The following is an 82,776-nucleotide window of genomic DNA, read 5'->3' on the forward strand; positions in this document are numbered from 1 at the left end:
GCAGCGCCGTGCCAAGAGCTTCAGCGTGCCGACCCCGCCTCTGGAAACGCTGAAAGCGATCCTGGACGGCTCGGGCGACCGCGAAATCTCCACCACCATGGCCTTCGTGCGTATCCTCGCGCAGCTGGTCAAGGACAAGGACATCGGCCAGCGCATCGTGCCGATCATCCCGGACGAAGCCCGTACCTTCGGTATGGAAGGCATGTTCCGCCAGTTGGGCATCTACTCGTCGGTCGGCCAGCTCTACGAGCCAGTCGATAAAGACCAGGTGATGTTCTACCGCGAAGACAAGAAGGGCCAGATCCTCGAGGAAGGCATCAACGAAGCCGGCGCCATGTCGTCGTTCATCGCTGCCGGTACCTCGTACAGCTGCCACAACCAGCCGATGCTGCCGTTCTACATCTTCTACTCGATGTTCGGCTTCCAGCGTATCGGCGACCTGGCCTGGGCCGCTGGCGACAGCCGCACCCGTGGCTTCCTGATCGGCGGCACCGCCGGCCGTACCACCCTCAACGGTGAAGGCCTGCAGCACGAAGACGGTCACAGCCACATGATGGCGGGCACTATCCCGAACTGCCGCACCTATGATCCGACCTACGGCTACGAGCTGGCGGTGATCATCCAGGACGGCATGAAGAAGATGACCGAAGAGCAACAGGACATCTTCTACTACATCACCGTGATGAACGAATCCTACCAGCAGCCAGCCATGCCGGCCGGTGTCGAGGAAGGCATCATCAAGGGCATGTACCTGCTGGAAGAAGATACCCGCGAAGCCGCGCACCACGTTCAGCTGATGGGCTCCGGCACCATCCTGCGCGAAGTCCGCGAGGCGGCGAAGATCCTGCGTGAAGAGTTCAACGTCGGTGCCGACGTGTGGAGCGTCACCAGCTTCAACGAACTGCGTCGCGACGGCCTGGCCGTGGAACGCGCCAACCGCCTCAAGCCTGGCCAGAAGCCTCAGCAGACTTACGTCGAAGAGTGCCTGGCCGGTCGCAAAGGCCCGGTCATCGCGTCCACCGACTACATGAAGCTGTTCGCCGAACAGATTCGCCAGTGGGTACCGAGCAAAGAGTTCAAGGTCCTGGGTACCGATGGCTACGGTCGCAGCGACAGCCGCAAGAAGCTGCGTCACTTCTTCGAAGTCGACCGCCACTTCGTGGTGCTGGCTGCCCTGGAAGCCTTGGCTGACCGTGGCGAGATCGAACCGAAGGTGGTGGCCGACGCCATCGTCAAGTTCGGCATCGATCCGGACAAGCGCAACCCACTGGACTGCTGAGGAGTATTTTTAAGTGAGCGAACTCATTCGCGTACCTGACATCGGCAGCGGTGAAGGTGAAATCATCGAGCTGTTCGTCAAGGTCGGTGACCGTATCGAGGCTGACCAGAGCCTGCTGACCCTGGAGTCCGACAAGGCCTCCATGGAAATCCCGGCCCCCAAGGCCGGTGTCATCAAGGAACTGAAGGTCAAGCTGGGCGATCGCCTGAAAGAGGGCGACGAGCTGCTGGTTCTGGAAGCCGAGGGCGCCGCTGCGGCGGCCGAGGCTCCCGCTGCCGCACCTGCCCCTGCCGCCGCTCCGGCTGCTGCTGAAAAGCCAGCTGCCGAAGCCGCCCCTGCGCCGGCTGCAGCCCCTGCTGCCGCCAGCGTGCAGGATATCCACGTACCGGACATCGGTTCGTCGGGCAAGGCCAAGATCATCGAAGTACTGGTCAAGGTCGGCGACACCGTCGAAGCCGACCAGTCGCTGATTACCCTGGAGTCGGACAAGGCCTCCATGGAAATCCCTTCGCCCGCCGCAGGTGTGGTCAAGGAAGTGATCGCCAAGCTGGACGATGAAGTCGGCACCGGTGACCTGATCCTCAAGCTGGAAGTTGCAGGCGCCGCTCCGGCTGCTGCACCAGCGCCTGCCGCTGCTGAACCGGCCAAGGCTGAGGCTGCTCCGGCCGCCGCACCTGCTGCCGCTGCTCCAGCTGCTGCCCCTGCACCGGTCGCTACCGCGCCGGCTGCCGGCAGCAACGCCAAGGTTCACGCAGGCCCTGCTGTTCGCCAGCTGGCCCGCGAGTTCGGCGTAGACCTGGGCGCGGTCACCGCGACCGGTCCGCACGGCCGCATCCTGAAAGAAGACGTGCAGGTGTACGTCAAGTCGGTCATGCAGAAGGCCAAGGACGCACCGGCAGCTGCTGGCGCGACCGGCGGCGCCGGCATCCCGCCGATCCCGGTGGTGGACTTCAGCAAGTTCGGTGAAGTGGAAGAAGTGGCAATGACCCGCCTGATGCAGGTCGGTGCCGCCAACCTGCACCGCAGCTGGCTGAACGTGCCGCACGTAACGCAGTTCGACTCCGCCGACATCACCGAGCTGGAAGCCTTCCGCGTGGCGCAGAAGGCCGTGGCCGAGAAGGCTGGCGTCAAGCTGACCGTACTGCCACTGCTGCTCAAGGCCTGCGCCTTCCTGCTCAAGGAACTGCCGGACTTCAACAGCTCGCTGGCGCCAAGCGGCAAAGCCGTGATCCGCAAGAAGTACGTGCACATCGGCTTCGCCGTGGACACCCCGGACGGCCTGCTGGTCCCTGTGATCAAGAACGTCGACCAGAAGAGCCTGCTGCAACTGGCTGCCGAAGCCGCAGCGCTGGCCGAGAAGGCACGCACCAAGAAACTGTCGGCTGACGACATGCAAGGCGCCTGCTTCACCATCTCCAGCCTCGGCCACATTGGCGGCACCGGCTTCACGCCGATCGTCAACGCGCCTGAAGTGGCGATCCTCGGTGTGTCCAAGGCGACCATGCAGCCCGTCTGGGATGGCAAAGCCTTCCAGCCGAAGCTGATGTTGCCGCTGTCGCTGTCCTACGATCACCGTGTGATCAATGGCGCGGCCGCCGCGCGCTTCACCAAGCGCCTGGGCGACGTGCTGGCGGATATCCGCACCATGCTGCTGTAACACGCAGCCAGCCTGCCCTCCCTTGGGGGGCAGGTACCCTTTTCGAGCTGCCACGCTCGTACCTCAACCCCGCCACCTGGCGGGGCTTTTTTTGCCTGTAAGGGCGCGATGAAGCCCCTGCTTTTGCAGGATCGCTAAGGAATCGGCCACCACAGCCGAAAACATATACATGACACCCCTCATGGCCGCTTGCCAGCCTCCGGGACATGATGCAACCTTGCCAGATGCGCCGCCGTCCAGGCCGCGTCACCTCTTCAAGCGAGTCTTCGATGAAAAGCCAACCCGATGCCGCCAGCCGTGTGGCGGCCGAGGTCGTCACGCAGCTTCCCGTGCCTTCACGGCTCGGCATGCTGCGTTTCGAAAGGCTCAACGAAGCCACTTGGGCAATGCTTTACCTCGACCCGGCCTGCGAGCGCCAGTTCGGGCTAGCGGCTTCCCAGCTGTGCGCGCTGGTCGATTCACCGTATGCCAGCCTGATGGAGCCTGAGGCCCGCTACCGGCTGCATGACGAGATTCAGCGGCAACTGAGCACCCGTGGCTATTACCGTGTGCGCTACACCCTGCATGCCCAGCCGCGCTCGCTGCGCCTGCTCGAAGCGGGTGAAGCCTACAGACAGCACAACCGCCAACTGTTGCGCGGGTTTCTGACGGTACTCGACGACCTGCCCGAAGAGGCTGTCGAAGTGGATGCCGACGACCTCGAATCGCGTAACAGCCGCCTGCAACTTGCCCTGCAGCTGAACCAGCGCGCCCAGCAGGAACAGCTGGAACATCTCGAACGCGTGCGCAGCCAGCAGGACCTGATCCTGCGCCTCGCCCGCCAGCGCTACAGCGCGGAAAATTCGCTGCTCGAAGCCGCCCAACTGATAACCCGCAGCGCCTGCGAGATCTACAAGGTGGACTGCGCCAGCATCTGGCACCTGGAAGACCAGCGCCTGGAGCCGATCAGCGCCTGGTTGCGCAGCGAGCAAGTGCATCGCCTGCCCGAGCCCATCGATGCCAGCCGCTTCCCCGACTACCTCGATGCCCTGCACGCCAGCCGCGCCATCGATGCCCACAACGCCAACCACGACCCGCGCACCCGTGAACTGGCCGAGAGCCTCTACGCCGACAACAATGCCATGCTCGATGCCAGCATCCGCGTCGATGGCCAGGTGGTTGGCGTGCTGTGCCTGGAGCAGACCGGCCAGCCGCGGACCTGGCAGTCGGACGAAATCGCCTTTGCCGGTGAGTTGGCCGACCAGTTCGCCCAGGTCATCACCAACCATAACCGGCGCACCGCCGCCAGCGCCCTGCACTTGTTCCAGCGCGCGGTGGAGCAAAGCGCCAGCGCCTTCCTGCTGGTCAACCGCGACGGCGTGGTGGAGTACGTCAACCCAAGTTTCACCGCGATCACCCAATACAGCACCGATGAAGTACAAGGCCACCACCTGGCAGAGTTGCCGGCGCTGGAGAACCTCAGCGAACTGCTGTTCGACACCCCGTCGAGCCTGGCCATGGGCAACAGCTGGCAGGGCGAATTCAAAAGCCGGCGCAAGAACCTTGAGCCCTACTGGGGTCAGCTGTCGATTTCCAAGGTGTATGGCGACAACCGTGAGCTCACCCATTACATCGGCATCTACGAAGACGTCACCCAGACCAAGCTGGCCCAGCAGCGCATCGAGCGCCTGGCCTACACCGACAACCTGACCAACCTGGGCAACCGCCCGGCGTTCATCCGCAGTCTCGACGAGCGCTTCGCCCGGGATGAGCAGAGCCCGATCTGCCTGCTGCTGGTGGATATCGACAACTTCAAGCGGATCAACGACAGCCTTGGCCACCAGACCGGTGACAAGCTGCTGATCAGCCTGGCCCGGCGCCTGCGCAACAGCCTGAGCGTTGGCGGCGTGCTGGCCCGCTTTGCCAGTAACGAATTCGCCGTGCTGCTCGACGACACCAGCCTGGAAGACGGCCAGGGCGTCGCCCAGCAGCTGCTGCGCACCCTCGACAAGCCGATGTTCGTCGACAACCAGTTGATCAACGTGACCGCCTCGGTAGGCCTGGCCTGCGCGCCGCTGCACGGCAGTGACCCGACCACCCTCATGAAAAATGCCGGCCTTGCCCTGCACAAGGCCAAGGCCAACGGCAAGCACCAGGTGCAGGTATTCACCGAAGTGCTCAATGCCGAAGCCAGCTACAAGCTGTTCGTCGAGAACAACCTGCGCCGCGCCTTGACCCAGAACGAGCTGGAGGTGTTCTACCAGCCCAAGCTGTGCCTGCGCAGTGGCCGCCTGCTGGGGCTCGAGGCACTGCTGCGCTGGAACCACCCCGAGCGCGGCATGATCCGCCCGGACCAGTTCATCAGCGTGGCGGAAGAAACCGGCCTGATCATCCCCATCGGCAAGTGGGTGGTGCGCCAGTCGTGCCGTATGAGCCAGCAACTGCGCGAGGCCGGCATGGGCAACCTGCACGTGGCCATCAACCTGTCGCCCAAGCAGTTCTCCGACCCCGACCTGGTGGCTTCGATCGCCTCGATCCTCCATGAAGAAGCCCTGCCTGCGCACCTGCTGGAGCTGGAGCTGACCGAGGGCCTGCTGCTGGAAGCTACCGAGGATACCCACCGTCAGCTCGACGAGCTGAAGGCACTGGGCCTGACCCTGGCCATGGATGACTTCGGCACCGGTTATTCGTCGCTGAGCTACCTGAAGAAATTCCCGATCGACATCATCAAGATCGACCGCAGCTTCATCAACGAAATCCCCGACAACCAGGACGACATGGAGATCACCTCGGCGGTGGTGGCCATGGCCCACAACCTCAAGCTCAAGGTGGTGGCAGAAGGGATCGAGACGCCTGAGCAGCTGGCCTTCCTGCGCCGGCATCGTTGCGATGTGGGCCAAGGGTATCTGTTCGACCGGCCGATCCCGGGGCGGGAGCTGGCCGAACGACTCAAGCGCTATCCGCGCGGTCCAATGGCCTGACAGCTGCGTAATCCTCGGGCACTATAGAGCCCATTCGGGCCTCATCGCCGGCAAGCCGGCTCCCACAGGTAGGCACCGTTAGCAAAGCCTGTGGGGTTGCTGGTGTAGCTGGCGTGCCGGCGGTGAGGCCACATCCTGTCCAACTGAAAACACAGAGGAACGGCCATGGTCCTGCGTTCGGAAATCCTGGTGAACAAAAACGTCATGCCAACCGCGGAACAGGCCTTGCCTGGCCGCGAAACGCCAATGTCCCTGCCCGAGTTCCACTACGTCTTCAAAGACACCCCGCTGCTCGGCCCGTTCTTTGAAGGCAGCGTCGACTTCGCGATCTTCGGCCTGGGTTGCTTCTGGGGCGCCGAGCGCCGCTTCTGGCAGCGTGAAGGCGTGGTCAGCACCGTGGTCGGCTATGCGGGCGGCTTTACCCCCAACCCCACCTACGAAGAAGTCTGCTCGGGCCTGACTGGCCACACTGAAGTCGTCCTGGTGGTGTTCGACAAGGACAAGGTCAGTTACCGCGAGTTGCTGGCGATGTTCTGGGAACTGCACAACCCGACCCAGGGCATGCGCCAGGGCAACGACGTCGGCACCCAGTACCGCTCGGCCATCTACTGCACCTCGCCACAGCAGCTCGAAGAAGCCAAAGCCAGCCGCGACGCCTTCCAGGCCGAGCTGAACAAGGCCGGTTTCGGCGAGATCACCACCGAAATCGACCAGGCGCCGACCGTGTACTTCGCCGAGGCTTACCACCAGCAGTACCTGGCCAAGAACCCAGACGGCTACTGCGGTATCGGCGGCACCGGTGTGTGCCTGCCACCAAGCCTGCAGGGCAACTGAACCATGAGCACGATGACCCTGTTCCACTCACCGCTGTCGCCATTCGTGCGCAAGGTGATGGTCGTGCTGCACGAGACCGGGCAGCTTGAGCGCGTGGCGCTGCAGGGGGTGAACATCACCCCGGTCAGCGGCGATGACCAGCTCAACCACGGCAACCCGATCGGCAAGATCCCGGCCCTGCGCCTGGAAGATGGCACTGTGCTGCATGACAGCCGGGTCATCTGCGAATACCTCGACCTGCAGCATGTCGGCCTGCCGCTGCTGCCGCGTGAGGGCTCGGCGCGCTGGCGGCGCATGACGCTGGTGTCGCAGGCCGATGCGATCATGGATGCGGCGGTTTCCAGCCGTTATGAGAGCGTCCTGCGGCCTGAGGACAAGCGCTGGGACGGCTGGCTCGAAGCGCAGCGGGAGAAAATCCGCCGCAGCCTGGCCAACCTGGAGCAGGAGCACCTGGCTGAACTGATATCCGGCTTTGATCTGGCCGCGATTGGCGTGGCCTGTGCGCTGGGCTACCTGGACTTGCGCCAGCCTGATTTCGGCTGGCGGGAGCAGCAGCCAGGGTTGGCGGCGTGGTACGCCGAGGTGGCCAAGCGGCCGTCGATGGTCGCCACAGCACCGAACGCCTGATACACCGCAATCGCCGGCAAGCCGGCTCCCACCGGGATCGCGCCAGCTTTTGCACGTTGAGCAAGACAGTTGCCCCCACAGGGATGCAGCGAACCTGTGGGGCTTGCCGGCGATTGCTCTGCATGGCAACCATCGGCTTCAGCGGGGCATCACAGGAAACAGCTGCCCAATCCTGTGAGCCAGCCACCGCCCGATCTCTCTGTCCTCCCTCATGCCGCCCTCCCCACCCTGGCCCAGTCCAGGCGACGGGTCAGCACCATGAATACACCCAGCAAGCCAAAGCACAGCAGCGAGCCCATCAACAGCGCATAGTCCTCGGCACTGAGCAGCCCATAGAGCAGGGCGTACAACACCGCCAACCCCGCCGCAAAGCTCACGCCACGCATCAGGCTGCGCAATACGTGGCTCAGGTAGAAGCCGAGCAGCGACACGCAGGCCGAGGCTGACAGGCCATACGCCAAGCCGAAACCGATGTGCTCGGACAACGAAAGCAGCAGCAGGTAGAAGAACGCCAGAGCCACCCCCACCAGGGTGTACTGCACGGGGTGCACGCTGAGGTTCTTCAGCACCTCGAACAGGAAGAAACCGGCAAAGGTCAGGGCGATGAACAACAGCGCGTATTTGATGGCCCGCTCACTCTTGAGGTACTGGTCCACCGGGTCGATGAAACTTACCCCGAAGGTCCGCTCGCTGAACTCCGCACACTGCCCGCTGCCGGCACATTGGCGCAGGGCATCTTCAAGGTTGGTGGCGAAGAATGAGGTCTGCCAGTGCGCGCTGAAGCCTTTGTCGTCGATTTCGCGGCGGCTTGGCAGGTAACTGCCAACGAAGCTGGGGTGCGGCCAGTTGGCCCGCATGTCCACGCGGCTGGTGCGGCCCACTGGCAACAGGTGCAGTTGCCCGGTGCCTTGCAGTGCCAGATCGAAACCGTAAGTGAACGCACGGGCCTGTTGGCCATCCAGTTGCGGCAGCGCGACGTGCACGCCACTGCGCAGCCAGTCCAGCCTGGTCCCGGCTTCGAACGCCAGGCGCTGGCCATCGATGTCGAGTTCCAGGGCATTTTCAATGCCGCGGATGTCGCTTATGCCGACCACCAGAAACGGCTTGTCGAAGCGGTAGTCGTCGAAGTCCTTGTCGATGCCCCAGCGCTCCGGCAGCTGGAAACGGCCCGCAAGTCGCCCTTTGGCATGGAACAGCCGCGCCTGGTAGATACCCCGCGCCCGCAGTTCGGTGTCCACGCCGAGGTCGGCATCGAAGGTTTCCGGGAGGAAATACAGGTGGCCGGCGACAGTGCTGGTTTCCTGCACGCTCTGGCCGCCCTTGTCGATCCAGCGGCGCTGCACCTTGCGGTACGGCACCACCAGCAGCGGCCCGCTGATCTGCTGGTCGAAACTGGCGCTACGGGCGATGTCCTGCAGTACGTTGTCACGCAGGGCCTGGCGTTCATCGATCAGGCCGTTGATCAGCAGCAACGGGATGAGCAGCAGCATGATGAGCACGGCGATCATGCCGAGTTTGTAACCGAGGGTCTTGTTCATAGGGGCCTCCATTGGCAGTGGGCGCAGTGTCTGCGCCTTGCATGGAGGCATTGAGGAGCGTGTGTGGAGATCGTGTGTATTTTCAAGAACCAAATCGCTGGCAAGCCAGCGATGGGCTGCAAAGCAGCCCCAGCAATCTCAGCTGATGCGCCGCACCGGCAGCCATAACCGCACCCGGACCCCGCCATCGACGTTATCCACCGCCAGCGACCCACCATGCAGTTGCATCACCTCATCCACAAAGTTCAGCCCCAGCCCGGTGCTCTTGCGCCCACTCCCCGGCCGCGGCAGCGAATAGAAACGCTCGGCAACCCGGCCGATGGCATACGCGGGTATCGCCTCCCCCTGATTGAACAGGCTCAGCGCCACCCGCTCGCCATCGCGCTCCAGCTCGAACAGCAGCGCCCCGCCCGGCGGGGTGAAATCCAGCGCATTGTCGAGCAAGTTGGCCAGCGCCTGGCGCATGAGAAACGGATCGCACAGCAGCCACATCCCTGCCGGCACCCGCTGGCGCACCTGCAGGCCGTTTGCGTCGATGCGTGCGGCATGCGCCAGCAGCAGCTCATCGACCAGCGCCGCCAAGGCAACTTGCTGCTCCTCTTCCAGCGCCTGCATCTGCTCGACCCGCGCCAGGTTGAGCAAACGTTCGATCATCTGCTGCAGCCGCTCGCTTTCACGCTCGATGTTGCCGGCAAAGCGCGCCCGCTGTTCGGCAGGCATATCACCCTGGAGCAATTCAGACGCACCGCGTATAGCCGCCAGCGGGCTCTTCAACTCGTGTGTCAGGGTGTGAACGTAGCGTTCCACATACGCCTTGCCCTCAAGCTGTGTGCGCATGCGCTCCACCGCATTGGCCAGGTGCGCCAGCTCACCGCCCTTGTAGTAAGGCAGCGCGGCGCGCTGACCTTCGCTGACCGCCTGCGCATAACGGGCCAGCCGGCGCAGGGAGCGGGCCAGCCACCAAGACAGCGCAGCGCCGATCAACAGGCCCATGCCGATCAGCCCCACCCCCAGGCCAAGCAAGCGCTGCTCGGAGCGGTCGATGTACGGTTGCAGCGAGCTGTTGGGCTTGGCCACTGTGACCACGCCGATAACCTGCCCCTGGTCTACAATCGGCGCGGCCACGTGCATCACCGAGGTGCTTTCATCCTCTTCCACGCTGCGGGTGGAACGAGCACCGTACTGGCCGCGCAGCGTCAGGTACACGTCATTCCAGCGCGAATAGTCCTTGCCCAGGTCCTGGCCGCTGGAATCGAGCAGCACGATGCCTTTGGCATCGGTCACGTAGATGCGGTGGCTGACCTGGTTCTTGGCCAGGCCCCAGATCTGCGCGCCCGGGCTGCGCAGGCCGTACGCCTTGAGCACCTCAGGCAGGCGGCTCTGGGCCAGGGTACCGGCCTTGACGTCATCGTGGAGGATCTCGGCCAGAAGGTTGGCCGTGTCGACCAGGGTTTCCTCGGAAGACTGGCGTACCACAGGGCGGATCTGCTCGCGCACGGTGTTGAGTAGGAAGTAACCGGCCAAGCCGACGAACAGGAAGTACACCAGAAAGATCCGAATGCCCAGGCGCATCAGGCGTGTTCCGGGCTGTAGCTGTAACCCAGGCCGCGGTGGGTCTGGATCGGCTCGGCGTCGGCAGCTACCTGGCGCAGCTTGGCGCGCAGGCTCTTGATATGGCTGTCGATGGTGCGTTCATAACCGACGTCGGAGGCCACCCCCAGGGCATCGAGCAACTGTTCGCGGCTGAACACTCGTTGTGGCTGTTCGAGCAGGCACTGCAACAGGCGGAACTCATGGCGCGTCAGCACCAGTGGCTGAGCGCGATAGCTGATTTGCATGCGCAGGGTATCGAGCTGGAACAGCGGCGCCTCGGTGGTGGTTTCTTGCCGCGGCGCCATGCGCTTGAGGATCGCACGAACCCGCGCCGCCACTTCACGCGGGCTGAAGGGTTTGACCACGTAGTCGTCGGCACCGATCTCCAGGCCGACGACCCGGTCGATTTCAGCATCACGCGCACTGAGGAACATCACCGGCACCTCACTGAAGCGGCGCAGCTGGCGACAGGTTTCGAAACCACTGATATCGGGCAGACCGATGTCGAGGATGATCAGGTCGGCAGGGCGCAGCCGCTGTTGCTCCAAGGCTACACCACCGAGGGTCACCCATTCGGTGCTGTGGCCATCGGCCTGCAGGGCGTAGACCAAGGTATCGGCGATGGCGGCTTCGTCTTCGACGATGAGAATGTGGGGCATCTGAGCTGCAAGCCTCAAGCTTCAAGCTTCAAGTAAAAGCGGATCGCATGAACTTACACCGATCTGCTTTAACTTGCAGCTTGTAGCTTGTAGCTTGCAGCTTGCAACTTGTAGCTTGCGGCTCGCGACTGCTCAGCAGTCAGGCTTGCCCGCAGTGAACCGTTTTGCCGGATTTACCGCGGCCTTGAATTCGCGCAACGCCTTGGCACCCACCAGCAATGGGTAGTTGAAGCTGCTGCGGTCGACCAGGTTCACTTCCACGGTGCGCTTCTCATCACCCAAGCACAATTCAAGGTCGATTACCGGCCGGCGCGACAGCTCGGGCGCATCGCCTTCATCGTCTTCGTCAGCGCGGTTCTTGATCTTGCTGATCCGCGAAACCTTATGCTCGTAGACCTTGCCGTCGGACGCCTTGGTCGCCAAGCGGAAACGCACCCAGTCCTCGCCGTCGCGCGTGAAGCGCTCGATGTCCTTGGCCGACAACGAAGCGGTGTAAGCCCCGGTATCCATCTTGGCCTTCAGGGTTTCGCCCAGTTCAGGCAAAGAAATGTTCTCGTAACGGCCGTAAAGCGTAGGGTCCGCGGCCATTACCGGCAGCGCCAACAGCGACAACAGGGCTAGCATTGGTTTCACAGGCAGGCTTCCTTGAGAGGGTTGTGTGCTTAGACTGTGCAGGCAGGATAGGTTCGCTGTCACAAGGGTAAACAACATAATGTGAAACATTTGTCCTGGCCGCTGGGCATTGGACATTTGGCGTAGGCTGCGGCGCTGCTTATCATTGCCGCCCGTTCAAATCCACAACAAGAGTTTCCCTATGCGTCGCCTGCTGACCGGCATTCTTACGACCACCCTGCTGCTGCTCAACACCGTGGTGCTGATCTGCCCCCTGCTGGTCTTCGCTCTGCTCAAACTGGTGCTGCCGGGCCGTTGGCGTGACTATGCCTCCGCTGCCGTGATGTGGGTCGCTGAAGCCTGGTCGGAAATCGACAAGGCCATTTTCGCCTTGTGCATTCCTACCCAGTGGGATATCCGCGGCGTCGAAAACCTGCGTAAAGACACCTCCTACCTCGCCGTGAGCAACCACCAGAGCTGGGTAGACATTCCCGCACTGATCGAAAGCCTCAACCGCCGCACGCCGTTCTTCAAGTTTTTCCTCAAGAAGGAGCTGATCTGGGTACCCCTACTGGGCCTGGCCTGGTGGGGCCTGGATTACCCATTCATGAAGCGCTACAGCAAGGCGTTCCTGGAGAAACACCCCGAGCTCAAGGGCAAGGACCTGGAGATCACCAAAGCGGCCTGTGAGCTGTTCAAGCGTCAGCCGGTGACCGTGGTGAACTACCTGGAGGGCACCCGCTTTACCGAGGCCAAGCGCCAGGAACAGCAGTCGCCGTATCGCTACCTGCTCAAGCCGAAGGCAGGGGGCGTGGCGTTTGTACTGGCGGCGCTGGGCGAGCAGCTAGATGCGCTGCTGGACGTGACCATCGTGTACCCCGGCAACAAGGCACCGGGGTTCTGGGACCTGCTCAACGGCAGCATCAGCCGCGTGGTTATCGACATTCAGGTGCGTGAACTGGACCCGGCATTGTGGGCCGGGGATTACGAGAATGACCCGGCATTCCGCCAGACCGTGCAGGCCTGGGTGAATCAGCTGTGGATTGAGAAGGACCAGCGGATCGAGCGGTTGCGAAGCGAGATGGATTGAGCGTGGCGCACCTGTGAGGGCTATTGCGCGGGTCCCCCGCACCACCCAGATTGCGCAAGGCCTGTAGCAGCGTTAGCCGCGGTTGCTTTGGGCCTGACATTATCTGGCGCTTTGCGTCGGTCGTGCCGACCTCATCGCCGGCAAGCCGGCTTGTATGGTTAGACTTGAAGGGGTGGTGGGACTAAATGCCGGATTCTGACTGTTGACGCAGTACAGACTGTGGGAGACATCGCCCCACCCCTTCCACCAAAGCGCCGATAAAGAATGCATCGTTTGCAAACGACGATAGAAGCAAGCCAGCGCCTCTTGGTGAAAACCCTTCAAGCTCAAAAACCATAACGCGAGGAGCCGCCCATGGCAATGCAGGTAAACAAAATGATCGTGGGTGCGGATGTCGCAAAGATCGTGTCCCAGGAAGTGGTGTAACTCATCATGGCTCTTGCCATTGAGTTCGCCGTTTAGTTGATCACAGCTGACAGCTTGGCTTGTGGATTATCGCTGACCGCTTCGAAGGCCTCCAACTGCATGTAACGTCTTTGCAGGCACCACTCGTCGTTCTGCTCCAGCAGCATCGCGCCTACCAGCCGTGTGATGGCCGGATCGTTGGGGAAAATCCCCACGACATCGGTGCGGCGTTTGATTTCAGCGTTGAGCCGTTCAAGCGGGTTGGTGCTGTGTAACTGCTGCCGGTGTGCCTTGGGAAACGCCATGTGAGCCAGCACTTCATCCTCACAGCCGTCCATGAGCGTCGCGATCTTCGGGTACTTTTCGCGCAGTTGATCGGCGACCAACCGCCATTGCTGATGGCATTCGGCACGGCTGTCCTGGGCGAAGACCGTACGCAGCAGCGCCGCTACCATGGTGCGCTGACCTTTGCCGACGTGGGCCATGGCATTGCGCATGAAATGCACAAGGCAGCGCTGCCAGGTCGCGTTGAATACCTTGGAAACAGCCGCCTTGAGCCCTTCGTGGGCGTCGGAGATGACAAGCTTCACGCCCCGCAAGCCACGTCGCATGAGGCTGCGCAGGAAGTCTGTCCAGAACGGCTCAGCCTCTGACGGCCCAACCCGCATGCCCAGGACTTCGCGGCCACCGTCGGTGTTCACGGCCACGGCGATTATTACGGCGACCGAGACGATGCGCCCGGCCTCCCGCACCTTGACGTAGGTGGCATCGATCCAGAGATAGGGCCAGTCGCCTTCAAGCGGGCGATCAAGGAAAGCGTGAACGCGCTCATCGATCTCACCAGCTAGCCGTGAAACCTGGCTTTTGGAGATACCGGTCATGCCCATGGCCTTGACCAGCTCGTCCACCGAACGCGTTGAAACGCCTTGGATGTAGGCTTCCTGGATCACCGCCGCCATGGCCTTCTCGGCGGTACGTCGGGGTTCGAGGAAGCCAGGAAAGTAGCTGCCTTGGCGCAGCTTCGGGATCTTCAGGTCAACGTCGCCGGCGCGGGTTTGCCAAAGGCGATCACGGTAGCCATTACGGCTATTTGTCCGGTCTGGGCTTTTGACATCGAAGCCCGCGCCGCACAGGCCTTCGACATCGAACTCCATCATGCGCTGGGCAACGAACTGGATCATTTGCTTGAGCAGATCAGCGTCTGCCCCTTTCTCAACCAACTCGGTCAATGCGATAGTGGGCTTGGTCATCGTGGTTTCTCTGGTGAGTGTTTGGTCTTCGCAAACTCAACGTTAGCCAAGAACCACGATGACCATCCTCTTTCGCCCGCAGGGCGCCTTCGGCTGGTTCAGTTACACCACTTCCCGGGACACGATCTACGTCCAAGGACTCGACTCCGCGTGAAAGCCGATCATCCAGTCCTATGTCAAAGAGTACAAAGCCCTATTTCGTGGCGATTGTCGACGGCGTTCGTAGAAGTGCCTACTACAGCCCTAGGCATGATCCGGCACCAAAACCTAAAGCTTTACGGGGCGAAGATCCTTCGGATTTGAATGTCCTCCAACCCAGACCCTTTTAGAACTATAGGGAAATCATCTGATCACTGAAAAAAAGAGCGATCAGCATTGCACCATCTTCCGCACTGGGCACCAGCCGCTGGCAAAGCTCAGCAAGGACCAGGCACAAGATGGTGGCTTGCTGGCCACCGGTGACGAAGGCTTTATCTTCATCGTGGACGGCCCAGCCGAACAGCCACACAAGAGCCCTTCCCGCTGAGGGGCTCTTTGCAGCATCAAAACGTCAAGCGGCGCCCCGCAACTTGCGCGGGCCGATCAAGAGACTCTTCGGCACACATGCATCGACTGTGTAGCACTCTGTCGGCGCCGAAACTGGCAATCCCTGGTGCTGTTGCGCCCAAGCCCTAGCCTACTCTGCGAAGCGGCTCCTACCTTAGACAGACGGCTGTTGTACCAGCGGCGCCGGTGTAGCCCACAGGCTACCAAGGTTCTGTAGCAGCGATCCGGCAATGCCCTGCTGCCCCAGGTACTGGAGGATCAGCGGAGCGAACTGGCCGATCATGCCGGTATCCATCCCTAGCGCCTTGAACGCTGCATCCAGGTCCGTGCGATTTTCCACGTCGTTGCCCAGTGCCTGGCTCAGGGCCGACTGGTTTTCGCTGTTATTGCCCAGCAGTTCGCCCAGGCCACTGAGGCCACCCAGGGCATTGGCACCGGAAAGCAGGTCGAGCCCCGGCACGGCCTTGGTCAACTGGCCGTAGTCGTCGCTACTGAGGTTGTTGCGCGCCAGCCCCAGCATCGCCCCTGCGCCGCCCACAGCCTGTTCCGGGGTGATGTTCAGTTCGCTGCCCAGGGTATTGAGCAGGTTGGCCTGCGCCTCAGGCGCCTGCACCTGGGCTTGCTGATTCTGGTTTTGCATGGCCGAGACGGCATTGGCGGCATCACTGAGGTTGAAGGCGAACACCGGGCTTGCGGCCAGGGTCATCAGGGTTGCCAGGGTGAATGCTTTCATCGGGAGGGACCTCGTAGGCCGGGATGGCCTGGGAAACGAGGGGTTTGACTGGCGTTTCAAGCTATTGTTCCAAGCTGCTTGTCGGGACGCTCTGGCAGCCATGATCAGTAGCGAACACCTGTCATTTTTGCCAGTAGCTACATGCGATAGGCATCGAGATACTCAGGGAAGCCAGAATAATCGGAGCGACAAAGCGCTCCGCCTGATGGAGATACAATTGTATGAACAGAGGCGAAAAACATGTTTATACCGCCTACGGGTTTTCTGCCACGGCCCAGCGAGCACGAACTGCGCTTGGTTTCAATGGCGAGCACCTACTAGCGCATACGTCACTTTATATTCTGGGCTCTGGCTACAGAGCCTTCAACCCCAGCCTGCTTCGCTTTTACAGCGCTGACAGCTTGAGCCCGTTTGGCGATGGGGGAATAAACAGCTACGCCTATTGTTCAGGCGACCCCGTGAATCAAATCGATCCGACGGGGCACGCCTCCTTCCTGTACCCAGCAAAAGCTCCAAAAATCCAATTACCTAGGCGTGGTCCGGAACTCAAGTTGCCGACGCACCCCACAACGTTAGCGCCCAAGCACTTTAGTAAAGCAAGCCTACAGGAAATGAATTATTCCGCTAATCAATATGTGTTCAGAATATCAAAATCGGAATTAGACGGTGCCAAGCTTGCCATTATGAGTGCTTCCAGTGAGGCGACTGCAGCCACTGCTACCAAACGCTTTATTTCGCTGGAAAACCGCCACCATCAGATAGCTGAAGGACTCAACAGAAAGATCACCAGCCGCTATACAGACGTTATTCAGCGTATGACCGTGCAAAATCTGTACAGTCCGAAACTGAGGGTGAGGTTTACTTCAGAGTTGCTCCACTTGGTCCGCGACGGAATGGATCTGGAAATCCCTAACGCTTATGACATGAGAACCATTAGGCCTCCTTACTAGAAAAGCAAGCACATACATGCTCAGCAGATGGCCTGGACAGACTGCCTTCGTCAACCACATGGCTTTGCCTCCTGTACCCAGAGGGCAGCATGTTTGCTTGGCGAGATCCTACTATGCGTTAACTAGGCCGAGCATAAGAAACCCAGCCCGAGTTTCGACTGGGTTTCAGTTTTTTCCGCTTACGTGTAGGACGTTTCTGAATTACAGTCCCAAGCCGCTTGAGCCATTGCGATGATCTGGGCTCGGCACTAGTCTCGGGCGGTCGCTGCGAAATCAGCGACCGGCTTTGACAGGCCGCCTTGGTATGAATCACATGGCTCGCTCTTATGGCAGCTGTGCATGGGGCACTTCGTGTGCGCCGGGTTTTGGTTCACCTACCGGTCTGTCAACCCATGTACAGCTGCCACCAATTGTTTGACAGCAGATGGTGATGGCCCTCATTCAAGGTGTTCCATCATGCTTAAGATTGTCCCCGATCCACCCCACACCTCCCTTTCCCTCGAAGATACCCTCATCCAGGCCACGGACTACGCACTGTGCGCCCACACCGTCGCGCATCAGGCGCTTCTGCTGCAGCCCAAATCGCCGGTTTCGATATTGATGATGGCCACGATGCATGAACTCGAAACGCTGCGGGTGCTGCTTGAGACGGCGTTGGTCCAAGTGCAACTGCCGGCGGAGCCGCGAACGCTGCACTGAGGCGTGAGGCTTGTGTTGCCTGGGCTGGCCCATCGCGGAAATCCGCTCCTACAAGGATTGCGCACGGTCTGTAGAAGCGGCTTCAGCCGCGACAGCGCCGGGCCTGGCAGTCAAAAAACTTCAGGGAAATTGAAAAATGACCAGCGACGACACCAAGACCACCGTAGGCAAGACTTTTTCTACCAGGGCGAAGGCCAGACCCACCCGCCGTTCTGCATTGCCCCGAGCATTCCCTGCCACAATGCACGGGAACAAGCTTCGGAACTGATGGGCTATGTAAGAGATTTGACAATAGACGGCCTGATGGATAACAAGCCGCAATTGCTTTGGGCTTCACACTATCTGAGCGCGCTGGCCAAGGCGCTGATGGACGATGCCGAGCTGGGGATGATGCGCTGAGCTTTGCGTCGGCTGCCCACTCGTCGTCGGCAAGCCCGCTCCTGTAGATTTCGTGTGAGCTTTTGAACTGTTAGTTTTGCCAGTATCTAAATCCCTGCGGCGGTTTAGCATGGGCACAAAACAACCCGATTCAGCCAGCGCTGCAGGGATGCAATTCATGAGCAAAGCGCCGAATTTTCTACTTCTCTTCTACCGAGGCGGCAAGGTCATTACGGTGAAACAGCTCACCGAGTTTCGCGCAATCCTCCGCTGTTCGACAATGCCACTGGCCCAGATGGGCACAGAGCAACACCACAGCACCGGCCTGCTGGCCGTCGATGACAAGGGTACGGTACTGTCTGTACACCGCAAATATGGCCAACAGGCTTTCAGTTACACAGCTTACGGCCATGATCCTAAACTTTCACCGCGTCAATCATTGCTAGGATTTAATAGCGAACACTTTTCCTCAGTGAGCAGGCACTATCTACTCGGTGAAGGTCGTCGGAACTATGATCCCAGGCGCATGTGCTTCAATACGCCTGACGTATACAGTCCGTTCCACGAAGGCGGCCTCAATACTTATACTTATTGCCTAGGCGACCCTGTCAACCGACTCGACCCAAGCGGACACATCAGCTTCGCAGCCCTGGTCAGACGAGTTATTTTCCGCAACAACCTCAAGCTCATCCGAGGCAAGTTAACCGGGACAAATGGCAAGATAATCCTGACGCACTCGGGACAGATGACGCAACCATCACTTTCTACAAAACCTACAGCCCGTGTGACTGGGCAACCTATTAGCAGCAGCCAGCAAGCTCGGCCAACCTCACGCCCTACAACACCCACTCATCAAGACCTCTCAAATCCCGGCCTCGTTGCTGATGTGGCTAGATTTCTTCCAAATGAGCGCAGCACATCACCGAGTACTCCTTCTAGGAGGCCTATTTCAACATCATCGGCAGACTCGTGGGATGAGTGGCATCCCGATCCAGAGCGCGTTGAGCACGCGACAAACGAGGGCATCGCAAGAGCTATCAGACAGAACCGATTTTAAAGGTGATAGAAAAATGGGCTTGGAGCAGCCTCCATTCAGTCAGCACGGCAGGGATTTGAGCCATGAGCAAAAACGCTGCTCTTCTATCAGGGCGGCAAGCTTATTACTTTGAAAGAAGGCGATAAGCACCTCGCTATTTTCCGCAATGCGGAACTCCCGTTGACGGAACTGAGCACAGACGACGCGCAAGCCAACGGCCTGCTGGCCACGGAGCAGATGGGCTCGGTGCTTGTCGTCCAAGGCTCAGACAAGCAGCCATAAAAAAGCCCCTCCACGTTGAGGGGCTTTCGCTATATCACGGTGTCACGCCGCGCCCCACATCTTATGCGGGTCGATCACACACTTCTTCGGCACACCTGCGTCGAACTCGCCATACCCTTCCGACGCCTGATCAAGGTTGATCACCTGCACGCCTACAACCTCGGCGATATTGATGCGGTCCCACGATGATCGCCTGCATCAATTAGCGGTTGTACTTCATGGTTGGGGTCTGGCCAGTGTGGAAGCTGTGCGATTTTGCCCAGCCAAGGCCGAAGCGGATGCTCAGCGCACCGATCTTGGCGGCCGCATCGACCGCGCCCGGGTCTTCGGTCACATACAGGCCCGGAATACCGATGTTGCCGGCAACGCGGGTGACCTGCATCAGCGAGTTCAGCACCGTGGCTGGGGCTTCGTGCTTGGCACCTGCTTGACCTTAACCACGTGCCTGGAAGCCGGCAGCGTCCACGGCGCAATCCACTTCAGGCTCGCCGAGCATGTCAACGATCTGCTCATGCAGCGGGGTGTCCTTGGACAGGTCGACCCGTTGGAAGCCCTAGGACTTGGCGTGGGCCGCGCATCGGGCCGATCCGCGTAGCCCCATTGCCCCAATGCAGGCGCGACCTTGTGTCGCGATAGGGCCGCAAAGCGGCCCCAACACTGCCAACCTCAACGATCAACGTAGCCTGTTCCGGGCGATTTCGATGTCATCCATGATTGCCTTGGCGAACGCACTCAGGTAATCCGCCGCGCCCAGCAGTTTGTGGTCATCCTCCATATCACCCTCGCGCACCAGATGCTTGATGTACCCCAGCAGCACCGAGACCTGCTCATAGGCATGCTCGAATGGCACGCCTGGCATCACCCGGAAAATATGGCAGGGCTGTTCGCCGGCTTCACAGAACGTCTCGACGCCAACTGTCAGGTTTGCGTGCTTCTCTGCACTCATCGCATAGCTCCCCAAACCCTCACATGCGCTCGAGCGCATGCTCGATCAACGCATGTGCTGTATCGGCGCTATGCACAGCATTGGTGAGCATGTACACGCCCGCCTCGCCGGTATGCGCGTGGCAATACTCGCCGATGAGTTCCGAGATACCCAGCAGCATTTCGCTGGCGACCGCCAAGGCCTCGGGCGGGACAAGCTCGGGGTGGATGGAGGAGTAGAGGGTGTTGAACAGTTTGAGGCGGGGTGGATCGGGGACTATTTTTTTCATGACAGCTCCACATTTGTGAGCTGCCCCCTTCGTTTCCACACATTGGGCGGCAGCTGTACACGGGGTGGAAAACCAGGCATGTGGAAAACCCGGTAGGCCCGAAGACCTCCCGCGTACAGCTGCCATATCGACAGCTTCCACATTACTGCCGGGTTTCCACGCCCGGTCGCTGAACCATTCAGCGACCCGAGCAGCCTAGAGGGCGAGGATTCCAGGGGCAATCAGACGGCGGTCGACAGAATGCGTAGGGTATTTCCTACCACCTCCACAGAGTAAGCAGGAAATTACCCATCGATACGTAGGCAATTTCCGCATACCTGTCATTTTTGCCAGTAGCCGTCGAGCTCTCTACTGATCACTATCTTCCCAAAGCCGCCTGTTATTTTTGCCAGCAGCCGCATTAAGCAGTCTCTCTGATACTGCAATTAGTTACATCAAGACGCCCTTGGGCCTGCGTTTTCATCAACGCCGAAGAGAACCAATGCCATGAGCAAATCATTGAACAACACCCTGTTCTTCTACCAAAGCAATAAACTCATCACCGTCAAACAGGGCAACACACAATGCGCCATTTTCCGCAATGCGGATATGCCGCTTGCCGAGGTGCAGGCGGGTGACACGCCTGCCACCGGGCTGCTGGCTACCGATGACAAAGGCTCAGTACTGCAGGTAAATGGCGATGGAGAAGAGTAGTCCCACACCTATTCAAGTTGCAGACATGAACCCACCCTGACCTGACGGCTCTGTACGACAAGCCTAGATAGTTGGTCACGCTGCGTTAATAACAGCCTCGGAATACTCATGTATGCCACTACGCACCGCTTCCTCGGTTGCTTCGCCTTGCCAGACCTTCATCTCCGGACTGTTCGTGCAGAGCCCAGGAGAAAAAACCCTCTTTCGAGGGTTTTTTTTCACGCATTGATCACGCCGCGCCCCACATCTTGTGCGGGTCGATCACAAACTTCTTCGGCACACCTGCGTCGAACTCGCCATAGCCTTCCGGCGCCTGATCCAGGTTGATCACCTGCACGCCTACCACCTCGGCGATATTGATGCGGTCCCACATGATCGCCTGCATCAATTGGCGGTTGTACTTCATGGTTGGGGTCTGGCCGGTGTGGAAGCTGTGCGATTTTGCCCAGCCCAGGCCGAAGCGGATGCTCAGCGCGCCGATCTTGGCGGCGGCATCGACCGCGCCCGGGTCTTCGGTCACATACAGGCCCGGAATACCGATGTTGCCGGCAACGCGGGTGACCTGCATCAGCGAGTTCAGCACCGTGGCTGGGGCTTCGTGCTTGGCACCTTCGTGGCCATGGCCACGTGCCTCGAAGCCGACGGCGTCGACGGCGCAGTCCACTTCAGGCTCGCCGAGGATGTCGACGATCTGCTCGTGCAGCGGGGTGTCCTTGGACAGGTCGACCACTTCGAAGCCTTGCGCCTTGGCATGCGCCAGGCGGGCCGGGTTCAGGTCACCGACGATGACGCAGGCAGCGCCCAGCAGGCGCGCCGAGGCAGCAGCGGCCAGGCCGACCGGGCCGGCACCGGCCACGTAAACGGTGCTGCCTGGGCCTACGCCAGCCGTCACGGCACCGTGATAGCCGGTGGGCAGAATGTCGGACAGGCAGGTCAGGTCACGGATCTTCTCCATGGCCTTGTCGCGATCCGGCAGTTTCAGCAGGTTGAAGTCGGCGTACGGGACCAGCACGTATTCCGCCTGGCCGCCGGTCCAGTCGCCCATGTCGACATAGCCGTAGGCACCGCCGGCGCGGGCCGGGTTGACGGTGAGGCAGACACCGGTGTGCATCTCTTTGCACGAGCGGCAGCGGCCGCAGGCGACGTTGAACGGCACCGACACCAGGTCGCCGATTTTCAGGCGTTCAACATCACGGCCCATCTCAACGATTTCACCGGTGATTTCGTGGCCCAGGACCAGGCCGACCTGGGCAGTGGTGCGGCCGCGGACCATATGCTGGTCGGAGCCGCAGATGTTGGTGGAGACCACCTTGAGGATGACGCCGTGCTCGATCTTCTTGCCGCGCGGGTCCTGCATCTTTGGGTAGTCGATCTTCTGCACCTCGACCTTGCCAGCGCCCAGGTACACCACTCCACGATTGCCAGACATGCTCTTACCTCGCTTGATTTGTATTTATGCAGCGTTGGTTGAAGCGCCGCCGTCCATGGGCGACATGTGTTACTGGAATGCAGAGAATTGTGGGCTTGATGGGGCGCGAGACACTGACTGAAAGCGACAGGGGAATGCCTTTTTACGGCAGGCCGAACGGGGTGGGGCCCATCGCCGGCAAGCCGGCTCCCACCTCGACCGCGCAGTTCTTCAGGCCTGTGGTTTACCTGTGGTAGCAACCGTGTTGCCCAATTCCTTGAAGCCGGCGCAATCCAGGTGGGAGCCGGCTTGCCGGCGATGAGGCCCGAAAGGCCTCTACAAAACGACAGTCCGATTGGCGTTGAGGAATACCCGCCGCTCGATGTGATACCCGACCGCCCGCGCCAGCGTCAGGCATTCGATGTCACGCCCCTTGGCAATCAGGTCTTCGGGGTAGTGGCTATGGTCCACCACCTCGACCCCCTGGGCGATGATCGGCCCTTCATCCAGGTCGTTGTTGATGTAATGCGCCGTGGCACCCACCATCTTCACACCCTTGTTGTACGCCTGGTGATAAGGCTTGGCGCCCTTGAACCCCGGCAACAGCGAATGGTGGATATTGATCGCCCAACCATCCAGGCGCCGGCACAGTTCAGGCGACAGCACCTGCATGTAACGGGCAAGGATAACCAGCTCGGCCCCGTTCTCTTCGATCACCTGCAATACCTTGCGCTCTTGCCCGGCCTTGTCGCTGGGGTCCAGTGCGAAGTGGTAATAGGGAATCTTGTGCCAGTGTGCCAGTGGCTCGAGGTCGGGGTGGTTGGACACCACCGCGACCACGTCCATGCCCAGTTGGCCGATGCGCTGGCGGTAAAGCAGATCGTTCAGGCAATGGTCGGCCTTGGACACCATGATGACCACCTTGGGGCGGTGATTCGGTGCGGTCAGCTCAAACACCATGCCAAACGCATCACCGCGCTCGGCAAGGCCGGCACGGAAACCGACCTCGTCAAAACCGTCCGGCTGGCGGAACTCGACGCGAATGAAGAAGCGCCCCGACTGCCGGTCATCGAACGAATGGTGCTCCGTCACGTAGCAGCGCTGCTCGAAGAGGTAACGCGTCACCACGTCGACGGTGCCGAGCATGCTCGGGCAGTCGGCGGTGAGAATCCAGGTATCCGGTGCCCGACTCATGTTGCTCTCCTTAGGCTTCGATGCTCAGGCCGTACTCGGCAGAAGCGTCCTGCAGCCACAGCCACCAGTAATCGGCAAAGCTGCGGCGAATCACCAGTTCCCAGGTGTCCTCGGCCGTGCGGCGGATCACCAGTTGCGACTTGGCGAACACAGTACCCACCGCTTTGCCCACCGGGAAGTTGTTGGGGTGAACATCATAGCTGGTGGACTTCATCAGCACTTCGCGCACGTGCGGGCCGCGCAGCTCCAGCAGGCTTTGCCCGCCGCTGACGTTGACCACCTGGATGTGCTGGCCCTCGAGGGCTGCGCGCAGCTTTTGCTCGACGGCGAACTCCTGGCCACCGGGGACGATCAGCAGCCACTCATCGGGGCCGAGCCACTGCAGCGACATTTCACCGTTGGCGACTACGGTCAGGGCCACTGGCAGCTCCAGGCCCAGGGCCTTGTGCACGCCGGCGGCGAATTCCGGGTCGTGGCCGTTACCGCGCAGGGTCAGGTGGCCGAGGAATTTCTTTTCACGCAGGGTCACACCTGCGTTCTTGCGGCCTTTGCCAACCAGGCTGGCCAGGTCGGCGTGGTGCAGCGGCGACTGCGCCTTGGCGTCGGCGCCGGGGTTTTGCTGGAAGACGTTGATAGCGCTCATTTCTTACCTGCCTTGAATTCTTGGTCGTCGATACGAAGCAGCTTGCAGGGCGTATTTGCCGGCCTCATCGCCGGCAAGCCGGCTCCCACAGGGACCGCACCTACCTTCAGAACTGCATCGATCCTGTGAAAGACATCAGCTTGGCCTCATTGCTGGCAAGCCAGCGCTCACGGGTACAGCATCAGCCTTCAGAACTGCATCGCACCTGTGGGAGCCGGCTTGCCGGCGATTGGGCCAGCCGGCTCGACACAGGGCCTGGAGTCAAACGTTCTGCCGCTCACCCTTCGGATCGAAGAACACCGAAGACACGATTTCTGCCTCGATCACGCTGCCATCGGCTTGCGGCGAATAAACGCGCTCGCCCATGCGTTTCAAGCCGCCTTTGACCACACCCATGGCAAACGAATACCCCAGGGAGTTGGCCGCGTAGCTGGAGGTGACGTGGCCGACCATGTCCATCGGGATCGGCTGCTTCGGATCGAACACCAACTGGGCGCCTTCGGGCAGCCACTTGGTCGGGTCCACAGGCTTGAGGCCCACCAGCTGCTTGCGGTTTTCCCGCACGCAGTCCTCGCGGTTCATGCCACGCAGGCCGATCCACGAGAACGGCTTGTTACGGCCCACGCACCAGCTCATGTTGAGGTCGTCCGGGGTCATCGAACCATCGGTGTCCTGGCCAACGATGATGAAGCCCTTCTCGGCACGCAGTACGTGCATGGTTTCGGTGCCGTACGGGGTCAGGTTGTACTTCTTGCCGGCCTCGATGACTTTTTCCAGTACGCCCATGGCGTAGTTGGCCTGCACGTTGACTTCGTACGACAGCTCACCGGTGAACGAAATCCGGAACACACGGGCCGGCACGCCGCCGACAGTGCCTTCCTTCCAGGTCATGAACGGGAAGGCGTCCTTGTCCAGGTCGATGTCGTCGGTCAGCTCGCTGAGCAGCTTGCGGCTGTTGGGGCCAGACAGGGTCAGCGTGGCCCAGTGGTCGGTGACCGAGGTGAAGTACACCTTCATCTCTGGCCATTCGGTCTGGTGGTACAGCTCCAGCCACTGCAGCACGCGTGCGGCGCCGCCGGTCGTGGTGGTCATGTAGAAGTGGTTGTCGCCGACACAGGCGGTCACGCCGTCGTCGAAGACCATACCGTCTTCTTTGCACATCAGGCCATAACGGGCCTTGCCCACATCGAGCTTGGTCCAGGCGTTGCTGTAGATGCGGTTGAGGAACTCGCGGGCATCCGGGCCCTGGATATCGATCTTGCCCAGGGTCGAGGCGTCCAGCAGGCCCACGCTGTCGCGCACGGCCCTGCACTCACGGGCCACAGCGGTGTGGATGTCTTCACCCGCCTTGGGGAAGTACCAAGGGCGCTTCCATTGGCCGACATCTTCGAACTCGGCGCCGTTCTTCACGTGCCAGGCATGCAGGGCAGTGAAGCGCACAGGTTCGAACAAGTGGCCACAGTGACGGCCCGCTACCGCACCGAAAGTCACCGGTGTGTAGTTGGGGCGGAACATGGTGGTGCCCATTTCCGGAATGGTGATACCGATCGAACGGGCGGCGATGGCCAGGCCGTTGATGTTGCCCAGTTTGCCCTGGTCGGTACCGAAGCCCAGCGCGGTATAGCGCTTGACGTGCTCGACCGATTCGAAGCCTTCGCGGGTGGCCAGTTCGATACCGGCGGCGGTCACATCGTTCTGCTGGTCGACGAACTGCTTCGGCCCCTTGCTGCCTTTGTCGTGCGGCACCTGGAACAGCGCCACGGTGGCCTCTTCCTTGCGTGCAACGGTTTTTGGCAGCGTGCCGGTGGTTGCCTTGAAGCCGGCTTCAGTGGCTGCGCGCACGCCCCCTTCGAAACCATCGGCAATCACATCGCCCAGCGCATACACACCGTGGATGCCACCCACGCACACACGCTTCTGCGGTGCATCACCGGGCACGAAGCCAAGGATGTCGTCACGCCATACCGGGCGACCGCCCAGGTGCGAGGCCAGGTGGACGATAGGGCTGTAGCCGCCGGAGGTCGCGATCAGGTCGCAGTCGAGGGTTTCGCCTGGGCTGGTGACCTTGTGTGCCTGCACATCGATGGCCGCCACGCGGGCGCCAGTGACGTGCTTGCTGCCTTTGGCCTCGATCACAGCACTGGACGTGAGGATGCGGATGCCTTTGGCACGGGCTTCCTCGACCAGCGAACCACGTGGATTGTGGCGGGCGTCGGCGATGGCGACGACTTGCAGGCCGGCGTCATGCCAATCCAGCGCAGCGCGGTAGGCATGATCGTTGTTGGTCGACAGCACCAGCTTGCGGCCCGGTGCCACGCCATAACGGCGCACGTAGGTCGAGACAGCGCCTGCCAGCATGTTGCCCGGCACGTCGTTGTTGCCGTACACCAACGGGCGCTCGTGGGCGCCGGCAGCCAGTACGACGCGCTTGGCACGTACACGGTGCACGCGGTGGCGAACCTGGCCGATCGGGGCGCGGTCACCCAGGTGGTCGGTGAGGCGCTCGTGAATGGTCAGGAAGTTGTGGTCGTGGTAGCCGTTGACCGTGGCGCGTGGCAGCAGGGTCACGTCCGGCAGGCTTTGCAGCTCTTTGACCACGGCGTTTACCCAGTCAGCGGCCGGTTTGCCGTCAAGGGTCTCGCGGCTGTCGAGCAGGCTGCCGCCGAACTCTTCCTGTTCGTCTGCCAGGATCACCCGGGCACCGCTGCGCGCCGCCGCCAGGGCAGCGGCCAGGCCTGCAGGGCCGGCGCCGACGATCAGCACGTCGCAGTGCTGGTTCATGTAGTCGTAGCTGTCCGGGTCGTTCTGCAGCGGCGCACGGCCAAGGCCTGCTGCCTTACGGATGTACTTCTCGTACGTCATCCAGAACGATTTCGGGTACATGAAGGTTTTGTAGTAGAAGCCAGGCGGCATCATGCTGCCGCCCACCTTACCGAGGATGCCCATGACGTCGTTGTTGACGTTCGGCCAGCCGTTGGTGCTGGTGGCGACAAGGCCTGCGTACAGCGCCTGTTGGGTAGCGCGCACGTTGGGGATCTGGGTGGCTTCGCTGGAGCCGATCTGCAAGATGGCGTTCGGCTCTTCGGTACCGGCGGCGATGATGCCGCGTGGGCGCGAGTACTTGAAGCTGCGGCCAACGATGTCGACGCCATTGGCCAGCAGCGCGGCGGCCAGGCTGTCGCCGGCATAACCCTGGTAGGTCTTGCCGTTGAAGGTGAAGTTCAGGACCTTGCTGCGGTCGATACGGCCGCCGCTGGCGAGGCGATAGGTCTGGCTCATACTTTTTCCCCTTGGCCTTTGACGGTCGACGGTGCGTTGCTTTGCTTGCCGCCTGCGGTCACCTGTGGCTTCTCGCCGATCTTGTAGGTTTCCAGAATTTCGTAGGTCACGGTGTCGCGGGTGACGTTGAAGTACTGACGGCAGCCGGCAACGTGGTCCCACAGTTCATGGTGAATACCGCGCGGGTTGTCGCGGAAGAACATGTAGGTGCCCCACTCTTCGTCGGAGCAGGCGTTAGGGTCCAGCGGGCGGGCGATGTGCGCCTGGCCAGAGGCGTGGAACTCTTCTTCGGAGCGCAGCTCGCCGCAGTGGGGACAGAAAATATGCAACATGACGGTGTCTCCGGTTAGTGGGCGACGGCGGCGGCGCCGTGTTCGTCGATCAGTGCGCCGTTGTAGAAACGGTCCATGGAGAACGGCGCAGCCAGCGGGTGCATCTCGCCTTTGGCCAGGCTGGCGGCGAAGACGTTGCCCGAGCCCGGGGTCGCCTTGAAGCCGCCGGTGCCCCAGCCGCAGTTGAAGAACATGTTCTTGACCGGGGTCTTGGAGATGATCGGGCAGGCATCCGGCGAGGTGTCGACGATGCCGCCCCACTGGCGGTTCATGCGCACGCGCGAGAGGTTCGGGAACATCTCGACGATGGCCTGCAGGGTGTGCTCGATGACCGGGTACGAACCGCGCTGGCCGTAGCCGACCCAGCCGTCGATACCGGCGCCGATCACCAGGTCGCCCTTGTCGGACTGGCTGATGTAGCCGTGCACGGCGTTGGACATGATCACGCTGTCGATGATCGGCTTGATCGGCTCGGACACCAGTGCTTGCAGGGGGTGCGATTCCAGCGGCAGGCGGAAGCCGGCCAGCTTGGCCATGTGCCCGGAGTTACCGGCGGTGACCACGCCGACGCGCTTGGCGCCGATGAAACCTTTGTTGGTTTCCACACCGATCACTGCGCCGTTTTCCTTGCGGAAACCGATCACTTCGGTCTGCTGGATCAGGTCCACGCCCAGGGCGTCGGCGGCACGGGCATAGCCCCAGGCCACCGCGTCGTGACGGGCGACGCCGCCACGGCGCTGAACGGTAGCGCCGAGGATCGGGTAACGGGTGTTCTTCGAGCAGTCCAGGTACGGGATTTCGGCCGCGACCTGGGCGGTGTTCAGCAGTTCGCCATCGACGCCGTTGAGGCGGTTGGCGCTGACGCGGCGCTCGGAGTCACGAATGTCCTGCAGGGTATGGCACAGGTTGTAGACGCCGCGCTGGGAGAACATCACGTTGTAGTTGATGTCCTGGGACAGGCCCTCCCACAGCTTCATGGCGTGCTCGTACAGCTGCGCCGACTCGTCCCACAGGTAGTTGGAACGCACGATGGTGGTGTTACGGGCGGTGTTGCCGCCGCCCAGGTAACCTTTCTCAACCACCGCGACATTGGTGATGCCATGTTCCTTGGCCAGGTAGTAGGCCGTGGCCAGGCCATGGCCGCCACCGCCAACGATGACCACGTCGTAGACCTTTTTAGGGGTCGGCGTGCGCCACATGCGCTGCCAGTTCTCGTGGTGGCTGAGGGAGTGTTTGAAGAGGCCGAAGCCCGAGTAGCGTTGCATGGTCGTTTACTCCACTCAGCGGTAAACAGGGAAGTCTGCGCACAGGGCCGCGACGTTCTTCGCCACATCGGCTTCGACGTCAGCGTCACCGAGGTTGTCGAGGATGTCGCAGATCCAGCCGGCCAGGGCCACACACTGGGCGACCTTGAAGCCGCGGGTGGTGACAGCCGGGGTGCCGATGCGCAGGCCGGAAGTGACGAACGGCGATTGCGGGTCGTTCGGCACGGCGTTCTTGTTGACGGTGATGTGCGCGCGGCCCAGGGCAGCGTCGGCATCTTTGCCGGTCAGGCCCTGGCGGATGAGGCTGACCAGGAACAGGTGGTTGTCGGTACCGCCGGAGACCACGTCGTAGCCGCGGTCGATGAATACCTGGGCCATGGCCTGGGCGTTCTCGATGACCTGCTTCTGGTAGCTCTTGAACTCAGCCTCCTGAGCTTCCTTGAAGCACACAGCCTTGGCGGCGATGACGTGCATCAGCGGGCCGCCCTGGGCGCCAGGGAACACAGCGGCGTTGAGCTTTTTCTCGATCTCTTCGTTCGACTTGGCCAGGATCAGGCCGCCACGTGGGCCGCGCAGGGTCTTGTGGGTGGTGGTGGTCACCACGTCGGCGAACGGGATCGGGTTCGGGTACAGGCCAGCGGCAACCAGGCCGGCGACGTGGGCCATGTCGACGAACAGCAGTGCGCCGACCTTGTCGGCAATGGCGCGAAAGCGTGGGAAATCGAGGGTCTTGGAGTATGCCGAGAAGCCGGCAACGATCATCTTCGGCTTGTGCTCGACGGCCAGGCGCTCGACCTCGTCGTAATCGATCAGGCCGGTGTTGGTATCGATGCCGTACTGCACGGCGTTGTACAGCTTGCCCGAAGACGACACTTTGGCGCCGTGGGTCAGGTGGCCGCCGTGGGCCAGGCTCATGCCAAGGATGGTGTCACCGGCCTGCAGCAGGGCCAGGTAAACCGCGCTGTTGGCCGAAGAGCCGGAGTGCGGCTGAACGTTGGCGTAGTCGGCGCCGAACAGCTGCTTGGCGCGCTCGATGGCCAGCGCCTCGACCTTGTCGACGTGCTCGCAGCCACCGTAGTAGCGCTTGCCTGGGTAGCCTTCGGCGTACTTGTTGGTCAGGCCGCTGCCTTGGGCCTGCATGACGCGCTTGCTGGTGTAGTTCTCCGAGGCGATCAGTTCGATGTGATCTTCCTGGCGCTGTTCTTCGGCATTCATCGCCGCCAGCAGTGCGTCGTCGTAACCCTGGATCTGGTCTTGCTTGCTGAACATCGTGGTTCTCCCGGCAGCGATCGTTTCTTGTCTGTAAGGCACTGTGGCCCTTTGTGGCGATGGTATGACTGGCCGGGGAGGGTCAGATGCCTGCGCACGCCTTGCAATGGCGCGTTTACGACATTCGCTTTTTTGTTGCTCGCACCGGGCCTATCGCCGGCAAGCCGGCCCCCACCGGACTGCGGCAGTTTTCGAGGCCTGAGTCTTATCTGCGGGGGCTGGCCTGCGGCAGTGCTTGAGGCTGGCACCGTATTGGTGGGTGAACCGGCTTGCCGGCGATGGGCTGCGCAGCAGCCCTGATCAGACTGACTGCCCCACCGCTGCCAAGGCCACTGGAGCCCCGCCAGGCAGCGCTCACCGGCGATTCGACCGGCATGAGAACCCCACACCAGCAACCGTGCAGAGCTTGTATAGGCAACCGCTGAATCGATGGTTTAGAGTGCTGTTCTGCTTCGTTCACAGGACCGTGTCATGACAGACAAAAGCCAACAATTCGCCAGCGACAATTATTCCGGTATCTGCCCCGAAGCCTGGGCAGCGATGGAAAAGGCCAACATCGGCCACGACCGCGCCTACGGCGACGACCAGTGGACCGAGCGCGCCGCCCAGTACTTCCGCGAGCTGTTCGAAACCGACTGCGAAGTGTTTTTCGCCTTCAACGGCACCGCCGCCAATTCCCTGGCCCTGGCCTCTTTGTGCCAGAGCTACCACAGCGTGATCTGCTCCGAGACCGCCCACGTAGAAACCGATGAATGTGGCGCGCCGGAGTTTTTCTCCAACGGCTCCAAGCTGCTCACCGCGCCCAGCGTCAACGGCAAGCTGACGCCGCAATCGATCCGTGAAGTGGCGCTCAAGCGCCAAGACATCCACTACCCCAAGCCACGTGTGGTGACCCTGACCCAGGCTACCGAAGTCGGTACCGTGTACCGCCCCGATGAGCTCAAGGCGATCAGCGCCACCTGCAAAGAGCTGGGCCTGAACCTGCACATGGACGGCGCGCGGTTCACCAATGCCTGCGCATTTCTTGGCTGCAGCCCGGCCGAGCTGACCTGGAAGGCCGGCGTGGATGTGCTGTGCTTTGGCGGCACCAAGAACGGTATGGCGGTCGGTGAGGCGATCCTGTTCTTCAACCGCGACCTGGCCGAAGACTTCGACTACCGCTGCAAGCAGGCCGGGCAACTGGCCTCGAAAATGCGCTTTTTGTCGGCACCCTGGGTGGGGCTGCTGGAAAACGGCGCCTGGCTGCGCCATGGCAACCACGCCAACCATTGCGCACAGTTGCTGGCGTCGTTGGTGAGTGACCTGCCGGGGGTAGAGCTGATGTTCCCGGTAGAGGCCAACGGGGTGTTCCTGCAGATGCCGGAGCCCGGGCTGGAAGCGTTGCGCGCCAGAGGCTGGCGCTTCTACACCTTCATTGGTAGCGGCGGGGCGCGGTTCATGTGTTCATGGGATACCGAAGAGGAACGGGTGCGCTCACTGGCAGCGGATATCCGTAGCGTCATCGGCGCCTGACGTCATTGCTCGGCGGGCCTTACCGCCCGCCAAACCGCTTGTTCGACAACGCTTACAACAGCCTTGCACTGAATGTCACCTGACAGTTCTGCCAGTTTGCAGCCCGTCACAGAGGTTTTATGTTCTTCGGGGCCACAACCCTCAGTGGCTGAGTTTTCCGAGGACGCATCATGGCCACTAAAATATTGATCAACGATAACGAATTGCCAGGCATTGAAGCCGAGAACCTCAAGTACTTCCGCGCTCTCAAGCCTGGGCACTACTTTAGCCACCATGGAACCTCAGGCACCGTGGTCAAGATCTCGCAGGAACGGCTCAACGGCGATGAGAGCGTGGCAATCACGCTGGATAAATCCCAAAAGGCAAAAGTTTCAATCAGCGAAAGAACCAGAAATGCGCTCAAGGCAACCATTGAGCAACGCACTGCAAACAGCACTGAAACCATCGTGTATCTCATCACACCGCATGATGAAAGCTATGAAATTGAAGACATTTCCGATAAATACATGCTCGTCAATTTATTGCAGGACGATAAGTTAGAAATCATCAGCGACGGCGACGAACTCAAGTACTCAGTCAAAGAACAGCAGTTCGAGTATAAAGTGCTGGACAACATGTCTTGGTGGATCACTGAAACCAAAGACTCAGCATGAGCATCTTTTGGGTTAGCCGCCCACCGTACCAACGCCGCTTCCATTGGCGCCGGCACTCCGGGAGCGGCATTGGTCACGATGGACCGTAACCTGGCCTGCGTGTTTAAAGCTTGAACCCACCCATCTGCCGGGCCAGGTCATCGGCCAGCCCGCGCAACGCCTGGCACTCCTGCCGACACCCCTGCACTTCCGCCGCGGTCTGCCTGGCCAGGTCAGAAATCCCCTGCACCGTCCGGTTGATCTCCTCGGTCACCGCCGACTGCTCTTCCGTCGCCGTGGCCACCTGGTGGTTCATGTCGCTGATGTGCTCGACCTGGTCGGTAATCGCCCCCAACGAGGCCCCGGTTCGCTGGCTCGACGCCACGCCACTCCCCGTCGCCTGCTGCCCCGCCTGCATCGACGTCACCGCCGAACCTGCGCCGTGCTTGAGGCGCTGGATCATCTGCTGAACTTCATCGGTGGACACCTGGGTACGCCGCGCCAGCGTCCGCACCTCATCGGCCACCACGGCAAAGCCGCGCCCCATCTCCCCTGCCCGCGCCGCCTCGATGGCAGCATTGAGCGCCAGAAGGTTGGTCTGCTCGGAGATGCTGCGGATCACCGCCAATACTTCATCGATGGAGGCGACTTCGTCGGCCAGTTGCGCCACCGCATCCGCCGCCTTGCCGATATCACCCGACATGCCCTCGATACCCTGGATCGACCGGCGTACCACCTCACGCGCCTGCAAGGCTTCCTCACGCGCTGACTGCGAAGCTTGCGCAGCATCGCCGGCGTTGCGGGCAATGTCCTGCACGGTAAGCCCCATCTCGTGCACGGCGGTGGCGACCATTTCGGTCATTTCCTGCTGCCGCCCGGAACGTTCGGCCGTGTTGTCCACCACCTGCGTCACCTGCTCGACCGCACGATGCAAGCGCTCGGTGGTGCGCAGCACTTCACCGATCAGGCCGCGCTGGCTGTCGAGAAAACGGTTGAATCCGCGGGCCAGTTCGCCCAGTTCGTCCTGACGCGAATCGTCCAGACGATGGCTGAGGTCGCCGCCACCACTGCCAATCTGCACCAACGCGGCAGTCACTCGGCGCACAGGCTGTACCAAGCCACGCGCCAGCACCACCACCAGCAACAGCGAAAGCAGCGCCACACCACCGCCGATCAACGTGGTAAGCCAGAGGGCCTGACGCATCTGTGCATAGATCTCTGCCTCCGGCACCTCGGCAACCAAGGTCCAGTTCAGGTCGCGCAGGGGTAAGCCCAAGGCCAGAAAGTCTTCACCATCACGCTGGAATCGGCTGGTGCGCAAACCCGGCTCACCGCTGATCATCGCCTTGGCCGCCTGTTCATCGAGCTGTTGCGCAAGCTGTCGCTTGCCGCTGAGGGCAGCGTCCGGATGCACCTGGATCAAGCCATCGTTGCGTACCAGAAACACCTTGCCGTGCTCGCCAAAGCTGAAGTCGTGGATCAGTTGTGACAACTCGGTCATGCGCAGGCCCATGCCGGCCACACCGACCAACTTGCCGTCCTTTTCCACACGGTAATCGATGAACAGCGCCAGCTCGCCCGTGGAACCGTCGATATCGATATTGATCAGGCGCTCGGCGCCGCTGTCGATGTAGCCGTAAAACCACGTGTCTTTGGGGTTGTCGCGGCTGAGGGTGCGGTCCAAGCCATTTTCGTTGTAGTAGTGGCCGGTTTCGGTCGAGGCGAAAAGCGTGGTGAAGGCCTGGTTGCGCTGCTTGGCGGCCTGCAGGTACTCGATAAAGCGTGGCATTTCGCCGGCGTCTTCACCGGCGGCCAGCCAGTCACGCAGCAGCGTGTTGCCGGCGATGTCGGCTGCGGCGACCAGCGGCTTGCCGAGCATTCGCTCGATGTCGTTGCGGATGGCCTCGATGCTGGCCGGGAGGGCTGTGTCGACCAGATAGCGATCGGTGAGGCGGTTGAGCGCCACGGTGAAAATGATCACGACCACCAGGATGCTCGCCAGCAGTGCCGCGCCCATGCTCGCGATCAATTGCCACTGGATACTTCGACGCCAGATACCCATGCCCCTTCCTCCCCAGGAATAATTGTTTGGGGGAAAGTGTATACACTCAGGTATCCATTAATACCAGCGACCTGCGACAAGGTTGAAGATACTGCGGGGGCAGGCAAACCCGTCCCCGCAGTACAGACAGCGTGCTTTTTTACTGTTCGGCGATGGTCCGAACGATCGCGTCCACCGTGGCGTTGATCTGTGCCTGTGTACGCTCCAGTGTCTGCTGATGTTCCTTCTGCAGTTCAACCTGCTTGGAACACAGATTCAGGGCGGCCAGCACCAGCAGCTTGTCGCCGATCAGGGTCGGGTACGAACGTTTGGTTTCGGCAAGGGCGGTGTTGAGCATGCGTACCGCCTGCGCCAGGGTTTCTTCCTGGCCTTCGGGCGCCTTGATCGAATAGTCGTTGCCGAGGATCGACACGACATTGACCGGCTGCGCTTGCAGTCTCATGCGCCGACGACACCTGCGCTGGCGCGTTCAACCAGCGCCTGGATGCGCGCAGCGGTGGCACCGTGCTTCTCTTCCTGCTCCATCAACGACAGTTGCAGGGTTTCGTTCTCTTCCTTGGCTTGGGCCAGTTCCTGGCCAAGCGTGGTGTTCTGCTCGGTGAGTTGAGCGTTTTTCTGCATCAGGTCGCTGACCAGTTGCTCGAGTTGATTCAGGGAGGCTTCCAGCATGGGGTCTATCTCGGGTTGTTGCAAAGGGCGCACACGATAAAGAAAAGTGTGAGCACTCGCCATTAAATATCGGAATCTCAAGGTTTCTAACCCGCAGATTGACAGGGTATCGGGCGCCTTGTTCCGACCTGGGTCAACCGCCGGTCTGGTAAATGGATAGCAGGCTCACAATTTTTGCCGTTCACACTCAAGACTGGCCGGTCACGACCGATAGCCAGGCAAGTCATATTTCGTCGCAGGGAACGCGTCCACTCCTTTTGCCTGGATTCGTCCCGCCATGTCCCTACGCAACATGAATATCGCCCCCCGCGCCTTGCTCGGGTTCGCCTTGATCGGCTTGCTCATGCTCGGCCTTGGTGTCTTCTCGCTCATGCAGATGGGCAACATCCGCCAGGCGGGCCTTGCCATCGAAAACATCAGCGTGCCCAGTATCAAGACCCTGGACGAGCTGACCTCGCTCAACCTGCGCCTGCGCACCCTCGCCTACCGATTGCTGCTCAACCGCGAACCGGAAGTACAGCGCGACACCCTCAACCTGTTGGACCAGCGCAACGCCGAGATCGACCGCGCTCGCCAGGCCTACCTGCCACTGATCAGCGCGGCAGACGAACAAGCCGCCTTCGACCAGTACAGCGAACTGCTCAACCAGTACCGTCAGCTGGAGTCGCGTATGCGCAGCCTGAGCCAGGCCAACCGCACTGATGAACTGCGTGACCTGCTCAACCGCGACCTGCTGGCCAACTCCGAGCAAATCAACAAGGTCATGAACACCCTGGTGCGGATCAACACCGACCAGACCCGCGCGACCAACGAAACCGCCGCCAACCAGTACTCAGCGGCCTTCGTCCTGGTAGTCGGCCTGCTGGTTGCCGCAGCCGTGCTGACCTTCCTCTGCGCGTTACTGCTGACCCGCAGCATCGTCAAACCCATCGACGCAGCCCTCCAGGCCGCCGAGCAGATTGCCGACGGTGACCTGACCCATACCATCCGCGCCGAAGGCACCGATGAGGCCGCGCGCCTGCTGCGCGCGATGGGGCGCATGCAGGAAAAATTGCGCGACACCCTGCAGCTGATCGCGGGCTCCGCTACCCAGCTGGCGTCGGCCGCCGAAGAGCTGAACGCCGTTACCGACGAGAGCGCGCGTGGCCTGCAACAGCAGAACAATGAAATCGAGCAGGCCGCCACAGCGGTGACCGAAATGACCAGCGCCGTCGAGGAAGTGGCGCGTAACGCTGTGAGCACCTCAGAAGCCTCCAGCGAAGCCAGCCGCTCGACCGGAGACGGGCGTGACCTGGTGCTGGAAACCGTAGGCGCGATCGAGCGGATGAGCGGTGATGTACAGGCCACCGCCAAACTGATCACCCACTTGGCCGAACAATCGCGCGACATCGGCAAGGTACTGGATGTGATCCGCGGCCTGGCCGACCAGACCAACCTGCTGGCGCTCAATGCGGCCATCGAAGCGGCGCGTGCCGGCGAAGCGGGCCGTGGGTTTGCGGTGGTGGCGGATGAAGTGCGTGCGCTGGCACACCGTACCCAGCAGTCGACCAGCGAAATCGAACGGATGATCGGCAGCATCCAAGGCGGCACCGAACAGGCGGTCGAATCGATGCGCACCAGCACCGAACGCGCCGAGTCGACGCTGAACATCGCCAAGGGCGCCGGTATGGCGCTGGACACCATTGCCGGGGCCGTGGCGCAGATCAATGAACGCAACCTGGTAATCGCCAGCGCGGCGGAAGAACAAGCCCAGGTAGCACGTGAGGTTGACCGCAACCTGGTGAACATCAATGACTTGTCGGTGCAGAGCGCGACCGGCGCACATCAGACCAGCGCGGCGAGCGCAGAGCTGTCGCGCCTGGCTGTGGATTTGAATGGGCTGGTGGCACGCTTTCGCACCTGACAGCACCGGGGCCGCTTTGCGGCCCAATCGCCGGCTTGCCGGCGATTGGGCTGCAAGGCAGCCCCAGCCATTACCGGATCAGTAATCGATCCGCACGTCCCCTTTGGGTACGCTGCAGCACGACAAGATATAGCCCTCGGCTTCATCTTCCTCGGTAATCCCGCCGTTGTGCTCCATCTCCACCTCGCCACCCAGCTTGAGCACCTTGCAGGTCCCGCAAATGCCCATGCCGCAAGCTTTGGGGATCATCAGCCCGACCTTGGCCGCCGCCGCATGCACGGTCTCGCCAGGAACGACCCGGATGCTCTTCTCGCTGCCGATGAACTCCACCAGGTTCAGCTCGGACACGTCCACTTCCGGCGCATCGGCCGCCTGCTCGGCATGCTCCACGGCATCGGCCTTGGCCTCTGCCGGCGTCGCGCCGAACGACTCCTCGTGGTAGTTCTTCATGTCGAAGCCGACCGCCTCGAGCATGCGCTTGACCGCAGTCATGTAGGGCGTCGGGCCGCAGCAGAACACTTCGCGCTCCATGTAATCGGGCGCGATCAGTTCCATCAGCCGTTGGTTCAGATAGCCGCGATAACCCGCCCAAGGCTCACCCAGGCCGTGCTTCTCGCAAATGATGTGCAGGCTGAAGTTGGGGATGCGGGAAGCCATCTGCTCCAGTTCGCGGTGGTAGATGATGTCTTTGGGGGAGCGGGCGCTGTGCACGAATACCATGTCGACATTGGCATTGGTGTCGTAGAACCAGCGGGCCATGGACATCACCGGCGTGATACCGACACCGCCAGAGAGGTACAGCACCTTGGCAGCCGGGAAGTCGATGGCGTTGAACAGCCCCACCGGGCCGTGCACAGGCACTTCAAAGCCTTCGTGCATGGTGTCGTGCAGGTAGTTGGACACATGCCCGCCCGGCACCCGCTTGACGGTGATCGAAAAGCTGTAGGGCACCGACGGCGAACTGGAGATGGTGTAGGAGCGCATCACCGGCTTGCCTTCGATCTCCAGTTCCAGGGTGACGAACTGCCCAGGCTTGAAGAAGAACATGATCGGCTGGTCGGCCATGAAGCAGAAGGTGCGCACGTCCCAGGTCTCCTGGATGACCTTGACGCAACGCACGATGTGGCGGCCATTGGCCCAGGTCTGGGTGGTGACCGGATTGAGGAAAGTATCGGACATGTTCATCTCCAGCGGCCGACTAATGGCCCTTTTCATGGCTGCGATAATGCGCAAGCTGAAGGCGTCGCACATTCCTGCCTGCGACATCGGCGTGCTTATCGCGACCAGCCCCGTGCTACAAGGGCTGGCGCGTCGTAATTCAAATCGGCCATGTCGCCCATGGATACGGTTCGCGGCGTCTTCGGACGCACACTCCACGGCAAAAGAACCTGCTGTTTTTTCACAGATGCTCTTGCGGCACCACAACAACGATTAGCCACCTTTTGCCGGCCGCATACGGCCCCGAGGATTACACGATGGACGTCACCGCAACCCTGAGCCTGGGCGATCCACTGGAAGCTGCACGCAAGGCCACCGCCGAGATGCTGCAGACCCGCGAGCGCACCTACTCGCTGCCCCAGCCGTTCTACACCGACGAGCGTCTGTTCCAGATTGACATGCAGGAGATCTTCCACAAGGAATGGCTGATTGCCGGCATGACGTGCGAAATCCCGGCCAAGGGCAACTACATCACCCTGCAGATCGGCAAGAACCCGATCATCGTGGTGCGCGGAAGCGAAGGTAAGGTGCATGCCTTCCACAACGTCTGCCGCCATCGTGGCTCGCGCCTGTGCGTCAACGAGAAAGGCAAAGTGGCAAAGCTGGTCTGCCATTACCACCAGTGGACGTATGAACTGGACGGTCGCCTGCTGTTCGCAGGTACTGAAATGGGCGCCGACTTCGACATGAAAGAGTACGGCCTCAAGCCTGTGAACGTAAAAGTCGCCGGTGGCTACATCTTCATCAGCCTGGCGGAAAACCCACCTGCCATCGACGAGTTCCTGGCCACCCTGGACCACTACATGGAACCGTATGACATGGAGAACACCAAGGTGGCAGTGCAAACCACCTTGATGGAAAAGGCCAACTGGAAGCTGGTGCTGGAAAACAACCGCGAGTGCTACCACTGCTCCGGCTCGCACCCGGAGTTGCTGCAAACTCTGCTGGAGTGGGACGACACCAACGACCCGCGCGCCAGCCAGGAATTCAAGGACCACGTGGCGGCCTCCGCCGCCGCCTGGGAAGCCGAGAAGATCCCGTACCTGCACAAGAGCCATGGCCTGCGTAACCGCATCGTGCGCATGCCGCTGCTCAAGGGCACCGTGTCGATGACCATGGACGGTAAACAGGCGTGTCAGAAACTGATGGGCCGCATCAAGAACCCGGACCTGGGCTCGATGCGCATCCTGCACCTGCCGCACTCGTGGAACCACTGCATGGGCGACCACATGATCGTGTTCACCGTGTGGCCGATCAGCGCCCAGGAGACCATGGTCACCACCAAGTGGCTGGTGCACAAGGATGCCGTGGAAGGTGTGGACTACGACCCTGAGCGCATGCGCAAGGTGTGGGACGCCACCAACGACCAGGACCGCCGCCTGGCCGAAGAAAACCAGCGCGGTATCAACTCCACGGCGTATCAGCCGGGGCCCTACTCGAAGACTTACGAGTTTGGCGTGGTCAACTTCATTGACTGGTACAGCGACCGCGTGTTGGCCAATTTGGGCGCAGAGCCTGCTCCCTACCTGAAAGAGGTGAAGGCTCAGTAACCCGCCCCACCCCGCTGGCACGGCGCATCGCCGTGTCGGCCTCTGATGTCCTGCATAGGCATGTCAGGGGGTGCACTCGGAGTTTGACGGGGACCCCAGCTTCGCCAAGCCTCCGCAGCCGCTCTATAAGCCGAATGTATCCGCGCCCCCAATGCCCTTGCGCTTCCCCATACGTAGGAAGCCCCTTCAACCACCATCCTCGCGCCAGTGACTTCATAGACCGTTTCCCAAGCCACCCTGCCCGCCGACACACCAGGCTGCCCCACCCCCCGCCATACGGCCTGCGCCGCCTCGGCGTTGGAGAAACCACCACCTATTATGTTTCCTAGCGCGTTACCCAGCCCCAGCCGACGGCCAGGGCTGGTCAGCACATTACCTACCCACCCTTGCTCTACACTGTTGAACCCCGTCGCGAACATCCCCATACCTCCTGTGTATACGAAGGCAATGTTAGCTAGCCGGATTCTGTAGTCCGGCGCGTTATAAATGGATTGGGAATGTTGGGCGGCCAGGCGATTGACCACATTTCGGGCCGTCCGGGTAACAGCCCCGCTTAAAGTGACCGCGCTTGAAAATAGGCTGACGCCACTTATCACCGTGCTCAGCCAACTCGCTCCACTGGGGTCTGCCCGGTTGACAGGGTCGCCTCCACAATAGGCGTAGGGATTCAGCCCGCCGATTGAAAATGGGCTGTAAGGATCAGGGGATTGAAAGCGCATCAACACCGGGTTGTAGGCCCGCCGGCCATTACCCAAGTGGTAACAGCCCGTCAGAGGATCGACAGGCTGCCCGGTAAAGGCAAGGAACGCGCCATCGTCCAGTAGGCGGGCACCGTAGGGCAGATAGGGCCTTGAAAGCCCGTCTACACGGGTTCGCGTGGATGTTCGCGGCGCAGGGTGCATGTGAGAGCCCAACTGGTTGTGATACCTCACCTTAACAGCTGCAAGCAATGCTGCTAACTGACAAAAATGACGGGGCGGCAAGACTTACCCACAACATGTAAGTCACCCATTGCAGCGTGCACTTGCACTGCTGTAAGCAAGATTACGAAGCAATTGGTCAATATTTGATCAAAGCAATGAAGCCCTTGGATCTCGTGGGCTACAGGCTACTCCGTACACGTTGTCCACAGAGACACCAACAGAGATTGTGGGCAATCGAGCCAAACGCTGCAATCTGGTTGTGGATAAACGACTTGAAGCCCCGATAGTCCTGCAACTTATCTAATTTGATCGTTTTCTGACCAATTCTCCACACCCCTTGTGTTGCAAGGCTTACAGCTAGTGTCGAACAGATTATCCACAGACCCGCTAACAGCGATTGTGGGCAAATCCACTCGAAGATAGGGCTACCTGAATTTGATAAGCCGGCTCAGACCTGATCAGTTTATGATCAAAGCCCTGGAAGCCTCTATATATATGGCCTCCAGCCATGCACCAACACTTTATCCACACCTTGGCGAACAGATTCCGTGGGCAAAACAGAGTTGCACCTGACGGTTGAGCCAGTTTCGCCATAGCCAGCGGTGCGGTGGGGAACAAGATGGACTTATGCACAGGCAGAAGGTGCATGCAGCAGATCAGGAGTCGTTGTGGGAGCGGGGTTGCCCTGCGAAGCAGCCGCGGTGCATGGCACCGCATGCGCCTGTGTTCATGGGCCGCCCCCACAGCGTGAGGGCGGCCTTGGCGGCGAGCCTGTAGGGCTTCAGCGCAGCACGCCCTCTTCCACCAGCAGCTTGAGGATGGCCTCGGCGCCTTCCTGTGGCGAAACATCCTTCAGCACCTTGCCGCCACCGCCACTGGCCTTGGCGGTCGCCGCCTTCATCCGGTCGGCGCCGCTTTTGGCCTTGATCACCTTAAGCCGCTTGGGCCGTGGCCGTGCCGGCTGCAACTCGGCCTCGGCCAGCAGATCATCCTCGACGATCGCCACATTGCGCGCCGCCAGCACACCCCGGCGCGCCGGCCCGAATGCGCTCTGGCGCGGCTTGGGCGCGGCGTTATCCACAGTCGCCAGCAACGGCAGGCGCACTTTCAGCCGGCGCCGCTGACCACGCGGCAGCGCCTGCAATACCTGGGCGGTGCCGTTTTCAATCGACTCCACCTCGGCCAGCCCCACGATCAATGGCCAGCCAAGCTTTTCGGCCAACAGGAAGGGCAACATGCCCGAGCCCTCACCCGTCTCGGCCTGGCTGCCGGTCAGCACCAGCTGTGCCCCGGCGTCGCGCAGGTAATCGCCCAGCACGCCCAGCACATCGGCTCCGGCGGGCTGCTCCAGCACATCCAGGTGATCCAGGCCCATGCCCAGGTAGGCGCGCAATGCTTCCTCCTGTGGGTCGCCAGCATGCACCACCTGCAAGTTATCCCCAGCCAGCTGCAAACCCAGTTCCACCGCGCGCGCATCCTGCTCAGCGCGCCGGGCCCGGCCGGAGCTAGGGTGGGCCCCGATGGAAACCAGGCTGATCACTTTCGTACTCATGCTCGTGCCCTTATGCCGCGTCGCGCTGGCCGCCGCTGCGGTAGTTGTCCACAGCCTCGATCAGTGCCTTGAGAATCGCCGAGCTGTCGCCAATCACCGACAGGTCGGCCCGTTTGATCATGTCGCAGCCCGGGTCCATGTTGATCGCCACCACCTTGTCGCAAGCGCCGATACCCTGCAGGTGCTGGATCGCGCCCGAGATACCCACCGCCACGTAGACCCGTGCGGTGACCCAGGTACCGGTAGCACCCACCTGGCGGTTACGCGGCATGAAGCCGTCGTCCACTGCCACGCGCGAGGCGCCTTCGGTAGCGCCGAGGGCAGCGGTCGCCTTGTGGTACAGGTCCCAGTCTTTGACGCCATTACCGCCCGAAACGATGAACTCGGATTCGGCCATGGCAATGGTGGCCGGGTCCACGGCCACCGAGCCGAGGTCCTCGATACGCGACAGGCTGCGTGCAACGCTTGTGGACAACTCCACTGGCAGCGCTTCATGGCGGGTTTCGCTGACAGGTTCGGCACATTCCGCCGCAGCCAGGATCAACCGTGGCATGGCGCGTTGCAGGTCCTGCTGGCCCGCGCCGGCACGGCCGATGCACTGGCCGTCCTTGACCTGCCAAACCCGCGTCGCCGGGCGCTCGCCCAAGGCGGCAGCGAAGCGCCGGCCCAGTTCGCCACCACCGGTGCGGCTATCGGGCAACAGCCAGTGGCGTGGCGTGAACTGGTTATCCACAGCCCGCAGCCCTTGCACCAGTTGCTCAGGTGCATAGCCTTCGAACGCTTCACCTTCCATAATCAGCAGGCGATCGACACCGGCTGTGGAAAACGTGCTTTCCTTATGCTCGCCAAACACCACGGCCAACACCGCGCCATCGCTGCCCGCCAGGCTATGGGCAAGGCCGAGCAAGTCACGGTCGTGGCTGCTCAGGCGGCCACCGACCATGTCGGGCACCACGGCGATGTAGAACGCAGGCGCTGCAACCTGATGCAGCGGCAATTGCACTTCGGCCGGCGCGCTACGCCGCCCGCCGCCCCCGGTGCCCTGTTGGGCACCGCTGCGGTCGATACGCTTGAGGCCATTGGGGCCGATGAAACCGGCGGCGATGGCATGCGGATTTTTGCGCGTGAGGCCACTGGGCCCCATCCAGCGAGTCTGTTGCGTCTGTAGCGCCGCATGCAGCGGGTGCAGGCGGTTACGGGCGATCCACTCGGCGCGTGGGTCGCGGCGGATGATGTCGCTCATCAGTGCACCTCCGCAGGTTCACGTTCAACCGTTAGCGACTTTGGGGCCGCGGGCGTTTCCTCTTCGATCAGCACATCGGCTACCAACTCGGCGAGGTCCTTGATCTGTGGGCGCGGTTCGACCACCCCTTCGAGCATCGCAGTGCACTGTGGGCACCCGACCGCCACCAGTTCGGCCTGGGTCTCTCGGATGTCATCCATGCGCATGTCGGGGATACGCTGCTTACCCGGGATGTCGGTGATCGGCGCACCGCCACCACCGCCACAGCAGCGGGAACGGAACCCCGAGCGCTGCATTTCGCGCACTTCGATGCCCAGCGCCTGCAACACTTGGCGCGGGGCCTCATATTCGCCGTTGTAGCGGCCCAGGTAGCACGGGTCGTGATAGGTGACGCTGCCGCCCTTGTGCTGCCCGAGGTTGAGCTTCCCGGCTGCGATCAGCTCGGCGATGTAGGTGCTGTGGTGCTGCACCTGGTAGTCGCCGCCCAGTGCGCCGTACTCGTTCTTCAGCACATGGAAGCTGTGCGGATCGCAGGTGACGATGCGCTGGAACTTGTACTTGGCCAGGGTCTGGATATTGCGTTTGGCCAGTTGCTGGAAGGTCGCTTCGTCACCCAGGCGGCGCGCCACGTCGCCGCTGTCACGTTCTTCCAGGCCGAGCACGGCGAAGTCCACGCCCGAGGCCTTGAGTACTTTGACGAACGAGCGCAGGGTGCGCTGGTTGCGCATGTCGAACGCGCCGTCACCCACCCAGAACAGCACTTCGGTGGTTTTCACGTCAGACAGCAGGTTCAGGTTCAGGTCTGCCGCCCAGTTCATCCGGCCCCCAGGGGCAAAGCCGCCCGGGTTGTCGGTAGCGATCAGGTTATCCAGCACCTCGGCGCCCTTGTTCGGGGTCGCGCCCTTTTCCAGGGTGAGGTGGCGGCGCATGTCGACGATGGCATCGACGTGCTCGATCATCATCGGGCATTCCTCGACGCAGGCGCGGCAGGTGGTGCACGACCACAGGGTGTCGGCGTCGACCAGGCCATTGACGATCGGTTGGTGTGGATTACCGCCGTGTTCACCGATCGGCTTGCCAGGGTACGGGCTGCCGGCGAACGTGGCGTCGGTGCCACCGGCCAGGCCGATGACCATGTCCTGAATGAGTTTTTTCGGGTTCAGCGGCTGGCCGGCGGCGAACGCCGGGCACATCGCCTCACATTTGCCGCATTGCACGCAGGCGTCGAAACCCAGCAGCTGGTTCCAGGTGAAGTCCACCGGCTTTTCCACGCCGAGCGGGGCATTGCGGTCTTCCAGGTCCAGCGGTTTCAGGCCGGTCGAGCGGCCACCGCCAAAGCGTTCGGCGCGGCGGTGCCAAGCCAGGTGCAGGGCGCCGGCGAAGGCGTGTTTCATCGGGCCGCCCCAGGTCATGCCGAAGAACAGCTCCGACACGCCCCACAGCACGCCCAGGCCAAGTATCGCGACCATCACCCAGCCGCCCGTGTTGGCCGGCAGGATGCCGGCTACCGGCAAGGTAGCAATGAAGAAGCTTGCGGCGAACACCAGCAGGCTTTTCGGCAGGCGCATCCACGGGCCTTTGGACAGGCGCGATGGCGGGTTGAGCCGGCGTTTGAAGACGAAGATGGCACCGGTGAACATGATCACGGTGGCCACCAGCAAGGCGTAGCCAAGGATCTTGCTCTGCAGGCCAAAGCCGTGCACTAGGATTGCCAGCACCGCCGACAGCACAAAGCCGCCCGCAGTGGCCACGTGGGTCTTGGACATGTACTTGTCGCGCTCGACCACGTGGTGCAGGTCCACGAGGTAGCGGCGCGGCATGGCCAGCAGGCCGCCGAGAAGATCGACCTTGGAGGCTCGGCCACGCCGCCACATGCGCACCCGGCGCAGGGCGCCGAGCACCGCCAGGCCAAGGGCAGCGAACAGCAGGATGGGTAATAGGGTGTTCAACATGGCAGGCACCTTTTTCAGCTGCAAGCTGCAAGCCGCAAGCTGCAAGCAGAAGCCCGGGGAGCTTCTGCCTACCGCTTGTACCTTGCAGATCACCTCTGCGTTACAGAGTCATTCCCAAGCAACTCTCAAGACTTCAGTTGCAAGCGAAGGCGACAACGATGGCTTCTTCTTGCAGCTTGCCGCTTGAAGCTTGCCGCTGCTTCAGAAGTCCTTGCACAGCCGCAAGGCGTCGTAGATCGCCGCATGCACGTTGCGCTGGGCCACGCAGTCGCCGATGCGGTACAGCAGGTAACCTTCGCCCGGCTGGCTGAGGATCGGCTGTGGCTTGATGGCGAACAGCGCCTCCACATCGATCTGGCCCTTGTTGCGCGAGCCTTCCTTGAGCGCGTAGTACAGTGCTTCGTCAGGACGCACACCGTTCTCGACCACCACTTGGTCGACCACGCGTTCTTCCTTGGCGCCGGTGTATTCGTTCTCCAGCACCGCCACCAGCTTGTCGCCTTCGCGGTAGACCTTTTCCAGCATCATGTCGCCGGTCATGATCACTTCTTTGGGGTACATGCTGCGGTAGTAGGTCGGGAAGGTCGTGCCGCCCATGGCCACGCCCGGCTTGATGTCGTCGGTGACGATCTCGACCTGGCTGCCCTTGTCGGCGATGAAGTCGGCCACCGACATACCGGTGAATTCGCAGATGGTGTCGTACACCAGCACGTTCTTGCCCGGCGCGACCTTGCCGTCGAGCACGTCCCAGCTGCTGACCACCAAGCCTTCGGCAGCGCCCCAGTGCTCGTTCTGCTCCAGGAACGAGTGCCCGCCTACTGCCAGCACGATCACGTCCGGGCGCAGGTCCTCGATGGTGGCCACATCAGCGGCAGTGCCCAGCCGCAGGTCGACCTTCAGGCGCGCCAGCTCCAACTGGTACCAGCGGGTGATACCGGCAATCTGGTCACGCTGCGGCGCCTTGGCGGCGATGGTGATCTGCCCGCCGATCTGGTCCTTCTTCTCGAACAGGGTCACGTCGTGGCCGCGTTCGGCTGCCACGCGGGCTGCCTCCATACCGGCCGGGCCGGCACCGACTACCACCACCTTGCGCTTGACGCCGGTGGTCTTCTCGATGATGTGCGGCACGCCCATGTATTCACGGGAGGTCGCAGCGTTCTGGATGCACAGCACATCCAGGCCCTGGTACTGCCGGTCGATGCAATAGTTGGCACCGACGCACTGCTTGATCTGGTCGATCTGCCCCATCTTGATCTTGGCGATCAGGTGCGGGTCAGCGATGTGCGCACGGGTCATGCCGACCATGTCCACGTAGCCGCCTTCGAGGATGCGCGTGGCCTGGTTCGGGTCTTTGATGTTCTGCGCGTGCAGCACCGGGACCTTGACCACTTCCTTGATGCCGGCTGCCAGGTGCAGGAACGGCTCTGGCGGGTAGCTCATGTTGGGGATGACGTTGGCCAGGGTGTTGTGGGTGTCGCAACCCGAGCCGACCACGCCGATGAAGTCGATCATGCCGGTAGCGTCGTAGTAGGCGGCGATCTGCTTCATGTCCTCGTGGCTGAGGCCATCGGGGTGGAACTCGTCACCACAGATACGCATGCCCACGCAGAAGTCATCGCCGACTTCGGCACGCACCGCCTTGAGCACTTCCAGGCCGAACTTCATGCGGCCTTCGAAGGTGCCGCCCCACTCGTCAGTACGTTTGTTGACCCGCGGGCTCCAGAACTGGTCGATCATGTGCTGGTGCACAGCGGACAATTCGATACCGTCCAGGCCGCCCTCTTTTGCGCGCCGCGCAGCTTGCGCGTAGTTGCCGATCACCCGCCAGATCTCTTCCACCTCGATGGTCTTGCAGGTGGCGCGGTGCACGGGCTCACGGATGCCGGAAGGCGACATCAGGGTCGGCCAGTTGAAACCGTCCCAGCGCGAGCGGCGCCCCATGTGGGTAATCTGGATCATGATCTTGGCGCCATGCTTGTGCATGGCGTCGGCCAGGTTCTGGAAGTGCGGGATGATGCGGTCGGTCGACAGGTTGACCGATGACCACCATTCCTGCGGGCTGTCGATGGCCACCACCGACGAGCCGCCGCAGATCGCCAGGCCGATGCCGCCCTTGGCCTTTTCTTCGTAATACTTCACATAGCGGTCGGTCGTCATGCCGCCGTCAGTGGCGTAGACCTCGGCGTGCGCGGTGCTGAGCACGCGGTTGCGGATGGTCAGTTTGCCGATCTGGATCGGCTGGAACATTGCTTCGAATGCCATGACGCTATCTCCGGCTTACAACGGCTTTGTAACGAACAGGCCATCTTCGTGGCCTTCTTCCGACCCGCCGTAGACCTGCTCGGCCACGGTGCGGATCGAGCTGCCACGGGCAGCGAGAATCTGGTCCATTGCGCCGGCGAACCAGCCGGTGAACATGTAGTCGACCTTACGGCCGCACTTGCCATACACGTACACGAACGCCGAGTGCTTGAGCTTGACGCTGCAGGTGCCTTTGTCCAGGTCGATGTCCTGGATTTCGAACAGGCCCCAGCCACGCTGGGACAGGCGCTTCATGTAGTGCTCGAACACCGCCACGCCTTCCAGGCCATGGCACTCGGCTTCTTTTTCACACCAGTGCCAGGCCGACTTGTAGCCAGCCTTGTAGAGGATCTCGGCGTAGGCGTCGGCGCCCAGCACTTCCTCGATACCCATGTGGTTGTTGACGAAGAAATGGCGCGGCACATACAGCATCGGCAGGGCGTCGCTGGTCCAGACACCGGTTTCGCTGTCGACTTCGATTGGCAATTGCGGGGCGATCTTGGCCATGGAAACTCAACTCCATAAAAATTTTGTGTGATTGCCCCGACGTTGCTGGCCGGGGCCTTGAGGCTTGGAGAGCGGCTTACTCGCCCCAGACGTCCTTGAGGACATTTACCCAGTTCTCGCCCATGATCTTGCGCACCACACGCTCGGAGTGGCCGCGCTTGAGCAAGGTCTCGGTGAGGTTGGGGAACTCGCCGACGGTGCGGATGCCCAGCGGGTTGATGATCTTGCCGAAATTGGTCAGGCGGCGGGCGTAACCCTTGTCGTGGGTCAGGTACTCGAAGAAGTCCTGGCCGTGGCCCTGGGTGAAGTCGGTGCCGATACCGATGGCGTCTTCACCGACGATGTTCATGGTGTACTCGATGGCTTCGGCGTAGTCGTCGATGGTGGAGTCGATGCCCTTGGCCAGGAACGGTGCGAACATGGTCACGCCGACAAAACCGCCATGGTCGGCGATGAACTTGAGCTCCTCGTCCGACTTGTTGCGCGGGTGCTCCTTGAGGCCCGAGGGCAGGCAGTGGGAGTAGCAGACTGGCTTTTTCGACTCCAGGATGACCTCTTCGGAGGTCTTGGAGCCAACGTGGGACAGGTCGCACATGATGCCCACGCGATTCATCTCGGCGACGATTTCGCGACCGAAACCCGACAGCCCGCCATCACGCTCGTAGCAGCCTGTACCGACCAGGTTCTGGGTGTTGTAGCACATCTGCACGATGCCAACGCCCAGCTGCTTGAACACATCCACGTAGGCGATCTGGTCCTCGAAGGCGTGAGCATTCTGGAAGCCGAAGAGGATCCCGGTCTTGCCCAGTTCCTTGGCCTTGCGGATGTCGGCGGTGGTGCGCACCGGCATCACCAGGTCGCTGTTGTCGCGGATAAGCTTCTGGCTCGCAGCGATGTTGTCGACGGTGGCCTTGAAGCCTTCCCAGACCGACACCGTGCAGTTGGCTGCGGTCAGCCCGCCTTTGCGCATATCCTCGAACAGTTCGCGGTTCCACTTGGCGATGATCAAACCGTCGATGACGATGCTGTCGGCGTGAAGCTCGGCTGGGCTCATCAGGCTGTCCCCTTTTATTGAGTGGGTTCGCACCGAACGTTGTGCCGGCGCTTTGGGGCCAGCATATGCCTGTGTCCGCGGGCGCCCCGATGCAAAAACGACAGGGGGTTTGCCGAAAGCGTCAATGCGCGACATGGCGGGTCTGGGACGCCGTCAGGGGATGCGAGACAGTCTCGATAACGACCCTTTTCGGCCGTTGCATGAACATTTGCCCGGGGAGCTATCGCCGAGCCTGCGCCTGAGCGAGAATCTCGGCGATTCAACAGCCTGTTGAGGAGAAACGGATGAAATCAATGGCATGGCTGGTGCTGCTGGCCTTCATGAGCGGGGCCCAGGCCGGTGAGGAAGAAAGCACGCCTTGCGACAATGTCGACACCGACCAGCAGACGTTCGCCTGCGCAGAATTCAACAAGCAGACCGCCGAACGTGAACTGAACTCGGCCTATGACGACATGGTGCAGCGGATGCTCGATCAGTATGGTGATGACGCCGGCCTGCAGTCGCAGATTGAGTCTGCCAGAAAGGTCTGGGCTCAATTGCGCGATGCCGATTGCAAAATCGAAACCCACGGTGAGCGAGCGGGTAGCAAGGCGTTCCAGATAGCCTGGAATAGCTGTATTGCGCAGCGTAGCGATGAGCGATCGGAGTATTTGCGCAGCCTGGGCTCGCAAAACAGTGATGAACCAGCCCCTGAGGATTGACAAGGCACGCGTGCGTGAACGATCAACGCCATAGGAACCCTATGCTGCTGATCAGGCCCTGCTTTCTCGCTGGTGCGTCCAGAGGCCGCAAACGCCAAGCCTGGTTTTGCTCAACCCTGATGCTTGAGCGCTCCCGATCCGTCTCCACCCCCCTGGGCGGGAATTGATCGGGGCTCCTGTTTGCCCTGCTTAGCCCCCCATTCGTGCACCTCTCGAAGATAATCCTTCCACGGCATCAGGCAGGTGTAGTCAAACCGCCCTGATAAGCCGATCTTCCCTTGGGCAACGTTCGTACCGTGCCCGGTAGCAACGGGTGAAGTACGAAGCCGATTCAAACCCACACGCCACCGCCACCTCCAACACGCTCATGTCCGTCTGGCGCAACAACTGCCGCGCCTTGTCCAACCGCAAACGCAGATAAAACCCACTCGGCGTGTCATCCAGGTGCAAGCGGAACAACCGCTCCAGCTGCCGCCGCGTCACCTGCACCGCATCGGCCAGCACCTGGGTATTGAGTGGCTGCTCGGTGTTGCGCTCCATCTCCCCGATCACCTTCACCAGCTTCTTGTTGCTGATGCCATAGCGGCTGGCGATCTGCATGCGCTGGTGGTCCTGGCGCGGGCGGATTCGCCCGAGTACGAACTGCTCGGACACCTGCACCGCCAGCTCACTGCCATGCGCTTGGGCAATCAGGTCGAGCATCAGGTCGATGGAGGCGGTGCCGCCCGCACACGTGATGCGCCGACGGTCGATCTCGAACAGCTCCTGGGTCGCATGCAAGCGAGGGTAGCGCTCTTTGAAGGCGTCCAGCGCTTCCCAATGCAAAGTAGCGCGGTGGCCGTCGAGCAGGCCCGCTTCGGCGAGCACTACGGGGCCGGTATCGATGCCGCCGAGAATCACGCCTTCGTGATCGAGGCGGCGCAACGCCTGCTGCAGCGCCGGGCCATAACACCGCAACGGCTCGAAGCCGGCGACGATCAATAGTATTGCACCCGCCTCCCCTTCCCCCAGCGCACCATCGGCATTCACCGACATGCCGTTACTGGCCGCCACTGCGCCGCCATCCAGGCTCAACACACGCCAGCGGTACGAAGGCCCTTTGAACCGGTTGGCCACGCGCAGCGGCTCCAGGGCACTGATGAAGCCCATGGCCGAGAACCCCGGCAGCAGCAGGAAATGGATCAGTTGCGGCATTGCGTGCTCCACGTCGCAGGTGGTCGCTTCCGTGCAAATGTTGGTCGCCAGGGTGCGATTTTCCACCCTGCCGCCAGCGTAGCGTATTCACACGGTCCGCAGAGGCCGCCCTCAATAACAATATGCACTGCCGATGGAGAGCCACCATGCACAGCTTGATCCGCCGCAGCCTGTTGTCCCTTGCACTGAGCAGCATCGTTGTCACACCGCTTTTCGCCGCCGAACCTGCGGCCTGCAAGAACGTGCGCCTTGGCGTGGTCAACTGGACCGACGTCATCGCCACCAGCGCCATGGCGCAAGTGTTGCTCGACGGCCTGGGCTACCAGACCAAACAGACCAGCGCCTCGCAGCAGATCATCTTCGCCGGCATCCGCGACGAGCGCCTGGACATGTTCCTGGGTTACTGGAACCCGATCATGACCCAGACCATTACACCGTTCATCGATGCCGGGCAGGTCAAGGTGCTCGACCAACCGAGCCTGGAGGATGCCAGGGCCACCCTGGCCGTACCTAAGTACCTGGCCGACAAAGGCCTGAAAAGCTTCGCAGATATCCACAAGTTCGAGAAAGAGCTGGGCGGCAAGATCTACGGTATCGAACCCGGGTCCGGCGCCAACACCCAGATCAAGGCGATGATCGCCAAGAACCAGTTCGGCCTGGGCAAGTTCCAGCTGGTCGAGTCCAGCGAGGCCGGCATGCTCGCCGCAGTCGACCGCGCCGTGCGCCGCAAGCAGGCGGTGGTGTTCTTCGGCTGGGCGCCGCACCCGATGAACGTGAACATCGACATGGTCTACCTGGGCGACAGCCAGGATGCCCTGGGCCCTGACGAGGGCCGCGCCACGGTGTGGACCGTCACCGCGCCGGACTACGCCCAACGCTGCCCCAACGCCCATCGCCTGCTGGCCAACCTGAAATTCAGCGCCGAAGACGAGAGCCGCATGATGCAGCCGCTGCTCGACCACAAGGACGCCCTGGATTCAGCGCGCCAATGGCTCAAGGACCACCCCGAGGACAAGGCGCGCTGGCTTGAAGGGGTCACCACCTTCGATGGCAAGCCTGCGGCGGACAACCTCAAGCTTACCGCCAACTGACAGGGCCTGATCGCCCGCAAACCGGCTCCCCCAGCGTCATCTCCCACCAGGGTTCACCGCGAACCTTGTGGGAGCCGGCTTGCCGGCGATTGGGCCACCACAGACCAGAATAAGGAACCCAACCATGAACCACGACGTCATCATCACCTGCGCCCTCACCGGCGCCGGCGACACAGTCGCCAAGAGCCACCTGGTCCCGGTCACCCCAAAGCAGATCGCCGAGGCCGCCGTCGAGGCCGCCAAAGCCGGCGCCACCGTGGTCCACTGCCATGTCCGTGACCCGCAAACCGGCCGTTTCAGCCGCGACGTGAACCTGTACCGCGAGGTCATGGAGCGCATCCGCGAAGCCGACGTGGACATCATCGTCAACCTCACCGCCGGCATGGGTGGCGACCTGGAAATCGGCCCGGGCGAGTCGCCCATGGCGTTCGGCCCCGGCACCGACCTGATCGGCCCGCTGGAGCGCCTGGCCCACGTCGAAGCCCTGCTGCCGGAGATCTGCACGCTCGATTGCGGCACCCTCAACTTCGGCGACGGCAACGCCATCTATGTTTCCACGCCGGCGCAATTGCGCGCCGGCGCCAAACGCATCACCGAGCTTGGCGTGAAGGCCGAGCTGGAAATCTTCGACACCGGCCACCTGTGGTTCGCCAAACAGATGATCAAGGAAGGCCTGCTGGACGACCCGCTGTTCCAGCTGTGCCTGGGCATCCCATGGGGCGCGCCGGCCGATACCACCACCATGAAGGCGATGGTCGACAACCTGCCAGCCAATGTCACTTGGGCCGGCTTCGGCATCGGCCGCATGCAAATGCCGATGGCTGCGCAGGCCGTGCTGCTGGGCGGCAACGTGCGGGTCGGCCTGGAAGACAACCTGTACCTGGACCGCGGCGTGCTGGCCAGCAACGGCCAGCTGGTGGAACGCGCTGCCGAGATCATTACCCGCATGGGCGGCCGTGTACTCAGCCCGGCAGAAGGCCGGGAAAAAATGAACCTCAAGCGCCGCTGATTCCTTCAGGAGACCGATATGCCTTTCATCACCGAGATAAAGACCTTTGCCGCCCTGGGTAGCGGCGTGATCGGCAGCGGCTGGGTCGCCCGCGCCCTCGCCCACGGCCTGGACGTGGTGGCCTGGGACCCGGCTCCCGGCGCCGAACAGGCACTGCGCAAGCGTATCGCCAACGCCTGGCCAGCGCTCGAAAAGCAAGGCCTGGCCGAAGGTGCCTCCCAGAGCCGGCTGACGTTCGTCAGCACCATCGAAGCATGCGTGCGCAACGCCGACTTCATCCAGGAAAGCGCGCCAGAGCGGCTGGACCTCAAACTCGACCTACACGCCAGAATCAGCGCCGCAGCCAAGCCTGACGCGATCATCGGTTCAAGCACCTCGGGCCTGCTGCCCAGCGAGTTCTACGAGTCGTCCACCCACCCTGAACGCTGCGTCGTCGGCCACCCATTCAACCCGGTGTACCTGCTGCCGCTGGTCGAGATCGTCGGCGGTTCCCGCACTTCACCCGATGCCATTGAAGCCGCCAAAACCATCTACACCGCACTCGGCATGCGCCCACTGCACGTGCGCAAGGAAGTGCCAGGCTTCATCGCCGACCGCCTGCTCGAAGCGCTGTGGCGCGAGGCGCTGCACCTGGTCAACGACGGTGTGGCGACCACCGGTGAGATCGACGATGCCATCCGCTTCGGCGCCGGCCTGCGCTGGTCGTTCATGGGTACCTTCCTCACCTACACCCTGGCCGGTGGCGATGCCGGCATGCGCCACTTCATGTCGCAGTTCGGCCCTGCCCTGAAGCTGCCCTGGACCTACCTGCCAGCGCCGGAGCTGACCGACAGGCTGATCGACGATGTGGTGGACGGCACCTCCGAGCAACTGGGCGAGCGCAGCATCGCCGCGCTGGAGCGCTATCGTGATGACACCCTGCTGGCAGTGCTGGAGGCGGTGAAGACCAGCAAAGCCACACACGGCATGGCCTTTGGCGATTGAGGAGCAAGCGATGCCCGCACTGATCACCTACCGCACCCCAGTCCAGGAGGACTGGGTCGACTACAACGGGCATCTGCGCGATGCCTTCTACATGCTCATTTTCAGCTACGCCACCGATGCGCTGATGGAGCGCATTGGCCTGGATACCGATAGCCGTGGGCACAGCGGCAACTCGCTGTTCACCCTGGAAGCGCATATCAACTACCTGCACGAGGTGAAACTCGGTACCGAGGTGTGGGTACAGACGCACATCTTGGGCTTTGATCGTAAGCGTCTGCACGTTTATCACAGCCTGCACAGGGCGGGGTTCGAAGACGTGCTGGCGGCCAGTGAGCAGATGCTGCTGCACGTAGACTTGGCCGGGCCTAAATCTGCGCCATTTACCCAGAAGACCGAGGCGGCTCTGCAAAGCATCCTGGATTCACAGAAGGACTTGGCGTCACCCGAGCACGTTGCCAGAGTGATGCGTCTTGCCCGGTAGAGGCTTCGCCAGGTATTCAGCGGGTCGCATTAATACCGTTGACTCCCGTGGTTTGCCCGCAGGGGACCCAACCGCTGACGAGTAGACAACTGGCATGAGCCCAAAAAAATTGCCCCGGAAAGCCGTGAGCATCCGGGGCCAAGAGCGAGCAACATCCACTGTGCATGAAGAAGGTGACCAAACCCTCCGTTGCGGTAGATGGCGTGAGTGTGCGCAGTTGCGACCCGGCGAATTTAGCCGTAAACGACCTGTTGTTAGCCAAAGCAGCCATGCCGGTATTCTGTTGTTGCGGGTATGTCGCACTCGTCACAGAATCAGTCGTAAATCACAGCAGCACTCTCTTAGCGATAAAAGGGACAACAGCCATGATGCATGCGGATTTGATTGATCAGGACGACCTCGCCGGCCAGCTGCGCGCGCGCGGGTTCGATATCCCAGCCGGGGCCAGTGCCGAGCAGGCCTGCGAGGCGGTGGTGCGCGGGTTGACCGAGCCCAATGCGCGGGCACTCAAGGGCATGGTCGAGCAGATGTATACCGGCAGTGCGACGATTCTGCCGGCGGTGCGCCAGGCCATCGACAAGCAGTTGTTGCCGGCGCTTGCGAGTTTCAACAAGCGGGCCTGATTCATGTTTTCTGTACTGGCCCTATCGCCGGCAAACCAAGTCCCACAGTGATGACACGAAGCTCCAGGCCTGTGCAGCACCTGTGGGGGCTGGCTCGCCGGCAATAGGGGCAGGCCTGCTCTACACAGGCTCGGCCAGTTTCTCCAGCGCTGCAGTGCGGTCGAACAGCCGCGCCAGCCCTTCCTGGTGAGTCACACCCACCACCGTACACCCCGGCAACTCCCGCCTGAGCATTTCCAGCAAGCCCCGGGCACTGCCCAGATCCAGCTGGCTGGTCGCCTCATCCAGGTACAAGGTATCCGGCCGGTACAGTAACGCCCGCGCCAGGCTTAGCCGCTGCTGCTCCCCGCCGGAAAGCACGCGTGCCCACTCAGCCTGCTTGTCCAGTTGCCCCGCCAGAGCTCCCAGCCCCACCTTGCCCAGCACATCGATCAACTGAAGATCGTCTATCGACTGCACCTGTGGATAAGCCAGTAACGCGCGCAGGCTCATGTGCGGCAGGTAGGGCTTTTGCGGTAGCAGCAAGCTGCGCCCCGGCGGCAGCTGCCACTCGCCCAGGCAGTAGGGCCAAAGCCCCTGCAAGGTGCGCAGCAGGGTCGACTTGCCAACCCCGCTGCGCCCACCCAGCCGTAGCCACTGGCCCTGCCCTGCTTGCAGGTCCAGATCGCGCAGCATGGCACTGCCATCGGGCCGGCAGAGCGTCAGCCCCCGCGTACACAGGCAATCACCCTGCGTGGCAGTGACGGCCTGCCTACGGCTGGCAGTGATCGCCTGCTCGAACTGCTCCAGCCGCTGCAATGCAGCGCTCCAACGCACCAGCTTGTGATAAAGCTTGATGAACCAACTGAGCGAGCCGTGCACCGCGTTGAAGGCACTGCGGATCTGCATCAGCCCACCCAGGGTGATGGTCTTGGCCATAAAGGCTGGCAAGGCGGAAAACACCGGGATGATCAGGCTCAAGCGTTCATAAGAGACGGTAAACAGGCTGAGATTGCGTTCACGCCCCATCAGTTGGCGCCAGTTGCCGGCGATGGCGCGAAAACGCTCGGCCAGGTGCTCGCGTTCGACCGCCTCGCCCCGGTAAAGCGCAATCTGTTCGGCATGGTCGCGCTTGCGCAGCAGGCTGGCACGAAAGTCCGCTTCGCGGTGTTCACGCTCGTAATTCAACGCATGCAGCGGCTTGCCGATCAGGTGTGTCACCCAGCTGCCGGCCAAGGTGTAGCCCAGGACGATCCACACCAAGTAGCCATGAACCGTGAATGACTCGCCCAAGAGGCTGAAGGTCTGCACCCCCGACAGGTTCCACAGGATCACCATGAACGCGCCGACCTGCGCAAGGTTGATCACCAGCGAGGCCACCAGTTCGATGCTCAGCCCGACCATCAGGTCGATGTCCTGGGCAATGCGCTGGTCGGGGTTGTCCGGCTCGCCAGTCAACCCCAGCCGGTAGAAAGCCTGATCGGCAAGCCAGGCATCGGTCAGGCGCCCGGTCATCGCCTGGCGCCAGCGCAGCTCCAGCCCTTTGCGGATATAGTCCATGGCCACGACGATCAGCACATAACTACCCAGATACAGCGCGTACTCAGCCACTAGGCCATACAGCCCCGCAGTGTCAAACGCGGCCAGGGTGTCGTAGAAGACCTTGCTCCAGCTGTTGATCAGCACATTGATCTGCACCACCAGCAACCCCAGGCCGATCACCGCCGCCAACATGAGCCAGGCCAGCCATTGCCCACGGTCGTGCCAGAACGGGCGGCTGAGGCGGTAGAAGGTGCGCAGGGTGTTCACAGTGCCTGCTCCAGCGCCGCCTCAGAGGGCAGCAGGCGAAGTTGTACCTGGTTGCCCCGAGGGAACACCTGCCCTGCCTGTCGTTGCAGCGCTGGCAGGGTCAATGCCTCAGGCAATCGGACCTGGGTCTGCAGGTAGCGTGGGTCGTGCCAGCGGCGGTCGCTGAGGATCAGGCGCTTGAACTGGGTTTGCGGGTCTTCACGGCGCTTGCTCTCCTGACGCAGCAGCTGGCGCCGCTCGGCCAGCACCCACTCGGCATCTGGCTGCAGGCTGGCAAGCGTCTTCTGCGCCATGGCCCACAGCTCATCGGCTCGCGCCGGGTCGCAGGTGAAGCTGAGGCTGCTTTCGACGCGCTGCGTCTCGGCATTCAGCTCGCTGTCGAAACGCAGGCGGTATACGCCTGAGGCCTCGCCACGCAGCTGCGCCTTCAGCCGCTGGTTCGCCAGGTCGCGCAGCACCGATACCCGCACCGCCGCCTCGGGGCTCCAGGCTTGCGGGTGGAAGCTGCTGGCCCGCAATACCACACGCGGTTCCGGCGCGATGGCCAGGTCCTCACGGCGTTGACCGGGCTGCTGCAAGGCCTGCTGGCTGGCCAGCGAAACGCTGCGCGGGAGGGTCGCGAGCATTTCCCGGACCATTTTCTCCAGCGGTTCAGGCGCTGTATCCGCCATCAGGTAATAGGTCACTGGAGCACCGGCCAAAAGCTTCCAGTCGGCGCTCAGCTGTTCGGCGGTCAATTGGACGAGGGCCCGCGGATCCGGCGACTGCCAGTGATCCACACCGTACTTGAGCACGCGCTGGCGGCTTTCCTGCACCTCGCGAACGTCATCCGGTCGGCTGCGCAGACGTTGCAGCAACTCGTCACGGGACTGGGTGAACAGAGCCTGGTCTACGCTGGCCAACTGACTCGTGCGATAGCTTTGCATCAGCGCCAACAAGTACTCTGGTTCGGCGCCAAGGTTGAGCGTCAAACGGTGGGGCTGATGATCGAGGCTGAGCGTGGCGCGATGCGTCTGGCGCCATGTGGCCAGCGCCGCTGGGTCCATACCCGGCAGCCCGCTGCGCGCGCCAAGCTGCGCGGCCATCTGCAGTCGCCAGGCCGGTACCCCTTGCAGGGAGTAGCCGGCCGACGAGTCAACCTGCAACAGCCATTTGCCATCCGGGCCGTTGCGCTTGAGCCAGACCACGCGATCACCGTTGCTCAGCTGCCAGTGTTGCACATGCTGCTCAGGGAACATCTCGCGCTCGACAATATCAGCCGCCGGCACCGCAGCGGGCATTTCCAGGAGGGCTACCGACGCCTTTTCTGGCGCCGTCTGCACAGGGGCCGTAAGCGATCTGCCGGCCAGTTCGACTTGCCTCGCCTCAACCTGCGCGACGGTCGGCAAGGCGATTTCGGAGTTGCCCGCCGCACTCACCTGCAATACCCGGTCAGCGCTGGCCAGCCAGCGACGCAGGCGCTCGTTCAGGTCATCACGCGAGATGTTGCCCAACACTTCCAGATAGCGCGCAGCGGCGGCGTGCCGCTCGGTGACGGCATGACCCTGCACGGCAGCGTTGTTGAGTTGTTCCACCCACTGCTCGAAGGTGCGCGGGTCTTGCTTGGCCAGCGTCTTCTCGCCCAGCGCTTGGATATGCTCGCGCTCACGTTGCAGGTCCGTTTCGGTGAAGCCATGCTGGCGCAAGCGCTCGATCTCGGTCAGTAGTTGCTGCAGCGCCTGGTCGTGAGCCTGGCCTTCGACGCCGGCGGCGATACCGAGCACGGTAGAGTGTTCACCGATCAAGGTTTTCTGCGCGGTAAGGCTGCGCACCCCAGCGGCGTGCGGTTGGCGACGCAGGCTGTCGAGCATTGCAGCGAGGGTCATGCGGTCGATCAGCCGCTCGCGCAATGCGGCGCGTGTAGTGCCGCGGCTATCCGGCTCATGCAAGCGGAACAGCATCGCCACCTGGTTGCTGCCCGATTGCGGGTCCTGCAGACGGAACACTTTCAGCGTGTCGTCCAGCACCAGCTCCCGATGCTCGCGCCGCGGCACTTCGCCAGCCCTGGCCGCGCCGAAGGCCTGTTCGATCTGGGCGCGCATGGCCTGGGGGTCGAAATCGCCGACTGCCGACAGCACCATGTTGTTGGGCAGGTACCAGCGGTTCTGGAAGGCCTGCAGGTTCTGCAGGCTGGCCGCGCGGATCGCCGCCTCGTTGCCGATGGTCCGGTGCCCGGGGTAGCGCGAGCCCACCCGCTGCGAGGCAGTGCGCTGCTCGTTCATGCGCTGGGCCACACCCAGGCCGCCGCGCCATTCCTCGATCACGATGGGCCGCTCCCGCTCCAGGTCCTGGGCGTTGTAGTCACCGGCGAACGCCAGGTCGGCCAGGGCCTGCAATGCCTGGGGCGCCTGGCGCACGCCAGCGGGTGGGGCAATCAGGTACTGGGTGCGTTCGTAGTTGGTCATGGCATTGAAGTGCCGGCCCTGTACCCAGCCCAGGTCGGTCATGCGCTGGCGCACGTTCTGCTGGCGGCCGGCGCGGCTGTGAAAGGCCAGATGTTCGACCATGTGGGCAACGCCAACCTGGTCGTCTTCCTCGTCGACCGAACCGGCCTTGACGGTCAAACGCAGGTCCAGGCGGCCATGCTGAGCCGTTTCACGCACCATCCGGTAGGCAAGCCCGTTGGCCAGCTTGCCCTGGATGACCTGGCGGTCCCAGGGCAAAGGTGCATCGGGTTCAGGGATCGACGCGCAGGCGCCGAGCAACAGCGGGCCGAGCAGGCCCGCGATGAGCTTTTTCATCAGGGTATCCACGGTTTTTAGAGCGTCAGAATCGGTAGCCGACTTCCAGCCAGTACTGGCGGCCGACTTCGTAGCGGGTCACGGCCTGGCTGCCGGCGCTGACGGTCGGGTTGGTCTTGTCGGCGACATTGGTGATGTCGACCGAGGCGAACACGGCCTGGTCCTTGGCCGTTGGCAGCTCCCAGTAAACTTGCATGTCCCAGGTCATGGCGCTGCCGACCGCCGCCGCCTCGTACACGCTGAGGGTTTCGTTATCGAGGTCGACCGTGCGCCCGGTATCGATGATCTGCTTGTACTTGCTGCGAAAACGCAGGAAGTTGCTGATGCTCATGTGCCAGGCGGGGATCTCGGTAATGGTCGTCAGCCGTGCGGTCCATGGGCGGTTGAAGTTGTTCGGCGGCAGTTCGACGAAGTCCATTCGCTTGCCGTCGTAGAGCACGGCACTACCGTCATATTCTTCACTGTCGAGGATCGAGTCGTAGTCGGTGTACGAGTCTTCGCTGCGCTGCCAGCCCGCCGCGAACTGGGCGCTGGTGCTGGTGCCAAACAGCTTGAGTTCCTGCTGGGGGGTAACGGTCAGCGTCACCGTGTCGCTCTCGCTGCGACCTTGGTTGGTGTAGATGTAGTAGTTGCTGCGGTAACCGGGCAGTGCCGGCAGGTCTTCGACACTGGAGTAGGAACGCACGATCTTGTCGCGCCCCTTGCGGTTGACATACTTGAGGTCGAACAGAGTGTTCAGCCACAGCTGCTCAAGGCCGAGCGTAAGCTCATCGTCATATGGGATATTCAGGGTCGAGAAGCGCGTGTCATTGGCTACTCGGGTAGCCTCGATCCACGGCGAGTCCTGATCGGCGCGCAAGTAGCGCACATTCAGCTGGCCACGGCCGTCGTTGAGGCGGGTCTTGAACAGATTGCGCCCATAGTAGCGGTTGGCACCAAAGGTCAGCACCGTTGAGCGGTCACCGAAGAAGTCGTAATCGCCGGCAAAGCGCGGGGCAACGGTCTTTTTCTCCATGTAGTCGTCGCCTTCCACCCGAACACCCGGGCGCAGGCCCAAGTTGCCCAGCTGAATGCTGTCCTGGAGGTAGAACGCGTATTTCTTCTCGTCCTGGCTGATCTTGCCTGCTTCATACACCATGCGTGAGTTGGCCCATTGCCGGGTGTTGCCATTGAGCAGCTGGCCAACCGAGCAGTAAGGATCGTCACCGCAGCTGCTACCGTCGTCACGCTTGTTCATGGTGACACTGCTGGCTTGGGTGGACCGCTCCCAGGTAGCTCGCTTGTAAGAGAGGTCGATACCCGTGACCAATGAATGCGCCACACCACCGAACCACACCGGCAGCCACTGGGCCTTCACCGCGTAGTCCAGGCCGTCCTGGGTCTGGTCGAGGTCGCCATAGGCACCCTCGGCACTGCGTGATGTGTTGCTCAGCGACTTGCCCCAGTTCTTGACGTCGGAGTAGTACCAGTTGATGTAGTCGTCCTGCTCGGAATCGCGCGAGCTGGTCAGCCGCGTCACCGCCAGGGTGTGTGTCCACGTGGCGTTGTCAGCCAACCAGGTGGCCTTTACCGAGCCTTGATAGCCGCCCTCTTCGGTGATGAATTCGGAGTTGCGCTGGTTGGCGCGGAAGTAGGTGTTTTCGCCGGGGCCGTAGATGAACGAGCTATCCAGGGTGAGCTGGTCATTCATGTTCCAGTAAGTCTTGAGCATGTAATTGGTCAGCTCGCGGGTCTGGTCCTTGCGCGAAGGCCCGTTGCCACTTTCGTAGCCATCGCTGTAGGCGTTCAGTGGCAGCACCGAGCGTTTCTGCGAGAACGCCAGGATGGCGCCGAAGTCATCGGTCAGGTGGCCTTCGAGCATGCCGCGAACAGTGGTTTTCTCGAACTCTGGCTGGTACTGCTCGTCCGAGGCCTGATCGAAGCTTTCCTGATCGGCTTCGGTGATGTGGTAGCGGGTCCACGCCGAACGGCTGAGGGCATACGAGACCTTGCCGTGAAATGCCTTGCTCGGTCGGCGGGTGATCGCATCGACCACGCCGCCGTTGAAGCCGCCGTACTCCGCCGGTACGTTGCTGTCGTAGACCTTCACTTCCTGCAGCAAGTCCGCATCCAGCGCAATACCGTGGGAGCGGCTGGGGGTGGAATCGAACTGACGCACATCGTTGAAGTCATGGGCGCCAGGGTCGAGGTCGTTGTTGATCGAGATGCCGTCGATCATGAAATTGTTCTGGTAGTACTTGGCGCCGTTGATGCTGATATCCGCCGGGGCAATTTCGCCCGGCGTGTTGGAGTTTTGCTGGCGGGTGCTGAATTGCACGCTGGGGTGCATCTGCAGCAGTGTGGTGATGTCGCCATTGGCGCCCGGGAAGGCTTTGATCGCCTTGCTGCCGATGACCGTAGCGCCCATGTAGCTGTTCTCTTCGGTCTGCCCCAGCACCACGGTGTTGTGCAGCTCCAGCGGGCCTTGGCCGTCGCTGTGCAACAGGCGGAAGATGAACGTGCCCGCCTCGAACTCCCAGGTGATGCCACTGCTTTGCAGCAGTCGCGACAGCGCCGCCTCGCTGCTGAAGTTGCCACTGACCGCGGTGGACTCCAGGCCCTCCAGCAGGTCCGGGTCGACGCTGACCTGCAGCCCACTTTGCTGGCCGAAAGTGATCAGGGCGATGGCCAGATCCTGGCTGGGAATGGTGAACGGGTGTACCTGGGTGAGCTGGGCATGCTCAGCGTCTGTCTGTGCATGAGCTGGCGGCTGATCCAGCAAGGCACAGAGCCCCAACATGCCCGCGCCGCCAACATGTTTCAGGCGCAACGACCAATCCCACGCACTGCGCGGCTTCCGGCTTGATGTTTCAGTCATCCCACATCCCCACCCCCGGCAAGCGCCGGACTGCAAAATAGAATACGAATCGATATCAGTTGTTGCGCGCGGAGGAGAAGACGGGGCAGTGCGGGGGATTTTCAGAAAATTGTGAAATTAATTTTCGGCGGGGATTTTTGGGGCCGCTTTGCGGCCCCGGCAACGTCAAGGTTTGCTCAACACCAACAGCCAGGGCCCATAGCTGCGCACCTCGCCACCGTGCGGCTGGACCACTGCACGCAGCGCCGCCTCGGGCTTACGCAGGTCGTACACACCCGTCACCCGCTTGGCCCCCAGTGCATCGTCACGCAGCATCACCTTGCCTGGCATGTACGGCGCTAGCGCCTGCACCAGCTCGGCCACCGTCTGGTCGTCTGCAATCAGCTGCCCTTGGCGCCAGGCGGCGGCTTGCGTGGGCACGAAAGTACGTAACTGCACATGCCCATCCACATAACGCAGCCGCTGCCCCGCCGTCAGTGCAGCAGCCAGTACCTGTGCATCGGCAGTGTCCTCGACCCGTACCGAGCCGTGCTGCACATCCACCCCTACCCGCCCCGACCGCAGCTCGACATTGAACGCCGTGCCGGTGACCGTCACCTGCACATCGTTGGCACGCACATGGAACGGCTTGGCCGTGTCGGGCATGACCTCGAAGAACGCCTGGCCGGCGAGCAGCTTCACATCCCGGTGATCGCCGCTGTAGTCCACGGCAATGGCGGTGCCGCTGTCCATCTGCACCACACTGCCATCAGCCAGGGTGACGTCGCGGGTCTCGCCTTGTGCGGTGCGATAGTCAGCCTGCAAGCGCAGGCTCAGGGAAGGCGCGACAGCTCCCCATAAACAGGCTGCCACCGCCGCCCCCAGCCACCAGCGCCGCCGGGGCTTGCGCTTGACCGGTAGCGGCAGCACTTCGGCCTTGGGCCACAGTTCGCGGGTGGTCGGCGCCAGCTGGCCGGTGAGCTGCCACACCCGTTCGGCCTTGTGGAAGGCCTGGGCGTTGGCCGCGTCGCTGGCGCACCATTGCTCGAACTCATCCCTTAGCTGAGGGTCGTCAGGTGACTGCTGCAGGCGCAGGAGCCATTCCAGGGCCTGCTCGCGGCGGCTGGATAGCGGGGCTGCGGACGTCATGTCGGGCAAGTCTCCTGAGGGCTGAAGGGCGCGCAGGGTCGCACAGAGCTACCCTGCTCGGCAAAGGACGCACCAGCCTCGCGTTTTTTCACAGATCATCCTCCAGGCGCGCCATGCAGTGGCTCAGGGCATCGCGCACCAGTTGGTGCACCAGGCTGACCGATACATTCAGGTGGTTGGCCACTTCTTGCAGGGTATGGCCGCCCAGGCGGTGCATTTCGAACGCCAAGCGGGTGCGCTGGGGCAATTCCTCAAGGGCGCGGCTGATGGCGCTGAGTTCATTTTGCTGGGTGACCGCCTGCTCGGGCGACACACTGGTCGAGGGCAGCTCGGCGAGAATCTCATCACCGTTGGGTTGGGCTTTTTCGGTGGCGGTACGGCGGGTCTGGTCGAGGGCCAGGTTGCGCACGATGCGGTACAGGTAACTGGCCGGGTGGCGAATGTCGGCATCGTCCTGCTGGCGACTGAAGCGCAGCCACGCCTCCTGCACCACATCTTCGGCGCGGGCGCGGCAGCCGACGATTGGCGAGGCGTAGTCGACCAACGCTGCCCGGTGGGCCAGGTAGAGCTGCAGTTTGTCGTCCGCCACGGGGTGGTATGCCAAGCGATTTCGGGGCGGAAATGTTACCTGTAGTCGAGAATCATTATCAACCAATCATGTACTGTTGCCTTCCAGGCCTCATCGCCGGCGAGCCGTCTCCCACAGGTACCGCAGCGGTCTAAGGCCTGGCGGTGATCTGCGGGAGCAAGGTTGCCGGTGATAGGGCTGCAAAGCAGCCCCGATGCTTTAAAGCCTCACACTGGCAAAGGTCGACTCGTTGCGCGCCTGGCTCAATGCAGCCATCGGCCCGCTGTGCGGCGACAGGGTCATGGCTTGCGGAATCGGCATCATGGCCACTTGCTGTGCGGTGTTTGAACCTACTCGTTCATCACGCGGCGGAATGCCGAAGTACTCGCGGTAGCACTTGGAGAAGTGCGGCGTGGAGACGAACCCGCACACCGAGGCCACTTCGATGATCGACATCGGCGTCTGCTTGAGCAGCTGCCGCGCACGGATCAGGCGAAGCTTCAGGTAATAGCGCGACGGCGAGCAATGCAGGTACTTCTGGAACAGCCGCTCAAGCTGGCGACGCGACACGGCCACGTACACGGCCAGTTCGTCCAGGTCGATCGGCTCTTCGAGGTTGGCCTCCATCAGCGCGACGATTTCCTGCAGCTTCGGCTGGTTGGTTCCCAGCATGTGCTTGAGCGGCACGCGCTGGTGGTCCTGCTCGTTGCGAATGCGCTCGTAGACGAACATCTCAGAGATCGCCGCCGACAGTTCGCGGCCATGATCGCGGCTGATCAGGTGCAGCATCATGTCCAGCGGCGCAGTGCCGCCAGAGCTGGTGAAGCGGTTGCGGTCGAGGGTGAACAGGCGTGTGCTCATGTTGGCCCGCGGAAACGCCTCCTGCATCGCCGCCAGGCATTCCCAGTGCACGCTGCAGTCGAAACCATCGAGCAGGCCGGCACAGGCCAGCGCCCAGCTACCGGTGCACACAGCGCCCAAACGGCGCGACTGACGCGCCTGGGCCTGCAGCCAGGTGACATGCTCACGGGTAACCGAACGCTGGATCCCCACGCCACCGCAGACGATAACGGTGTCGATGGGAGGGGTGTTGGCGATGGAGGCGTCCGGCGTGATCTGCAAGCCATCGCTGGCCCAGACCTGGCCGCCATCGACGGTGAGCGTGTGCCAGCGATACAGCTCACGGCCGGAAAGCTGGTTGGCCATGCGCAGCGGTTCCACGGCCGAGGCCAAGGAAATCAGGGTGAAGTTGTCCAGAAGGAGAAACCCGATGGACTGGGGTGCTGTGCGGTTCTGGGTTGGATTCCCGGAGGTGTACGACGTCATCGCGATTTCTCCTCACACAAAAACAGGGTGTGCCTCAGGCGGGCACTGATTTTTTGTAATGGCCCCAATTCATTTGCAGGGGCTTTGCCAATCTCAACGCAAGGGCCGTGCCTGAAATTGAACGGCCATCCAAAAAAACCCAAAAACGACGCCTTTTTTCAGCAATTCCGGCTCGCCGATCGGGTTGTTGAAAAAACCCAAACCGGCGGGCCAGCGCCTTTGCGTGTCACTCATGAGCACTTTGGTGACACGCTCAAGGCAGGTTGCCCAGAAACGACACTGTTTAGTGTCACCGACAATGGCGACACTGATCGCGACACCCGACGATCGGCTGATACGAAGACGCCCCAAAACGGGGCGTCCTGACGAGAGTAGCTCACCGTCAGCGCATCAACATTCGATGGCGCTGACCGCCAAACCGCCGCGCGAGGTCTCTTTGTACTTGTCGTGCATGTCGGCGCCGGTGTCGCGCATGGTGCGGATCACCTGATCCAGAGAGATAAAGTGCTCGCCGTCACCGCGCAGGGCCATCTGTACGGCGTTGATGGCCTTGACTGCGGCAATGGCGTTGCGTTCGATGCACGGCACCTGCACCAGGCCACCGACCGGGTCGCAAGTCAGGCCAAGGTTGTGCTCCAGGGCGATCTCGGCGGCGTTCTCCACCTGCGCCGGGGTCGCCCCCAGCACTTCGGCAAGGCCAGCCGCCGCCATGGCGCACGCTGAACCGACTTCACCCTGGCAACCCACCTCGGCACCTGAAATCGATGCATTCTTTTTGCACAGGATGCCCACTGCGGCGGCGGCCAGGAAGAAGTCGACCACGTTGGACTCGTCGACCGCATCGCTGAAACGCATGTAGTAGTGCAGCACAGCCGGGATGATGCCGGCCGCGCCATTGGTGGGCGCAGTGACCATGCGCCCGCCAGCGGCGTTCTCTTCGTTGACCGCCAGGGCGAACAGGTTGACCCACTCCATGGCACTCATGGTCGAGCCGATCACATTGGGCTTGCCGATCTCCTGCAGGCTACGGTGCAGCCTGGCGGCCCGGCGGCGCACATTCAGCCCGCCGGGCAGTGTGCCCTCATGCTTGAGGCCGTTGTGCACGCATTCCTGCATGGCTTGCCAGAGCGTGTGCAGGCCGGCGCGGATCTCTTGCTCGCTGCGCCAGACCTTCTCGTTGGCCATCATCAATTGCGACACGCTAAGGTCGTTTTGCTTGCACAGGCGCAGCAGCTCTGCGGCACTGTTGAAATCGTACGGCAGCACCGTCTGGTCGGCATCCAGCACACCACTGGCGGCCTGGGCGGCATCAACCACGAAACCGCCCCCCACCGAGTAGTAGGTGTCACGGTGCAGCTCGCCCTGCTCGCCTTCGGCGATCAGGGTCATGGCATTGGGGTGGTACGGCAGGTTCTCGTCCAGCAGCAGCATGTCACGCGCCCAGACGAACTCGATGGGCAGGCGGTTATCCAGCTTCAGGGTATTGGTTTCGCGCAGGTCGGCGATGCGTGGGACGATCTGGGCCGGGTCGATGGCATCCGGCCATTCGCCCATCAGGCCCATGATGGTGGCGTGGTCGGAGCCGTGGCCAATACCGGTGGCCGACAGCGAGCCGTATAACCGCACCTGCACCCTTTTCACCTGCTCAAGCTCGCCGCGCTCACGCAGGCCCTGGACGAACAGGGCGCCCGCACGCATGGGGCCGACGGTATGGGAGCTGGAGGGCCCGACTCCGATCTTGAACAGGTCGAACACGCTGATGGCCATTGTCGCTACACCTCTTGCTGGGCTTGTCTCTGCGCGCCATGCGCAGGGCGGGGCAACTGCTAGGCTGAAGCTGCGAGCCGCCACGAATGCACGCATCATCAGGCTTTTGCGCCCCCCCTCGCCGTCTGCAACCGACGTACTTTTGTCCAGCAGCGCCGCGGCGTTTTACCTGTATGTGCGCCGCTTTCAGGCGCTCCGATGACGGAAAAATACGCAGCCAGGGGAGGAAAATGCCATATGCGACATCGCCAGTACTCAAAGCGACCCGTTCCGTACTGGTTACGACCCCACCTGTAGGCGATTGCCCGGCGCTGGTGGATTATCGAAAGCGACTCGTATTGCACGGCCTCGCATCCTGCCCTCTGCAGGCCTGGTTGACCGGACCCTGAGAAAGCCCGGCAGCCCTCGCGAACCCGAAGATAAAATCACAGGAGTCCATCCATGAAAGGTTCACCCTCGCTGTTGCTGGCCGCGTTGCTGTCCGCCCCCTTGCTGGCCCAGGCCGCAGAACCCGAGCAGTGTCAGACGGTACGTTTTTCCGATGTCGGCTGGACCGACATCACGGTAACCACCGCGACCACCAGCGTTGTGCTCGAAGCACTGGGTTACAAGACTCACACCACCATGATCTCGGTACCGGTGACCTACAAGTCGCTGGCCGCCGGCAAGGACCTGGACGTGTTTCTCGGCAACTGGATGCCGACCATGGAAAACGACATCAAGCAGTACCGCGACGCCGGCACTGTCGAAACCGTGCGCGCCAACCTGGAAAACGCCAAGTACACCTTGGCCGTACCCCAGTCGCTGTACGACAAGGGCCTCAAGGATTTTGCCGACATTCCCAAGTTCAAGAAGGAACTGGAAGGCAAGATCTACGGCATCGAGCCGGGTAACGACGGTAACCGCACCATCCAGAGCATGATCGACAAGAACGCCTTCGGCCTGAAGGACGCCGGTTTCAAGATCGTGCAGTCCAGTGAGGCCGGCATGCTGTCGCAGGTGGACCGGGCGCAGAAGCGCGGGGAGGCGATCGTATTCCTCGGTTGGGAACCTCACCCGATGAACACCCGCTTCAAGATGCAGTACCTGACCGGCGGGGACGACTTCTTCGGCCCGGAACTGGGCAAGGCAACCGTGCTGACCAATACCCGCAAGGGCTACGTGCAGGAGTGCAGCAACGTAGGCCAACTGCTCAAGAACCTGTCGTTCGAGCTCAAGGATGAAAGCACCATGATGGGCTATGTCCTGGACGACAAGATGAAACCCGAGGCAGCTGCCAAGAAGTGGCTCAAGGACAACCCAGGCAAGCTGGACGCCTGGCTCGCCGGGGTGACCACCGTGGACGGCAAACCGGGCCTTGAGGCGGCCAAAGCCAAACTGACGCAATAACGCAAGACGAAGGCAACACCGCGGGGCGGGACCGTGCTCGCCCCGGACTGATTTCAATCTTTGCAGGTGGAAGCTCGCTATCATGCTTATCGATCAGAAAATACCCCTGGGTGAGTACATCGCGTCATTCGTCGAATGGCTGACCCAGAATGGCGCCGATTACTTCGACGCCATCGCTCAAGGCCTGGAATTCATGATCCAGGGCGTCACCGGCACTCTGACCTGGTTCAACCCGTTCGTCCTCATCGCCCTGTTCGCCGCCCTCGCGCACCTGATTCAGCGCAAATGGGCACTGACTGTGTTCGTCGCCCTCTCCTTCCTGCTGATCCTCAACCTGGGCTATTGGCAGGAGACCATGGAAACCCTGGCGCAAGTCACCTTTGCCACCGTGGTCTGTGTGGCCATCGGTGTACCGCTGGGGATCGTTGCCGCGCACAAACCGATGTTCTATACCGCGATGCGCCCGGTGCTCGACTTGATGCAGACGGTGCCCACCTTCGTTTACCTGATCCCAACCCTGACACTGTTCGGCCTGGGTGTGGTACCTGGGCTGATCTCCACGGTGGTGTTCGCCATCGCCGCGCCGATTCGCCTGACCTACCTGGGCATCTGCGACGTCCCGCAGGAGCTGCTGGACGCCGGCAAGGCCTTCGGCTGCTCGCGGCGCCAGTTGCTGACCCGCATCGAACTGCCCCACGCGATGCCGAGCATCGCCGCCGGCGTTACCCAGTGCATCATGCTGTCGCTGTCGATGGTGGTGATCGCGGCCCTGGTGGGCGCCGATGGCCTGGGCAAACCCGTGGTCAACGCACTGAACACCGCCGACATTTCCCTGGGCTTCGAAGCAGGCCTGGCGATCGTACTGCTGGCCATCATGCTCGACCGTATCTGCAAGCAACCGGAAGTCACGGTAAGGGGTGAAGCATGAGCATCATTCGTTTCGAAGATGTCGACGTCATCTTCTCCAACAAGCCGCGTGAAGCGCTGGCACTGCTCGATCAGGGCAAGACCCGGGAGCAGATCCTCAAGCAGACCGGGCTGGTGGTGGGTGTCGAAAAGGCCAACCTGGATATCAACAAGGGCGAGATCTGCGTGCTGATGGGCCTGTCCGGTTCGGGCAAGTCGAGCCTGCTGCGCTGCATCAACGGCCTGAACACCGTCAGCCGCGGCAAGCTGTTCGTCGAGCACGAAGGCAAGCACATCGACATTGCCCACTGCACCCCGGCAGAGCTCAAGATGATGCGCACCAAGCGCATCGCCATGGTGTTCCAGAAGTTCGCCCTGATGCCCTGGCTGACGGTGCGCGAGAACATCAGCTTTGGCCTGGAAATGCAGGGCCGCCCTGAAAAGGAACGGCGCAAGCTGGTGGACGAGAAGCTTGAGCTGGTGGGTTTGACCCAGTGGCGCAACAAGAAGCCGGACGAACTCTCCGGCGGCATGCAGCAGCGCGTGGGCCTGGCCCGGGCACTGGCGATGGACGCTGACATCCTGCTGATGGACGAACCGTTCTCGGCCCTCGACCCACTGATCCGCCAGGGCCTGCAGGACGAGCTGCTGGAGCTGCAGCGCAAGCTCAACAAGACCATCGTGTTCGTCAGCCACGACCTGGACGAAGCGCTCAAGCTGGGCAGCCGCATCGCCATCATGAAGGATGGGCGGATCGTTCAGTACAGCAAGCCCGAGGAGATCGTGCTCAACCCGGCGGACGACTACGTACGCACCTTCGTGGCCCACACCAACCCGCTGAACGTGCTGTGCGGCCGCAGCCTGATGCGCACCCTGGACAACTGCAAACGGATCAATGGCTCGGTGTGCCTGGACCCAGGCATCGATTCGTGGCTGGACCTGGGCGAAGGTGGCTCGCTCAAGCGTGCACGCCAAGGGCAGAACGGGCTGGACCTGCAGAACTGGGCGCCTGGAGAGGATGTCGAGCTGCTGGAGCGGCGGCCGACGCTGGTCAATGCCGATATCGGCATGCGCGAAGCGCTGCAGATTCGTTACCAGACTGGCAACAAGCTGGTGCTACAGGATAACGACAAGGTAGTGGGGATACTTGGGGATACCGAGCTATACCACGCGCTGCTCGGCAAGAGCCACGGCTAATGCAACCGGGGCCGCTGTGCGGCCCCAATCAATCTGTCAGCGAACGACGATACCGCGGGCAGCCATGTAGGCCTTGGCTTCCGGCACCGTGTACTCACCGAAGTGGAAGATGCTCGCCGCCAGTACCGCGCTGGCATGCCCTTCCAGAATCCCGTCAGCCAGGTGCTGCAAGTTACCCACACCACCCGAAGCGATCACCGGAATCCCCAGCGCATCGCTGATGGCACGGGTCACACCCAGGTCGAAACCGTTCTTCATGCCGTCCTGGTCCATGCTGGTCAGCAGGATCTCACCGGCACCCAGGCCTTCCATCTTCTTCGCCCACTCGACCGCGTCCAGCCCGGTCGGCTTGCGCCCGCCATGGGTGAAGATTTCCCAGCGCGGCGCTTCACCGGGGCCAGACACCTTCTTGGCATCGATGGCCACCACGATGCACTGCGAACCGAAACGGTCGGCAGCCTCACCCACGAACTCAGGGTTGAACACCGCGGCGGTGTTGATCGAAACCTTGTCGGCACCGGCATTGAGCAGGTTGCGGATGTCCTGCACGGTACGCACGCCACCGCCCACGGTCAGCGGGATGAACACCTGGCTGGCCATGCGCTCGACGGTATGCAAGGTGGTATCGCGGCCATCGACGCTTGCGGTGATGTCGAGGAAGGTGATTTCGTCGGCACCCTGCTCGTTGTAGCGACGGGCAATTTCCACCGGGTCGCCGGCATCACGAATGTTCTCGAACTTGACGCCCTTGACCACCCGGCCGTTGTCCACGTCCAGGCAAGGGATGATGCGCTTGGCCAGTGCCATGGTTCAGTCCTCAGCCTTGGTAGTTGTCGCAGAAGGCCTGGGCCTCGGCGACATCGAGGGTGCCTTCGTAGATGGCACGGCCGGTGATGGCACCGATGATGCCCGGGGCCTTGGCGTCCAGCAGGGCCTTGATGTCACCCAGGTTGTGGATACCACCCGAAGCGATCACCGGAATGCGGGTGGCTTCGGCCAGTGCCTTGGTGAACGGCACGTTGCAGCCCTGCATCATGCCGTCCTTGGCGATGTCGGTGTAGACGATCGCCGAGACGCCATCGGCCTCAAAGCGCTTGGCCAGGTCGATGACCTGCACCGAGCTCACCTCAGCCCAGCCGTCGGTGGCGACGAAACCGTCCTTGGCGTCCAGGCCGACGATGACCTTGCCGGGGAAGGCCTTGCACGCTTCAGCGACGAACTCAGGTTGCTTGACCGCCTTGGTGCCGATGATCACGTAGCTGACGCCGGCCTTGACGTAGTGCTCGATGGTTTCCAGCGAACGGATACCGCCGCCGATCTGGATCGGCAGGTTCGGGTAACGCTTGGCGATGGCAGTGACCACTTCACCGTTGACCGGCTGGCCTTCGAAGGCGCCGTTAAGGTCGACCAGGTGCAGGCGGCGGCAACCACCCTCCACCCACTTGGCGGCCATGCTCACCGGGTCGTCGGAAAATACCGTGGAGTCTTCCATGCGGCCCTGGCGCAGGCGCACGCAGGCACCGTCCTTCAGATCGATAGCGGGGATAATCAGCATGCTCTTTCCTTCGTCAATTCAAGCGGCAAGCTGCAAGCGACAAGCTGCAAGCATGCGCGTCGTGTTTTCGATGGCGGTCCAGCTTTGGCTTGCAGCTTGAGGCTTGAAGCTTTCAGCTTTTTTCCAACGCCCACAGGTCGCTCTCGATGCTCTCGAACCGCTCCTTGAGGTGCAGCTGAACATCGGCAATCGCCCTGTTGTAGTAATGGGGTGCAATCTCTTTGCTGAACAGCTCGAGGACCTCAGCCACCTCGAACGACCCCAGCTGCAGCTCGAAGCGGTCTTCGAGGAAGCGCTTGAGGGTGTCGAGCGCTTCGCGCTCCTGCTCGGGGGCCAGGGTGATGACGGGGGCCTTGGTCTTCGACCTGCTCATTTACCAGCGCCCGTCCCAGGCCACGAAGTTCTGCAGCAGTTGCAGGCCATGGGTATGGCTCTTCTCCGGGTGGAACTGCACGGCAAAGCGCGAGCCCTCGGCCAGCGCGGCAGCGAAGTCGACGCCATAGTGGCCGCGACCGACCACTTGCCCCGGCTTGCCGGCATTGATGTAGTAGCTGTGCACGAAATAGAAGCGCGCACGATCAGAGATGTCGTGCCACAGCGGGTGGTCGACGGCCTGAGTGACTTCGTTCCAGCCCATGTGCGGCACTTTCAGGTGCTCACCACCTTCCTGCAGGTCTTTACCGAAGAAGCGCACCTGGCCAGGGAACAGGCCGATGCAGTCGACACCGTCGTTTTCTTCGCTGTGCTCCAGCAGCGCCTGCATGCCTACACAGATGCCCAGAAATGGCCGGTCCTGGCTGACTTCACGCACCAGGCTGTCGAAGCCCAGGCGGCGGATTTCGGCCATGCAGTCGCGGATCGCGCCCACACCCGGGAACACCACACGGTCAGCCTCGCGAATCACCGCAGCATCGCTGGTGACCATCACCTTGCCGGCGCCGACGTGCTCGAGCGCCTTGGCTACCGAGTGCAGGTTGCCCATGCCATAGTCGATCACGGCTACCGTCTGCATTTACAGGCATCCCTTGGTGGATGGCATCTGCCCGGCCATGCGCTCGTCCTGGGTCACGGCCATGCGCAGGGCACGACCGAAGGCCTTGAACACGGTTTCGATCTGGTGGTGGGTGTTGTGGCCACGCAGGTTGTCGATGTGCAGGGTAACCAACGCATGGTTGACGAAGCCCTGGAAAAACTCCTGGAACAGGTCGACATCGAAGCCGCCAACGGTGGCGCGGGTGTACGGCACGTGCATCTGCAGGCCTGGGCGGCCAGAGAAGTCGATGACCACACGCGACAGCGCTTCGTCCAGCGGCACATAGGCATGGCCGTAACGGAAGATGCCTTTCTTGTCGCCGATGGCCTGGGCGAATGCCTGGCCCAGCGTGATACCGACGTCTTCGACGGTATGGTGATCGTCGATATGCAGGTCACCCTTGCACTCGATATCCAGATCGATCAGCCCGTGCCGGGCAATCTGGTCGAGCATGTGTTCAAGGAAAGGCACGCCGATATCGAATCGGGCCTTGCCACTGCCATCGAGGTTGATCGAGCACTTGACCTGGGTTTCCAGGGTATTGCGCTCGACGGAAGCCTTACGTTCGACCATCACCAGCTCCGCAAAATCATTGGGCGAAAAGGGCTACATTATAGGCCCAGAACGCTCAAGCTTGGAACGCGGATGACATATGGCATTGCAAGGGGCTGCTCGGCAGGCCGATCACCGGCAAGACGCCTCCCCCAAAGCCCCGCCAGAACTCAAGCCCAGCGGAGAAACCTGTGAGGGCAACTGGCTTGCCCAGTGTCTAAAACCGGCGCAATCCAGGTGGCCGGCTTGCCGGCGATGAGGCCATGACAGCCAGCCAGTCAGCTGGCTGTCATACCCCTTAGTGGAACAACACCGCCGTCTTCTGCAGGGTAATCCACACCCCCCAGGCCAGCGGAATCACCACTACCGCCCACGCGATCAGCACCAGCGGCAGGCTGCCTGGCGCTGCATGCCACTCCAGCGCACGGGCGCCATCGGCACCTTTGTCGTGGCTCAGGGCACGCTCGGCCGCAAGCTCGGCATCGCTCATGAAGTGCTTGTCGGCCACCGGGCGCACCAGCAGGTTGCAGACGAAGCCCAGCACCAGCAGGCCAGCGAGGATGTACAGGGTCATGTCATAAGCCGCCGCACGCTCCACACCCGCGGCCAACTGGTACTCACGCAGGTAAGTGATCAGCACCGGGCCCAGCACGCCAGCAGCGGCCCAGGCCGTCAGCAGGCGGCCGTGGATGGCACCGACCATCTGCGTGCCGAACAGGTCAGCCAGGTAGGCCGGCACTGTGGCGAAGCCACCGCCATACATGGACAGGATGATGCAGAACGCCGCCACGAACAGTGCCACATTGCCCAGATGGCCCATGTTCGGCACCAGGCTGTAGAGGCCCACACCCAGGGCGAAGAAGGCAAAATAGGTGTTCTTGCGGCCGATGTAGTCCGAGAACGATGCCCAGAAGAACCGCCCACCGATGTTGAACAGGCTCAGCAGGCCGGTGAAGCCCGCGGCAATGGCGGCAATCTGCGCCAATTGTGCGGCGTTCAGCTCGCTGAAGCTCAGCTCGTTGCCCAGCAGCTTGCCAGCGAACACTTCCTGCAGCAGCGGCGACGCCATGCCCAGGATGCCGATGCCTGCAGAAACGTTCAGGCACAGCACCAGCCAGATCAGCGCGAATTGTGGGGTTTTCCAGGCAACGCTGACGTGCACGTGACGGTCGGTGACCATCGCATTGGCTTTCTTCACCGGCGCAGTCCAGCCTTCTGGCTTCCAGCCGGTCGGCGGCACGCGGTACGCCAGGGCGCCAGCGGTCATGAACACGAAGTAGATCGCTGCCATGACCACGAAACTCTGCCATACGCCGACTTCATGCTCATTACCGAAGTGCCCCATCAGCGCAGTGGCTAGCGGTGCACCGACCATGGCACCGCCGCCAAAGCCCATGATCGCCATGCCAGTGGCCATGCCGCGTTTGTCCGGGAACCACTTGATCAAGGTCGAAACCGGCGAGATGTAACCCAGGCCCAGGCCGATACCGCCGATCACGCCGGAGCCCAGCCACATCAGCCACAGCTGATGGGTCTTCACGCCAATTGCCGAAATCAGCATGCCGCCGCACCAGCACAGGGCCGACACCAGGCCCGCCTTACGCGGCCCTGCGTGCTCCAACCAACCGCCCAGCACCGCTGCCGAGCAACCCAGGAACACGAAGAACAGGGTGTAGATCCAGCTCAGCATGGAAATGGGCCAGTCGCACTCGGCGCTGAACATGCGAGCAATGAAGCCCATGTCCGCCGAGCACGCTACCGGGGCGGTAATGCCGATGGCTTGGGAAAGCGGCAACCAGAACACGGAAAAACCGTAGGCCATGCCGATACACAGGTGAATGGCCAGCGCGGCCGGGGGTACCAGCCAGCGGTTGAAACCGGGGCGGGCGATGATGCGCTCCTTCGACAAGAAGCTGGGCGCGCTGGCCACCGCTCCTGCCGTGATACTGCTGTTCATGGATGTGATCCTTTTGTAGGTAGACGATGCGTGCGCATTGAATGCCCGGCTCTTTTGCTGGCACGTAAGGCTCGGCCGTTTCATGGCAACGTTCCGCGACAATACGTCGCGGCCGCTTCGCAGGCGCCGAAAGAGTACCAGTTCGCCTATGACATGAAAGCAATCTGATATCGTTATTTTTCGAACGGCTAAATCGGTATTGCTGGCGGTACAGGTAAAAGGAACTGCCCAAACCACAACTGTCGAAAGCCACAACACCTGATCAATCGGTAGGAAATGCTCTGTATCTCTTGTCGAGTACGCTGGGCCTACCACTGCGGCGCTATACTCTGGCGCTTGAAAATCAAATACGGACTACAAGGACTCGCCCATGAAAGCGTTCGGCAAACTCCTGGGACTGGGGCTTCTCGGGTTGCTGCTGATCATCGTGGCGCTGGGCTTCGCCCTGACCCACCTCTTCGATCCCAACGACTATAAAGACGAGATCCGCCAGTTGGCGCGCGACAAGGCCCACGTCGAGCTGACCCTCAATGGCGACATCGGCTGGAGCCTGTTCCCCTGGCTGGGCCTGGAGCTTCACGAGGCCAGCATCGCCACCTTGAACAAGCCCAAGGAGCCGTTCGCCGACCTGCAGATGCTTGGCCTGTCGGTCCGCGTGCTGCCCTTGCTGCGCCGTGAAGTGCAGATGAGCGATGTGCGCGTCGAAGGCCTGAACCTGACCCTGAACCGTGATGAACAGGGCCATGGCAACTGGGAAGACATCGGCAAACCGCTGCCTGCGCAAACCGGCCCAACCGCCAGTGCACCTGCGCCTGCAGATCAGCCCAACGCCTCTGCAGAGAGCAGCAGCGAACGTGCGGTCAAGCTCGACATCGACAGCCTGACCGTGAACAACGCCCGCGTGCACTACAGCGATGCCAAGACCGGCCAGAGCTACAGCGCCGAAAGCATCCAGCTGAGCACCGGCCCGATTCACGAGGGTGCGAACATCCCGCTCAAGGCCAGCGCCTTCCTCAGCGCCAGCCAGCCGAACATGAAGGCACGCACCGAACTTGCCGGCGAGCTGCGTTTTGACCGCAAGCTCAAGCGCTATAACTTCGAGGACATGCGCCTGTCCGGCGAAACCTCGGGCGAGCCGCTGGCCGGCAAGACCATGACCTTCGCGGCCCAAGGCCAGCTGCTGGTCGACATGGCAGCCAACGTCGCCACTTGGAACGGCCTGAAAATCTCGGCCAACCAGCTGCGCGCCCTGGGCGAGCTCAACCTGCGCGACCTGGACAAGACGCCGCAGCTCAGCGGTGGGCTGTCCATCGCCCAGTTCGACCTGCGCACCTTCCTCGATGGCATCGGCCACCCCCTGCCGGCCACCAGCGACCCCGCCGCCTTCAACAAGCTGGAGCTGGTCAGCCGCCTGCAGGGCACGCCAAACAGCCTGGCCCTGGAAGACCTCGCGGTAAAACTCGACGACAGCACCTTCACCGGCCGCGTTGCCGTCGAGGACTTTGCCAAGCAAGCGTTGCGCTTGCAGCTCAAGGCCGACAAGTTCGACGCCGACCGCTACATGCCAGCCAAGAGCGATGAAGCCAAGGGTGCCACCGCAGCGCGCCAGAACGAGGTCAAGCAACAGGAAGCCAGCGCCATCGCCGGTGCCGGCAGTTCTCCGCTGCCTAACGCCCCCACCCAGGTCGCCTGGAGCAACGACAAGCTGCTGCCGGTGGACCGCCTGCGCACGCTCGACCTGCAGGCCGACCTGGCCTTCGGCTCACTGACCCTGGACAAGCTGCCGATCAACGACGCGCAACTGCAAGCGAACGGCCAGGGCGGCCTGATCACCCTGCAGACGCTGCGCGGCGGCCTCTATAACGGCAGCTTCGAAGCCAAAGGCACCGTCGATGTGCGCCCAGCCGTGCCGCAGATTGGCGTCAACACCAAGATCAACCGCGTGCCGGTCGAGCACTTCATCAAGGCTGAAGACAAAGACCAGGCCCCGCCGGTCAAAGGCCTGCTGACCCTCAGCAGCGACCTGACAGCCACCGGTAACAGCCAGAAGGCACTGGTGGACACCCTCAACGGCAACGCAAACTTCACCATCAACGACGGCGTGCTGGTCAACGCCAACCTGGAACAGCAACTCTGCCAGGCCATCGCCACGCTGAACCGCAAGACCCTCAGCGGCGAGCCACGCGGCAAGGACACACCGTTCCAGGAGTTGCGCGGCAGCCTGGTGGTGCGCAACGGCGTGGCCAGCAACCCGGACCTCAAGGCACGCATCCCAGGCCTGACCGTCAACGGCCACGGCGACCTGGACCTGCGCGTGCTCGGCATGGACTACAACGTCGGGGTGATCGTCGAAGGTGACCAGCGCGCCATGCCCGACCCGGCCTGCCAGGTCAATGAGCGTTACGTCGGCGTCGAACTGCCGCTGCGCTGCCGTGGCCCGCTGGAGCTTGGCGCCAAGGCCTGCCGCCTTGACCAGGACGGCCTGGGCAAGGTTGCCGCCAAGCTGGCCGGCAACCGCCTCAAAGACAAGATCGATGAAAAACTTGATGAAAAACTCGGAGACAAAGTGAGCCCAGAATTGAAAGACGCGCTCAAGGGGCTGTTCAAGCGATGAGCCCTGCGCAGTTCTCCAGCGCCGTGCTGGACTGGTACGACCAGCACGGCCGGCACGACCTGCCCTGGCAGCAAGGCATCAACCCTTACCGGGTGTGGGTGTCGGAAATCATGCTGCAACAGACCCAGGTCAGCACCGTGCTGAACTACTTCGACCGCTTCATGCAGGCCCTGCCCACCGTGCAGGCGCTGGCCGAAGCACCGGAGGACGAGGTGCTGCACCTGTGGACCGGCCTGGGTTACTACACCCGCGCACGCAACCTGCAGAAGGCCGCCAGGATCGTCGTCGAGCAATACGGCGGTGAGTTCCCGCGCAGTGTCGAACAGCTTACCGAGCTGCCAGGTATCGGCCGCTCCACCGCCGGTGCCATTGCCAGCATCAGCATGGGTATCCGTGCGCCGATCCTCGACGGCAACGTCAAACGCGTGCTGGCCCGCTTCACCGCCCAGGCCGGTTACCCGGGCGAGCCGAAGGTGGCCAATGCCCTATGGGCCACTGCCGAGCGCTTCACCCCGCAACAACGCGCCAACCACTATACCCAGGCGATGATGGACCTGGGCGCCACGCTGTGCACCCGCAGCAAGCCAACTTGCCTGCTGTGCCCCGTGCGCAGCGGCTGCGAAGCGCACCTGCATGGCGAAGAAACGCGCTACCCCGAACCCAAACCGCGCAAGGCTCTGCCCCAGCGGCGCACGCTGATGCCGCTGTTGGCCAACCATGAAGGCGCCATCCTGCTGTACCGGCGCCCGTCCAGCGGCCTGTGGGGCGGCCTGTGGAGCCTGCCGGAGCTGGACGCCATCGAGCAGCTCGATGACCTGGCCTACCAGCATGGCCTGCGCCTGGCCGAAAGCCGCGCGCTGGACGGCCTGACCCATACCTTCAGCCATTTCCAGCTGGCGATCGAGCCATGGCTGGTGCGTGTCGACCCCGTCGGCCAGCACGTGGCCGAGGCCGACTGGCTCTGGTATAACCTCGCCACCCCGCCGCGCCTGGGCCTCGCCGCCCCGGTCAAAAAGCTGCTCAAACGCGCGGCCGACGAACTGATTGCAGGAGATGCCCGATGACCCGCACCGTGATGTGCCGCAAGTACAAAGAACAACTGCCAGGCCTGGAGCGCCCGCCTTACCCCGGGGCCAAGGGCCAGGACATCTTCGAGCACATCTCGCAGCAAGCCTGGGCCGACTGGCAGAAGCACCAGACCATGCTGATCAACGAGAAGCGCCTGAACATGATGAACGCCGAGGACCGCAAGTTCCTTCAGGGCGAGATGGACAAGTTTTTCGCCGGCGAAGATTACGCGCAGGCGGAAGGTTACGTTCCACCGGCCGAATGACCCTGAAAATCGTAAGCGACGGAATTAATTTAAAATTTTTTCAAAAAGTCGTTGACGAGCGGTCTGGAAATCTATTTAATTCACCTCGTCGCCCAGATAGCTCAGTCGGTAGAGCAGAGGATTGAAAATCCTCGTGTCGGCGGTTCGACTCCGTCTCTGGGCACCACCTTCAGCTTCTGGTGGTTGCAAAGTTACCCGAAGCGACAACAAGAAACCCGCCCAGTGCGGGTTTTTTGTTGTCTGGGATTTCTCAGCCTGTTTTGCCTACCCCGTAGCGTTGACCCGCATCAACTAACCCCCTCTCGCTCAAACCCACAATTGCAGTCGAACATTCGAATCGACCTCGCAAGGACCTCCATGAGCGAAGAATCCCCCCTCCTGCTCGCTGCTCCCGCAGAACCGACGCCCAGCACCGCACCCAAGCCTCGCGCCCGCCGCGCCCGCCAGCGCAAACCTGAGCCCTCCATCACCCAGGTCAGCCAGGAACCGGCGGCCCTGGAAGTGGCCAGCGCGCCGAAAGGCAGCAACGAGGACAGCACCTCTGCCCGGCTGCCGGCGAGCTACCCCTACCCGACCCGCATGCGCCGCCAGGAATACGAAAAGGCCAAGCACGCGCTGCAGATCGAGTTGCTGAAGGTACAAAGCTGGGTCAAGGACACCGGCCAGCGCGTGGTGGTGCTGTTCGAAGGCCGGGATGCGGCAGGCAAGGGCGGCACCATCAAGCGCTTCATGGAACACCTGAACCCACGGGGTGCGCGCATCGTCGCGCTGGAGAAGCCTTCCGAGCAGGAAAAGGGCCAGTGGTATTTCCAGCGCTACATCCAACACCTGCCCACGGCTGGTGAAATGGTGTTCTTCGACCGCTCCTGGTACAACCGCGCCGGGGTCGAGAAGGTGATGGAGTTCTGCACACCGCTGCAGTACCTGGAGTTCATGCGCCAGGCGCCGGACCTGGAGCGCATGCTGTGCAACAGCGGCATCCTGCTGTTCAAGTACTGGTTTTCGGTGAACCGCGAAGAGCAGCTGCGCCGCTTCATCTCACGCCGGGACGACCCGCTCAAGCACTGGAAGCTCTCGCCTATCGACATCAAGTCACTGGATAAGTGGGAGGACTACACCGCCGCCAAGGAGGCGATGTTCTTCCACACCGACACTGGCGATGCACCGTGGACGGTGATCAAGTCCGATGACAAGAAGCGTGCGCGGATCAACTGCATCCGGCATTTCCTGCATTCGCTGGATTACCCGGGCAAGGACCCCAGCGTGGCGTACGCGCCGGATGACTTGCTGGTTGGCCGGGCTTCGCGCGGGTTCGAGGAGGATGAAAGTTGTGCGCCTGAGCGCTGAATGGCCGGGGCTTGGGTTTCCCGGGCAATTAGGCTTCAATACGCACATTTTCGCCCCCAAGGATTTCCAGCCCCATGGCCACCAATACCAAGCAACAGAAACGCGCCAAACGCGCCGCCAGCAAGGCCAAGCAAAACCGCATGGTACGCAGCGGCCAGGCCGTGAAACCCAGCGCCGGTGACAGCGCCAGTGTCGAGCAAGTGTTCAACAAGGCCATGGAAACCGACAGCTACAAAGAGCTGTTCGTAAAGATGAAGGCCGCCCAGGAGACCAGCCTGGTTTCGATGATCTCGGTGTTCCTGGTGGACCCGCTGCTGGCACTGGTGCTCAAGGGCCACAAGGAAGAGCACGCCACCGACTACATCGTGCTGGTGTTCAACGCTTATCGCACCTGGCTCGATGGCGCCGACGAAGACACCACCATGGCCTGGCTGGAGAGCGACGAGTTCCAGGAAGCCTATATCGCCGCTTCCGAATTGGTGGCCAAGCAGCAACAGCAGCAGAAACAGTTCGGCTGAGTGCTCACCGGCCCTGGCAGCGCAAATTCGATGCCCTTGCCGGTGAGTTCTTTGCGCCACCGTCTGTGCTGCGCTGCCTAACCCTATGGAAACAACTGTCTTGCCCAATTTCCAAAAGCCGGCGCAGTCCATGTAGGAGCCGGGCTTGCCGGCGATGGGCCGCAAAGCGGCCCCAAATGCTCGCGGGCCCCGTCGAGCCTGCTCAGGCTATTACACTCCGCTATGGGGGCTGCTGCGCAGCCCATCGCCGGCAAGCCGGCTCCCACCACGACCGCGCAGCTCTTCAGGCCTGTGCTTTACCTGGATGCAGCTGTCTTGCCCAATTTCTAACAGCCGACGCAACCCTGTGGGAACACCTGTCTTGCCCAATTTCTAACAGCCGACGCAAATCCATGTGGGAGATTCTATGGTTATCAGCAAGCCATTTTCCCGCCTTTGGTGACGTATTCGTCCTGATTTCTCATCAGGGCGAATGCCACACGTGCGAGCTTCCTGGCCAGAATTACCAACGCCTGGGTCGTTGCCTTACCGCTGTTTCTGTACTGCTCATATACCCCTTTCCAAGCGGCCGACCT

General features: G+C 62.0%; 71 protein-coding genes, 1 tRNA gene and 3 pseudogenes (1 of these 75 cut by a window edge). 30 read left to right on the forward strand and 45 right to left on the reverse strand.

Features of this window, described 5'->3' with window-relative positions:
• From aceE to ACIPZH_RS17435, 5 genes are all read left to right on the forward strand, one after another.
• Nucleotides 1-1,279, forward strand: the 3' portion of a protein-coding gene (aceE, locus tag ACIPZH_RS17415) for a pyruvate dehydrogenase (acetyl-transferring), homodimeric type (protein ID WP_400628701.1). 1,367 nt of this gene lie to the left of the window's left edge; the window shows 1,279 of its 2,646 coding nt (coding positions 1,368-2,646); the start codon falls outside the window, past its left edge; it ends in the stop codon at nucleotides 1,277-1,279.
• A gap of 13 nt (nucleotides 1,280-1,292) precedes the next feature.
• Nucleotides 1,293-2,936: a dihydrolipoyllysine-residue acetyltransferase gene (gene aceF / locus ACIPZH_RS17420; RefSeq protein ID WP_400637049.1), complete on the forward strand. Its 1,644-nt coding sequence runs from the start codon at nucleotides 1,293-1,295 to the stop codon at nucleotides 2,934-2,936.
• 269 nt (nucleotides 2,937-3,205) lie between these two features.
• On the forward strand, nucleotides 3,206-5,896 hold the full coding sequence (locus ACIPZH_RS17425) for a bifunctional diguanylate cyclase/phosphodiesterase (RefSeq protein WP_241805649.1): 2,691 nt from the start codon (nucleotides 3,206-3,208) through the stop codon (nucleotides 5,894-5,896).
• A 165-nt stretch (nucleotides 5,897-6,061) separates the two neighbouring features.
• Nucleotides 6,062-6,730 (forward strand): peptide-methionine (S)-S-oxide reductase MsrA, encoded by a 669-nt coding sequence (msrA, locus tag ACIPZH_RS17430; RefSeq protein ID WP_267819310.1) that lies wholly within the window; start codon nucleotides 6,062-6,064, stop codon nucleotides 6,728-6,730.
• A 3-nt stretch (nucleotides 6,731-6,733) separates the two neighbouring features.
• Nucleotides 6,734-7,357, forward strand: a complete 624-nt coding sequence (locus ACIPZH_RS17435; RefSeq protein WP_267819312.1) for a glutathione S-transferase — start codon at nucleotides 6,734-6,736, stop codon at nucleotides 7,355-7,357.
• A 209-nt stretch (nucleotides 7,358-7,566) separates the two neighbouring features.
• On the opposite strand, the gene creD is transcribed toward ACIPZH_RS17435, so the two are convergent.
• The 4 genes from creD to ACIPZH_RS17455 all read right to left on the reverse strand — a co-directional run bounded on the left by creD (nucleotide 7,567) and on the right by ACIPZH_RS17455 (nucleotide 11,780).
• A complete protein-coding gene (creD, locus tag ACIPZH_RS17440; RefSeq protein ID WP_400637051.1) occupies nucleotides 7,567-8,895 on the reverse strand; it encodes a cell envelope integrity protein CreD in 1,329 nt (442 codons plus the stop codon).
• 138 nt (nucleotides 8,896-9,033) lie between these two features.
• The gene (gene creC / locus ACIPZH_RS17445; protein ID WP_400637052.1) at nucleotides 9,034-10,467 is read right to left on the reverse strand and encodes a two-component system sensor histidine kinase CreC; all 1,434 of its coding nucleotides are present in this window, start codon (nucleotides 10,465-10,467) and stop codon (nucleotides 9,034-9,036) included.
• Nucleotides 10,467-11,147, reverse strand: a complete 681-nt coding sequence (gene creB / locus ACIPZH_RS17450) for a two-component system response regulator CreB (protein WP_400637053.1) — start codon at nucleotides 11,145-11,147, stop codon at nucleotides 10,467-10,469. Before creB ends, creC begins: the two co-directional genes overlap by 1 nt.
• 132 nt (nucleotides 11,148-11,279) lie before the next feature.
• Nucleotides 11,280-11,780, reverse strand: a complete 501-nt coding sequence (locus ACIPZH_RS17455; RefSeq protein ID WP_400637055.1) for an ATP-dependent zinc protease — start codon at nucleotides 11,778-11,780, stop codon at nucleotides 11,280-11,282.
• Between the two features lie 181 nt (nucleotides 11,781-11,961).
• Here ACIPZH_RS17455 and ACIPZH_RS17460 point away from each other — a divergent pair, with 181 nt between their 5' ends.
• On the forward strand, nucleotides 11,962-12,849 hold the full coding sequence (locus ACIPZH_RS17460; RefSeq protein ID WP_400637056.1) for an acyltransferase: 888 nt from the start codon (nucleotides 11,962-11,964) through the stop codon (nucleotides 12,847-12,849).
• 458 nt (nucleotides 12,850-13,307) lie between these two features.
• On the opposite strand, the gene ACIPZH_RS17465 is transcribed toward ACIPZH_RS17460, so the two are convergent.
• From ACIPZH_RS17465 to ACIPZH_RS17475, 3 genes are all read right to left on the reverse strand, one after another.
• Complete coding sequence (locus ACIPZH_RS17465) at nucleotides 13,308-14,504, reverse strand: IS256 family transposase (protein ID WP_400637057.1); 1,197 nt, start codon at nucleotides 14,502-14,504, stop codon at nucleotides 13,308-13,310.
• A gap of 331 nt (nucleotides 14,505-14,835) precedes the next feature.
• Nucleotides 14,836-15,012 (reverse strand): hypothetical protein, encoded by a 177-nt coding sequence (locus ACIPZH_RS17470; protein ID WP_400637059.1) that lies wholly within the window; start codon nucleotides 15,010-15,012, stop codon nucleotides 14,836-14,838.
• A 192-nt stretch (nucleotides 15,013-15,204) separates the two neighbouring features.
• The gene (locus ACIPZH_RS17475) at nucleotides 15,205-15,783 is read right to left on the reverse strand and encodes a DUF2780 domain-containing protein (protein ID WP_400637061.1); all 579 of its coding nucleotides are present in this window, start codon (nucleotides 15,781-15,783) and stop codon (nucleotides 15,205-15,207) included.
• A gap of 221 nt (nucleotides 15,784-16,004) precedes the next feature.
• Here ACIPZH_RS17475 and ACIPZH_RS17480 point away from each other — a divergent pair, with 221 nt between their 5' ends.
• From ACIPZH_RS17480 to ACIPZH_RS17495, 4 genes and pseudogenes are all read left to right on the forward strand, one after another.
• Nucleotides 16,005-16,733, forward strand: a complete 729-nt coding sequence (locus ACIPZH_RS17480; RefSeq protein WP_400637063.1) for an RHS repeat-associated core domain-containing protein — start codon at nucleotides 16,005-16,007, stop codon at nucleotides 16,731-16,733.
• A 456-nt stretch (nucleotides 16,734-17,189) separates the two neighbouring features.
• A complete protein-coding gene (locus tag ACIPZH_RS17485; RefSeq protein WP_267819328.1) occupies nucleotides 17,190-17,432 on the forward strand; it encodes a hypothetical protein in 243 nt (80 codons plus the stop codon).
• Between the two features lie 136 nt (nucleotides 17,433-17,568).
• A pseudogene (locus ACIPZH_RS17490) lies at nucleotides 17,569-17,831 on the forward strand (DUF3077 domain-containing protein).
• Between the two features lie 157 nt (nucleotides 17,832-17,988).
• Nucleotides 17,989-18,867, forward strand: a complete 879-nt coding sequence (locus tag ACIPZH_RS17495; RefSeq protein ID WP_400637065.1) for an RHS repeat-associated core domain-containing protein — start codon at nucleotides 17,989-17,991, stop codon at nucleotides 18,865-18,867.
• 39 nt (nucleotides 18,868-18,906) lie between these two features.
• Here ACIPZH_RS17495 and ACIPZH_RS17500 read toward each other — a convergent pair whose 3' ends face one another.
• From ACIPZH_RS17500 to ACIPZH_RS17515, 4 genes and pseudogenes are all read right to left on the reverse strand, one after another.
• Entirely contained in the window at nucleotides 18,907-19,107 is a 201-nt protein-coding gene (locus tag ACIPZH_RS17500; RefSeq protein ID WP_400637067.1) for a hypothetical protein, read from the reverse strand.
• Between the two features lie 63 nt (nucleotides 19,108-19,170).
• A pseudogene (locus ACIPZH_RS17505) lies at nucleotides 19,171-19,681 on the reverse strand (formaldehyde dehydrogenase, glutathione-independent); the annotation flags it as partial.
• A 120-nt stretch (nucleotides 19,682-19,801) separates the two neighbouring features.
• The gene (locus ACIPZH_RS17510) at nucleotides 19,802-20,074 is read right to left on the reverse strand and encodes a DUF3077 domain-containing protein (RefSeq protein WP_400637069.1); all 273 of its coding nucleotides are present in this window, start codon (nucleotides 20,072-20,074) and stop codon (nucleotides 19,802-19,804) included.
• A gap of 19 nt (nucleotides 20,075-20,093) precedes the next feature.
• The gene (locus ACIPZH_RS17515) at nucleotides 20,094-20,342 is read right to left on the reverse strand and encodes a hypothetical protein (protein ID WP_400637071.1); all 249 of its coding nucleotides are present in this window, start codon (nucleotides 20,340-20,342) and stop codon (nucleotides 20,094-20,096) included.
• A gap of 486 nt (nucleotides 20,343-20,828) precedes the next feature.
• Between ACIPZH_RS17515 and ACIPZH_RS17520 the strand changes: the two genes are divergently transcribed.
• Nucleotides 20,829-21,035, forward strand: coding sequence for a hypothetical protein (locus ACIPZH_RS17520; RefSeq protein ID WP_400637073.1), 207 nt, complete (start codon nucleotides 20,829-20,831; stop codon nucleotides 21,033-21,035).
• Nucleotides 21,036-21,264: 229 nt separating this feature from the next.
• On the opposite strand, the gene fdhA is transcribed toward ACIPZH_RS17520, so the two are convergent.
• From fdhA to ACIPZH_RS17555, 7 genes are all read right to left on the reverse strand, one after another.
• Nucleotides 21,265-22,464, reverse strand: coding sequence for a formaldehyde dehydrogenase, glutathione-independent (gene fdhA, locus ACIPZH_RS17525; protein WP_241805626.1), 1,200 nt, complete (start codon nucleotides 22,462-22,464; stop codon nucleotides 21,265-21,267).
• Nucleotides 22,465-22,779: 315 nt separating this feature from the next.
• A complete protein-coding gene (purU, locus tag ACIPZH_RS17530) occupies nucleotides 22,780-23,637 on the reverse strand; it encodes a formyltetrahydrofolate deformylase (RefSeq protein ID WP_241805625.1) in 858 nt (285 codons plus the stop codon).
• Between the two features lie 10 nt (nucleotides 23,638-23,647).
• The gene (locus ACIPZH_RS17535; RefSeq protein ID WP_400637074.1) at nucleotides 23,648-24,280 is read right to left on the reverse strand and encodes a sarcosine oxidase subunit gamma; all 633 of its coding nucleotides are present in this window, start codon (nucleotides 24,278-24,280) and stop codon (nucleotides 23,648-23,650) included.
• 261 nt (nucleotides 24,281-24,541) lie between these two features.
• The gene (locus ACIPZH_RS17540; RefSeq protein ID WP_400628678.1) at nucleotides 24,542-27,559 is read right to left on the reverse strand and encodes a sarcosine oxidase subunit alpha; all 3,018 of its coding nucleotides are present in this window, start codon (nucleotides 27,557-27,559) and stop codon (nucleotides 24,542-24,544) included.
• A complete protein-coding gene (locus tag ACIPZH_RS17545) occupies nucleotides 27,556-27,891 on the reverse strand; it encodes a sarcosine oxidase subunit delta (RefSeq protein ID WP_241805619.1) in 336 nt (111 codons plus the stop codon). Before ACIPZH_RS17545 ends, ACIPZH_RS17540 begins: the two co-directional genes overlap by 4 nt.
• Before the next feature lie 14 nt (nucleotides 27,892-27,905).
• On the reverse strand, nucleotides 27,906-29,156 hold the full coding sequence (locus ACIPZH_RS17550) for a sarcosine oxidase subunit beta family protein (RefSeq protein WP_241805618.1): 1,251 nt from the start codon (nucleotides 29,154-29,156) through the stop codon (nucleotides 27,906-27,908).
• A gap of 15 nt (nucleotides 29,157-29,171) precedes the next feature.
• Nucleotides 29,172-30,425, reverse strand: a complete 1,254-nt coding sequence (locus ACIPZH_RS17555) for a serine hydroxymethyltransferase (protein WP_241805617.1) — start codon at nucleotides 30,423-30,425, stop codon at nucleotides 29,172-29,174.
• A gap of 471 nt (nucleotides 30,426-30,896) precedes the next feature.
• Between ACIPZH_RS17555 and ACIPZH_RS17560 the strand changes: the two genes are divergently transcribed.
• Both ACIPZH_RS17560 and ACIPZH_RS17565 read left to right on the forward strand, forming a co-directional pair.
• A complete protein-coding gene (locus tag ACIPZH_RS17560) occupies nucleotides 30,897-31,937 on the forward strand; it encodes a low specificity L-threonine aldolase (protein ID WP_400637076.1) in 1,041 nt (346 codons plus the stop codon).
• 170 nt (nucleotides 31,938-32,107) lie between these two features.
• Nucleotides 32,108-32,590 (forward strand): hypothetical protein, encoded by a 483-nt coding sequence (locus tag ACIPZH_RS17565; RefSeq protein WP_400637078.1) that lies wholly within the window; start codon nucleotides 32,108-32,110, stop codon nucleotides 32,588-32,590.
• A gap of 103 nt (nucleotides 32,591-32,693) precedes the next feature.
• On the opposite strand, the gene ACIPZH_RS17570 is transcribed toward ACIPZH_RS17565, so the two are convergent.
• From ACIPZH_RS17570 to ACIPZH_RS17580, 3 genes are all read right to left on the reverse strand, one after another.
• Nucleotides 32,694-34,631 (reverse strand): methyl-accepting chemotaxis protein, encoded by a 1,938-nt coding sequence (locus ACIPZH_RS17570; RefSeq protein ID WP_400637083.1) that lies wholly within the window; start codon nucleotides 34,629-34,631, stop codon nucleotides 32,694-32,696.
• A 139-nt stretch (nucleotides 34,632-34,770) separates the two neighbouring features.
• Complete coding sequence (locus ACIPZH_RS17575) at nucleotides 34,771-35,073, reverse strand: cell division protein ZapA (RefSeq protein WP_400637085.1); 303 nt, start codon at nucleotides 35,071-35,073, stop codon at nucleotides 34,771-34,773.
• Entirely contained in the window at nucleotides 35,070-35,300 is a 231-nt protein-coding gene (locus tag ACIPZH_RS17580; RefSeq protein WP_012316647.1) for a hypothetical protein, read from the reverse strand. The genes ACIPZH_RS17575 and ACIPZH_RS17580 overlap by 4 nt, the downstream gene beginning before the upstream one ends.
• A 277-nt stretch (nucleotides 35,301-35,577) precedes the next feature.
• Here ACIPZH_RS17580 and ACIPZH_RS17585 point away from each other — a divergent pair, with 277 nt between their 5' ends.
• A complete protein-coding gene (locus ACIPZH_RS17585) occupies nucleotides 35,578-37,203 on the forward strand; it encodes a methyl-accepting chemotaxis protein (RefSeq protein ID WP_400637087.1) in 1,626 nt (541 codons plus the stop codon).
• Between the two features lie 78 nt (nucleotides 37,204-37,281).
• On the opposite strand, the gene gbcB is transcribed toward ACIPZH_RS17585, so the two are convergent.
• On the reverse strand, nucleotides 37,282-38,382 hold the full coding sequence (gene gbcB / locus ACIPZH_RS17590; RefSeq protein ID WP_241805610.1) for a glycine-betaine demethylase subunit GbcB: 1,101 nt from the start codon (nucleotides 38,380-38,382) through the stop codon (nucleotides 37,282-37,284).
• Nucleotides 38,383-38,678: 296 nt separating this feature from the next.
• On the opposite strand from gbcB, the gene gbcA reads away from it, so the two are divergent.
• A complete protein-coding gene (gbcA, locus tag ACIPZH_RS17595) occupies nucleotides 38,679-39,971 on the forward strand; it encodes a glycine-betaine demethylase subunit GbcA (RefSeq protein WP_241805609.1) in 1,293 nt (430 codons plus the stop codon).
• On the opposite strand, the gene ACIPZH_RS17600 is transcribed toward gbcA, so the two are convergent.
• From ACIPZH_RS17600 to ACIPZH_RS17630, 7 genes are all read right to left on the reverse strand, one after another.
• Nucleotides 39,965-40,873, reverse strand: a complete 909-nt coding sequence (locus ACIPZH_RS17600; RefSeq protein WP_400637089.1) for an RHS repeat-associated core domain-containing protein — start codon at nucleotides 40,871-40,873, stop codon at nucleotides 39,965-39,967. The genes gbcA and ACIPZH_RS17600 overlap by 7 nt on opposite strands.
• 802 nt (nucleotides 40,874-41,675) lie before the next feature.
• The gene (locus tag ACIPZH_RS17605; protein WP_019096849.1) at nucleotides 41,676-42,446 is read right to left on the reverse strand and encodes an electron transfer flavoprotein subunit beta; all 771 of its coding nucleotides are present in this window, start codon (nucleotides 42,444-42,446) and stop codon (nucleotides 41,676-41,678) included.
• Between the two features lie 10 nt (nucleotides 42,447-42,456).
• Entirely contained in the window at nucleotides 42,457-43,689 is a 1,233-nt protein-coding gene (locus ACIPZH_RS17610; RefSeq protein ID WP_400637091.1) for an electron transfer flavoprotein subunit alpha/FixB family protein, read from the reverse strand.
• Entirely contained in the window at nucleotides 43,689-45,641 is a 1,953-nt protein-coding gene (dgcB, locus tag ACIPZH_RS17615; protein ID WP_400637093.1) for a dimethylglycine demethylation protein DgcB, read from the reverse strand. The genes ACIPZH_RS17610 and dgcB overlap by 1 nt, the downstream gene beginning before the upstream one ends.
• A 201-nt stretch (nucleotides 45,642-45,842) precedes the next feature.
• The gene (dgcA, locus tag ACIPZH_RS17620) at nucleotides 45,843-47,903 is read right to left on the reverse strand and encodes a dimethylglycine demethylation protein DgcA (RefSeq protein WP_400630088.1); all 2,061 of its coding nucleotides are present in this window, start codon (nucleotides 47,901-47,903) and stop codon (nucleotides 45,843-45,845) included.
• A 15-nt stretch (nucleotides 47,904-47,918) separates the two neighbouring features.
• Nucleotides 47,919-48,449: a DUF5943 domain-containing protein gene (locus tag ACIPZH_RS17625; protein WP_012316656.1), complete on the reverse strand. Its 531-nt coding sequence runs from the start codon at nucleotides 48,447-48,449 to the stop codon at nucleotides 47,919-47,921.
• Nucleotides 48,450-48,525: 76 nt separating this feature from the next.
• Complete coding sequence (locus ACIPZH_RS17630; protein WP_003257506.1) at nucleotides 48,526-49,503, reverse strand: dipeptidase; 978 nt, start codon at nucleotides 49,501-49,503, stop codon at nucleotides 48,526-48,528.
• 284 nt (nucleotides 49,504-49,787) lie between these two features.
• Here ACIPZH_RS17630 and ACIPZH_RS17635 point away from each other — a divergent pair, with 284 nt between their 5' ends.
• A complete protein-coding gene (locus ACIPZH_RS17635; RefSeq protein WP_241805600.1) occupies nucleotides 49,788-50,204 on the forward strand; it encodes a lysozyme inhibitor LprI family protein in 417 nt (138 codons plus the stop codon).
• Nucleotides 50,205-50,453: 249 nt separating this feature from the next.
• Here ACIPZH_RS17635 and ACIPZH_RS17640 read toward each other — a convergent pair whose 3' ends face one another.
• Complete coding sequence (locus ACIPZH_RS17640; RefSeq protein ID WP_400637095.1) at nucleotides 50,454-51,398, reverse strand: GlxA family transcriptional regulator; 945 nt, start codon at nucleotides 51,396-51,398, stop codon at nucleotides 50,454-50,456.
• A 146-nt stretch (nucleotides 51,399-51,544) separates the two neighbouring features.
• Between ACIPZH_RS17640 and choX the strand changes: the two genes are divergently transcribed.
• The 5 genes from choX (at nucleotide 51,545) to ACIPZH_RS17665 (ending at nucleotide 55,586) form a co-directional block, all read left to right on the forward strand.
• Entirely contained in the window at nucleotides 51,545-52,489 is a 945-nt protein-coding gene (gene choX, locus ACIPZH_RS17645; RefSeq protein WP_400637097.1) for a choline ABC transporter substrate-binding protein, read from the forward strand.
• Nucleotides 52,490-52,613: 124 nt separating this feature from the next.
• Nucleotides 52,614-53,498, forward strand: coding sequence for a 3-keto-5-aminohexanoate cleavage protein (locus tag ACIPZH_RS17650; RefSeq protein WP_400630081.1), 885 nt, complete (start codon nucleotides 52,614-52,616; stop codon nucleotides 53,496-53,498).
• 18 nt (nucleotides 53,499-53,516) lie between these two features.
• Nucleotides 53,517-54,482 (forward strand): L-carnitine dehydrogenase, encoded by a 966-nt coding sequence (locus ACIPZH_RS17655; RefSeq protein ID WP_400637099.1) that lies wholly within the window; start codon nucleotides 53,517-53,519, stop codon nucleotides 54,480-54,482.
• Between the two features lie 10 nt (nucleotides 54,483-54,492).
• A complete protein-coding gene (locus tag ACIPZH_RS17660) occupies nucleotides 54,493-54,963 on the forward strand; it encodes a thioesterase family protein (RefSeq protein ID WP_400637101.1) in 471 nt (156 codons plus the stop codon).
• A gap of 365 nt (nucleotides 54,964-55,328) precedes the next feature.
• Complete coding sequence (locus tag ACIPZH_RS17665; RefSeq protein WP_039604371.1) at nucleotides 55,329-55,586, forward strand: hypothetical protein; 258 nt, start codon at nucleotides 55,329-55,331, stop codon at nucleotides 55,584-55,586.
• Nucleotides 55,587-55,706: 120 nt separating this feature from the next.
• On the opposite strand, the gene ACIPZH_RS17670 is transcribed toward ACIPZH_RS17665, so the two are convergent.
• From ACIPZH_RS17670 to ACIPZH_RS17705, 8 genes are all read right to left on the reverse strand, one after another.
• Nucleotides 55,707-57,374, reverse strand: coding sequence for an ABC transporter ATP-binding protein/permease (locus tag ACIPZH_RS17670; RefSeq protein WP_400637102.1), 1,668 nt, complete (start codon nucleotides 57,372-57,374; stop codon nucleotides 55,707-55,709).
• The gene (locus ACIPZH_RS17675) at nucleotides 57,371-60,154 is read right to left on the reverse strand and encodes an insulinase family protein (RefSeq protein WP_400637104.1); all 2,784 of its coding nucleotides are present in this window, start codon (nucleotides 60,152-60,154) and stop codon (nucleotides 57,371-57,373) included. Before ACIPZH_RS17675 ends, ACIPZH_RS17670 begins: the two co-directional genes overlap by 4 nt.
• 25 nt (nucleotides 60,155-60,179) lie before the next feature.
• The gene (locus ACIPZH_RS17680; protein WP_400637105.1) at nucleotides 60,180-62,963 is read right to left on the reverse strand and encodes a secretin and TonB N-terminal domain-containing protein; all 2,784 of its coding nucleotides are present in this window, start codon (nucleotides 62,961-62,963) and stop codon (nucleotides 60,180-60,182) included.
• Between the two features lie 213 nt (nucleotides 62,964-63,176).
• Nucleotides 63,177-64,139 (reverse strand): FecR family protein, encoded by a 963-nt coding sequence (locus ACIPZH_RS17685; protein ID WP_400637106.1) that lies wholly within the window; start codon nucleotides 64,137-64,139, stop codon nucleotides 63,177-63,179.
• 88 nt (nucleotides 64,140-64,227) lie between these two features.
• The gene (locus tag ACIPZH_RS17690; protein WP_400637116.1) at nucleotides 64,228-64,728 is read right to left on the reverse strand and encodes a sigma-70 family RNA polymerase sigma factor; all 501 of its coding nucleotides are present in this window, start codon (nucleotides 64,726-64,728) and stop codon (nucleotides 64,228-64,230) included.
• Between the two features lie 198 nt (nucleotides 64,729-64,926).
• A complete protein-coding gene (locus ACIPZH_RS17695) occupies nucleotides 64,927-66,033 on the reverse strand; it encodes a GlxA family transcriptional regulator (RefSeq protein ID WP_400637108.1) in 1,107 nt (368 codons plus the stop codon).
• 93 nt (nucleotides 66,034-66,126) lie between these two features.
• Complete coding sequence (locus ACIPZH_RS17700) at nucleotides 66,127-66,384, reverse strand: hypothetical protein (protein ID WP_400637109.1); 258 nt, start codon at nucleotides 66,382-66,384, stop codon at nucleotides 66,127-66,129.
• A gap of 39 nt (nucleotides 66,385-66,423) precedes the next feature.
• On the reverse strand, nucleotides 66,424-67,800 hold the full coding sequence (locus tag ACIPZH_RS17705) for an L-serine ammonia-lyase (RefSeq protein WP_241805588.1): 1,377 nt from the start codon (nucleotides 67,798-67,800) through the stop codon (nucleotides 66,424-66,426).
• A 441-nt stretch (nucleotides 67,801-68,241) separates the two neighbouring features.
• On the opposite strand from ACIPZH_RS17705, the gene ACIPZH_RS17710 reads away from it, so the two are divergent.
• The 3 genes from ACIPZH_RS17710 (at nucleotide 68,242) to choV (ending at nucleotide 71,292) form a co-directional block, all read left to right on the forward strand.
• Nucleotides 68,242-69,189 carry a choline ABC transporter substrate-binding protein gene (locus tag ACIPZH_RS17710; protein WP_349975965.1) on the forward strand — a complete coding sequence of 316 codons (948 nt, stop codon included), beginning with the start codon at nucleotides 68,242-68,244 and terminating at the stop codon, nucleotides 69,187-69,189.
• A 79-nt stretch (nucleotides 69,190-69,268) separates the two neighbouring features.
• The gene (gene choW, locus ACIPZH_RS17715) at nucleotides 69,269-70,117 is read left to right on the forward strand and encodes a choline ABC transporter permease subunit (protein ID WP_400630102.1); all 849 of its coding nucleotides are present in this window, start codon (nucleotides 69,269-69,271) and stop codon (nucleotides 70,115-70,117) included.
• Complete coding sequence (gene choV, locus ACIPZH_RS17720; RefSeq protein ID WP_241805586.1) at nucleotides 70,114-71,292, forward strand: choline ABC transporter ATP-binding protein; 1,179 nt, start codon at nucleotides 70,114-70,116, stop codon at nucleotides 71,290-71,292. Before choW ends, choV begins: the two co-directional genes overlap by 4 nt.
• A 36-nt stretch (nucleotides 71,293-71,328) precedes the next feature.
• Here the strand turns inward: choV and hisF are convergent, their stop codons facing one another.
• The 6 genes from hisF to ACIPZH_RS17750 all read right to left on the reverse strand — a co-directional run bounded on the left by hisF (nucleotide 71,329) and on the right by ACIPZH_RS17750 (nucleotide 76,389).
• A complete protein-coding gene (gene hisF / locus ACIPZH_RS17725) occupies nucleotides 71,329-72,099 on the reverse strand; it encodes an imidazole glycerol phosphate synthase subunit HisF (protein ID WP_267819386.1) in 771 nt (256 codons plus the stop codon).
• A gap of 10 nt (nucleotides 72,100-72,109) precedes the next feature.
• Nucleotides 72,110-72,847 (reverse strand): 1-(5-phosphoribosyl)-5-[(5-phosphoribosylamino)methylideneamino]imidazole-4-carboxamide isomerase, encoded by a 738-nt coding sequence (gene hisA / locus ACIPZH_RS17730; RefSeq protein ID WP_003255731.1) that lies wholly within the window; start codon nucleotides 72,845-72,847, stop codon nucleotides 72,110-72,112.
• Nucleotides 72,848-72,959: 112 nt separating this feature from the next.
• Nucleotides 72,960-73,220, reverse strand: coding sequence for a DUF2164 domain-containing protein (locus ACIPZH_RS17735; protein WP_241805582.1), 261 nt, complete (start codon nucleotides 73,218-73,220; stop codon nucleotides 72,960-72,962).
• Nucleotides 73,221-73,859, reverse strand: coding sequence for an imidazole glycerol phosphate synthase subunit HisH (gene hisH / locus ACIPZH_RS17740; RefSeq protein WP_241805581.1), 639 nt, complete (start codon nucleotides 73,857-73,859; stop codon nucleotides 73,221-73,223). It abuts the gene before it with no gap.
• Entirely contained in the window at nucleotides 73,860-74,453 is a 594-nt protein-coding gene (gene hisB / locus ACIPZH_RS17745; protein ID WP_012316676.1) for an imidazoleglycerol-phosphate dehydratase HisB, read from the reverse strand.
• Nucleotides 74,454-74,730: 277 nt separating this feature from the next.
• Nucleotides 74,731-76,389, reverse strand: a complete 1,659-nt coding sequence (locus tag ACIPZH_RS17750; protein ID WP_241805579.1) for an OFA family MFS transporter — start codon at nucleotides 76,387-76,389, stop codon at nucleotides 74,731-74,733.
• A 370-nt stretch (nucleotides 76,390-76,759) separates the two neighbouring features.
• Here ACIPZH_RS17750 and ACIPZH_RS17755 point away from each other — a divergent pair, with 370 nt between their 5' ends.
• From ACIPZH_RS17755 to ACIPZH_RS17780, 6 genes are all read left to right on the forward strand, one after another.
• Nucleotides 76,760-79,003, forward strand: coding sequence for an AsmA family protein (locus tag ACIPZH_RS17755; RefSeq protein WP_400637110.1), 2,244 nt, complete (start codon nucleotides 76,760-76,762; stop codon nucleotides 79,001-79,003).
• A complete protein-coding gene (gene mutY, locus ACIPZH_RS17760; protein ID WP_400637112.1) occupies nucleotides 79,000-80,067 on the forward strand; it encodes an A/G-specific adenine glycosylase in 1,068 nt (355 codons plus the stop codon). The genes ACIPZH_RS17755 and mutY overlap by 4 nt, the downstream gene beginning before the upstream one ends.
• Complete coding sequence (locus ACIPZH_RS17765; RefSeq protein ID WP_125924973.1) at nucleotides 80,064-80,336, forward strand: oxidative damage protection protein; 273 nt, start codon at nucleotides 80,064-80,066, stop codon at nucleotides 80,334-80,336. Before mutY ends, ACIPZH_RS17765 begins: the two co-directional genes overlap by 4 nt.
• Before the next feature lie 90 nt (nucleotides 80,337-80,426).
• Nucleotides 80,427-80,502 (forward strand) — tRNA-Phe (locus ACIPZH_RS17770).
• Between the two features lie 191 nt (nucleotides 80,503-80,693).
• Nucleotides 80,694-81,683 (forward strand): polyphosphate kinase 2, encoded by a 990-nt coding sequence (gene ppk2, locus ACIPZH_RS17775; RefSeq protein ID WP_400637113.1) that lies wholly within the window; start codon nucleotides 80,694-80,696, stop codon nucleotides 81,681-81,683.
• A gap of 74 nt (nucleotides 81,684-81,757) precedes the next feature.
• Nucleotides 81,758-82,201 (forward strand): hypothetical protein, encoded by a 444-nt coding sequence (locus ACIPZH_RS17780; protein WP_400630058.1) that lies wholly within the window; start codon nucleotides 81,758-81,760, stop codon nucleotides 82,199-82,201.
• Nucleotides 82,202-82,614: 413 nt separating this feature from the next.
• Here the strand turns inward: ACIPZH_RS17780 and ACIPZH_RS17785 are convergent.
• Nucleotides 82,615-82,776 (reverse strand): annotated as a pseudogene (locus tag ACIPZH_RS17785) (IS110 family transposase); the annotation flags it as partial.

The sequence above is a fragment of the Pseudomonas sp. NPDC089758 genome (genome assembly GCF_044748705.1).
GTDB lineage: Bacteria > Pseudomonadota > Gammaproteobacteria > Pseudomonadales > Pseudomonadaceae > Aquipseudomonas > Aquipseudomonas putida_X.

Bases quoted from the DNA above. Each gene is read 5' to 3' on its own strand.
- ACIPZH_RS17660 (WP_400637101.1), top strand. From the start codon at position 54,493: ATGCCCGCACTGATCACCTACCGCACCCCAGTCCAGGAGGACTGGGTC.
- ACIPZH_RS17540 (WP_400628678.1), bottom strand. From the start codon at position 27,559: ATGAGCCAGACCTATCGCCTCGCCAGCGGCGGCCGTATCGACCGCAGC.
- hisB (WP_012316676.1), bottom strand. From the start codon at position 74,453: ATGGTCGAACGTAAGGCTTCCGTCGAGCGCAATACCCTGGAAACCCAG.
- creC (WP_400637052.1), bottom strand. From the start codon at position 10,467: ATGCGCCTGGGCATTCGGATCTTTCTGGTGTACTTCCTGTTCGTCGGC.
- ACIPZH_RS17515 (WP_400637071.1), bottom strand. From the start codon at position 20,342: ATGAAAAAAATAGTCCCCGATCCACCCCGCCTCAAACTGTTCAACACC.
- fdhA (WP_241805626.1), bottom strand. From the start codon at position 22,464: ATGTCTGGCAATCGTGGAGTGGTGTACCTGGGCGCTGGCAAGGTCGAG.
- hisA (WP_003255731.1), bottom strand. From the start codon at position 72,847: ATGCTGATTATCCCCGCTATCGATCTGAAGGACGGTGCCTGCGTGCGC.
- ACIPZH_RS17655 (WP_400637099.1), top strand. From the start codon at position 53,517: ATGCCTTTCATCACCGAGATAAAGACCTTTGCCGCCCTGGGTAGCGGC.
- ACIPZH_RS17585 (WP_400637087.1), top strand. From the start codon at position 35,578: ATGTCCCTACGCAACATGAATATCGCCCCCCGCGCCTTGCTCGGGTTC.
- ACIPZH_RS17570 (WP_400637083.1), bottom strand. From the start codon at position 34,631: ATGGGTATCTGGCGTCGAAGTATCCAGTGGCAATTGATCGCGAGCATG.
- gbcB (WP_241805610.1), bottom strand. From the start codon at position 38,382: ATGTCCGATACTTTCCTCAATCCGGTCACCACCCAGACCTGGGCCAAT.
- ACIPZH_RS17630 (WP_003257506.1), bottom strand. From the start codon at position 49,503: ATGAGCCCAGCCGAGCTTCACGCCGACAGCATCGTCATCGACGGTTTG.
- ACIPZH_RS17555 (WP_241805617.1), bottom strand. From the start codon at position 30,425: ATGTTCAGCAAGCAAGACCAGATCCAGGGTTACGACGACGCACTGCTG.
- ACIPZH_RS17735 (WP_241805582.1), bottom strand. From the start codon at position 73,220: ATGAGCAGGTCGAAGACCAAGGCCCCCGTCATCACCCTGGCCCCCGAG.
- purU (WP_241805625.1), bottom strand. From the start codon at position 23,637: ATGAGTCGGGCACCGGATACCTGGATTCTCACCGCCGACTGCCCGAGC.
- creD (WP_400637051.1), bottom strand. From the start codon at position 8,895: ATGAACAAGACCCTCGGTTACAAACTCGGCATGATCGCCGTGCTCATC.
- ACIPZH_RS17625 (WP_012316656.1), bottom strand. From the start codon at position 48,449: ATGGCCAAGATCGCCCCGCAATTGCCAATCGAAGTCGACAGCGAAACC.
- ACIPZH_RS17465 (WP_400637057.1), bottom strand. From the start codon at position 14,504: ATGACCAAGCCCACTATCGCATTGACCGAGTTGGTTGAGAAAGGGGCA.
- ACIPZH_RS17520 (WP_400637073.1), top strand. From the start codon at position 20,829: ATGAGCAAATCATTGAACAACACCCTGTTCTTCTACCAAAGCAATAAA.
- ACIPZH_RS17665 (WP_039604371.1), top strand. From the start codon at position 55,329: ATGATGCATGCGGATTTGATTGATCAGGACGACCTCGCCGGCCAGCTG.
- hisH (WP_241805581.1), bottom strand. From the start codon at position 73,859: ATGCAGACGGTAGCCGTGATCGACTATGGCATGGGCAACCTGCACTCG.
- mutY (WP_400637112.1), top strand. From the start codon at position 79,000: ATGAGCCCTGCGCAGTTCTCCAGCGCCGTGCTGGACTGGTACGACCAG.
- ACIPZH_RS17575 (WP_400637085.1), bottom strand. From the start codon at position 35,073: ATGAGACTGCAAGCGCAGCCGGTCAATGTCGTGTCGATCCTCGGCAAC.
- ACIPZH_RS17640 (WP_400637095.1), bottom strand. From the start codon at position 51,398: ATGCCGCAACTGATCCATTTCCTGCTGCTGCCGGGGTTCTCGGCCATG.
- ACIPZH_RS17425 (WP_241805649.1), top strand. From the start codon at position 3,206: ATGAAAAGCCAACCCGATGCCGCCAGCCGTGTGGCGGCCGAGGTCGTC.
- ACIPZH_RS17605 (WP_019096849.1), bottom strand. From the start codon at position 42,446: ATGAGTACGAAAGTGATCAGCCTGGTTTCCATCGGGGCCCACCCTAGC.
- ppk2 (WP_400637113.1), top strand. From the start codon at position 80,694: ATGAGCGAAGAATCCCCCCTCCTGCTCGCTGCTCCCGCAGAACCGACG.
- choX (WP_400637097.1), top strand. From the start codon at position 51,545: ATGCACAGCTTGATCCGCCGCAGCCTGTTGTCCCTTGCACTGAGCAGC.
- ACIPZH_RS17480 (WP_400637063.1), top strand. From the start codon at position 16,005: ATGAACAGAGGCGAAAAACATGTTTATACCGCCTACGGGTTTTCTGCC.
- ACIPZH_RS17560 (WP_400637076.1), top strand. From the start codon at position 30,897: ATGACAGACAAAAGCCAACAATTCGCCAGCGACAATTATTCCGGTATC.
- ACIPZH_RS17765 (WP_125924973.1), top strand. From the start codon at position 80,064: ATGACCCGCACCGTGATGTGCCGCAAGTACAAAGAACAACTGCCAGGC.
- ACIPZH_RS17755 (WP_400637110.1), top strand. From the start codon at position 76,760: ATGAAAGCGTTCGGCAAACTCCTGGGACTGGGGCTTCTCGGGTTGCTG.
- dgcB (WP_400637093.1), bottom strand. From the start codon at position 45,641: ATGTTGAACACCCTATTACCCATCCTGCTGTTCGCTGCCCTTGGCCTG.
- ACIPZH_RS17550 (WP_241805618.1), bottom strand. From the start codon at position 29,156: ATGCAACGCTACTCGGGCTTCGGCCTCTTCAAACACTCCCTCAGCCAC.
- choV (WP_241805586.1), top strand. From the start codon at position 70,114: ATGAGCATCATTCGTTTCGAAGATGTCGACGTCATCTTCTCCAACAAG.
- ACIPZH_RS17495 (WP_400637065.1), top strand. From the start codon at position 17,989: ATGAGCAAAGCGCCGAATTTTCTACTTCTCTTCTACCGAGGCGGCAAG.
- ACIPZH_RS17705 (WP_241805588.1), bottom strand. From the start codon at position 67,800: ATGGCCATCAGCGTGTTCGACCTGTTCAAGATCGGAGTCGGGCCCTCC.
- ACIPZH_RS17580 (WP_012316647.1), bottom strand. From the start codon at position 35,300: ATGCTGGAAGCCTCCCTGAATCAACTCGAGCAACTGGTCAGCGACCTG.
- ACIPZH_RS17675 (WP_400637104.1), bottom strand. From the start codon at position 60,154: ATGAAAAAGCTCATCGCGGGCCTGCTCGGCCCGCTGTTGCTCGGCGCC.
- ACIPZH_RS17565 (WP_400637078.1), top strand. From the start codon at position 32,108: ATGGCCACTAAAATATTGATCAACGATAACGAATTGCCAGGCATTGAA.
- dgcA (WP_400630088.1), bottom strand. From the start codon at position 47,903: ATGGCATTCGAAGCAATGTTCCAGCCGATCCAGATCGGCAAACTGACC.
- ACIPZH_RS17535 (WP_400637074.1), bottom strand. From the start codon at position 24,280: ATGAGCGCTATCAACGTCTTCCAGCAAAACCCCGGCGCCGACGCCAAG.
- ACIPZH_RS17435 (WP_267819312.1), top strand. From the start codon at position 6,734: ATGAGCACGATGACCCTGTTCCACTCACCGCTGTCGCCATTCGTGCGC.
- ACIPZH_RS17475 (WP_400637061.1), bottom strand. From the start codon at position 15,783: ATGAAAGCATTCACCCTGGCAACCCTGATGACCCTGGCCGCAAGCCCG.
- hisF (WP_267819386.1), bottom strand. From the start codon at position 72,099: ATGGCACTGGCCAAGCGCATCATCCCTTGCCTGGACGTGGACAACGGC.
- ACIPZH_RS17710 (WP_349975965.1), top strand. From the start codon at position 68,242: ATGAAAGGTTCACCCTCGCTGTTGCTGGCCGCGTTGCTGTCCGCCCCC.
- ACIPZH_RS17695 (WP_400637108.1), bottom strand. From the start codon at position 66,033: ATGACGTCGTACACCTCCGGGAATCCAACCCAGAACCGCACAGCACCC.
- ACIPZH_RS17635 (WP_241805600.1), top strand. From the start codon at position 49,788: ATGAAATCAATGGCATGGCTGGTGCTGCTGGCCTTCATGAGCGGGGCC.
- ACIPZH_RS17650 (WP_400630081.1), top strand. From the start codon at position 52,614: ATGAACCACGACGTCATCATCACCTGCGCCCTCACCGGCGCCGGCGAC.
- ACIPZH_RS17780 (WP_400630058.1), top strand. From the start codon at position 81,758: ATGGCCACCAATACCAAGCAACAGAAACGCGCCAAACGCGCCGCCAGC.
- ACIPZH_RS17685 (WP_400637106.1), bottom strand. From the start codon at position 64,139: ATGACGTCCGCAGCCCCGCTATCCAGCCGCCGCGAGCAGGCCCTGGAA.
- gbcA (WP_241805609.1), top strand. From the start codon at position 38,679: ATGGACGTCACCGCAACCCTGAGCCTGGGCGATCCACTGGAAGCTGCA.
- ACIPZH_RS17610 (WP_400637091.1), bottom strand. From the start codon at position 43,689: ATGAGCGACATCATCCGCCGCGACCCACGCGCCGAGTGGATCGCCCGT.
- ACIPZH_RS17600 (WP_400637089.1), bottom strand. From the start codon at position 40,873: ATGCACCCTGCGCCGCGAACATCCACGCGAACCCGTGTAGACGGGCTT.
- ACIPZH_RS17485 (WP_267819328.1), top strand. From the start codon at position 17,190: ATGCTTAAGATTGTCCCCGATCCACCCCACACCTCCCTTTCCCTCGAA.
- creB (WP_400637053.1), bottom strand. From the start codon at position 11,147: ATGCCCCACATTCTCATCGTCGAAGACGAAGCCGCCATCGCCGATACC.
- ACIPZH_RS17750 (WP_241805579.1), bottom strand. From the start codon at position 76,389: ATGAACAGCAGTATCACGGCAGGAGCGGTGGCCAGCGCGCCCAGCTTC.
- ACIPZH_RS17545 (WP_241805619.1), bottom strand. From the start codon at position 27,891: ATGTTGCATATTTTCTGTCCCCACTGCGGCGAGCTGCGCTCCGAAGAA.
- msrA (WP_267819310.1), top strand. From the start codon at position 6,062: ATGGTCCTGCGTTCGGAAATCCTGGTGAACAAAAACGTCATGCCAACC.
- ACIPZH_RS17510 (WP_400637069.1), bottom strand. From the start codon at position 20,074: ATGAGTGCAGAGAAGCACGCAAACCTGACAGTTGGCGTCGAGACGTTC.
- ACIPZH_RS17460 (WP_400637056.1), top strand. From the start codon at position 11,962: ATGCGTCGCCTGCTGACCGGCATTCTTACGACCACCCTGCTGCTGCTC.